Origin of the sequence: Mycobacterium neumannii (assembly GCF_048452905.1) — a bacterium.
Lineage (GTDB): Bacteria > Actinomycetota > Actinomycetes > Mycobacteriales > Mycobacteriaceae > Mycobacterium > Mycobacterium neumannii_B.
The window spans coordinates 1-111677 of the sequence record NZ_JBCGVF010000002.1; the positions used below are offsets into that span (position 1 = coordinate 1).

Here is a 111677-nt window from a genome sequence, read left to right on the forward strand (position 1 = left end):
ACATCGGCAGATGCGGCGCCGGGTTCGAACCCGCGGTCTCGACGATCTTGATGCCCGAGTCGACGATCACCTGCCGGTACTCGTCATATGGCGGCGGGTTGATCGTCGGCAGGATCGTCAGGTTGACGCCGAACGGCTTGTCGGTCAGATCGCGGCACTTGGCGATCTCCTTGGCCAGGTCGGCGGGCGTCGGCTGAGTCAGCGCGGTGATGAAGCCGAGCGCGCCCGCATTCGCCACTGCCGCAACGAGTTCCGCGCGGCCAACCCACTGCATCCCACCCTGCACGATGGGATGCTCGATTCCGAACGTCTCGGTGAACTTCGTCCTGATCGTCATCGCGGCTCTACCTCCGCCCTCTTCTCTTCGCGCAAGCGCTCATCGCGGGGCCATCCGGATCGCGCCGTCCAAGCGGATCACTTCACCGTTGAGCATCGGGTTCTCGACGATGTGCACGGCCAGCGCGCCGTACTCGTCGGGATCGCCGAGGCGCGCCGGATGCGGCACCTGCTTGCCGAGGGACTGCTGCGCCTCCTCCGGCAGCGAACCCAGCAGCGGGGTCTTGAACAGACCCGGTGCGATCGTGACGACGCGGATGAACTCACGGGACAGGTCACGCGCGATCGGCAGCGTCATCCCGACCACGCCACCCTTGGACGCGGAGTAGGCGGCCTGCCCGATCTGGCCCTCGAACGCCGCGACGGACGCCGTGTTGATGATGACGCCACGCTCGCCGTTGATTGGCTCGGTCTTGGCGATCCTCTCCGCCGCCAACCGCAGCACGTTGAACGTGCCGATCAGGTTGACCTCGATGACCTTCTTGAAGCCGTCGAGCGGGAACGGCCCGTCCTTGCTCAGCGTCTTGATCGCGTTGCCGATACCCGCGCAGTTGACGTTGATGCGCAGCGGGCCCATCTTCTCGGCCGCGTCCAGCGCCGCGCTGACGGCGTCGGGATCGGTCACGTCGGTCTCGACGAACTGGGCACGGTCACCGAGCGCGGCGACAGCCTCTTCGCCCTTCAGGTCGATGACGACCACCGATGCGCCCCTGTCGAGCAGGCGCTTGGTGGTGGCCAGGCCGAGGCCCGATGCACCACCGGTGACGACGGCTACGGCGTCCTTGATCTCCACTTTGAGGGTGTTCCTTTCTCTATGCCCAGTCTCGTAAGACGGCTTCGGTGTCGGCTCCGGGTTGGCCTGGCGGCGTGGGTGCCGACGGCGCGCTGCGGGAGAACCGCGGCGCGGGCATCGGTTGCAGGTGCCCGCCGTCAAGCGAATCAACACGGTAGAAGGTGTTGCGCTCGGTGATATGAGGTTCGGACTCGACCTCGCTGAACGACAGCACAGGCGTCACGCAGGCATCGCTGCCTGCGAAGACCTCGGCCCAGTGATCGCGGTCCTTGCTGGCGATGACCTCGGTCAACTTCGCGCGCAGCTCCGGCCAGCGGCCCGCGTCGTTCTGGTCGGGAAGGTCGGCGTCCTCCAGCCCCAGGCCCTTGAGGAACGCGGCATAGAACTGCGGTTCGATGCACCCGACCGCGATGTAGCGGCCGTCGGCGCAGGTGTAGGTGTCGTAATAGGGCGCACCACCGTCGAGGATGTTGACCCCGCGCTGATCGGTCCACAGCCCGTCCTGCAGAAAGCCCCAGATCATCTGCGACAGCACGCTCGACCCGTCGATCATCGCGGCGTCGACCACCTGACCCTTGCCCGAGTTCTGCCGTTCGAACAGCGCGGACAGGATGCCGACGAGCAGGAACATCGAGCCGCCACCGAAGTCGCCGGTGAGGTTCAGCGGCGGCACCGGCCGTTCGCCCGCGCGCCCGATCGAGTGCAGCACACCGTTGAGCGAGATGTAGTTGATGTCGTGGCCGGCCTGCAGGCGGCGCGGGCCGGTCTGACCCCAGCCGGTCATGCGCCCGTAGATCAGCCGTTCGTTGACCTTCGCGCAGTCCTCCGGGCCGAGACCGAGCCGCTCGGTGACACCGGGGCGCAGGCCCTCGATCAGCACGTCCGCTTTCGCGACGAGCCGCAACACCAGTTCGCGGCCTTCGTCGCTCTTGAGGTCGGCGGCCACCGAGCGACGGTTGCGCAGCGTGGCCTCGCGCTTGCTGGTCGGCACTCCCCCGAGCTTGCCAGGCCGTTCGATCCGAACGACGTCAGCGCCCAGATCGCCGAGGATCATCGCCGCGTGCGGGCCGGGTCCGATGCTCGCGAGTTCGATCACCCGCAGCCCTTGCAGAGGTCCCGCCATGCTTACCGCCCTTCGTTGGACAATCGCTTCCGGATCGCCGACATAGCTTACTTGTATAACCAAGTCGTCCGGTTCTAGGGTGCAGTGCATGACAACCCTCGATTCGGGCGCACCCACATACACCGGTATCGATGCTCTGAGGGTCGACCTCGCCGACGGTGTGCTTTCGGTGACGCTGAATCGGCCCGACAGCCTCAACTCGCTGAACCGGGCGATGCTGGCCGGTATCGCCGAAACCCTCCAGACCGCGGCCACCGATCGGCGGGTCAAGGTGGTGCGGCTCGGCGGCGCTGGCCGTGGCTTCTGCTCGGGCGCCGGCATCGGCGGCGACGACCAGGCGCAGAAGGAGGTCGACGGCCCGGCCTCGGTGCTGGACGCCGCCAACGATGCGGTCCGCGCGATCGTCAACCTGCCCCAACCCGTTGTCGCGGCGGTGCACGGTGCGGCGGCCGGCGTCGGCGTCTCGCTGGCGCTGGCCTCGGACGTCGTATTGGCTTCGGACAACGCGTATTTCATGTTGGCGTTCACCAAGATCGGGCTGATGCCCGACGGCGGGGCTTCGGCGCTGGTGGCCGCGGCGGTGGGGCGCACCCGTGCGGCCCGGATGGCGCTTCTTGCCGAAAAGGTCTCGGCGCGTGAGGCATTCGAGTGGGGTCTGGCGGCCGCGGTCTATCCGGCCGACGAGTTCGACGCCGAGGTCGACAAGGTGCTCATCTCGTTGAAGTCGGGACCGGCGGTGGCGCTGCGCAAGACCAAGCACGCGATCAACGCGGCAACGCTCACCGAGTTCGAGCCCGCGCTCGGACGCGAACGCGAAGGTCAGTTGACGCTACTGACCTCGCCGGACTTCATCGAGGGCATCACGGCGTTCCAGCAGCGCCGCGGGGCCAACTTCTCCGACTTCTAACCCCTCTCCCCTGCCGCGACTGACCGTGTTCGCACCGCGACACGCGGCGTTCGTGCGTACAAAAGTGGTCGCTCGCACGAAGAAAAATCGGTGGACTCGGCGCCCACGCGTCGGCAACCATCGACAGGTGAGTACGCAATTCGAGATTCAACAGCCGGTGCGCAACGCCGGTGGTTGGCGCGTGCTCGCACCGTTCCGCAACCGCGAGTACCGCCTGCTGATCGCGGCGGTGACGTTGTCGATCTTCGCCGACGGCATGTTCGCAGTGGTGCTGGCCATGCAGGTCATCGAACTGAACAACGACCCCGTATCGCTGTCGATCGTGACGACCTGCTTCGGCGGCGCGCTCGTCGCCTTCGTGCTGGCCGGGGGGATCGCCGCGGACCGACTCTCCCAGCGCGCGATCATCATCGCGGTCGAGACGGTCAACGTGCTCGCCTCGACGACCATCGCGGTGCTGGGAATGCTTGGCGCACTGCAGATCTGGCACTTGGCGGTGGGGGCGGCGGCCCTGGGCGCAGCGGCGGCGTTCTTCTTCCCCGCCTACAGCGCGATCCTTCCGCGGATCCTGCCGCCCGAGCAGCTGCTCGCGGCCAACGGCGTCGAGGGCGTGGTGCGCCCGGTGTTCCAGCGCGCGATCGGCCCGGCCGCCGCCGGAGTGATCGTCGGCGCGACATTCCCCGCATTGGGCGCGGTGGCGGTGGCCGCCTTGTTCGCCATCGGCCTGGTGTTGCTTGTCGCGACCCGACCGGCACTGAAACCACCTGCGGCACAGGAGCACACACACGTGCTGCGCGATCTTCGCGACGGCTTCGTGTTTGTGCTCGGCACTCCGTGGCTGTTGTGGACGCTGCTGTTCGCGAGCATCTTCGTACTGGTCGTCCTGGGACCGATCGAGGTGCTGCTGCCGTTCATCGCCAAGGACCGCTTCGCCGAGGGCGCGCGGATGTACGGCTTCATCCTCGCGTTCTTCGGGCTGGGCAGCGCGCTCGGGGCACTCACCGTGTCGTCGGGCCGTATGCCGCGCCGCTATCTGTCGGTGATGATGGCGATGTGGGGTCTCGGCGCCACCCCCCTGATCGTGTTCGGCTTCACCTCGTCGTTCGCGGTGATGGCGGCCGCGACGTTCGTCATTGGGTTCACCGACGGCACGGGAATGGTCATCTGGGGCACCCTGCTGCAGCGACGGGTGCCGACGGCGATGCTGGGTCGCGTGTCGAGCCTGGACTTCTTCGTCTCGCTGGCATTCATGCCGGTGTCGTTCGCGATTGTTGGACCGCTGTCGAAAGTCGTTTCGATACAGACGATTTTCCTCGTCGCGGGCATCGTGCCCGTGCTGGTGGCGGCGGTCGCGGTATGGGCGGCCGGCATGCGTCGTGACGAGCTGGCCCACCCGTTGCGCTGATTCAGACGCCGAAGATCGGCGGCAGCGCGAGCACCATGACCAGGCCCCAGAAGAAGTGGGTCAGCATTGGTGCGAGTATGCCGCCGGTCATTCGCCGCTCGAACGCGCAGATCGTGCCCAGGATGATCGCGGCGAAGCCGAGCATCGGGTTGCCGGTGGTGGCCGCGGTGGCGATAACGTAGAAGATCGTCGAGATCAGTATCGGTTTCATCGTGCCCAACGCCGTGTAGAGCGCGCCGCGGAAGAACATCTCCTCGGCCAGCCCGTTGATCACGGTGATGAACGTCACCAGGACCAAGGGTCCGTAGTTGGCGTATTCCAGTACGCGAGTGATGTATTCGCTTATACCGGGAATCTCGCGCGCAATCAGGCCGCCGACGACGAACACCGCTCCCAGCGCCAAACCCACTGCGGTGCCGGTGATCACGGGCCGTTGATTGCGGCCGCGGAAACGGAGGCATCCCATGTGCAGCGGGCCGGACAGGAACGCGCCCAGCGCCCACACCCCGGCCAGGGCCAACGTCAGCCAGTAGAACGACGAGTCGCCCGGTGGGCGGGTCAGCGAATAACCGAGCAGCGCGGCGCCGATGACGAGCACGACCGCGACGACGATGCGCCTGCGTCGTATGACGCTGGGTGGTTCGTGGTGCGGAACGGGGCACGCGCTGACGATCTCGCGGACCTCCCGAAGCAAGCCGGGGCGCGTCTGCGTCTCCTCCGTCACGTCAGATCGACCTTAGGCACGAAATGCAGCAGCGTGTCCACCCCGGTGCGCACCGCCCCGGCGACGGGTCCGGGCACCCCGCCGATGAGCCCGAGCGCGGGCCTGACGACCGACGGTGTGACCGCACCGGCCACCCGTTGCAGACGCAGCGTGTCCCCGCCCGCCCAACCGGGGTCGGTGTCGGCGAGGTGGTGTGGGTCGGTGAGCTCGTCGACGGGTCGGCGCCGACGGCTCGACAGCGCCCGCGTGATCGACTCCTCGACGCCGATCAGCCCGGCAGGCGGATCCGGCACCAACTCGCGCAGCCGAGTGTCGGAAGCCATCATCGGATGGTCCAGCGACTGCACCAGGTCGGCGGCGAGTCCGCCGGGCACCGGCAGCACCACCCCCGTCACCCACGAGACGAGACCGGTGTCGACGCCGTTGACCGGCAGCTCGGCCCGCCACTTTCCGGCGATCCGCGCATACGTGCGCAGCAGCTCGGCATACGACGTTGTTTCGGCGCCGGTGATGTCGTACGCGCCGGCGGGCACACGCTCGCTGTCGGCGGCGGCGACGAGGTAGTGCAGCACATCGCAGATCGAGATCGGGTCGATCGGGTTCACCGACCACGACGGCATCGGGATGACCAGGAACCGATCGCCCACGTAGCGCAGCATCTCGAACGACGTCGACCCCGCACCGATGATGATGGCCGCGCCGAGCCACACCACGTCCGGTCCGCCGTCAACGTGCAACGCCTCGGCGACTTCGGCGCGGCTCGCGAGGTGTTCGGACAGCTCGTCGCCGTCGGGCACGAACCCGCCGAGGTACACGATGCGACGCACGCCGGCGTCCTTGGCCGCCCTCGCCACGTTGGCCGCCGCGCGGTTGTCGGCCTCGCGGAAATCGGGCTGCCCGATGCCGTGTACGAGGTAGTAGACGACGTCGATCGGGCCGGCGTCGGCGAACGCCGACCGCGCCGAGGCTTCGTCGTGGGCGTCCAGCGCGACAGCGTCGACGCGATCCTGCCACCCGAACTCGGCCAGCCGGTCGGGATTTCGGCTGGCGGCGACCACCTCGTGGCCCTCGGTGAGCAGTTCGTTGACGAGCCGGGAGCCAACGTAACCGGTCGCGCCGGTCACCAGAGTGCGAACACGTTTCACGGTAGGGCCTGTACCCGTATCGGACCCGGGAGAATCCCGGGAGAATCTAGGCCTTCGCGTCTCGGTGCAGATCGATCAGATGCTGGTACACCTGCGCGTTGTAGCGGTTGTGATTGACCTCTGCGTCACTGAGGTCCCTTCGCACCTTGCCCGGGACCCCGGCGACCAGAGTCCGCGGCGGCACCACGAAACCCTGCGGCACGACCGCGCCCGCGGCGATCAACGCGCCCTGTCCCACCGTCGCGCCGTTGAGGATGACCGCCCCCATGCCGATGAGCGCCCCGTCCTCGATCACACAGCCGTGCAGTACGGCGTTGTGGCCCACGCTGACCTCTTCGCCGATGCAGACTGGGAACTCCGGGTCGACGTGGACCGTCACCCCGTCCTGGATGTTGGTGCCGAAGCCGACCTCGATGGGCTCAGCCTCGGCCCGCAGCGTGGCGCCGTACCAGACGCTGGCCCGCGCCGCGAGCGTCACGTCACCGATCAAGCTCGCGTTGGGCGCCGCCCACGCCTCGGTATGCAGCGACGGCGTGCGACCACGAATGGGAACGATCAGCGGCTCAGGCATGCGGCTCATCGTATGCATCGGCCTTTCACCGCCGTTCGGGGCACTATGTGGGCAGATTGACAAAGCCCAGGTCAGAGGGCCCGCAGCAGGTGTTTGGCGAGGTGACGACTTTGGCAGGCACGCAGCACTGCCTCTAACATGCCTTTCGACCTGTCTAGCTGAGGAGCCGTAAGTGAAGACTCGCACCAGCAAAGCCCTTGGTGCCACTGCCGGGATCGCCGCGATCGCCTTTTCGGTGCCGCTGGCCGTGACCGCATACGCCGATCCGCCCGCACCCGCGCCCGAGCAACCGGCCGAGCCGACCACGACTGCGGTGGTCGAGATCCCGAACCCCGAGGGGAAGGGCTGTGACGCCTTCAAGGAGGCGGTGCCCGACTGGAAGGCCCTGAACAACCTGCCCGTGGGCCAGGCGCTGCAAGCCATCCCGGAGGCCAGCACCTTCTACTCCGCGATCTCGGGCGGGTTCAATCCCGCCGTGAATGTGGTGCCCGTGCTGGAGAACGGCCCGTACGTGGTCTTCGCGCCGACGAACGAGGCGTTCGCCGCGCTACCGCCCGCGCAACTGGACGCGCTGAAGGCCGACCCCGCCGCACTGACGGATTTTGACTACTACCACGTGTTCCTCGGTTTGCTCGGACCCAAGGACGTCAAGGGTCAGCGGCCCACCCAGCAGGGTGCGGAGATCAAGGTGACCGGTGAGAACGCCGACGTGACGATCAACGACACCGCCAAGGTGGTCTGCGGTGGCATCCAGGCGGCGAACGCCCGGATCTACCTGATCGACGCGGTGCTCGACCCGGCCAACGCGCCCGCGGCCGTCACGCCGTCCGCGACGTCGACCAGCGAGACGACCACCACCCAGACGACGACCGAGACCACCGAGCCGGCCCCGCCGGCGGAGTCGATGCCGGCAGGTGACGCTCCGATCGGCTGATCTCGCCCGAACACGCGAAAGCCCCCGAAATTCCGTTGTTTCGGGGGCTTTGGCGTTGGGCTGGCTGACGCCTAGACACCAGGCCGGCGAGCCGGCTATACGCCCAAGTCGCGGCCGATGATCTCCTTCATGATCTCGGTGGTGCCACCGAAGATCGTCTGGATGCGCCCGTCGACGTAAGCCCGTGCGACGCGGTACTCCATCATGTAGCCGTATCCGCCGTGCAGCTGCACGCACTGGTCGACGACCTTCTTGGCCACCTCGGTGGCCCACCACTTGGCCTTGGCCGCCTCGACCGCGGTCAGCTCACCGTCGACCACACCCTGCAGGCAGCGGTCGATGTAGTTCTCGGTGACCTCAAGCTCGGTCTCCATCTCGGCGAGCAGGAACCGGTTGTGCTGGAAGCTGCCGATCGGCTGGCCGAAAGCCTTGCGGTCCTTGGCGTATTGCAGCGTCTCGTCGAAGACCCCGCGGGCCCCGGCGATGGCCGAGATCGCGATGCCCAATCGCTCGGAGGGCAGGTTGGTCATCAGGTGGTAGAAGCCGCGACCTTCCTTGCCGAGCAGATTGGCGTTGGGTACCCGCACGTTCTCGAAGTGCAGCTCGGAGGTGTCCTGGCTGTGCAGGCCCATCTTGTCGAGCTTGCGACCCCGGGTGAAGCCCTCCATGTCGCGCTCCACCACGAACAACGAGAAGCCCTTGTGGCCGGCCTCGGGATCGGTGCGCGCGACGACCACACACAGGTCGCAGTTGATGCCCGACGAGATGAATGTCTTGGAGCCGTTGATGATCCAGTCGTCGCCGTCGCGCACCGCAGAGGTGCGGATGCCGGCCAGGTCGCTGCCGGCGCCCGGCTCGGTCATCGCGATCGCGATGATCAGCTCACCGCTGGTGATGCCCGGCAACCAGCGCTTCTTCTGCTCGTCGTTGGCCAGCTCCTTGAAGTACGGGCCCACGACGTCGTTGTGCAGGCTCAGCGCCGGTCCGTGCACGCCGGACCTGGCGGTCTCCTCGTCGATGATCGCGTTGAACCGGAAGTCATCTGAGCCTCCGCCGCCGTACTCCTCGGGCATGTTGAACCCGATGAGGCCGTACTTGCCTGCCGCGGTGTACGCCGACCGGTCGACGATGCGCTCGGTCTCCCACTTCTCCTGGTTGGGCACGAGCTCGCGCTCGATGTACTCCCTGACGGTCTCGCGGAACGCCTCGTGTTCGGCGTCGTAGATGGTTCTTTTCATCTGTTGCTTCTCTTCCTCGCGCAAGCGCTCGTGAGGCGCTTACTTGGCCTTCCAAACGGGCTGGCGCTTCTCGGCGAATGCCAGCGGTCCTTCTTTGGCGTCCTCTGAGCGGAGCACCGTCGAGATCTCACGAATGGTCCTCGACCATCCGTCTTCGTCACCAATGATGACGCCGTCGTCGACACCCATCGCCACCCGCTTGCTCGCCCACACCGCAAGCGGCGCATTGCTGGTGATGCGTTCGGCGAGCTCGAGTGCGGCCTCGACCGCGGTGCCGTCGGGCACCACCCGGTTGATCAGACCCCACTTCAGGGCATCGGCCGACGACATCGACTCACCCGTGAACAGCAGCTCCATCGCGACCTTGCGTGGCAGGTGGTCGACGATGCGGAACACCCCGCCCGCGGCGGCGATGAGGCCCCGCTTGACTTCGGGCAGACCGAATTTCGCGCGCTCTTCGGCGATCACCAGATCGCTGGCGAGGGCGAGTTCGGTGCCTCCGCCCAGCGCGGTGCCGTTGACCGCGGCGATGGTCGGCTTGTCGATGTAGTGGCGCACGTACCCGGCGAAGCCCCACTCGGCGTGGTCCGGGTGGAACAGGTTCTCCCGTCGCGCGATGGCCTTGAGATCGGCTCCGGCGCAGAAGGATTCCCCGGCACCGGTGATCACCACCGCGCGCACCTCGGAGTCCTCCTGCGCTTGCTGCAGCGCATCGCCGACCGCTGTGCTGACCGCGCTGTTGACGGCGTTGCGGGCCTCCGGCCGGTTGATCGTGATGAGCATGACGTTCCCGCGGCGCTCGTTGAGCGCCGCGGGCGTCGTCACAGTTTCCGTCACAGCAGCTCAAGGATGGTGGCGTTGGCCTGCCCACCACCCTCGCACATGGTCTGCAGACCGTATTGAATGCCGTTGTCCCGCATGTGGTAGAGCATCGTGGTCATGATGCGCGCACCGGAGCCGCCCAGCGGGTGGCCGAGCGCGATCGCACCCCCGTTGGGGTTGAGCTTCTTCTCATCGGCGCCGATATCCTTCAGCCACGCCATCGGCACGGGCGCGAAGGCCTCGTTGACCTCGAACACACCGATGTCCGACAGCTGCAGGCCCGACTTCTTCAGCGCCTTCTGAGTGGCGGGGATCGGCGCGGTCAGCATGATGACCGGATCGGATCCGGCCAGCACCGCGGTGTGCACCTTGGCGATCGGCTTGAGGCCCAACGACTTCGCCTTCTCCGCACTCATGAACAGCAGCGCCGCCGAACCGTCGGAGATCTGGCTGGAGTTACCGGCGTGGATGACGCCGTCCTCCTTGAACGCCGGCTTCAACTGAGCCATCTTCTCGATCGGTGTGCCGCGGCGGATGCCCTCGTCCTTGAGCACGACGCTCTCAGTTCCGTCCTCGTCCTTGGCTTTGATGCCGACGATCTGATCGTCGAACGCACCGGAATCCTGGGCAGCGGCAGCCTTCTCGTGCGAGTCGAGGGAGAACTGATCGAGCGTGGTGCGGTCGAAGCCCCACTGCTCGGCGATCATCTCGGCGCCGATGCCCTGGTTCGGGGTCTGGCTGTAGCGGTTGCGGAACGCCTCGGGGTAGGGATGACCGCCGTTGGCCAGCGACGAGCCCATCGGAACACGCGACATCACCTCGACGCCACCGGCGACGACGACGTCGTAGTGACCGGCGACCACGCCCGCGGCGGCGAAGTGCACCGACTGCTGGCTCGACCCGCACTGGCGGTCGACGGTCACACCGGGCACGCTCTCGGGCCAGCCGGCCGCCAGCACGGCGGTTCGGGCGATATCGAGCGCCTGCTCGCCTGCCTGCATGACGCAGCCCCAGATCACGTCGTCGACCAGCGCGGGATCCACGCCGGCGCGCTCGACGAGGCCGTTGAGCACCTGGGCCGACAGATCGCCGGGGTGAACCCCCGACAGCCCGCCGTTGCGCTTGCCGACGGGCGACCGTACTGCCTCGACGATGACGGCTTCAGCCATGACGCTTCTCCTTCGAAGTTCGATGATTCACCCACACACGCAGGGGTCCACCCCCGAACGTAAACGAACAAGGTTTACTAGGTCAACCTACTGGTTGGTGGGGCGTGGTTGGGCAGGTGGCCGCTGGACGATTCTCGGGTGCGGTGAACGTAACGGAGGTTCGCCCTGCCTGGTCATTCGGGTTACGGTTCACGTCCGTCCGGGCGCGTCCCTGAGGGTGCCGGCCACAAGTCGCTTCACCCGAAGTATCCGCCACACATGGTTTACTGAGTTGCACAGCTGGCCGCTCGGTCAGCCGCAACGTGGGAGTGGGAGTGGCTCGAAGTACACCGCTGGCGCCGATGATCGGCCCGGACGGCGTCGGCGCCGGAACGACGGTGCGGTCACCGAAGACGGCCGAACTCGTGGCCGGAACGCTGCGCCGCATGGTGGTCGACGGCCAACTCAAGGACGGCGACTTCCTCCCCAACGAAGCGGAGCTGATGGCCCACTTCGGGGTGAGCCGGCCGACCTTGCGGGAGGCGGTCCGAGTCCTGGAGTCCGAACGCCTCGTCGAGGTGCGGCGCGGTTCGCGCACCGGCGCTCGCGTTCGCGTACCCGGCCCCGAGATCGTCGCCCGCCCCGCCGGTTTGCTGCTCGAGTTGTCCGGCGCGACGATCGCCGACCTGATGACGGCGCGCGCCGGAATCGAGCCGATGGCGGTGCGGCTGCTGGCCGAGTCCGGTTCGGCCGAGGCGTTCGACGAGCTCGACGGCCTGCTCGAAGAGCATGTGCCCTCCGGCTGGCAGAACGACACCTTGGCCGAGACGACGGGCGACTTCCACAGGCGCGTCGTCGAGTTGTCGGGCAACGCGACGCTGTCCATCATCGCCGGCATGCTGCACGAGATCACGGTGCGCCACAACGCATTCCTGTTCAAGGAACGTCGGCCGGTCTCCCGGGCCGACTTCGACACGTTGATGCGTTCGTACCGGAAGTTGATGCAGCTGTTGAGGTCTGGCGATGGCGCGGCCGCTGAAGCGCATTGGCGCAAGCATCTCGACACCGCGCGGGATCTGCTGTTACAGGGACTCGAGGATGTCCAGGTCCGCGACGTCATGGGCTAGGGAGCATCGGCGCTGTCCTTCTGCCACGTGACGTGAACGGGGACCGTGTCATCCCACGGTTGGCGTGTCACCATGTCGGCGACGCGGATGTAGCCCCGCTCGAACTCCCCTGTTGCGGCGTCGACCAACCGATACTGCTGGGTCTGCCGATGAATCGGCTGCCCGTCGATCAGCACGACGATGATTTCTCCCGACTCGAAATTGCAGCGCTTCTGCAGGGCCTCGATGAGTTGTTCGTTGTGCATATGGCCGTCGCCGAAGTTCCAGCCGATCGCGGTGCTGCAGATGCGCTCACCGTCGGTCAGCACGTAGTCGTCCTCGTTGCGCCCGGCCATCGCGCGGTGGGCGAGGGTGAACATGGCACGACCGTGAGAGTTGAACGCGCGGAAGGCGTATCCCATATAGAGATACATCTGGGCGGTCTCTGGGCTGCCGTAGTACCGCTCCATCTGCGCCTGCGGCATGCTCGCGATCGAGACGACGTTCTCCTCGATCTTCGCCGAGGCTGACGGTTTCACACACCACAGCCCGGTGTCCCAGTTGCCCGCGTAGTAGCGCATGCCCGGAAGGAAGGACACCTTGCGCGGGAACAGGTTTCCCAGAACCACGGTGCCAGCGACGACGGCGAACAACACGATCGGCCATGGGCTTCCCAAGTCGCCGAGTCCGATGCCCGGATGCCCCACGAAGAGCGCCAGGACCGCGAACATCATGAAGACGTTCCACTCCAGCGGCACGCCCATCGGGATCGAGGACAGGATACCGAAGTGGAAGACCAACATCACGAATGCGGCGATGTAGGTCGGCCAGCCTCCATGGGAGAAGAACAGCACCAGCGGAACCAGGCCTTCGATCGCCGTGCTGAAATGTGCCAGCCACCGTGATGCGCGCCCCGGTCGCAGATCGTCCGGAAAGCGTTCGAAGAACTTGCGTTTGATCCACTTGGGCCGGAACACCGGGTTGTTGCTCATCATCGTGGAGATGACGAACGGGAAGTGTTTGTTGAGCTTCGACGTCGCTGCGCCGAGCCAGATCGTCAGGCAGACCAGTTTGGCCGCGATGATGATGTCGGGCCCGGCGAACAGGAAGCAGACCGCGAGCGAGGCGTACACCTCGCCGCGGGCGGCCAGGAAGATCACCTTGTCGCGCAGACCCAGCACGGCGAGAACGCCGAGGATGGCGGCGATCTGCCACACCGGCAGCACGCCGACCGTCGTCCCCAGTTCGGGTATCGGTCCGGTGCCGTCGGAGCACAAGGCCACGACCAGCAGCACCAGCAGGGCGGCGTAGAGCAGCGCATCGAACGGTGTGCGGGTGTCACCTTTGGTCAGCGGGATGCGGGTCGGCCACGGAGGTAGCCGAATCGTGTTCGGCCGCAACCAGTACAGGATCGATCCCATCGGCGGGAAGAAGCGGTTGTTGAGTGGTCCGAAGCCGCAGCCGAGGCCGACGACCTCGAACAGCATCGTGTACAGCACGACCTTCTCGAACACGATCGGCTCGTTGTACCAGGCGGCGACGTTGGTGAACCCGTCGATCCCGGTGGTGCCGATCGCGATCAGCCATGCGCCGAGGATGTAGAGCAGGATCTTGACGACGTAGAACAGGTGCAGGACCACCGGCGTCCCGAATCCCACCTCGGCCCAGTGCCGGGCCATGGGCACGATCTTCTCCGCGCGGCTGCCCTTACTCCACTCCTCGTAATCGACGACAGGCGCGTCCTGTTTCAAGAACCCCATGGGAACACAGACTAGAACGTGTTCTAGCTATGTAGGTGCGGTATCGCGCCGGGCTGTCGTCAAGCGTCGGTCTTGGCGGGCGGCCGGTAGAAGATCGCCAGCTGACCGATGCCGCCGAGTAGGCCGAGGCCCAGCGAGATGACCAGACCCCACCAGCCGTGCAGCAGGTCGTAGAAGTTCGTCGAGCTGAACAGCAGGTGGTCGAGGCTGAGCTTGCCCGCGCCGATGGTCGCGATGCCGACGGCAGCGGCGGCGAGCACGAGGTTGTACTCCCAGCCTTCCTTGACGATGAAGAAGCCGTTGGCCCGGTGCACGGTCCACGCGGCGACGAGCATGAGCGCCACGAAGCCCGCGGCCGGTATCGGGGTGAGCAGGCCGAGCGCGAGACCGATGCCGGCCGCCACCTCGGTCGTCGCGGCGACTCGGGCATGGAACTTGCCCGGCTTCATCCCCATGCTGTCGAACCACCCGGCAGTGCCGCTGAGGCCTCCGGGTCCGAAGAACTTGTTGTAGCCGTGGGCGGCCATGGTCAGGCCGAGCACCACGCGCAGGATCAGCACTCCGACGTCGTAGGCAATCATGCAACAAAATCTAGGCCATGTGTTAAACCGCTGCCCAGCCCCCTCGCATGATCGAGTGATCATTTACCCCCACGCCCTGCGTGCGTGCCGAGCCCGCTCACTTCGCCCGTCCCACACTTCGCGCTGCCCACCGGCGTGAACAATCTGCCCGTTACCCCAGGCGTTCGACGCCGCCCGCAGGTTTTATCCCCAAGTTGGGGTTCATCCCCAGATGCGCTCTATCCGCTGGTTGAGCGACGGCTGGGTCGATAGATTCGATCACATGTTCGATGAGCTGGTGGCAGCTGCCGACGGCGCCCGGGGTGCGGGTGCGGTCGGGGCGTGGGCTCGGGTGGAAAATGCCGCCTGCGCGCGCCGGCTGGCCGCGGCCGCCGACATACTGGAGCGTTTGATCGCGGAAGCCGGAGCTATCGACCGCGAACAGTGGTGCATCGACAACTGGACGATCGCCGCCGCCGAGGTCGCCGCCGCCCAAGGCGTCTCCCTGGGAGTGGCGTCCCACCAACTGCTTCTGGCCGACGATCTGCGCCGGCGCCTACCGCGCGTGGCCGAGGTGTTTGCCACCGGGGCCATCACCTACCGCACAGTGGCCGCAGTGGCCCACCGCAGCCGCCTGGTGCGCGATGCGGCCGCGCTGACCAAACTCGACACCGAGCTGGCCACCCAACTCAGCGGGTGGGGCACCCTGTCGACTGAGAAGCTGCACACCGCGATCGACACCTGCGTGGACCGCTACGACCCCGCCGCAGTGCGGCGCACCGAATACGCCGCACGCGGACGTCACGTCGATATCTACGATCCGGCCGACGGATCAGGCACCGCCACCATCGAAGGCACACTGGTGGCCACCGACGCCGACGCCCTCGATGTCCGCCTGGACGCCATGGCCGCCGCGGTATGTGCCCACGACCCGCGCACCGCCGAACAACGCCGCTCTGATGCCCTGGGCGCCATCGCCCACGGTGCTGACCGCCTGGCCTGTGCGTGCGGGCGCCGCGACTGCGACGCCGCCGCACCCACTGCCAGCGCGGTCGTGGTCCATGTGATCGCGCGCGAGGAGTCGCTTCGCGATGACACTCCGGCCATGCTCGACGGGCACGTGCCCTACAGCCAAGAGCACGAACCCGCCGGCCCGGCGACCACCGACCCGGCCTACCTGATGGGCAAAGGGCTGCTGCCGGCCCCACTGCTGGCCAGCAAGCTGGCCGCCACCGCCACCCGACAACCCATCATCCATCCCGGCAACGCCGCACCTGAACCGCGCTACCGGGCCTCGGCACGCCTGGCGTGGTTCGTGCGCTGCCGCGATATGACGTGCCGGTTCCCCGGCTGTGATGTGGCGGCCACCGACTGCGATCTCGACCACACCATCGCCTATCCCGTCGGGCCCACCCAAGCCTCCAACCTCAAATGCTTATGCCGCCAACACCACCTGCTGAAAACCTTCGCCGGCTGGCGCGAAGTCCAGCACTGCGACGGCACCATCGAATGGACCTCCCGACAAGGCCAGACCTACACCACATACCCCGGTAGCCGGTGGCTGTTTCCCGAACTGTGCCGCCCCACCGCCCCCGCCATCATCGACCACACAGCCGACACCGACAGCGACGCCAATGAGGCGCGCACCCTGAAAATGCCGCGTCGCAAACAAACCCGCACCCAAGCCCGCGAACAAGCCATCGACGACGAACGCCGCCACAACCAACTCTACGTCGACCAGCACCTGGCCGAACGCAACAAACCCCCACCCTTCTAGGCGTGTTGGGCGGTCAAGGCCGCCGCCAATCTCTCGGCGTAAGAGTCGATGTCGCCGATCGTGGACTCGGCCGCATGCACGCTGACGGCGATGGTGTCTCCGATGCCGTGTACGCCGTGCGTCACGCCCATCATCGGAGACAGCCCCGGAAATCCAGCCGTGAGCACCACCGGTGAGGTCCCGAAAAGTAGGTCGGCAGGTCCACGGTTCACGCTGGAGACGACGGTGTTCCCCGTGACCGTCGGGGAGCGCCGTGTCATGTCGAACTTCTTTACGCCATAACGCAGTAACGATGCCGGCACTGCAGCAGACGCCCTACCAGAAGCAACCATCGCCGGATGGGCGGCCCTGCGCCGGCGTTGCTCCAGGTCCTCGGCAATGCGCGCAGCACGTTCATGGAATGGCAGATCCGGATACAGGCCCACACCCACATTGCCGAAGTGATTGTGGGCGCGTCGCTCGCCCGTCCTCGCCATCGGCACCTCGGCACCCAGCAGCGATGGGTCATCACCGAATTCACGCAAATGCGCGGCCAACGCCTCGGACGCCGCGGCCAGTGCACCGATCGTCACCGTGGGCCCTGGCATCTTTGAACGCCGCATAATTACCGTCCGGATGCTGCGCAAGCCTTCCGGCCGCGCATTGCTCCGCAACGCAGGACGCGAATCCGCTTGCGGCGGAATCGATCCTGCCGACGTATCTTGTACCAACCCGCGGTGGGCCCGCGCAGCAGCATAACCACGCCACGGCAGCCTCAACCCCGGGAACCGCTCTGAAGCCGGAACATTCGACACGATCTCTCTCCGCCCGAACAACCACGCCGCCAACGCTGATGACCGCACACCGTCCCCGAGCGCGTGCGCCACTTGCACCACCGCCACCGTGCCGAGTCCCGCTCCGGGAACGTTCTCGACAGCCGGGAAGATGTGGATTCGCCACGCCATGATCCGCGGATCGAGTTGGTCCGAGCTCAACAACCCCGCCACGATGGCCAGACAGTCCGCCCAACTGCTCCCCGCGGCGTGCATCACGAACTGGTTCGGCGTGACGTCCGCGGGCACCCACTGCGGATATGTCAGCGGATTGCCATCACGCACCCGCAGGCGCAGCTCAGCACAGCCCCGCGCCCGGTCACGGATTCGCGCTAGGGCCGACTCGACGTCGGCCACGGGCCCCGCGAAACTGTAGAGCAGAAACTGATCGCTGGGAATCTTCGCCGACATCCAATACGTCTGCGCATCCACCGCAGCCAGTCGCCGCCCCATGTCCCCCAGGCTAAGCGCGCGCTGAGCCGATGAAGTCGAGGATGTGCCCCGCGACGGCTTCCGGCTGTTCCAGCTGCAGGAAGTGACCGGCTCGCTCGACGGTGGCGACCTCACTACCCTCTGGCAGAACCCGCCTCACCCATCGGGTGTAATCGGCTGAGGCACAACCATCGTCGGTGCCGTGCAAGTACAGAGTCGGAAGCTGCGGCGCCGACAGCCAATGCCGGTGCAGTTCGGCGTACTGCGCGGGTGGCTTGCTGTTGCGCACGGTGGCCCGGTAATACCCGAGAGCGGCACGCCAGTTCTCGGGCGCACCGATCGCGTCGAGAACGTGGGCGACGTCCTCGGTGGCGTCGTAACCCGGCGACCACTGGCGCCACAACCGGGGCACCACCCACGACGCGGATCGCTCGGGAAGGCCGGGTAATTGGAAGTACATGATGTACCAGCTGCGGAGTAACTGGCGTGGCAACTGCGCGGCGAGACGGCCCGCATCGGGCGTCTTGCCAAGGGGCCGGAACGCCGCGGCCAACGGCACCGACATGATGACGGCCTTCGAGAACGGGCTTTCAGGCATCGCGGCGAGCCCGGCACCGGCGATCGCTCCCCAGTCATGCCCAATCAGCACGTCGCGGTCCGTCGGGCCGGCCGCGTCGAGCACCCGCAGCGCATCGTCCATCAGCGCGCCGACGTGGTAGCTACCGTCGGACGCGGTCGACGACGGTGCGTAGCCTCGCATGAACGGCGCCACCACCCGCCATCCCGCGTCGACGAGTAGCGGTGCGATTTTTCGCCATCCGTGCGCGGTGTCGGGAAAACCATGCAGGCACAACGCAATCGGCGCACCGACGGGGCCCGAGCTTAGGGCACGCAGCTGTACGCCCGGCGCATCGACGTCGATGAGTTCGGGTTCGGCCACTACGCCCCTACACCGGCTCGAACTTCGAGATGAGCCAGTCGCCGTCGATCTTCTCCAACGTCACCCGCACACTCGACGCGGTATCCGTCGGCGCGTCCTGCCCCATGACCACGGTCTGGTTGACGAACACCAGCACCACGGCCTCCTCGGAATCGGCAGACACGGATGCGGCCGCCGGAACGGAAGCCACCGCGGAGATCTGCTTCTGCTGTGCGCCGGGGATCACCACGTCGTTGATGAGCCCGGTGTAGGACTCCTCGAACTCACCGGTCAACAGGGAGCGTGCATCGTTGAGCTGCTGTTCGACGGTGTCCGGCTTGTATGACAGCATCGCCACCGTGCTGTCCTTGGCGGCCTGGACCGATTCGGCGCGCGCAGCGTCCGCATTGCGCACGGAGTTGTCGACCCACTTCAGATAACCGGCTCCGCCCGCCAGCAGCAGCGCAAGGGCGGGCAGCACACCGAAGGTGAAGACACGGGCCCAGTTGATGCCTCGCTTGCCGGTGGACTCGGCAGTGGCTGGCTCGGTTGTCTGCGCTGCCTCGGTCGTCTCGGCCGACTCCGAAGTCGCCGCTGATTCGGTCGCGGTCGTCTCGGCCGGCGGGGTGGCTTCCGCGGCCGTGGTCGTCTCCGCCGCCTCGGTCGTCTCCGTCGGGGCGGCCGGCGTCGTTTCGGCCGTCGATTCCGTCAGCTCGACCGCCTCAGAAGCCGGCGCCGTGCCCTTCTCGGCGGACTCATCGGTGGGCTCGTTGTCTCGTTTGCGCCGCGGAAGTCGATGTCTATTGCTCACGGTACGAACTCCACATTCGAGATCTTGGCCTCGTCCTCGCCGGTCTTCTGCACCGAGATCCTCATCCGCCAGGACCGCGGCGCCTGCTCGGGCGCCCCGGCATTGGTCGTATTGACGGTCACCGCTACCAGCACCTTGGCCTCGTTGTCGTTCAACGACTCAATCCCCGCCTCGGCGATCTCGCCCTCCGACTTCGACTGCGCCTGCTTGACGACCTCGATGAACGGTTGCGCGCGGGCCTGGAAGTCGTCGTAGAACGTTCCGGTCGACGAGTCCAAGACCCGTTGCACATCCTGCTCGGCGTGCTCGTGGCTGATTGTCGTGAGGTTCAACGCGCCCTGCCGCCCGACCTGCAGGAAGAGGTTGCGCAGATCCTCGGACTGCTGCGACTCGTACGCCCGGTACCCCAGCCACCCGGTCAGCGCCGCGAGTGCCACCACGACCACCAGGCCGACGATCGTCGCCAACCGGACGTGCGACATCGGCGCCTTGGGCGGGGCGGGCTCCGCCTCGCCCTCGGCGGTGTCGGCGGCGTCGTAGTCCGCGACGTCGGCAGCCCCTGTCGTCGAAGCAGTCGGTGTCGTCGAAGCAGCCGGTGCCGTCTCGGCAGGTGTCGTGGACTCGGGACCTTCGGCCGCGGCGTCCTTGCCGGGTGTGGTCTCGTCTGCCATCTAGGTTCCTCTGCGGCCCAAGGGCCAGGTCGGGGTCGGGTAGACAGGTCGGCTACAACTTACGTGTCCGACACCATAGCGTCGGAGCCTGCCCAAGAAACGGCACCACGTCCGTGCCGATATCGATACTGCAAAGATCAGCGTCAGCTCCCCGGCGGGACGAGCATCGACTGCCACGGCCGCTCGCCGGCCGCACCGTTTGCCAGGTTGGACTGGGTGTACACCTTGCCGTCCGGTCCCACGTATTCGCCAGAAGCGGGGTCATATTCGGCGGCCGCGACGGGCAGCGGCGGCGTACCCGGCGGAGGCGGCGTGATGGCCACGGGCACATCCGGGGGCACATGCGGGATCGGCTGCCCGGACAAGGTCGCGTTCGGATCGCCCTTCCAGTTGTAGCCGTCGTTGAGCGGCACGTACTGCTCGTTGCTCTCGCACATCTGCCACGTCGGAGCCCGCTTGCCCGGCACCGTGATACACGGCAGGTTGCGGGCGCCACGGACGTTGAACGGCGCATCCTGCGGCGTCCGGCAGTACAGATCGCCCTCCGGCCGGTCGGGGTAATCCTCGAAGACCGGCACACGCTGCTGCTGCGCGGGCAGGAACCCCGTCGTACACGGCGGCGGCAGGTTCTGCGGTGGCAACGGCAGCGGCGCGGGCAGCGCGGGCAGGATCGCATTGAGGTTGAAGATGAGCGAGTCGCCCATGTAGTCCTGCTTGGTATTGCGCTTGTGCACACCCACGGCCTGTGTGACGGCGGTGCCCTGCGGCAACAACACCAGCAGCTGCTCGAGGCTGGGCTGGTAAGCGAGCGCCACCTCTCCGATGCTGACCAGGTTGGCCAACACGATCGGCAGGGTCGGCTGCAGTCGTTCGAACAGGGCGCGCACCTCGTCGGCGGCCCCCGGCCCCTTGGCCAGGATTCCCGACACCGCCGGATCCTGGCTCTGCAGTTGACCGCTGATGCTCGCCAGGTTCGCCGCCCACGCCTGAATGGAGCCGGCAGTCTCGGTCTGGGTGTCAAGTATCGGCTTGGACTCATCGATCAGTGTGAGCAGCGGATCGAGGTTCTTGCGGGCATCGATGGCCAGCGTGGCGCTCCCCTGGACCAGCCGGCGCAGCTCGGGTCCGAGCCCGCCCACCGCGGTATAGGCCTCGTCGACGACGGTCCTCAAGTTCTCTTGCGGAATCGCCTGCAGCCCTCGGGCCGTATCGTCGAGGACCGTATTGATGTCCGTCGGAACAGTGGCGCGATCCAACGGGATCACATCGCCGTCCTTGAGCTCCGGGCCCTCGCCGCTACGTGGGAGCAGCTGGACGTACTGCTCGCCGACGGCGGACACGCTGTGCACCTCGGCTTCGAGGTCGGCGGGGATCCTGACGTCGGAGTCCAGCGACAGCACCGCCTCGACTCCCCTGTCGGTGAGATCGACGCTTTTCACCTCACCGACCTGCACACCGCGGTAGGTGACGTTGCCCCGCGGATACAGCCCGCCCGTCTCCGGCAATTCGAGCGTGACGCGGTACTGCCCGACGCCAAGGAGGGTCGGCAACCGCATGTACCCAAAGACCATGACGGACAACGCAATGATCGCGATGGCGGAGAAGATGGCCATCTGAATGAGGATCTGACGGGTCATTCGCATGCTACGGCCCCTGATCCCAGCGATACGGAGCGACCAACGGGTTGCCGCCCGGTGGCGGCACGTGGTGGTTGCACGGGCTCGGGAACTGGCCGATGGTGCGGCCCCACTGCAGCTCCAACCAGGTCAGGTTGCACTCGAACCGCGTTCCGGTGAAGAAGCTCGAATCGATTCTGCTCAACGTCAGGTCGACGACCAACGTCAGGTTCGCGTAGTCGCCGCGCATCCAATTGAGCAGTGTCTCCTTCGGGAACGGGAAAGTCGGCAAGAAGCTCAGCGCGCGGGTCAACGCGGGACCGGCGTCGGCCAACTCCTCCAGCACCACGCCCAGGTCCTTGAGCTCTTGCACCAGAGCGTCTTTGGTCTGATTGACCGAGTCGGCGGCCAGCGCGCTGAACCGGCCCAGCTGAGTCAGCACCTCGGCCAGGTTCTGCCGCTGATCCCTCAGCACGGCCAGGGCATCGGGAATGGTCCGTAACGCCTTGTCCACCACCGGCTTCTGCTCGGCGATCTGACCCATCAGGTTGTTCAGGCTCTCGGTGGCCTCGATGATGTCCTGCTTCTGGTCATCGAGATGGCCGATCGCGATATCCAATTGCTCGATGAGGCTGCGCAAGTCGCTTTCCCGGCCGGTGAACGCGACGCTCAACGCCTCGGTGATGTCGTAGATATTGCCGATCCCACCGCCGTTGAGCAGCAGCGCCACTGCGGCCAGCGCCTGCTCGGTACTCGGGTAGGCGCTCGACGACTCCAGCGGAATCAGCGAACCTTCTTTGAGCTTGCCCGACGGCGGCGCGTCGGTCGGCGGGGCCAACTCGATGTGCAAGGACCCCAACAGGCTTGTCAACCCGAGTTTGGCCGTCGCGTTCGCGGGCAGTTCGACGTCACCGTTGAGTTCCATCGTCACCAGCGCATGCCAACCCTGGCGCTCGATCTTGCGCACGGTGCCGACGTTCACATCGGCCACCCGGACGCGGGAATTGGGCTCGATGTTGTCGACGTCGGGCATCTGCGCCTGGATCGTGAACGCACCCGGACCGGTGCCCTCGACGCCTGGCAACGGAAGCGAGTTCAGCCCCTGCCAGTCCGAACAGCCCGACAGCACCGCGGCCGACACGGCCACCACCGCCGCTCTGCGAATGAGGTTGCGCCGCATCATGGCCCGACCCCCTGGGGCACCATCATCCCGTGCAGACCGTCGGCCGGATTCGTCGAGACCGGCGCCTCAGCCGCCAACGGCGGGCCGGCGGCCGGCGCGGGTGGCGCCGCCTGCGCCGACGGCGGCGGCGCTGCGGGCGGAACAGGTTGCGGCGGAATGTAGTCGGGCCGCAACCAGTCCTCGCTGTAGGTCAGCTCATTGGGCCGCGTCGTGGCACCGGAGAAGACGTTCTGCATGATGGGCAGGAAGTTGTACTGGCGGTTCTTCAGGATCGGCGCCATGTACTGCACGCACAGCTTGGCCGACTGCTCGGCGTTGAGCCGGGATGCGGCCTGAATTCCGCCGCACAGGAACGAAATCGGGTTGGCGAAGTTGTTGAGCATCGGCAAGCTGCTCACCGCACCCTGAGCGGGCTGCCAGATGTTGACGTAGTTCTGCAACGTGTTGGGCGCCACGTGCAGGAACTGCTTGACCTCGGCGAGGCTGTCGGTCAACGCCTGGGTCACCCCGGCCAACTTGTCCGACGTGGTGCCCAGCGCTTCGCGGTTGTCGGCGACGAACGTCTGGACTTCCCCGACGACGTTGTTGAGGTCGCGCAGCGCGTCGGCGACTTCGTTGGGATCGTTGGCGAGCAGTCCGGTCACGGACGCGAGGTTCTGGTTGAGCTGACGCATCACGTCGGTGCTGTCCTGCAGCGCCGAGACCAGGATCGCCAAATTCTTGACCGTGGAGAAGATGTCGGTGCTGTGATCGCCCAGGGCCGTCACGGCCTGCGACAGCTTGATGACGGTGTCGCGGATGTTGGCGCCCTCGCCGCGTAGGTTCTCGGCAGTGGTGTTGATGACCGACCCCAAGGGGCTCACGTCGCCCGGTTCGGTCGGCTGCAGCGTCTCGGCGAGCTTCTGCAATTGTTGGCGGACCTCGTCCCACTCAACCGGGACGGCGGTGCGCGACTGCGGGATCACCGCATCGTCACCCATCACCGGCCCGCCGGTGTAGGGCGGGGTCAGTTGGATCGCGCGCGCGGTGACCAACGTCGGTGACAGGATCGCGGCCTTGGCGTCTGCCGGCACCTTGTGCTTGCTGTCGTACCAGAACGAGATCTTGACCCGGTCGGGCTGCGGTTCGATGGACTCGATTTTGCCCACGGAAACGCCGACGATGTTGACGTCGTCACCGGGATAGATGCCGTTGGCGTTGTCGAAGTAGGCGACGACGTGTGTGCGGTTGATCGCTCCGGTGTTGCGCAACAACACGATCGCGCCCGCGGCGAGTATCACGACCAACGCAATGGCCAGCATGTTGCGTGCGCCGCGCGTCATCGTCCGGCCTCCGCGGGTGAGAGGTGAGCCTGCCCGCCGGGAGCGGGCACCGCGACCGGAGACGGCGTCGGGTCCGCGGTCGACTGCAGAGCCGGCGGTGCCTCAGCGGGCGGTCCCGGAGGCGGCCCGCCGGGCGGCGGCGCCGGCAACGGCTCGCGGTAGGGATAGCAGCCGGGACCCGGCAACGGCAGCCCGGGCGGTCCGCACGCCTGATCGCCGGGATTGCCGGTGATGGCGTCGGGGACCGTCAGCCGTGGTTCACCGCCTTGACCCGTACGGGGGAACGGCACCGGCAGCGCCGGCGTTCCCGGCTGACCGACCTGCGGGTCGCTCAGCTCCGACGGCAGCTTCACGTTCGGGTCCAGGCCGAGATCGGAGAACGCGGCATCGATGAACGGCTGCAGGAACTGACCCGGCAGCAGGTTGGCGACGTAGTTCTTGAAGAACGGACCGCCAGACACCGATTCACCCAGCGACATCACATAGTCGGTCAGCAACGCGAGCGACTTCTGCAGGCGTTCCTTGCGATTGTCGATGATCGTCAGCACGCCGTTGAGCTTGTCCAGGGCAGGTCGCAGGGTCTCACGGTTTTCGCCGATGAAACCCTGCAACTGACCGCTGAGCGCCGAAATGTTGCCCGACACCTGATCCAGTGCGGCGCTCTGGTTTTCCAGCTCGGCCAGCAGCGCGTTGGTGTTGTTGACCAGGCTCACGATCTGGTTGCTGCGTTCGGCCAGCACCTTGGTGGCCTTGTCGGCGTTGCCGAGCAGCCCGCGCAGCTGCGCGTCGCGTTCGTTCAGCGTGTCGGAGAACCGGGCCACACCCTCGATCGCGACACGGAGCTCGGGCGGGGTGTCGGAGAAGGTCTCCGACAACACCCGCAGCGAGTCCGACAACTGGTCGGTGTTCAAACCGCTGATCGCCGTGGCCAATTCGCCGAGCGCATCCGGCAGCTCATAGGGCGACGTCGTGCGATCGAGGGGGATTGTGCCCTCCTGGCGGCCGTCGCCGCGGGAGGTGACCTCGAGGATCTTCGTGCCCAGCAGGCCCTCGGTCTTGATCGCCGCCTCGGTGCGATCGCCCAACCGGATCTCACTGTCGACGGTGAACGTCACCAGCGCGCGCGGTCCGTCCAACTCGATGGACTTGACCCTGCCGACCTCGAACCCCGAAACACGCACGGCCTTACCGGCTTGCAGCCCGCCGACCTCGGCGAAGTAGGCCGAGTACTCACTGCCCTGCAAGAACGGCAGCCGATCGTAGTTCAGCGATCCCAGCACAATGCCGACCGTCAGCGCCAGCCCGACGGCCCCGATGACGGTCTGATTCCGTTCCGAGAAGGACCTCATCTCGGCGCACACCTCCCGGTGGACTGCCCGGCGACTTTCACATACACCGGCTGGCCGCCCTTGCCGTTGAGTTTGAGCACGATGTCGCAGAGATAGAAGTTGAAGAAGTCGCCGTAGAGCCCTTGCCGTGCGAGCGCTTGATGGGCGTCCGGCAGAGTGTTCAGCAGGTTGTCGAAGTACTCGTGGTCGGCCACCACGATCCCCGCGGCGCGGTCCGTTTCCTGGATCGCCTTGGTGAACGGTGGACGAGCCTGGTCCAAAAGGTCCGCGACGGTTCCGGCCGCTTCATTGGTGTACGCCAGCCCGTTGCTGATGTCGGATCTGCGTTCAGCCAGTGTCCCGACCAGTTCGCTGAGCGCGTCGACCGCCTTAGCGAACTGGTCGTTCTGGTCGCCGAGGGATCCCAGCACCACATTGAGGTTGACGATCACGTCGCCGATCAGCCGGTCGCGATCCGCCAAAGTCGTTGTCAGCGCCGCGGTCTGGGACAGGAACGAGTTGATGGTCGCGCCCTGACCCTGCAGCGCCTGGATGAGCTGACTCGACAGCGCGTTGACCTGGTCTGGGTCCAGCGCACGGAACAGTGGTCGGAAGCCGCCGATCAGCGCGTCGAGGTCGAGCGCGGGAGATGTGCGGGCGAAGGGGATCGTGCCGCCGGGCTCGAGCTTCTTGACTCCGCCGACGCCCTCCTCGAGTGCCAGGTAGCGGCCCCCGATGAGGTCGTCGTATCGGATGACGGCCCTGCTGCCCTCGGTCAGCACCACCGACTGGTCCGCGTTGAACTCCACCCGCGCAGTGGTATCGGGTTGGATGGCAACCTTTTCCACGCTGCCGACCTCGACGCCGGCGATGCGCACGAAATCGCCGTTCTCCAGACCGGTGACATTGGTGAACTCGGCGACATAGCTGTTGGTGGCCTCCCCGAAGCGCATCTCGCCGAAGACCGCGAACAGTCCGAACACGCCGAGCAGGCACACAGCCAGGAACACGGCGAGACGCACCGCGTCCCGTCGAACCCTGGCGTTCATGCTGGACATGGCGTGTCACCTCTCATGGCGTCGTGGTTCATCCGAACGGGGGCCCCGGTCGCGCGGGGGTCGGCAGGGGTGTCGGTCGTAGGGGCGTGGGTTGCACCTGGGCGGGCGAATGGACGATGAACGGTTCCGAACCCGGTGTCGGGCCGGGATCCCGCGGCGCCATCGGCGGCGGGGCGGCCGGTAGGCCCGGCCACAGCGGGGTGCCGTCGTCGGCGTACAGGTCGGCACCGTAAGCGGGGGCTCCCGGGTACGGGATCGGACCTATCGCGGGTCCGCCGAACAGGTTCCGCACGCTCGGCGGTTCGGGCACGGCGCGGGTGGTCGGCAGGTAGTTGGCGTACCCGGGGAAGCCGATGCCGGGGTTCGGCCGCCAGTCGATTCCGGTGCCGAACCCGGTGTTGGTGACCAGGTTGCGCACCGGCCAGTTCTGCGCGACGTCGGGCAGCGAGCCGCAGCTGGGTTTGCCGCCCGGCCCGCCCTTGGCGCCGACGATCGGCAGGTGGTTGGGGTACCGGTACGGGTCGTCGCCGACGCCGAGGGCCACGTCCAGCACCAGCGTCCGGCCGTTACCGCCGGGCGCGTCGTACCCGCCGGTGTCGAGCAGGGTCTTCGCGCCGGTCAGCAGGCAGGTGTACTCCGGGCTGTACTTGTACAGCAGGTTGGTCGTCGGCTCGAGCACGTTGATGGACTTGATCAGGTTCGCCTGGTTCGGCGCGAGCAGGTTGATTCCGCTGTTGGAGAGCCCGATGGTGGCGAGCAGCAGCGCATCCAGTTGGCCGGCCTGGCCGGTGATCGTGGTGCTTGTGGTGCTGAGCGCGTCGAGGGTGCTCAGAATGTCTTGTGCCGCAGCGCTGTACGTGTCGTTGAAATCCCGCAGCGCGCGCAAATCCTCGGTGATGGTCTCGTTGCGTGGATTGAGTTCGAGCAGAACCTGATTCGCGTCGGTGGTGGCCTGGCCGATCAGCTCACCCTGACCTCGGACACCCTCGGCGAGCGCGTACAACGTGCTGTTGAGCTTGGCCGGGTCGACCTGCTCGAGCACGTCGACGATGTTCTGGAACACCGTGTTGGCTTCGACGGTGACGTTACGCGACTCGATCACCTGACCGGCGGCGAGCCGCGCTGAACTGGGATCGCTCGGATAGATCAGATCGACGAATTTGGCGCCGAACACCGTCGTCGCCCGGATCTGCGCCTCGACGTTCGACGGGATGAACTGAAGCTTGTCCTTGTCGATCTCCAGCTTCAACGCCACCGGCTGGCTGCCGCCCTGGATTGCGGAGACCCGCCCGACCTGCACGCCGCGCAACTTCACCTTGGCGTCGGTTTCCATCACCAGACCCGAACGGTCCGACGTCAGGGTGACGGTCTCGGTCTTGCGGAAGGCGCCGACGAACAGGGCATACGTCAACCAGATGGCGGCGGCGACGATCACCACGAGGATCAACGTCCACCACGCGGGATGCAGGCCTTCCTCTTCGACGTCCATATCAGCCGGCCAGGTTGAAGTTGCCGGATTGACCGTAGACAGCGAGCGAGAGCATCACCAGCACGAAGGCCGAGACGATGAGCGAGGTGCGCACGGCCCGCCCGACGGCCTCACCGACGCCCGCGGGCCCACCCCGCGCGGTGTAGCCGTAATAGGTGTGCACCAGCATGATCATCACTGACAGCGCGATGGTTTGACCGAACGACCACATCAGGTCCGTGGGGTTGAGGAACGTCCTGAAGTAGTGGTCGTACACACCCGTCGACTGACCGTAGATCACGGTGGTGCCGAACCGTGCCGCCCAGAACGCCGCGATCACGCCGACGCAGTACAGCGGGATCACCACCAGGAAGCCGGCGACCACCCGCGTCGATGCGAGGTAGGCGATGCTGCGGATGCCCATCACTTCCAGCGCGTCGACCTCCTCGTTGATCCGCATGGCGCCCAGTTGTGCGGTGGCGCCCGCGCCGATGGTCGCCGACAACGCCACCGCCGTGGTGGCCGGCGCGATCAGCCGCACGTTGAAGAACGCCGAGGCGAAACCGGTCAGCGCCTCGACGCCGATTTCCGAGAAGTCGGTGTAGCCCTGCACGGCCACGAGGGCGCCGGTGGTCACGGTGAGGAAGCCGACAATCGCCACCGTGCCGCCGATGATGATGAGTGCGCCCGCGCCAAGGCCCATCTGGGCGATGATCCGGATCAGCTCGACCTGGTAGTGGACGACGGTGTAGCGGATCGAGGTCAGAGTGCGGCCGAAGAACTTGGCTTGCATGCCGACGCGGTTCCACGGATCGGCGACGCTTTTGAACCGGGCCTTCAGCCACGGGAACTGGGAATGCGGCCTCGAAACAGTCACATCGTCACCTTCACCGCGACCGCGGTCGCGACGATGTTGATCGCGAACAGCGCCATGAACGTGAAGACCACGGTCTCGTTGACGGCGTTGCCGACACCCGCCGGCCCTCCGCCCACGGAAATGCCCTTGTAGCAAGCGATCATGCCTGCGGACAAACCGAACAGCGCGGCCTTGAGCAACGCGATGATGACGTCGGTGGTCCCGATGAGCAACGTCAGACCCGCGGCGAACGCACCCGGTGAGACGTTCTGAATGTAGACCACGAAGAAATACGCGCCGGCCAGACCGACGAGGATGACGGTCGCGGACAACGCAAGCGACACCAGCGTCGCCGCCAACACACGCGGAACGACCAGCGCCTGAATGGGATTCACGCCCATAACCCGCAGCGCATCGAGCTCTTCGCGGATGGTGCGCGCGCCGAGGTCGGCGCACATGGCGGTGGCGCCCGCACCCGCGACAACCAGCACCGTCACGATCGGCCCGATCTGGCGCACGGTTCCGAGCGCCGCGCCCGTTCCGGAGAAGTCGGCAGCGCCGAATTCCACCAACAGAATATTGAACGTGAAGGTCAGCAACACCGTATACGGAATGGTCAGCATCAGTGTCGGCAGTATCGACACGCGCGCGACGAACCACGCCTGAGAGATGAACTCCCGCCACGCGAAAGGTGGCCGGAACATCCACACGAAGGTGTCGAGCGCCATGGAGTAGAAGCCGCCGAAGGCGCGCACGGGCTTGGCAATTGCATTGACAGCGACCATCAGTCGGCTCCCACCCGCGCGCTTCGCACTGCCATCTGCACTGCCATAGCCCGCCGACCTTCCCTGACACCAACAACCCGCGCCCGTGATGGCTGTGGCGCAAGGGTACACACGGCCGGACGTCCGAGAACCGTATATCGGGATTTCGCGGTTGAGCAACCGTCGACGTCAAACAGGTGAGCAGCCCACTACAGGGGCCACTGGCTAACTTTCGCGCACGGATTTTTCGAGTTCGGCGACGTACTGCCTGGCGCCCAGGGCGCGCAGCGCGAAGTCCAGTACGCGGGCCTTGGCCAGCCGCAGACCCTCGTGGTCGTCGAAGGTCTGGCTGATCAACACGCGGCTGATGATCGCGTTGATGGCGACCGCGTCCTGCTCGGGGTCGGCCAGCGGAAACGAACCGTGGTCGCGTCCGCGCCGCAGAATCTCCACCAGTGAGCGCTCACGGTCGGCATGGGCCTTCTCGCGCGTCTCGCGATAGCCTTTGGCGGCACGGACCTCATCGGAGTCGATGACGGTGAAGTGCATCCGCATCTCCTCGTCGTGGATCAGCCCGAACATCCCCTCGATCCAGGCTTCGAGTTGCTCGGCGGGAACACCCGACTTCTCCTCGACGACACGGTCGAGCCGCCGCGCCAAGGCGTCGGTCTCCTCGCGCAGCATGGCAAGGAACAACTCGTCCTTCGATTCGAAGTGACGGTAGAAAGCCCGCGTCGAGACTTCAGCCCGCTGCAGAATGGCAGCGACCGGGACTGGACCCGTGTGCGGTTGCGACAGACAGGCGTACGCAGCCTCGATGATGCGCTCACGATCATGGGCGGCAAACGCGGGCTGCACGAGCGCAAAGTATATTGACGCCCTCATCAAGGACGCCGGGATCGGCGGAATTTCCCGGTAGGTAACGTGAGCCACCGGGGCGAGTCGGAGAGGACGGCCGTGAGCGCGACTGACAGCGACCCGCAGACCGTCAAGTTCCGCGGGTCGGAGGACATCACCCTGGTGGCCGACGAGTGGAACCGTGGCGCGGAGACCGAGCAGCCCTCCGTTCTGCTTCTGCACGGCGGCGGGCAGAACCGCTACTCGTGGAAGCGGACCGGACACGTCCTGGCCGGCCTGGGTCTGCACGTGGTCGCGCTGGACAGCCGAGGACACGGCGACAGCGACCGTGCGCCCGACGCCAACTACACCGTCGACGCGTTGAGTGCGGACACGCTTGCGGTCATCGAGCAGATCGGGCGTCCGGTCGCCTTGATCGGCGCGAGCATGGGCGGAATGACGGGCATGCTGGCTGCCGCCGCTGCCGGACCGGAGAAGGTCACCAAGCTGGTGCTTGTCGACGTGGTGCCGCGGTACGAGAAGGACGGCAGCGCCCGCATCCGCGAGTTCATGTCCAGCGGCGTAGACGGATTCGAGACTCTCGACGAGGCGGCCGACGCGGTCGCCGCGTATCTGCCGTACCGGAAGCGGCCGCGCAACCCCGAAGGTTTGAAGAAGAACCTGCGGTTGCGCGACGGGCGATGGTTCTGGCATTGGGATCCGGCGTTTCTCACCGCGCCGATCGATGACCGGTTCGTCCGCGAGGAGAAGCTCGAGCACGCGGTGATGAGCTTGACCATCCCGATCCTGTTGATCCGTGGGAAGCTTTCCGACGTGGTCAGCACCGCGGGGGTCAAGGACTTCCTGGAGAAGGTGCCCCGAGCGGAATTCGTCGAGCTCTCCGAGGCCGGGCACACCGCCGCCGGCGACGACAACGACGCGTTCTCCGAAGTCGTGGTGCAGTTCGTCAGCCGGTGACCTGCGCGCCGCTGAAACTGAGATTTTGCGCCAAAATGTTGTGACAACGCCAAAATGTTGTGACAATTCGTGCAAAAGCTCAGTTTCGAGACTTGCGTCAGGCCAGCAACGGTACCGCCTCGTGGCGGTCGTTGGTCAGGATTTCAAACATCGCGCGCCGGTTGGCCGTCAACTCTGCGCGCTCGAACGCCTTGCCCGCCACCTGGATTCGGCAGCTGGCGATCGCGGAGTTGTAGCAGTATTTCGTCGCGCCGTCCGTGTCGGTGTACGTCAGCCCGATCACGTCGGACGGTTGCGTCACGATCTCGCCCTCGATCATCTGGTCGGCGACCCGCCCGCCGAACGTCCATGTGAACGGACTGTATTGGCCGTGGGTCTGCAGGCTACCGCGGATCGAGCGCACGGCGAGCTCCTGACCGGCATGCCGGAACACGAACAACGTCACACCGGGCAACAGCACCGGCCCGAACGCTGCTCGGGCAGTGACGATCTCGAGCGTCGTTTCCGGTGCGTCGTCGAACCCGCAGACCTGCCCGTATGCGTACGACGGAGTGTGGCGGGTCCCCCAGTTGTGGTTGACGCTGCCGGCCCAGCCGTCGAGAACGAGCCGGACATCGTCGAGTTCGAGCAACCCGTCGAAGCGCGCGAGGGGATGGCGCACCGTCGTTTTGGCGGTCGGAAACCGCGCCGCGTAGGCACGGTCGGTGAGCAGCCGGACCGGTGCTTCGTCGCCCGGGGTGATGCGCAGGTCCCACCGCCCCGAGCGGTGCCCACCGGTGACCACGCCCTCGGCCGACCGGTCGTCGAGGACGGTCGCGGCGATGCGCGCGGTCCAGTCCTCGTAGCGGTAGTCGGCCGACTCGATCGGGTACGGCTCCTTGAGCGCGCGGTTGCCTGCGCCGTCCGGGTCGAAGACCATCACCCACACGTCTGCGACCGCCACCCCTGCCGTGGGGAGCAGCAGCGTCTCCCGCAGCCACAGCGCCTGAGGCAGGTCAGGGTGGTTGGCGCGGATGTAGCGACTCTCGTAATACGGGGGCGCCGCAGACGTCACCGGTTCAGCATCCAATACTTGAGGGGTGACCGGTGCCCAGATCGTGGTCTACGTGTTGGCGATTGTGGCGGCGGCCGAAGCCGTCGCACTGGCCGTGCTGTGGATCCGCTACACCCGCCAGCGTGAGGAACTCGACGAAGCCCACCGGCGTCTGGACACCAGGAACATGCTGTTCAGCGGCGGTCGCGAGGCGGTGAAGCAAGTGTGGCAGACCGCGAACATCCTGCGCAAGGACGGCCTCGGCGCGGCGGTGCGATCCTCAATCGAGGACCTTGCGGACTGGGCCGAGGTCGAACGACCGGACCTGGCCCGGCTCTCGCCGAGCGGCAAGATGGTGATCCTGTTCTCCGACATCGAGGAGTCGACGGCGCTCAACGAACGCATCGGTGACCGCGCATGGGTCCGGCTGCTTGGCCGCCACGACAAGATGGTGCGCCGCCACGTGAAGAAACACTCGGGCTACGTGGTCAAGAGTCAGGGCGACGGGTTCATGGTGGCCTTCGCCCAACCGGAGGAAGCGGTGCGCTGCAGTATCGAGGTGCAGCAGTCACTTCGTCGTCCGCCCAACGGTATTCGCGTCCGGATGGGAATCCACATGGGTAAGTCGGTGCGCCGCGGTGACGACCTGTTCGGACGCAATGTCGCGATGGCCGCCCGCGTGGCGAACGAAGCCAACGGCGGCGAGGTGCTGGTGAGCGAGGTGGTGCGCGACGCGCTCGCCGACGTCGAGGACATCGAGTTCGACGACGGCCGCGACGCCGAACTCAAGGGGTTCAACGGATCACACCGGCTCTATGCCGTTGCGTCCTGACCGTCGGCGTTGGTCTCGGCCACCCGCTGGTGTAGCCGCGCCCTGATGTCATCGGGTGTGTACGAATTGCGGCGCCGCTGATCGCGCGCGACCAACGCCCCGCCTGCCACCACACCCGCCACACTCGCCAGCCCGACCCACTTCCAGATACCGCGCATGACGCTCAGTCTGCCTAAGCTGCGGATGTGAAACCAACCACGGTGTCGTTGGAGCAGGCGCTCGAGGCGACCCGCACCGGCGATCTGTGGCTGTTTCGCGGACGGTCGGGGCCGGACCGGGCGATTCAGTCGCTGACCAACAGCCCGGTCAACCACGTCGGGATGACGATCGCGATCGAAGACCTGCCGCCGCTGATCTGGCACGCCGAACTCGGCGACAAGCTGACCGACATGTGGACCGGGCGCAACCAGCGGGGCGTGCAACTCAACGACGCGCGCCTGGTGGTAGAGCGGTGGATCAACAACTATCACCAGCGTTGCTGGCTGCGCCAGCTCACGCCGTATGCCAGCCGCGAGCAGGAGGACCGCGCGTTGAAGGTGGTCGCCCGTATGGACGGCACACCGTTCCCGAGCACCGCGCGGCTGACCGGCCGGTGGTTTCGCGGGCGCCTGGCCGTCACGGACTTCACCCGCGGAATTCCGTTCGTGCACAGGAAGGTTCGCGATGCGACGCTACGCAGAAAACAGGAGAAGCTCCAAGTGGGGCTGCAGACCGCGTACTGCGCCGAGACTGTCGCCATCACCTACGAGGAGATGGGCTTGCTGACCTCGGAGAAGCACTACAACTGGTTCGACCCAGGCTCGTTCTGGAGCGGCGACACACTGCCGCTCGCGCCCGGCTATCAACTCAGCCCCGAAATCGCCGTGACGCTGGACTGATCGGCGGCACCCGAGTGTGTTGTCCGAAGCAAGGGAAATACCATGGTTCCCTTTTCATTCCCGTCCCCCTACCCTAGTTGTCATGTTGACGCGGACGAGAATCACCGTGACATTGCTGCTGGCCGCCCTCACAATGTTGTTGTCGGGATGCGTCGTTCTTGGTGGCTTTCCCTTCGGCGTCATTGGGTAGTTGTGTAGCACTGCGTGATTGCCGTCAGAGGCGGGCGAAGCAGGGGTTGGCGTCCTCCTTGGGGATGGCGGCGTCACGACTCGAGAATGTGCCGACGACGCCGGAGTCGGTGACCTCGACGCTGTCGGCTCGGATCCCGAGCGGGTAGTTGTCGTTGAGCTTCTTTGTCAGGTCGTTGAGCGCGGTTTGCACAGCGTCCTTGGGCAGCGGGCCGGTGACGTCGAGGACCTGCAGGTTCAGGTCGCCGTCGGTCACGACGGGTTTGGCGCTGACGCTGTTGTCGCCGGCCTCCAGGATCACCGTCCCCGCCGCGGGGTCGGTACGCACGCCGGTGACCAGATTGCCGACACCGGGCAGGTTCGCGGCAACGGTGTCCTTGATACCGGCCGACTTCCAGCTCAGCGTCGCGTCAAGCGATCCGATGGTGCCCTTGGAGTCTCCGGTGTCCTGCAACCGCACATAGGCGAGGGTGACCTCCGCGGTCATACCGTCGGCGCTCTGCACCCGGTTTCCGTCGGTGGTGACCGAGATGTTGGTGTAATGCCCCGTCATGTGCTGCCACAGGAACGGCGGGTTCACTCCGAAAGAGATCTTGACGCCGTCTTCGGTCACACACTCGGCGACCTCGGTCAAGATGTTGTCCGCGCGCTGCCGCGCATAGAGCTCGCCGGCGGCCAGGCCACCCGCCAGCAGGGCGAGCACGATGACGGCGATCAGCAAGATCGACATTTTGTTGAAACCGTGTCTGCGCCGCGGTTTCTCGTCCCCGCCCGGCGTCGGTCCGAACGTTGGCGGTGGCGGTGGCGGAATCGGTTCTCGTCGCTGGAGCTGCTGGGTCGGCTGCACGTCGGCCGGTGATGGTGGTCGCGGGAAGCGTTGTGTCGGACCCGCACTCGCCGGCCCCCTTGAGGTTCGGAGTTGCTCGGTAGGCCGCTCGTGCGGCGGCGGAGCCGGTTGCCGGGGCGGCTCCGGCGGCCGAGGGGGCGGTCGCCGTTGACCCGGATGCGGTGGCGGCGAGCCGCGGCCCCGCCAGTCAGGCGGGCCCGAGCGGTGCGGCGGCTGCGTCACATGCGCAATTCTGCCCTATCAGTACTCGAAAAGCCTTCGCCAGGGCGGGCCCGGCGGGGGTTCGTAGATCGACGACGCGCTACGCGCGCGGCACGGCGGGTTCGTCGTGCCGGTGTTGCGAACGGCCGGGTAGTCGGCGTCTCTGCGCTTCTTCAGTCCGAGCAAGCCCAGCAGGGCGTGCATCGCTTGGTCGGCCGATCACTCGGCGCGAAACACGGCCTGTCGCCTGGCAAGGTAATCCGCGAGGTTCTGAAGCGAAGAATTCATCCCCTCCGCGTGGTCGGCGGCCGAGATCCCGACCGGCACGTCGTCCGCGCGCAGTTCGACCCGCGTGCCGCCGTCGACCCTCGTCACCGACCACGTCATCGTCATCGTTCCGCCGAAAACCGCGTCGGCAGAAGCGAATTCGATGGTCTGGACCACACGGTCATCGGGCTCTATCTCGACGAAGCGTCCCTCGACGACATCGGAGTCGGCGTCGCTCTTGCCGCCCTGCGCGCGCGGTTCGCTGTATCTCAGGACCATTCGGTAGGAACCGCCAGGCCGGGCGTCGAAGTGTTCGAATCTGCCGGTCATCCCCGACGGGGGCAGCCACTCGATCAGCGCCTCAGGGTCGACGAGCGCCTCGAAGACGCGGCTCAGCGGGGCCTTGACCACCCGCGATGCGGTATCCGTGCGTGTCATCAACAACATTGAACCCGATTCGGCGATCGCAATCTTGGGATCGGTAGCGCGTCCGGGGCCTTCTACTCATCGCACTGGCTACGCGACACGCGCGGAGCCTCGCGAGAAGGAACCACACAGACATGAACACACACGGCGCGAAGAAGTCGATGATCGGGGCGACGCTGTTGGGCGGTGTGGCCCTCGCCGCAGCGCTCACCGCGGGTGCCGCCAACGCAACCCCGTCACCGCATCCGGAGCTGAGGATCGAATACTCCGATGTCGCTGCCCCCGGTGACGGTTCGGTGCGCGACACCCATCCGCAATCGCGGTTGTGTGACGGCTCGGTGCGCGTCGCCAGCCCTCCGCTCCAGGCGTGTGACGGCTCGATGCGGGTAGCCCTCCCCTGACTTCGTTTCCACTAGCCCGGCAGGGTCCGCCTCGCCTGCCACGTGACTCCGGGCACGGTGTTCGCCAGGTCCGGCCTGGCTTTGGCGAATACCCGCAACGCCCGATAGGACGACCAGACATGCCGGGGCGTCGGCACTTTCGGCACCCACGTCAACTCCCAGTGGATGCCGTTGATCGGATCGTCGAAGAAGACCGCGTAGTAGCCGGGCCAGTACTGCGGATACTCCCTCGGTGGGTCGGTGACCGGGACACCGCGCGCGACCAGGAACCCGCGGTGGAAGCGGTCGACTTCTTTGCGGCTTCGCGCCCACAGGGCGATGTGGTTGATGCCGACGGACTGGTCGGCGTGGCTCAACTTCGCGCCGGTGCGGGCGGGTTGGATGCCGATGTAACTGTGCGGGTTGACGTAGCGCGTCATGTAGTAGATCGACTGATATTCCATGTTCATCGACGAGAAGCTGCTGTATCCGAGCCAGCCGAACAACGCGTCGTAGAAGGCGATCGAGTCGCCGTAGTCCAGCACCGCAAACTCCACGTGACTGACCCCGCGCCACCGCATCGCGACCTCCCTCATTGTGTACTACGGAGTGTAGTACTTGTATGTGACGACCGTCGTCGTTTCGCCAGATGGCGTGACCCCGTCCCGGGGACCGCCCGCGAGCACGAAGCCGACGCGTTCCAGTACCCGACGAGATCCGACGTTCTCCGAGCGGTCCGTGCCGTCAACCGAGTCAATCCGGCTTCGGTGGCCAGACCAGCGACTGCCGACAGGCCTTGACGGGCCGCGCCGCGACCGCGCCCCTGCGGAGCCAACCAGAACCCGACCTCTGCATCGGATTCGTGGATGTCGAAAAGGACGGTGCTGCCGAGGAAGTCGTCGGACCACGCGTCCGCGATGGCCAGCACGGCAAGCGTGTCGTCGGTGCCCGCCGCGAATGCGTGCGCGTCGCCGTGGCGCAGCCGCCGGACCGTCACGTTGCCTTCGCCACGGGGTAGCCGGTCGGCGATCCTCACTTGCGGCGCTTCGACGCCTTGTTGCTGCGGTTGACCTCGACGGCTCGTTTGATCAGGGCCTTGAACGCCTTTGGATCCAAATCGTCGTCTTCGCGCAGATCGATCGACCGCCCGACGGGAGCTTGCAGGCTCGCGTTGAAAAGTTCATCGGGGTCGTCGATGGACGAGCCCTTGGCGAAATTCACCTTGACCTTGCCCTTGTACATCTCCAGCGTGCAGATGAGCCCGTCCAACGAGAACGCAGGCACACCATCCGGGTTGGACGGTTTGCGCCATTTGATCTCCTCGACGACGTCGGGTTCGGCTTGTTTGATCAACGACCGAATCTCCTCGACCCGGTCTATGCGCCAGTCTTCTGCCATACCCCGAATGTAACGTTTCGCCCATACGACCCCGGCGAGACTAGGTGCAGCAGTTTGGGTCCAGGACGGTGCATAGCGCACCCAGTGCATCGCGGTGCGGTCGGTGGTACACGTTCATTCCGCGCCGGTCGGACTCGACCAGCCCAGCGCGTCGAAGCTGGGTCAGGTGATGGCTGACAGTCGATTCGGTCAACCCAAGTGCCGTCGCAAGTTCGCCGCTGTTCTGCTCGCCCGCCGACGAACTGAACAACATCGACATGATCTTCACCCTGGCGGGGTCAGCGAGCGCCTTGAGTCGAAGCGCGACATGGAGCGCGGCGTCGTCGCTCATCGGACCGGCGGCAACCGGCGCACAGCACACCGGCGCGGACATATCGATCACGGGCAACGATTTGGGCATGAAGCAAGTCTGCCACGGGCCTTGACATATATCAAAAAGGTGAGGAAAGTGGTGAGCAGCCGGCTACTTCGATATATGTCTCACAAGTATGGAGGAACATCATGTCCCGCGTTCAGCTCGCCCTAAACGTCGACGACCTCGACGAAGCAATCACCTTCTACTCGAAGCTGTTCAACACTGCACCCGCCAAAATCAAGGAGGGCTATGCGAACTTCGCTGTCGCGGAACCACCGCTGAAGCTGGTCTTGCTGGAGAACCCCGGCAACGGCGGCACGATCAACCACCTCGGAGTCGAGGTTGCGACGAGCGAGACCGTCCACGCCGAGATCGCCCGCCTGACCGACGAGGGGCTGTTCACGGACGAAGAGATCGGCACCACCTGTTGCTTCGCCAAGCAGGACAAGGTCTGGGTCACTGGCCCGGCTGGCGAGAAGTGGGAGGTGTACACGGTGCTCGAAGACTCCGACACCTTCGGCACCAGCCCGCAGCAGCCCGGCGACACTGACGCTGAAGGCGACGTCTGCTGCCGCGGTACGGCCGCGGACAACGATGACAAGGTGGCGGCAACGTCTTCCTGCTGCTAGATGCGGTGCGCCCGCCGCGACCTCGTGGAGATCTGATCGCGGCGGGCGCATCATCGAAGTATGGAGGCGGGCGGTACGAGCGTCGATCGAGCCGCGATCAACGCCGACCTCGAACGCGCCCGCATCGACTTCCACCGAGGTATGCACTTCCCGACCCGATGGGACCCCTTCTTCAGCGACTACATGACGTTGGAGGACCTCTACCGATATCCCGGACGGCACTTCGACTTCCACTCCGGCCAGCTCACCCTCACCACGCGAACCTGAGGCGACGTTCACCCGATGTTCGTTTGCGTCCTGAATCGATGCCTGTCAATATCGATGGATGTCTAAGTCGCGTCTCCCCTTGAACGATGCGGCGGTCTGCGCCTACGCCCCCGTCATCCGCGAACCGTTGTCGACCGCTGCCGCTGCCGACATCGCAGCCAAACTCAAGGCCCTGTCCGACCCAGTGCGTCTGCGCTTGTTCAGCTTGGTCGCCAGTCACGCCGGTGGAGAGGCCTGCGTCTGCGATATTTCCGGCGACTTCGACGTCACCCAACCCACAATCTCGCATCACCTCAAGGTCCTCAAAGACGCCGGGCTTCTGGTCTCCGAGCGTCGGGGGTCATGGGTGTACTACTCCGTCCGTACTGAAACTCTGATGACGCTCTCGTCGGTACTGAGCACTGTCGCCGCCGACGACGCGACAACCGGGGCCCCCGCGTGACCATGTCCCTCACCGCGGACGCGCACCCCACCGTCGTTGAGAAGTTGTCGCTGCTCGACCGCTTCCTGCCGGTATGGATCGGCATTGCGATGGCCGCTGGCCTGTTCCTCGGACGACTCGTTCCAGGCCTGAACACGACCTTGAATCACGTTGAGATCGACGGCATCTCGTTGCCCATTGCGCTCGGCTTGCTGATCATGATGTATCCGGTGCTGGCGAAGGTCCGCTACGACCGGCTCGACACCGTCACTGGCGACCGCAAGTTGCTCATTAGCTCGTTGGTGCTCAATTGGGTGCTCGGTCCGGCGCTGATGTTCGCGCTGGCCTGGCTGCTACTGCCCGACCTACCCGAATACCGTACCGGTCTGATCATCGTGGGTCTCGCGAGATGCATTGCCATGGTGATCATCTGGAATGACCTCGCCTGTGGCGATCGCGAAGCCGCCGCCGTCCTGGTCGCATTCAACTCGATCTTCCAGGTCATCATGTTCGCCGTTCTCGGCTGGTTCTACCTGTCCGTGCTGCCCGGCTGGCTCGGTCTGGAACAGACGACCATTAGCACCTCCCCCTGGCAGATCGCCAAGTCCGTACTGATCTTCCTCGGCATTCCACTGCTCGCGGGGTACCTGTCTCGGCGGCTCGGAGAGCGGGCCAAGGGGCGCACCTGGTATGAATCCACGTTCCTGCCCAGAGTCGGCCCGTGGGCGCTGTACGGCCTGCTGTTCACCGTCGTGATTCTCTTTGCGTTGCAAGGCGAACAGATCACCAGCCGACCCCTGGACGTCGTCCGCATCGCCCTGCCACTGCTGGCCTACTTCGCCGTGATGTGGGGCGGTGGCTACCTCCTTGGAGCTCTACTCGGGTTGGGCTACCAGCGCACCACCACGCTTGCATTCACCGCCGCGGGCAATAACTTCGAACTTGCCATCGCCGTCGCCATCGCCACCTACGGCGCAACCTCGGGCCAGGCACTCGCCGGAGTCGTCGGCCCACTCATCGAAGTACCCGTCCTCGTCGCCCTCGTCTACGTTTCACTGGCCCTTCGCCGCCTTTTCACTGGCGACTCAACCCCGGCACCCGTCACGCCCGATCGGAGCGCGCAATGACAGAAAAAATGGCCGCCGACAAGCCGACCGTGCTGTTCTTGTGCACCCACAACGCCGGGAGGTCCCAGATGGCGCTGGGCTACTTCGTCCACATGGCCGGGGATGACGCCGTCGCCTGGTCCGGCGGCTCCGAACCGGCTAACGAGATCAACCCCTCCGCCATCGAGGCCATGGCAGAAGTCGGCATCGACATCACCGACGAGTTCCCCAAGCCCTGGACCGACGAGATCGTCCACGCCGCCGATGTCGTCGTCACCATGGGCTGCGGCGACACCTGCCCCGTCTTCCCTGGCAAGCGTTACGAGAACTGGGCGTTGCCCGACCCCGCCGGCCAGTCGGTCGACGCCGTTCGACCGATCCGCGACGACATCGAAGAGCGCGTCCGCCGGCTACTCACTGAGCTCGGTGTCGCCGTTCGACGCGTACCCGGTGCGTAGCGGCAGTGCTCTACACATTGAACCGGAACTCGACCACGTCGCCGTCGACCATGACGTAGTCCTTGCCTTCCATCCGCACCTTGCCCGCGGCCTTCGCGGCGGCCATCGAACCGGCCTCGATCAGGTCGTCGTAGGAGACGATCTCGGCCTTGATGAAGCCCTTCTCGAAGTCGGTGTGGATCACGCCGGCCGCCTTCGGCGCGGTGTCGCCCTGGCGGATCGTCCACGCGCGGGCCTCCTTGGGCCCCGCGGTGAGGAACGTCTGCAACTTGAGGGTGTGAAAACCCGCCCGCGCCAGCGCATCCAGCCCGCGTTCGGTCTGGCCGATGGACTCCAACAGCTCGGCGGCCGACTCGTCGTCGAGCTCCTGCAGCTCGGCCTCGATCTTGGCGTCCAGGAAGACCGCGTCGGCGGGTGCGACCAGTTCACGTAGCTCCGCCTTGCGCTCCTCGTCGGTCAACACGGCCTCGTCGGCGTTGAACACGTACAGGAACGGTTTGGTAGTCAGCAGATTGAGTTCCCGTAGCGGCGCGACGTCGGTTCCGGCGGCGAACAACGTGGTTCCTTCGTCGAGGACTTCCTGCGCAGCCACGGCAGCCTCATACGCCGGCCGGCGTTCCTTGTGCGTCCTGGCTTCCTTCTCCAGCCGCGGCAACGCCTTCTCCAGCGTCTGCATATCCGCCAGTATCAGCTCGGTCTCGATCACCTCGATGTCGGACTTGGGATCGATGCGGCCATCGACGTGCGCCACATCGTCGTCGCTGAACACCCGCACCACCTGGCAGATCGCGTCGCTCTCGCGGATGTTGGCGAGGAACTTGTTGCCCAGCCCGGCGCCTTCCGAGGCGCCCTTGACGATCCCGGCGATATCAACGAAGGTGACCGGCGCATGAACGATCTTTTCCGACCCGAACATCTTGGCGAGCTCGGCCAGTCGCGGATCGGGCAGCGGAACGACACCCTCGTTGGGTTCGATCGTGGCGAACGGGTAGTTGGCCGCGAGGACGTCGTTGCGCGTCAACGCGTTGAACAGCGTCGATTTCCCGACGTTCGGCAGGCCGACGATTCCCAGGTTCAAGCTCACAGGGTCCAGAGTCTAGGAGACCGTGACGGGCACGCCAGAACCGCGCTGACAGCCACACGGAGCCAGAGCCGGTACGGTCTACCTGTGTCAGCACAGCGCGCGCGGTCGGCCGTCGGCGCCGACCACCGCTCCGCGCATCCCAACTTCCCCGGTGTGCCCGGGTGGGGCGGCGTGCTGATCGCGGTCACCCTGACGACGGTCGGGTTCGCGTTCGACGCCGGAGCGGGCAGCAGAGAACTCAGCTCCGTGTTCGCGGCGTTCTATGTCCTCGGCTGCCTCGCCGCCGTGCTGGCGGTACGCCAGCAAGCCGTGTTCACCGCGGTCATCCAGCCGCCACTGCTGTTGTTCGTCAGCGTGCCGGGCGCCTACTTCCTGTTCACCGGCGGCCAGTTCACCGGGGTGAAGGACCTGGCGATCAACTGCGGCTATCCGCTGATCGAGCGCTTCCCCCTGATGTTCTTCACGTCTGCGGCCGTGCTGCTGATCGGCATGTGCCGCTGGTACATCGGGATGTCGACACGCCGCACATCTCCGGCCGCCTCCGAGGACAGCGAGGCCAAAGGACCCGCGTTGGCCGCGGCCGTGGCGACCGCGGTCACGGCAGCGGCGGCCAAGATCTCGCCGCTCTTCGCCCGCAAGGCCCGTGACGAGGACGACGAGGTCGCCCCCCGGCCACGCCGCAAGCGCCCCGACACCGCGAGCCGGACCGCCCGCGCGGACCGTACGTCGTCGCGAACCAGCAGGGCGGCCGCCGATCGCAGCGGTCGGCCGGCCCGGCGCAGCACGACGTCGCGGTCCCGCCATGTGCGGCCTCCTGCCACCGAGATCATCGAGCCGATCGCCGAACGGGCTCGGCGCGCTCGCCCCGGCAGGCACGCCGAGCCGCCGCCCGGGGCCGAGCCTCGGCGCAGGCCGCGCACGTCGAACCCGCGTCAGCCGGGTCCTCCGCCGTCTGAACGTCGCGCCGGCTACGACCGCAGAAGTCAGGACCGGACAGCGGACCGGCCCGAGCGTCGCCGTCGCTTCGACGACTACCAGCCACGCGAGCCGCACGGCCGAAACGGCAGCAACGGCAACGGGTCAGGCAACGGCACCCACCATCCGATCTCCCGGGTGCGCTACCGCGGCGAGGAAGCCGACGACCGCGCGGAGTACCGCACCCGCCGCCGCGCTCCCCGCGGCTGGGAGGCCGACTCCTGGGAGTACGACATCTAGTCTCGGGCGCGCAGGAAGCGGCCCGCGGCGTCCACCGCCGGAGCGGAGCTGCCCGCGTCGCTGACGAACACCGCCAGCGCCAGGTCGCCGTCGATGCCGACGAACCAGCCGTGTGCGTGGGTGTCGTCGATGTACTCGGCGGTGCCCGTCTTTCCGAGCATGCCGGGGATGTCCTGTAGCTGGGTGGCCGTCCCGTTGGTGACGGTTTCGCGCATCATCGATCTGACCTGCTCGGCGACCGCCGTCGGGACCGGATCCGGCGTGCGGTCGGGCCTGCCCGGTTGACCCTCGACGATCGTGGGGGCCGGCGCCGAACCGCGTGCCAGCGCGGCGGCCACCATCGCCATACCGAACGGTGACGCCGTGACCTGGCCCTGGCCGATGCCCGCTTCGACGCGCAGCGCCGCGGTGTCCGCGACCGGAACCTTGCCCGTGACGGTCGTCATCCCGGGCGCGGTGTAGTCGATGCCGAGGCCCAGTTGCGCCGCCGCCCTGGTCAGCGCGTCCGGCGGCAGGTTCACCGCCAGCCGGCCCATGGTCGTGTTGCAGGACCGCGCGAACGCGGTGTGCAACGGCACCAGACCGAGCTCGAAATTGTCGTCGTTGGGAATCTGTCTGCCCTCGATGTTCTCGGTGGCAGGACAGGCGACGATGCTGTCGGGGGTGACCTGGCCGGCCTGCAGTGCGGCCGACACCGTCACCGTCTTGAACGTCGACCCCGGCGGATAGAGGCCCGTCAACGCGATCGGCCCCTGCGCGTCGGCGGGCGCGTTCTGCGCGACTGCCATGAGATTTCCGGTGGACGGCTGGATCGCGACCAGCGCCGCCGGGGTCGGAAGCGGCGCAAGCGCGTCTTCTGCTGCCCGCAGCATCGCGATGTCGAGCGTGCTGGCGATGTCGCCGACAGGTTTGGCGTCCTGCCCGCCGACGCGGCGCGGTCCCGTACTCGTCTGTGCGCTGACCGCCCATCCCGCGGCCTCGTCGGTGCGCTGGTGCCACAGTTCGGACAGCCCGGCCAGAGTGGGCGACGTGAGCGCCTTGTCGGTCGCCAGCAGACGTGTCTGGGGCGCGAGCGTGACATTCGGTAGCGCTGACAACGGCGCCTCGATCGGCGCGATGTCCTCCCGGCGGAGCGTGATCGCGGTGAGGGGTTTACCGCCCGCCGCGTCGAGGTCGGCGCGCAACGATTCGGCGGTGATCCCGGGGGCGATCGGGTTGAGCAGCGCGGCAACGGTATTCACGTCTGCGCCGGGCGCCAGGTTGACCAGCGTCACGATGTGCTCGGTCAGCAGGTCCGCACCGGTGCGGTCCAGGACACGTGCGGCCGGTTGGGGGGTGAGCGTGCTGTAGGACAGCGGCCCCTCGTCGAGGCCGGGAGCGACGGTCCCCGGTCGCCAGTCGATCCTGACGTCGTCGCCCGACGTGGTCGACGTGCCGTTCGTCGTGTACGCCCATCGGGTCGCGCCGTCGCGGAACTCCCAGGTGGTGTCGAGGCTGAAGGTGGACGGCTTGTCGCCTTCGTGCTGTACCGACGACACCTCGACCTGCACGTCGGTGCCGAGGCTCTCGAAGAGCTTGGTCAGCGTGTCGGTCGCGGCGGCGGGATCGCTCGTGACGGCCGCGGCGGCAGCGGCGTCACCCTTGGACAGCGCGTCGGCGAACACGCGCACCGCGTCGGTCAGGCGGTCTTCGGCAGTAGAGCAACCCGCGGCGGCCACGATCAGCGCCAACACCAACAGCGAGCGTGACGCTACTGCGAGATTTACCAACGATTTTCGCGGTGAGTGCACGCTCGATGAGGTTACGCGCGGGCGGGGCGGATCTCCCGAGGCAACGCGAACACGAGTGTCTCGTTGGCCGTCGTCACCGACTGCACCATGTCATAGCCATACTCGGCCAGCCGCTCCAGGACGCCGCGCACCAGGATCTCCGGCACCGACGCGCCGGACGTGATGCCGACCGTCGTCACGCCCTCGAGCCACGCGGGGTCGATGTCGTCGGCGTAGTCGACCAGGTGAGCGGCGTCCGAACCGGCGCCCAAGGCCACCTCGACCAGGCGCACCGAGTTCGACGAGTTCCGCGAGCCGACGACGATCACCAGCTCGCACTCCGGGGCCATCGCCTTGACGGCGACCTGGCGGTTCTGGGTGGCGTAACAGATGTCGTCGCTGGGTGGGTCCTGCAGGGTCGGGAACTTCTCCCGCAGCCGACGCACCGTCTCCATCGTCTCGTCCACGCTCAGCGTGGTCTGCGACAGCCAGATGACCTTGCTCTCGTCACGCACGGTGACGTTGTCGACCGAATCCGGTCCGTCGACGAGCTGGACGTGGTCGGGCGCCTCGCCGGCGGTCCCGATGACCTCCTCGTGGCCCTCGTGGCCGATCAGCAGGATGTCGTAGTCGTCCCTGGCGAATCGCTTGGCCTCGTTGTGGACCTTGGTGACCAGCGGGCAGGTCGCATCGATGACCTTGAGGTCGCGCTCCTTGGCGGTCTGGTGCACGGTCGGGGCCACGCCGTGCGCGGAGAACACCACGATCGCGCCCTCGGGCACCTCGTCGGTCTCGTCGACGAAGACGGCTCCGGCCTTGGCCAACGTTTCTACGACGTGGCGGTTGTGCACGATCTCGTGGCGCACGTAGACCGGGGCGCCGTGCTTCTCCAGCGCACGCTCGACGGTCTCGACGGCGCGATCGACTCCCGCGCAGTACCCGCGCGGTTCCGCCAGCAGTACACGTTTCCCGGTCACGCCACCGGCGACCGAGCTCGAGGCGCCCGGAATCCCCATGTTGATTGTCGGCGGCATGGCTACCAGGGTACGCACAGTGCCGTTCCAAGGCCGTTCGTCCCAGCCGAGAAGCCGCCCGTAGGCTGTGACCATGGCAACCGCACCGTATGGGGTCCGTCTGCTGGTTGGCGCGGCGGTAACCGCCATCGAGGAAACCCGCAAGCTGCCCCAGACCATCCTGATGTACCCGATGACCGTCGTCAGTAGCCTCGCGCACCTGGTGATGAAAGTGCAGCAGGACGTCGCCGACCTGGTCAACAAGGGTGACGAGACGCTGGAGACGATCTTCCCGCCCAAGGACGAGCAGCCCGAGTGGGCCACCTTCGACGAAGACGACGACGACTTCGAGGCGCCGAGTTCGGCCGCCTCGAGCGACGGCGAACGCATGACCGAGGGCCGCTTCGCGCTGTTCAGCAACGGTGAGCCGCAGTCGACGCCCGAACAAGACGGCGAAGATGCTGGCCTGCCGATCGGCGAGGCCCCCGAGATCGTCACCGAACTCGACTACGAGTCGCTGACGCTGGCTCAGCTGCGCGCGCGGCTGAACACGCTGCGCGTGGCCGACCTCGAGGCGCTGCTGGCCTACGAGGAAGCCACCAAGGGCCGTGCCCCGTTCCAGACGCTGCTTGCCAACAGGATCACCCGCGCGTCAGCCAAGTGAGCACGCCGGCGGGGCCCCGAAGATGACCGACGCCGAGCAGGGCCAGTCGCCGGAGAACCCGTTTCCGGTTCGCTCCGTGTCGATGAAGATCAAGGACTGGATCGAACGGCTGGGCACGGTCTGGGTCGAAGGGCAGGTCGCCCAGCTCTCGACGCGGCCGAACTCCAGCACCGCCTACATCACGCTGCGCGACCCGTCGGTCGACATGTCGCTGTCGATCACCTGCCCACGCGAGCTGGTGCTCAACGCGCCGGTGAAACTCACCGAGGGCACCCGGGTGGTCATGCTGGGACGGCCGAACTTCTTCGTCGGTCGGGGCTCGTTCTCGTTGCGCGTCAACCAGATTCGCGCGGTGGGCGTGGGCGAGCTGTTGGCGCGCATCGAACGCCTGCGCCAGCTGTTGCACGCCGAGGGACTCTTCGACCCCCGGCTCAAGCGGCCGATTCCGTTCCTGCCGAACACGATCGGGCTGATCACCAGCCGCGGCAGCCACGCCGAACACGACGTGATCTCGGTGGCCACCGGCCGCTGGCCCGCCGTGCGCTTCGCAGTCCGCAACACCGCCGTGCAGGGCCCCAACACGGTCCCTCAGGTGGTCGAGGCGCTGCGGGGACTGGACGCCGACCCCGACGTCGACGTGATCGTCATCGCCCGCGGCGGTGGCAGCGTCGAAGACCTGCTGCCCTTCTACGACGAGACGCTGTGCCGCGAGATCGCCAAGTGCACCACACCGGTGGTCAGCGCGATCGGACACGAACCCGACAACCCGCTGTGCGACCTGGTCGCCGATCTGCGCGCCGCGACGCCGACCGACGCGGCCAAGCGCATCGTTCCCGACGCGGCCGCCGAACAGGCCTACATCACCGATCTGTGCCGTCGAGGTGGCCGCGCGCTGCGCAACTGGGTGCACCGTGAGCAACATGCCCTCGATCAGTTACGCAGCAGGCCGGTGCTCGCGCAGCCGCTGGCGGCGATCACCGCGCGCGCCGACGAGGTCGACCGTCTGCGCGCGACCGCACGCCGCGACGTCACCCGGCTGGTGGCCACCGAGACCGATCGCATCGGGCATCTGTCGGCACGGCTGAGCACACTGGGCCCTGCGGCGACCCTGGCGCGCGGCTATGCCGTGGTGCAGACGATGCCGGATGCCCAGGTGTTGCGCACCACCGCGGACGCCGCCAGCGGTGTGCGGCTGCGGGTCCGGGTGGCGGACGGGGCGATCACCGCGATAAGCGAGGGGCCGGAAGGGGCAGACGATGAAGCCCATTAGTGAACTGGGATACGAGGAAGCGCGTGAAGAGTTGGTGGCGGTCGTCCAGCAACTCGAGCAGGGTGGCCTCGATTTGGAAACGTCGCTGAAACTGTGGGAACGCGGTGAGGAGCTGGCTAAACGCTGTGAAGAGCACTTAGCTGGTGCCCGCAAGCGCATCGAGGAGGCGCTGGCCGCCAAAGAGGGTGACGAAAGTTGACAGCGCAACATTTTCTTCTCTGTGGGGTCGAAACTGTAACACGTTTCAGTTAGTCTGCTCGCCATGGGTGACTCAACGCTGACCACCGAACTGGGCCGGGTCCTCGTCACGGGAGGCTCGGGATTCGTCGGCGCCAACCTGGTGGCCGAACTGCTCAAGCGCGGACACGAGGTCCGCTCCTTCGACCGGGCCCCCTCGCCGCTTCCTGCGCAACCCGGCCTCGAGGCCGTCGAAGGCGATATCTGCGACCCCGACCAGGTCGCGGCCGCGGTCGCCGGCATCGACACCGTGTTCCACACCGCGGCGATCATCGATCTGATGGGCGGCGCGTCGGTCACCGACGAGTACCGCAAGCGCAGCTTCGCGATCAATGTCACCGGCACCGAAACCCTCGTGCGCGCCGCCCGCGCCGCCGGCGCCAAGCGCTTCGTCTACACCGCGTCGAACAGCGTCGTCATGGGTGGCAAACGCATCTCCGGCGGCGACGAGACCCTGCCCTACACAGAGCGATTCAACGACCTCTACACCGAGACGAAGGTCGCCGCGGAGAAGTTCGTGCTGGCCGCCAACGGAGTCGACGGCCTGCTCACCTGCTCGATCCGCCCCAGCGGTATCTGGGGCCGCGGAGATCAGACCATGTTCCGCAAAGTGTTCGAGAGCGTGCTGGCCGGACACGTCAAGGTTCTCGTCGGCGGCAAGAACGTCAAGCTCGACAATTCGTACGTGCACAACCTGATTCACGGTTTCATCCTCGCCGCCGAGCACCTCGTCCCGGGTGGCACCGCTCCCGGGCAGGCGTACTTCATCAACGACGGCGACCCGATCAACATGTTCGAGTTCTCGAGGCCGGTCGTAGAGGCGTGTGGCGAGCGCTACCCGAAGATCCGCGTGCCGGGCCGGTTGGTGTGGTTTGCGATGACCGCATGGCAGTGGTTGCATTTCCGATTCGGAATACCCAAACCGATGATCGAACCCCTTGGGGTGGAACGCCTTTACCTCGACAACTACTTCTCGATCGCCAAGGCCGAACGCGACCTGGGATACCGGCCGCTGTTCACCACGGACCAGGCGATGGCCGAGTGCCTACCCTATTACGTCGACCTCTTCCACCAGATGAAGAACGCGTCCAAGGATCCGACGGTCAGTGTCGCCGCGTCCGCCCCGCCCGAGGGCTGACCGCCGCGCGGTAGGTCAGTGAACGAGGTGGACCGGCTGATGCGTGGTCTGCTCGATCCGCGACGACGCGCGCTGCAGCAGTTCGGCACCCAGCGCGATCAGCCCTCTTGCCGCGGCGATCTCCTCGCCGACCAGCGGCTGCACTGAATCCTTCGGGTTGCGGTAGGCGTCGCCCTGGGCGGTCACCGTCTCGCCGTCGTCGCGCGTGGCGCACACCGTCGCGTGAGTGTGCGTCTCGTCCTCGTTGAACTCGATGTCGATGCGCCAGGCGTTGTCTTGAACTTTGTCGTACATACAGATCACCTTCCGGCTACCAGCGTGCTCCTCTCGTCGACGCTTCGCAGGCGTTTGTCCCGCGTTGGGGGCGACGACCGGGCATGGTGGTGGTGATGGTCGAATCACGGTTCACAACCAACGCGGGTGCTCGTCTGCACTACCTCGACTCCGGAGGGCCCGACCGTGGCGCGCCGGTCGTCTTCGTCCCCGGCTTCACCGACATCGCCGACGACTACGTCGAGGTGCTGCCGCTGTTCGGCCGACGGACGGTAGTCGTCGACCTACGCGGGCACGGACGCAGCAGCGCACCCGAAGGCGGTTACGACTCAACGACTCTCGGAACTGACGTCGGCGCGATCGTGGACGCGGTCACCGACGGTCCTGTCCACCTGATGACGTTCTCCCGAGGCACCCCTTACGCGCTGACCTGAGCGCTCGCGCATCGCCGACGGGTCAGCTCAATCTCGATCGGCGACTACGTTCCCGAGGAGATCACGCTGCCCGAAGAGGTCTCCACCCTCCTGCTGGACGGGCGGTGGCGTGGCACCCCGGTGCACGAACGGGTGAACCGGGCCGCCGGGGAGGCGATCTTCCGCGCCGCGCGCAAGCAGTCGTTCTGGGATCCGCTGGCGCGGTGGCAACCACCGCTGCTGGTGGTACGCAGCCCGAAGAGCCCGTTGATTTCCGACGCCGCCTGGGACCGCTATCGGGAGCTGTTCCCATCGGCGTCGCTGCACGTGTTCGCCGACTCGCCGCACGACATCTTCCGTCCCGACCGCGACCGTTACCCGGCGTTGGTCCGTGCACACATCGACGCGGTCGACGGCTAGGGCAGCGTCGCCAACGGCGTGACTTCGCCCCATGCCGCTGTTGATCAGCGCCGCATGGTCCAACCGCGCGTGCAGCGGGTGTGTGAGCGCAGACCATCACGCTGTCGAATTCTGCAGGAGGGCGGTCGAATCCGCGTCGACACAACCCTGCTGCAGTTCTCGGCGCAATGAAATGCACTTGACTCAGCCGGTCTCGGCGGCCTTCTTAATCGCCGCCAGCGTCGCAGGAATCCCGGTGCGGGCGGCTTCGCGGCGCTTGTCGATCTCATCGTCGGCCGTCTCCCCGAACCGCTCACGAAATCCGGCCACCCCCTTGGGAAGAAGCTCCCAGGATTCGGTGAGCCGTGTTCCGCCGTCCACCGGCTCGAAGGTGTAGCCCCAGTACACCCAGCCGTCGTTGACCTCCCACGCGAACTCGCGCCCGGGGGCGGCGGCAACGACCTGCGAGCGGGTCTCCCATGTGCGTTCGGGCGTCAAGTTGCGGCCGGTGAACCATGCGCCGACCCGTGGACCATCCCCCTCGTCCCACCAGCAGGCCCGGCAGATCGGGCTCCACTCGCCCATCCGGGTCACATCCGAGACCATCTCGTACAACCTGACGGGCTCCGCGGCCACGTGAATCGACTCGCTCATCTTCAGATCGCTCACCGGTCGAGTCTGTCAAAGCGCTAAGTTGAAACGCGTTCCACTCGCCGTCGAAAGGGCAACTGTATGAGCAACGGGCGGTCGGCCAGGGCGGCTGTGGTGATCGGCGCGGCGTCGGGCATCGGCTTGGCGACGGCGCGGGCGCTGGCCGCGGAAGGCGATCGCGTGACGCTCGCCGACCGCGACGTCGACGGCGCCCGCCAACACGCTTCCGAACTCGGTGACCCACACACCGCCGTGCACGTCGAGGTCACCGACGAGGCCTCGGTGCAGGCGCTGTTCGACCAGGCCGGCCCGCTCGACGTCGTCGTCAACTGCGCGGGCTTCAGCACCGTCGGGATGATCACCGACCTCGCCGTCGAGGACTTCCGCTCGGTCGTCGACGTCTGCCTCAACGGCGCGTTCATCGTCGCCAAGTACGCGGGCCGCACGCTGCGCGAAGGCGGCGCGCTGGTGTCGATCAGCTCGCTCAACGGCCGCCAGCCCGCCGCCGGGATGAGCGCCTACTGCGCCGCCAAGGCCGGCCTATCGATGCTCACCCAGGTCGCCGCGCTGGAGTGGGGGCCGCGCGGCATCCGCGTGAACGCTGTCGCGCCCGGCTTCGTACACACGCCGTTGACCGCCCCGGCTGCGGCCGTCCCCGGCGTCGTCGAGGAGTACGTCGAGAACACCGCACTGGGCCGCGCGGGCACACCCGAGGACATCGCCGAAGCGGTGCTGTACCTGTGCTCGCCGAAGGCGTCTTGGTTGACCGGCGAGGTGCTCGACCTCAACGGTGGCGCCCACATGAAGCGCTACCCGGATGTGATGGGACACGTCATGAGGCTTGCCACGCAATGAGATTTACCGGAAAGCAGGCCCTCGTCACCGGTGGCGGTTCCGGTATCGGCGCCGCACTGTGCCGGGCACTGGTCGACGCGGGAGCCGAGGTGGTGTGCACCGACGTCGACGGCGACGCGGCCGAACGCACGGCGGCCGGCCTCGGCGGTAAGGCCCGCGCCGCGCGCCTCGACGTAACCGATTCGGTGGCGGTGCAGGCCGCCGTCGACGATGTGGTGAACAGGGCCGGACGTCTTGACCTGATGTTCAACAACGCCGGGATCGTCTGGGGCGGCGACACCGAACTGCTGACCCTGGACCAGTGGAACGCGATCATCGACGTCAACATCCGCGGCGTGGTGCACGGGGTGGCGGCGGCCTATCCGTTGATGGTGCGCCAAGGCCACGGCCACATCGTCAACACCGCGTCGATGGCGGGGCTGACCGCGGCCGGGCAGGTCACCAGCTACGTCATGACCAAGCACGCGGTCGTGGGGCTCAGCCTGGCGCTGCGCTCGGAGGCCGCCGCGCGCGGTGTCGGAGTGCTCGCGGTGTGCCCGGCCGCGGTCGAGACGCCGATCCTCGACAAGGGTTCCGTCGGCGGTTTCGTCGGCCGCGATTACTTCCTGCAGGCCCAGGGCGGCAAGCCCTATGACGCGGACCGGCTGGCCCGCGACGTGCTACGCGCGGTCGAGAAGAACAAGCCGATCCTGGTCAAACCTCGCGTCGCGCATGCTCAGTGGATGTTCGCGCGCCTCGCACCGACCCTGATGAACCGAGTGTCGATGCGGTTCATCGCCGACCAACGCGCCAAACAAGCGCAAGCCAGGTCCGACACGTTGTAGACATAGCGGCAATGAGTACCGAGTTCTCGCTGCCTCAACGCCGTGCGCTGGCCGTAGCGACGGTCATCGCGGTCGCGTTCGGCGCGTACTTTCTGCGCGGCTTCTTCATCCTCATCGTGGTGGCAGCGGTGGGCGCCTACCTGTTCTCACCGCTGTACACGTGGCTCAACAAGAAGATGGGCCGGGCGCTGTCGGCGACGCTGACCGTGCTCGCGGCGTTCGCCGCGGTGATCGTGCCGCTGAGCCTGTTCGTCACGCTCGCGGTCGTGCAGATCTCGACCATGGTGGAGCGGGTGGCCGAGTGGGTCGGCCGCACCGACCTGTCGGCGCTCGGGGACCGGGCGCTGCAGTTCGTCAACGACCTGTTGCGCCGCGTGCCCTACATCGACACCACGGTCACCCCGGAATCGCTACGGAGTTCGATGGCTCGGGTCGCCCAGGAGGCCGGCCAGTGGTTGCTCGGCCTGCTGCAGGGTGCCGCCGGCGGTCTGTTCGGCGCCGTCACCGCCGCGATCCTGTTCGTGTACGTGTTCGTGTCGCTGCTGACGAACCGCGAACGCCTGGTGGCGATAATCCGCCAACTCAACCCCCTCGGCGAGGGGATCACCGACGTCTACATGGAGAAGATGGGCGCGATGGTGAAGGGCACCGTGATGGGCCAGTTCGTCATCGCGGTGTGCCAGGGCGTCGCGGGTGCCGCATCGATCTATTTGGCCGGCTTCCATCAGGGTTTCTTCCTGTTCGCCGTGCTGCTGTCGGCGCTGTCGGTCATCCCGTTGGGCAGCGGTATCGTCACGATCCCGTTCGGTGTCGGAATGATCCTGTTCGGCAACATCTTCGGCGGCGCGTTCGTGATCCTGTTCCACCTGATCGTGGTCACCAACATCGACAACTTCCTGCGGCCCATCCTGGTGCCGCGCGAGGCCCGTTTGGACGCCGCGCTGATGCTGCTCGCCGTGTTCGCCGGAATCAGCATGTTCGGCGCGTGGGGCATTGTGATCGGGCCAGTGCTGATGATCGTCATCGTCACCACGATCAGCGTCTACCTCGAGGAGTACAAGGGCGTGCCGATGCGCAGGCCTGACTCGGCCGACGAAAAACCCAAACGCCGAAACCCGTTCTGGTGGTTGGGCCGTCGTATCAAGGAGGCGCGGGCCAAAACCCAAGCCGACGAGAAACCTAAACCAGCCGTTCCCTGAGGAACGCGACCACGCGCTTGAGGGCCGCGTCGGTCGGATGCCCTTCCTGGTGACGCAGTTCCAACGTCAACACCGAGTGAGCCATCGCGCCGAAGCCGTGGTCGTTGCCCTTGCCCGAGTCGATCTCGATGACCTCGAACGCGTCACCGAGCCGGTCTTTGAGCGTCGCGAATCGTTCCGCAGGCACCAGCGGATCCTTGCTGAAGCGCAAACCCAGCGCGCACAATCCTTCGTCGGCGGCGCGGCGCTCGACGACCTCCAGCTCGGCCTCGGACAAGCCAGGGTCCCTGCGCTGCTTCGGTGTCAGCGGCAAGGGCAGCGACGGCTGGCTCAGCACCGGCGCGAGAACGCTGTCGTCGACCGCGGCGGCCAGGGCGAAGCCGCCCGTGAAGCACTGGCCGATGACCCCGACGCCCTTGCCCGGCGTCTGCGCGTTGAGGTCGCGGGCCAGTGCGCGCAGGTAGTGCGCGACGGGGCGGTCGGCGTTGGTGGCGAATGCGGCGAATTCCTTGGCCACGCACCCGCGCAGCATGACCGGCACCATGCCCGGGCGCATCGGCGGCGCACCGGGCGTGCCGAACAACGACGGAATCGCGACGGTGAACCCGGCCTCCACGAGGTGGTTGCCGAGCGCCAGGACGCCGGGGTGTACACCGGGCATCTCCGGGATGAGCACCACACCTGGGCCCTCACCCTTGCGGTACACGTCGTGGGTGTAACCGGCGGCGGTGAAGGGCGCGGCGGCCCATCCGTTGAGGCCGGCTTCCGGAGCGGCGTCGGCGGCGGTCATGGCTCCTCCGTGGTCTACGGCAGTGGTCTACGGCAGGGGCGCCGCGGTCTGCGTCGCCGCCGCGAGCGTACGAAAGTCGCCGGCATCCGCGGCGCCGGTCAGCGCGATCTGCGCCGGTCCGGTGGGGCCGGCCAGCCGCGTCGTCCACACCGGTTCGGCGGGCTTGCCGTCGTCGTCGCCGCCCTCGTAGACCACCCATTTCACGCCTTCGACATCCTGAACCCCAGTGGGCAGGACGTCGGACTCGAGCGAGGAGACCAGCTTCTCCTCGTCGGCGTTGCTCTGAGTCAGGCTCACATACATCCCGCTGGGTGCGAGATAACCGACGGTGGAGCTGACGGCACGCAGGGTCTGCCCCGTCGCGGGGTCAGCGCGACCGGCCTCGATGCCGTTGCGGCTACCCGAGTTCGACTGCCAGCCCTCGGGCAGTTGCGGGATCCGGATCGGGATCTTCAGCGCCTCGGCATCGGCACGTAACGCCGCGGGGGCGTCGAAGGACGGGACGGGACCGGCGCCTGGCCCCGCTCCCTGGAACGAGCACATCCCCAGCAACCCGGCCAGCACGATGCAGGCCAGCACCAACGGCGCCATCGACCAGAACATGTCGCGGCCGTCATGCAGCAGCCGCGACTTGGCGGGCTTGGGTGCCGGAGCCGGTTGCGAGGTCACTCCGCCAGTATCCCAGCTCCCGAACGCGGACCGGCTAATGGGACAATCTGGGCCATGAGTCCGACCCGTGGTGAAGCCCCAGATCGAAATCTCGCGCTCGAACTCGTCCGAGTAACCGAGGCAGGCGCCATGGCCGCCGGCCGGTGGGTGGGCCGCGGCGATAAAGAGGGCGGCGACGGGGCGGCCGTCGACGCCATGCGCGAGCTGGTGAACTCCGTGTCGATGCGCGGCGTGGTGGTGATCGGCGAGGGTGAGAAGGACAACGCGCCGATGCTCTACAACGGCGAAGAGGTCGGCAACGGGGACGGACCGGAATGCGACTTCGCCGTGGACCCGATCGACGGCACCACGTTGATGAGTAAAGGCCTTTCCAACGCCATCTCGGTGCTCGCGGTCTCCGAACGGGGCACCATGTTCGATCCGTCCGCGGTGTTCTACATGAGCAAGATCGCGGTCGGACCCGAGGCCGTCGACGCGATCGACATCACCGCCCCGATCGGGGAGAACATCCGCCGGGTGGCCAAGGCGAAGAACGTGTCGGTCTCCGATCTCACCGTGTGCATCCTGGACCGGCCGCGCCATCAGCAGTTGATCGCCGACGTGCGGGAGGCCGGCGCGCGGTGCCGGCTGATCACTGACGGCGACGTCGCAGGCGCGATCTCGGCGTGCCGCCCCAACACCAGCACCGACATGTTGGCCGGTATCGGCGGTACGCCGGAAGGGATCATCGCCGCGGCCGCGATCCGCTGCATGGGCGGCGCCATCCAGGGCCAGTTGGCGCCCAAGGACGACGAGGAACGCCAGAAGGCCATCGACCGCGGACACGACCTGGACCGCGTGCTGACCACCGAGGATCTGGTCTCCGGCGACAACGTCTTCTTCTGCGCCACCGGCGTCACCGACGGTGACCTGCTCAAGGGCGTGCACTTCTACAGTGGCGGATGCACCACGCAGTCGATCGTCATGCGCTCGAAATCGGGCACCGTGCGGATGATTGAGGCCTACCACCGGCTGTCCAAACTCAGCGAATACTCCGCTATCGACTTCACCGGCGACAGCAACGCCGTCTACCCGCTGCCGTAACCACAAGAGAAGTAAGGACATTCATGAGCGTCGACTCCGACAGCGCAGCCGAGACCGAGTACCGCATCGAGCACGACACCATGGGCGAGGTCCGGGTGCCTGTCAACGCGCTGTGGCGTGCGCAGACTCAGCGCGCGGTCGAGAATTTTCCGATCTCCGGCCGCGGCCTCGAGCGCACCCAGATCCGGGCGCTGGGGTTGCTGAAAGGTGCCTGCGCACAGGTCAACAAGGACCTCGGCCTGCTCGCGGCGGACAAGGCCGACGCGATCATCGCCGCGGCCGGTGAGATCGCCGACGGTCAGCACGACGACCAGTTCCCGATCGATGTGTTCCAAACCGGTTCGGGCACCAGCTCGAACATGAACACCAACGAGGTGATCGCCGGCATCGCGGGGCGCAACGGCGTGACCGTGCACCCCAACGACGACGTCAACATGTCACAGTCGTCGAACGACACCTTCCCGACCGCGACCCACATCGCCGCGACCGAAGCCGCTGTGCGCCACCTGATCCCGGCACTCGAGGTGCTGCACGAGTCGCTGGCCACCAAGGCGCGGCAGTGGCGCACCGTCGTCAAGTCCGGGCGCACCCACCTGATGGACGCCGTGCCGGTGACACTGGGCCAGGAGTTCAGCGGCTACGCCCGCCAGGTCGAAGCCGGCATAGAGCGGGTGAAGGCCACGCTCCCAAGACTCGGCGAACTGGCCATCGGCGGCACCGCGGTGGGCACCGGTCTCAACGCGCCCGAGGACTTCGACGAGCGTGTCGTCGCCGTGTTGCGCGAGCAGACCGGCCTGGCCGAATTGCGGGTTGCCGCCAACCATTTCGAGGCCCAGGCGGCCCGCGACGGACTGGTCGAGGCCTCGGGCGCGCTGCGCACCATCGCTGTGTCGCTGACCAAGATCGCCAACGACATCCGGTGGATGGGCTCGGGACCGCTGACCGGGCTCGGCGAGCTTCAGTTGCCCGATCTTCAGCCGGGCAGCTCGATCATGCCGGGCAAGGTGAACCCGGTCATTCCCGAAGCCATCACGCAGGTGGCCGCGCAGGTGATCGGCAACGACGCCGCGATCGCGTGGGGCGGCGGCAACGGCGCCTTCGAGCTGAACGTGTACATCCCGATGATGGCCCGCAACATCCTCGAGTCGTTCAAGATCCTGACCAACTCGTCGAAGTTGTTCGCCGAGCGCTGTATCGACGGCCTGGTGGCCAACGAGGACCGGCTCCGCGAGCTGGCCGAGTCGTCACCGTCGATCGTCACGCCGCTGAACTCGGCGATCGGCTACGAGGAGGCCGCCGCGGTCGCCAAGCAGGCGCTCAAGGAGAAGAAGACCATCCGTCAGACCGTCATCGATCGAGGCCTGATCGGAGAAAAGCTGTCCGAGGAGGAACTGGACAAGCGCCTCGACGTGTTGGCGATGGCCAAGGTGAAAGACGACGAGCGCTAGAGGTTTTCGCTCTCCGTCGTACATCGCGGACCGACCGAAAGAGGAAAAGGCGGTAGCGGACTTCCTCCAGTCCGCTTCGCATGCGCCGTCGGCTCTGTTGATCGAGGGCGAAGCCGGGATCGGTAAGACCACGCTGTGGCAGGCGACGTACGAGCTCGCCCGCAGCCGTGGTTTCCGTGTGCTCTCGGCCAGGAACCCGAGCGCCGAATCGGTGCTCGCCTACGCGACGTTGACCGAACTGCTCGTCGACGTCGAAGCCGCCGAGTTCGGCGACCTGCCCGCCGCCCAGCGCAGCGCCATCGAGCGGATCCGCCGCGACGACCACGCCGATGCCGCACCCACCGACCGGCGCGCCAGGTGAACTCTTTCTCAGTGCAAAGACCGTCGAGGCCACCCTTGCGCGGGTGTACCGCAAGCTCGACATCCGGTCCCGGGCCGAGCTAACCCGGGTTATGGGTCAGTCCGGCCGCTAAGGGGTATAGAGGTGTCGCCCGCTTCCGGCTCAGCTGCGATTCTGGGGAGACGCAAGGGGACCCAGGAGATACCGTGATCGGCCAGTCGACACATCAGCACGCCGTCGTTGCCTTCCTGGACGCGATGACGCTGGGCCCGTCGGCCTTACTGATCGACGGTGAACCGGGAATCGGCAAGACCACGCTGTGGCTGGCCGCGGTCGAGCAGGCACAGCAACGCGGATTTCACGTCCTGTCGACCCGACCGGCGGCCGCGGAGTCGGTGCTCGCCTACACCGCCTTGGCCGACCTGCTCGAGGAGGCCGACACGCGCGCGAGGGCCGACCTGCCGACGCCACAACTCCTCGCGATCGACCAGGTGCTGCTGCGCGCCGACGACGACGCGGTGACCGATCAGCGTGCCGTGGCCGCCGCGTTCCTGTCGGTGGTCGAACGGCTCAGCGTGGACCGCCCCGTCCTGCTGGCCATCGACGACCTGCAGTGGCTCGACCCATCGAGCAAGCACGTCATCGCCTTCGCGCTACGCAGGCTCACGGGGCGTACGGGGCTGCTGGCCAGCCTGCGTACCGAATCCGACGATGGTGTGGTCGACGACTGGCTGCAGTTGTCGCGACCGGACGCGGTGAATCGAATCCGGTTGAGCCCGTTGAATGTCGAGGATCTGCATCGTGCGGTCTCCGCACGGCTGCGACGCCCCTTCTCACGCCCCACCATCGGCCGGATCCACCAGGTGTCGGGCGGGAACCCGTTCTACGCAATCGAATTGGCCCGTTCGCTCGATGAACGGGCACCGGGCATCGACGCGTCGCTGCCTCGCACCCTGACCGACGTGGTGCGCACGAGGCTCGGCAGCCTCGACACCGACGTCCACGACGCGCTGCTGGCCGCTTCGTGCCTTGCCGTGCCGACGGTCGAGCTCGTGTCGAAGGCGACGACGGGCGACGAGGACCGGCTGGTCGAACTGCTCGAGATCGCCGAGAGCAAGGGCATCATCGCTATCGACGGTAACCGGATCGGGTTCGCGCATCCGTTGCTGGCCAGCGGGGTCTACACCGAGGCGCCCCCCGGCCGCCGCCGGTCGATGCACCGGCGGCTCGCCGAGATCGTCGACGAACCCGAACTCCGGGCTCGACACTTGGCGCTGGCCGCCACCAAAGGCGACGAGGTCACGCTGGAGGCCCTCGACAGGGCGGCGGAATCGGCGCGGATGCGCGGTGCTCCTGCCGCGGCGGCCGAGCTGGTGGACCTGGCCATCGGCCTCGGCGGGAGCACCGCGGAGCGGCGGCTGCGCTCGGCACTGCACCACTTCGACGCTGGAGAACAGGAGCGCGCGGCGGCCGTCCTCGCCGAGGCCGTCGAACAACTGCCCACGGGCGCGTTGCGCGCCGAAGCGTTGAGCCGACTGGCGGTGGTGCGGCTGTACGGGGACGGATTCATCGAGAGCGCACGGCTGCTGCGCGAGGCACTCGACGAGGTACACGACAACCACGCACTGCGCGTGCAGACTTTGATCACGTTGGCGTACACGCTTTTCCACGCCAACCAACTACAGCAGGGCCTGGACACCGCCGCGCAGGCCGTTGCGAACGCCGAGCCCCTCGACCAGCCGCACCTGCTGAGCATGGCACTGGGATTGCTGGTCATACTGCGGTTCGCCGCCGGCCACGGCTACGACGAGGAGACTTTGCAGCGCGCCTTGCAGCTCGAGGATCCCGAGGCGTACGCACCGTTGGTGTTCCGGCCCACCATGCAGCACGCCCTGCTGCTGGAGTGGACCGGCCGGCTCGACGAAGCGCGCGGTGTCGTGGACAAGATCTGTGCGCGGTGCCTGGAGAAGGGCGAGGAGGGCGAGCACGTCTTCGTCTCCCAGCACGTGGTGACGAACGCGATCGCGCGCGGTGATTTCGTCACGGCCAACCTGGTCGCCGAGGACGCCGTGGAAAAGGCCCGGCAGCTCGGGGGGCAATACCTCGCAGTTCCTGACCCAGAGCTTGCGGGCCCAGCTGGCCACGTTCGCCGGCCACGAGGAGACCGCCCGCCGGGCGATCGAGGATGCCCTCGAATGTGCAAGGCAGACCGGCACATTGCGCATGGCGGATCGGGTGCGGGCGACCCTCGGGTTTCTCGAAGTCTCGCTGGGCGACCACGAAGCCGCGGCGGCCGCGCTGCAACCGATGCTCTTCCAGTTCGACCCCGACAGCACACCGACCGAACTGCCCAATGCCGCCTACCTGTCCGACGCGATCGAGGCGCTGATACATCTCGACCGCCTCGACGAGGCGGAACCGCTCACCGCCGCGCTGGAGAACAACGGGCGCAGGACGAACCGGGACTGGATGCTCGCGGCCGGTGCGCGATCACGCGCCATGCTGCTGGCCGCGCTCGGCGACCTCGACGCCGCCCACGAAGCCGCGCAGCGGGCGATGGCCGCCCATCGCCGTCTGCCGATGCCGTTCGAGCGGGCGCGGACCCTGCTGACCCTGGGCCAGATCGAACGCAGACAACGCAAGAAGGACTCGGCGTCGGCACACCTTCAGGAGGCCCTCGAGGTCTTCGAGCGTCTCAACATCCCGCTGTGGGCGGCCAGGGCCCGCGCGGAGTTCTCGCGTGCGAGCGCCCGACCTCAGCGCAGCGGGGAACTGACACCGTCCGAGCAGCGGATCGCAGAACTCGTGGCGAGCGGAATGAAGAACCGCGACGTCGCGGCGGCGCTGTTCATCAGCCCCAAGACCGTCGAGGCCAACCTCGCGCGCATCTACCGCAAGCTGGGGATCAAGTCGCGGGCCGAACTGGGTCGACATGTCGGGCGGCCCGGCGGACCCCAAAAAGGGGACCACACATAGGGAAACACCCTATTCCTCCGGTCCGGCCACAGGACTTACCGTCGTAACGCTGTCCCGTCACAAGCCATCGACTGGAGGACCGGTGCGTCTCGACCAAGCTCCCGCGACCTTGACCGACCACGGCAACACCCTGGTCACGACCGCCACCAGCCAGCCGGCCCTGGACACCGGATTCGCGGTGCTGGGCCTGGTTTCGCTACTCGACCTGCCGCGCGGCGATCGCGCCGACCGGGTGGTGGCTCTCAGTGGTGCCGCGGCCGCGGGTTGGTACCTGGCCCGCCGTAACCGTCGCCGCTAGCGGAGTTCACGGCAGGGCGCCGGGGCTGATCTCCTCGAGCATCTCGGTGACCAGCGCCGCGATCGGCGAGCGCTCGCTGCGCAACAGCGTGATGTGGGCGAACAGCGGGTGCCCCTTGAGTTTCTCGATCACCGCCGCGACGCCGTCATGCCTTCCGACTCGTAGGTTGTCCCGCTGGGCGACGTCGTGGGTCAGCACTACACGGGATCCGGCGCCGAGACGCGACAGCACGGTCAGCAGCACGTTGCGCTCCAGTGACTGGGCCTCGTCGACGATCACGAACGAGTCGTGCAGCGACCGTCCACGGATGTGGGTCAGCGGCAGCACCTCGAGCATGCCGCGCGAGAGCACCTCCTCGAGCACCGCCGGGCTGGCCAGGCCCTCGAGCGTGTCGAAGACCGCCTGCGCCCAGGGACCCATCTTGTCGCTCTCGCTGCCGGGCAGATAGCCCAGGTCCTGCCCGCCGACCGCGTAGAGCGGACGGAACACCACGACCTTGCGTTGCGTGCGGCGCTCCAGAACGGCTTCCAATCCCGCACACAGTGCCAGCGCCGACTTGCCGGTGCCCGCCTTGCCGCCGAGCGAGACGATACCGACCGACTCGTCGAGCAACAGGTCCAGCGCCACCCGCTGTTCGGCGGAGCGGCCGCGCAACCCGAACGCCTCCCGGTCACCGCGCACCAACTGCACCCGCTTCTCCGGCGTCACCCGCCCCAGCGCGTGCGACGTACCACCGAGCAGACGAATACCGGTGTGGCACGGCAGATCTCGGGCCGCCTCCAGATCGATCTCACCTTCGGCGAACAACATGTCGATCTCATCGGAGATGACCTCGACCTCGGCCATACCCGTCCAGCCGGAGGTGATGACGTCCTGGGCGTGGTACTCGTCGGCCGACAACCCGACCGCACCGGCTTTCACGCGTAGCGGGATGTCCTTGCTGACCAATGTGACGTGCTTGCCCTCGGCGGCCAGGTTGGCCGCGACCGTCAAAATCCGCGCGTCATTGCTGTCGGTGCGGAAACCGGCGGGAAGCACCGAAGGATCGCTGTGGTTCAGCTCGACGTGCAGCGAACCACCCTGTGCGCCAACGGGAATCGGCTGGTCGAGCCGGCCGTGTTCGAGCCGCAGATCGTCGAAGAGCCGCAGGGCCTGACGCGCGAACCAGCCCAGCTCATGATGGTGTCGCTTGGCTTCGAGTTCGCTGATGACCACCAGCGGGACCACGACCTCATGCTCGGCAAAGCGCGTGCAGGCCCAGGGATCTGACAACAACACGGAGGTGTCGAGCACGTAGGTCCGGAGAGGCGAATCGATCACGTAGCGCTCCTGGTATCCGCGGGTCCCCCGCGAACCGTCGGCGGACACTGCGGCACCAGGGCCGGGGCCGGCCCTCTCGTGATCGCAACGATCGGGTACCGCCCGGACAGCAAAGCACGTCGCTAGCCATCGCAAACGACGCTACTCCCGTTGCGGCACATGCGCCGTGCAGGCGCGCCGTAGTGTTCGCCGCTGCTCGTCCGCGGCGATGAGCGCGCGGTTACGCGGAGGTGAACTCGCGCATCTTCGGCTCGTCGGCCAGTCCCCACGCGGCGATCCGGTCGGCGGTCACCTGACGCAGCTGCTCCGGCCCGAAGATCCCGGCCTCGGCGACGTTGCGCACCTTGTCGGCGTACGCGTCGATGTCGCCGCCGACGACGTGAAGTTCGGCCGCGCGCCGCGCTATGGCGTCGACGGTTTCGTCACGGCTCGTGGACAGCAGGTGCGCGACCAGGTTGGCGAAGAACTCCTCGTGCCGCTCCTCGTCCTTGGCGATGCGCCCGATGAGGTTCGCCAGCACCGGCTCGGTGATCTTGGCCTCGAGGTTGCGGCAGAACACGGCGTGGGCACGTTCGAAGAAGGCCATGAACACCAGCCGCTCGACCTGGCTGTAGGTGTCGGCGCGGTAGCCCTTCATCACGTGTTCGACGCGGACATCCTCGTTGGCGGCCGGGTCGATCTCCCGGGTGACCACGAGGTAGTTGCGCAGCGCGATCGCGTGCAGGTGCTCTTCGGCAGTCCACCGGCCGATCCAGCGGCCCCACTTCTCTTCGAGGATGAAGCTGAAGACGAACTCGCGGTGGAAGCTGGCCAGGTTGTCCTTTGTGATGAGCAGGATCTCGAGCGCATCGGTGACGTCCTTGGGCAGGGTCACCTGTGACGGGTCCCAGTCCTTACCGCCGAGAAAGGCGAAGTTCTCGCCCTGGTCGAACGGCACGTAGTCGTGTGCGTACCAAAGATCCTCGCTGTCAATGTGACGACGCAGCTCCTGCTGCACGACCGGCTCGAGTTCGAGGATCAGCGCATTCGGTACAGGTTTCTGTGCCATGCGGTTACAGTAACTCAATTCTGTGGGAATCGTAAAATTCCCGAGGGTGTGGCGCCGGGGTTAGAGCGTCAGCCCCGGATAAAGCGGGTTGGCCTCCAACAGCTCGGCAGAGGCGGCGTGCACGCGCTCGGCGGTGCCGTCGGCCAGCGTGTACTTGGCCTTCGACACCCCCCCTGGGGTAGCGGAAGGTTGAGTGTTGGACAGCACGTCCACGATCAGGTCGGCGACGCGGTCGAAGTCGTCGGCCTCGAATCCCCGGGTGGTCAGCGCGGGAGTACCCAGGCGGATGCCGCTGGTGTACCAGGCGCCGTTGGGGTCGGCGGGCACGGAGTTGCGGTTGGTGACGATGCCCGCGTCGAGCAGCGCCGACTCAGCCTGGCGCCCGGTCAGCCCGAACGAGGTGACGTCGAGCAGCACGATGTGGTTGTCGGTGCCGCCGGTGACGAGCTGGGCGTCACGCTTGAGGAAACCGTCGGCAAGCGCCTGGGCGTTGTCGGCGACGCGCTGCGCGTAGGCCTGGAACGCCGGTTGGCGAGCCTCGGCCAGCGCGACCGCTTTGGCGGCCATCACGTGCGAGAGCGGACCGCCCAGCACCATCGGGCAACCCTTGTCGACGGCGTCGGAGTACTCGGGCTGGGCGAGCACCATCCCGCCGCGCGGCCCGCGCAGCGACTTGTGGGTGGTCGTGGTGGTGACGTGAGCGTGCGGCACGGGATCCTCGTCACCGGTGAACACCTTGCCCGCGACCAGACCCGCGAAGTGCGCCATGTCGACCATCAGCGTGGCGCCGACCTCGTCGGCGATCTCGCGCATCTTGGCGAAGTCGACCCGCCGCGGATAGGCCGAGTATCCGGCCACGATGATCAACGGCTTGAACTCGCGGGCGGCGTCGGCCACCGCGCCGTAGTCGAGGAATCCGGTGTTCGGGTCGGTGCCGTAGCTGCGCTGGTGGAACATCTTGCCGGAGATGTTGGGCCGGAAGCCGTGGGTCAGGTGGCCGCCCGCGTCCAGCGACATCCCCAGTAACCGCTGGTTGCCGAGCTTGTTGCGCAGCTTCTCCCAGTCCGCCTCGGACAGGTCGTTGACGTGCTTGGCGCCGAGGGCAGCCAATTCGGGCACTTCGACCCGGGTGGCCAGGATCGCCCAGAAGGCAACGAGGTTGGCGTCGATACCGGAGTGCGGCTGCACGTACGCATACGGCGCTCCGAACAGCTCGCGGGCGTGTTCGGCGGCGAGCCTTTCGACGGTGTCGACGTTCTGGCAGCCCGCATAGAATCGGTGCCCGATCGTGCCCTCGGCGTACTTGTCGGAGAACCAGGAGCCCATCGTCAGCAGCACCGCAGGCGAGGCGTAGTTCTCACTGGCGATGAGCTTGAGCGAATCCCGTTGATCGGCAAGCTCTTTACGCGTCGCCGCCGCGATACGCGGCTCCACCGACTCGATCACCTGCAACGCGGCCCGGTAGGCGGCACTCGCGGTCTCGGCGTACTCCGCGCCGGGAGCGGCAGCGTTGGAGGTCACGGGGTCTGCAGTCATGGGTTCAGCCTACGACGCCCGGATCACGCGGCGACCAGCCCATCGGGGTCGGTCCTGCTCACAGCGTCCGCCCTGGCCACACCAGTCACATTGGCCTCACATATCACGGTGGCATCATCCGCATTCGACGTGGATATCCGACGGAGACCGATGTGCGCGTTGCCCAGCTCGCAGCGAAAGATTCGCTGCCAGCGAATAATTCGCTGCGAGCTGGGCAACGATCGATATGGTTCCAGGGCGCCGATCTGACGGCTGGGGACTCAGGCGGCCCGCAGCGACGATGGGATCAACGGCTCGTCGAGCAGCGTGCCGAACCGCTGGGGCAGGCTGACGTCGTGGGGCCTGGCGTCCAGCCAGCCCCGCAGCAGCCGGTACCCCTCGACGTAGGTGCTGGTGTAGGCGCGCCACAGCGGCGACGACAAGAACCGCAGCATCTGGCGGGCGCGCTGGTCGGTGACCAGTAGCCACTGCTTGAGGAAGGCGACGACGTCGTCGACGTCGCGGTGCTCGTCGTGCAGCATCAGCGCCGCGTCCTGACGCACCTCGGCGAGTGCGCCGGTCGCCTCCGACACCGCCTTGGCGCGCTCCCCGTCGAACCGCAGCCCCAGGTCGGTGTAGATCTCGCCGGCCCACACACCCCATTCGGGCCCGATTGCCGCGTACAGCGCGAGGTCGGCAAGACCCTCGGCCATCAGGCACTGCGGGGTGTTGACCAGGAAGATGGTCTGCTCAGCCTGTCCCCTGCCCTCGACAAGGCCGGCCTCCTTGCGGCAGTGCTCAGTGTGGTGGCCCGGATATGACTCGTGCGCGACCAGCCGGGGCAGGTTCGACATCTGCTGCTTGAGGTCGGCGTTGACGGCCACCGTGGACTTGAAATCCCCGTGGTAGTAGTTGAAACCCGACCACGGCTTATCGGTGACGACCTCGTATGTGATGGTCTCCGCGTCGGGCAGCGGATACTCGGCGCGCACGCGGTCGCGTAGCGCGCTGGAGAATGCGTGGATGCACTCTTCGAGGCGCGCAGGCGGAATCTCCTCGGCCGCGCGGTAGACCTGCATCCGGTCGGCGAGCGGTCCGGACCCGCTCAGCACTTCGTCGAGCTGGCGATGGGCCTGCCGGTACCGCTCCGGGTCCCCCTTGGTGATGCGCACGTCGAAGTACGCCTCGACCTCGTCGACGAAGCCGACGTCTTCGCCGGCGAATTTGCGACCCGCGCACGCCAGCGCCCGCAGGTGGGCGCCGATGTAGTCCTTACGCGCCGCTTCCAGCCCGTCGACCGAGGTCAACTGCCTCAGCAGCCGGTCGGCTTGCCGTGCCAGGTCCGCGGGATCGGGCTGTGGTTCGGCGGCGACGGCACGGCGCAGCGCCGGGTCGCCGGTGAACGAGTCGACGTAACCCTCCTCCACCCGGTCGAAGCGCAGCCCGAGCAGCAGATACTCGCGGACCAACGAATCTGAGGTGCTGGCGTCCATGATCTCAACCGTAAATGCAAGACTGGGCGCATGGCGCGGCTGAGTGAACCCAGCCCATATGTGGAGTTCGACCGGAGTCAGTGGCGGAACCTGCGTATGTCGACGCCGCTGAAACTCACCGAGGACGAGCTGAAGAAGCTGCGCGGTATCGGCGAGAAGATCGACCTGCTCGAGGTCGAAGAGGTCTATTTGCCGCTGGCCCGGCTGATCCACCTCCAGGTCGCCGCGCGCCAGCGGTTGTTCGCGACGACCGCCGAGTTCCTGGGCGGTGACTCAGACAGCGACTCTCAGCCCGACCGGCCGGTGCCGTTCGTGATCGGCGTCGCGGGCAGCGTCGCGGTCGGCAAGTCCACGACGGCCCGTGTGCTGCAGGCACTTCTGGCGCGCTGGGAGCACCACCCGCGCGTCGACCTGGTGACCACCGACGGGTTCCTCTACCCCAACGCCGAACTGGTACGCCGGAACCTGATGGGCCGCAAGGGTTTTCCGGAAAGCTACGACCGTCGTGCGCTGATGCGGTTCGTGACGACGGTCAAGTCGGGCGCGGAGTACGCGTGCGCGCCGGTGTACTCGCATCTGCTCTACGACATCGTGCCCGGCGAGAAGCAGATCGTCCGGCATCCGGACATCCTGATCCTCGAGGGCCTCAACGTGCTGCAGACCGGGCCGACGTTGATGGTGTCCGACCTGTTCGACTTCTCGGTCTACGTCGACGCTCGCATCGACGACATCGAGAAGTGGTACATCGATCGGTTCCTCGGCTTGCGCACGACGGCGTTCGCCGACCCGGCCTCGCACTTTCACCACTACGCCACGCTCACCGACGAGCAGGCCGTGTTCGCCGCCAGCGACATCTGGCATTCGATCAACCGGCCCAACCTGATCGAAAACATCCTGCCGACCCGGCCGCGGGCGACGCTCGTCTTGCGCAAGGACGCCGACCACTCGATCAACCGGCTTCGCTTGCGCAAGCTGTAGCCGGCTACCGGTGGATCCGGCGCCAGCCCTGGTACTGCAGCTCGGCGAACGCCAGCGTGTACACGCCCGTGGCGAGCGTCAGGACCACGCCAATCGTGGTGAGCGGGAACACGTTTGAGATGACGAGCACGACCGCCGCGACGGCGTAGAGGACATTGGCCACGATCACCGCCATGCCCGCCGCCTTCAGCGACTGCAAGGCGGCCAGACCCAGCACCGCGGCCCCGTAGGCGATGAAGAACGCCGCCATTCCGTACTCGAAGGCGATGGTGGTGCCCGACGTATCGGCCAGCCAGCCCGCGAGCGGAAGAGCCGCGATACCAGCGAGGCCGGTGAGGATCGCGTCGGCACGCATCGCGAAACGCAGCAGGGCGCCCGTCGACTCGTTCAGCCGTTCGGAGAGTGCGGTCATGATGGATTCCTTTCTTGTGGGGGTGAGGGACCGTTCCGGAGCCGACGCCGCAACCTCTGACGACGGCGGCTCCGGACCAGTCATGAGGGGGTCGACGTCAGGCGACGCACCCCGAGGTACTGGGCGTAGGCGAACGCGAGGGTGAGGGCGGTGAATCCGGCGATGCCCGCGACGCCTGCTTCGGTCAGCGGCAGCAAGCCGGTCGCCAGCACCGCTGCCACGGCAAGCGCGAAAACGATGTTGCCGACCAGCACGCCGACACCGACGCGGTGGACGTCGGACGCCCCGGCCGCCAGGAACAGCGCCGCGCCGTAGCCGACAAGCGCGGCGCCGCCGATCCACTCGCTGGTGGCCGACAGACCGCTCACCCGGGACAACGGGTCGGCGGCCATCGCGATGGCCAGGCCGAGACCCCCGCACAGCGTCGCGTCGGCACGCAGCGCGACGCGCAGAAGGGAGTCGGTCCCGGCATCGCCTTCGCCGGTGGTGTTTACCGGGTGGGTGGTTGCGGTGGTCATGTCACCGACAGTGCTCAGATGCCGCTGCCAGATCGACGCAGAACGCTGCCAGCTACTGCCAACCGCAGGTCACGAAGCTACCGCCCCACCGTCGGCCGGTCAGTCCTGAGCGGCCACCAGGTTGCCGCGCAGATCTGCGGCGATCAGGCGTGCGGCGGCGTTCTGCCAGTTGTGCAGCGACCGTTGCGGCACCTCGGTGACGAACCACTGCCAGGCCTGGCGGGCCACGGGGTCGAGTCCCGCCGCGGTGGCGTTCTGCGCATAGGCCCGCACTCCGACGACATACGGGAAGTACAGCGAGTTGTAGTGGCGCCACTCCTCGGTGGTGCCGAACTCGCCGCCGTCGCGCGGTTTGAGCCGGGCGATGCGCTCGGCCAGCAGCGCCTTGAGTTCGGTCGCCCGCTCCAGTGGCTGGTCTCCGGCTCCGCGCGACGCCAACCGCTCGTCGATGATCGGCAGTTTGGTCAGCGGGCTGGCGATCAGCTTGGACAGGTCGCCGTAGTGCCCGAGCGCGCGGCGGGTGAGACGGACGAACGTCTGCTCGTCGACGCCGTCGAGCGGATTGTCCTTACGCAGCGGCAGCGCCGCCTCGGTACTGCGCAGGGCGGCGCGGTCGGCGCGCAGGGTGGGCGAGCGCGAGAACGCCAACCGGTCGAGGGCGCCGGCCAGCGGATCGGCGAGCACGTTGATCGCGATCGCGATCGCCAGGCTGGTGAACAGCAGCACCGTCAGCGCGGTGTCGTGGCCGGTGACCGCCAGACCGATCAGCGCCTGGCCGCCGAACAGCACCGCCACCACCGTCGTCGCCGCGAATGAGCGCAGCATGTCGGCGCGCAACGCCTGCCCCTCGTCGAACGCATCGCCGATCGCGACTGCCACCCCGAGCAGTGCGACGTCGAACCCGGTGCCCGCCAGTGCCAACCAGCTCGGCACCAGCCCCAGCGGAATGATCAGGATCGCGTTGCCCAACGCGAAGAACAACGTCGCGACCACCACGAAGCCGACCACCGGGACCGGCTGCGACCGGCGCAGCACGGCGTACACCATGGCGCCAAGCGAGGACACCGAGACCGCCGCGAACATCACCCAGTGGCCAAGGCGCAACGGGCCGTCGACGCTTCCGGCCATCGCGGCGCCGACGAACGCGGTCACAGCCACCACGGCGACCAGACCGAGCTCACCCGCACGGCCACGCCAGCTGTCCCGGGGCCGGGACAGCTCGAGGAGCACCGCGAACCACGCGATGCCCGGCACGGCGACGAGGTAGACCTCGATGCGGCTGAGCATGTCGGCGCCGCTGACGGTCCGCACGGCGTCCAGCGCGACGACCGCCGCGAAGCTCGTCAACCCGATCGCGGCCAGCACAAGCACGGGCTTACGCGGGTCGCGGGCCAGCAGGTACAGCCCCAACCACCAGCTGAGCGCGAAGACCACCGCCGACAGCGCAGCCATCACTTCAGTGTTCCATCAACTACGGCGTCACATCACATTCCGTACCGGCGATGGCGCACGGTGTAGTCGCGCAGCGCGCGCAGGAAGTCGACCCGCCGGAATGCCGGCCAGTAGGCGTCGGTGAACCACATCTCGGAGTACGCGCTCTGCCACAGCAGGAAGCCCGACAGCCGCTGCTCCCCCGAGGTGCGGATCACCAGGTCGGGGTCGGGTTGTCCGGAGGTGTAGAGGTTCTCCGAGATCGCGTCGATGGTGACGGCCTCGATGAGCTGTTCACCGGCGCTGCCGTTGGCCAGTTCCTTGCTCAGCAGTTGACGGACGGCGTCGACGATCTCCTGGCGCCCGCCGTAACCGACGGCGAGGTTGACGTGAAAGCAGCCCGGACCGGCGTCGGTGGACCCGACAGCATCACGCAGCCGGCGCGCGGGCTCCTCGCCGATCAGCTCCAGATCGCCGACGGTGCGCACACTCCAGTGGTTGGCGGGCGCGCAGATCTCCTCCACGACGTCGGTGATGATGTCGATCAGCGGGGACAGTTCGTCGGGCGCACGCTGCAGGTTCTCGGTGGACAGCAGATAGACCGTCGCCATCTCGATGCCGGTTTCCTGACACCAGCGAAGCATGTCGGCGATCTTTCTGGCGCCCATCCGGTAGCCGACGCTGACGTCGTCGTGTCCAAGGTCACGTGCCCATCGGCGATTGCCGTCGCACAGAACGGCAATATGGCGCGGCAGTTGGGATTTGGACCGTGCCAGCTCCTGGCGCAGCCGCATCTCATACAGCCGATAGGCCGGCTCTTTGAGTCGCGGGGGAATGAGCTCCACGAAGATCCAGACTACTGTGAGGTTCGAAAACCCCCATGGCATTAGTGGAGGTGACATGACTCGATCCATCGACAGCACCGATTCCGATAAGTCCCGCGACACGCAAAATTCCGCGGAGGACTTCCCGGAAGCCGTTGTCGACGGTCTCGCCAATTTCATCGGTAAGCCGCGCGCGCGGGGCTGGATCCACGTCTACGCGGCGGGGATCGCAGCCATCTGCGGCGCCACGCTGGTATCGGTGTCGTGGTCGGTCCAGTCCACGCGCGCGGGCGTCGCGACGCTGATCTACACGCTCACCATCGTGGCGATGTTCGCGGTCAGCGGCGCGTACCACCGGGTCGACTGGAAGTCGCCGACCGCACGCAAGTGGATGAAGCGACTCGACCACTCGATGATCTTCGTGTTCATCGCGGGCAGCTATACGCCGTTCGCCTTGCTCGCGTTGCCGCAGACCGACGGCATGGTGCTGTTCTGGATCGTGTGGGGCGGTGCGATCGCCGGCGTGCTGCTCAAGTGCTTCTGGCCGTCGGCGCCGCGATGGGTGGGCGTGCCGCTCTACATCCTGCTGGGCTGGGTGGCGGCGTGGTTCGTCGGACCGATTACGCACGGCGCGGGAGTGGCCGCGCTGGTGCTGCTCATCGTCGGCGGCGCGCTCTACAGCATTGGCGGCGTGCTCTACGCGCTCAAGTGGCCCAATCCGTGGCCGACGGTGTTCGGCCATCACGAGTTCTTCCACGCGTGCACCGCGGTGGCGGCGATCTGCCACTACATCGCGATGTGGTTCGCCGTCTTCTAGAGCTGGGTGACGTTCTCGGGGGTCCAGTAGGCCTTCATCGACGCGATCTTGCCCTCCTCGTTGAAGGTCATCACGCTGATGATCTCGATACGCATCTTGTTCTCGCCGAGGTCGATGGTCAGCGCCCAGAAGAACGCCGCCTCGTTGCCCAACGCCCGCAGCGTGACGACGTCGGCCTGGGCGCCCGTCGTGGGGAGCGCGTCGTAGAAACCGCGGATCGCCTTGCGGCCGATGTGCACCTCGCCGCCGACCGGATCCTCGACGGTGGCGTCGTCGGCGTAGAGCTCGACGACGTCGTCGGCCTTGCCCTGCGCGGCCAGCTCGAGGTAGCGGGTGACGGTCTTGGCGTTGTCTTCCGGCGTCGGCATGGGCCGAACGCTACACGGACGCGCCCAGGGCGGCAGCGAGTTCCGGCGCCGTGGTGATCGGCAGGTCGCAGGTTTTGCCACGGCACACATAGGCGGCGTCGGCACCGCCGACGCGGTCGCGGTCGATCAGCAGCTCGGACGAGTTCACCGCGCCGCCGACGACGACCGCTCCGCCCGGCGCGAGCCGCCGCGCCGCCGACAGCAACTCCGACCGGGCGGGATCACACGCCACCGCGATCTGGATCGGACCGCGCACCGCCGCCTCGGCGACGGCGAGCCAGTGTCCGCCCGAGCGCGGTAGCCGGGTCAGGATCGGCGTGGCCGCCGCCAGCGTGGCCTCGGCCGCCGCGCCGTAGCGATCCGCCCGCGCGGCTGGGGCGAGGTGCGCTGCGGTGAGCAGCGCCTCGGCGATCAGCGACGCACCCGACGGCGTCGCGCCGTCGAGAGGATCGGCCGGCCGCACCATCAATGTCTCGGCGTCGTCGGCGGTGTCGAACCACCGCCCGGGCCGGTCCGGGTCGGCGAAGTGCTCGAGCGCAATGTCGAGCAGCGTCATCGCCGCGTCCAACCAGTCGGGGTCACCCGTCATCTGGTGAACGGTCAGCAGGCCGGTGGCCAGCGCGCCGTGGTCTTCGAGGATGCCGGCGCTGTCGCCAACCGCACCGCCGAGGCTCGCCCGCCGCAATCTGCCGTCAACGACGTGCAGCCCCCACACGGTGCGCGCGCAACGCGTTGCGGCGTCGAGCAATTCGGGCCGGTCGAGGGCGACAGCGGCTTCGGCGAGCGCCGTGATCGCCAGCCCGTTCCACCCGGTGACGACCTTGTCGTCGCGGTCGGGTTGCGGCCGGGTCAGCCGGGCCGCCAGCAGCGCCGCCCGCACCCTGGCGAACCGCTCCCGGTCGTCGGGGTCGCGCGGCAACTGCAGCACTGACGCGCCCTGCTCGAACGTGCCCGCCTCGGTGACGGCGAAAAACTCCGCGGCCCGCTGCCCGTCGTCGTCACCGAGGAACTCTCGCAATTGCGCGGGGGTGAAGACGTACGTCAGGCCTTCCACCCCGTCCGCGTCGGCGTCCAGCGACGACGTGAACATACCGTCGGCGCCGAGTTCGTCGATGATAAATGCGGCTGTTTCGGCGGTTACCTTGTGAGCCAATGGATTTCTGGTACAGCGCGCCCAATGGGCGTACGCCCGCAGCAGTAGGGCGTTGTCATAAAGCATCTTCTCGAAGTGCGGAACCACCCAGGACGCGTCGACGCTGTAACGGGCGAAGCCGCCCGCCAACTGGTCGTAGATGCCGCCCCGGGCCATCGCCGTGCAGGTCCGCTCGACGGTTTCGATGGGCATGATGTCGCCGGTGCGTTCGTGGCTTCTCAACAAACCTTCGAGCAACGCCGATGGTGGAAACTTCGGCGCGCCAGCGGGATTGGTGGCGAATCCACCGCGGGCGACGTCCTCGTCCTGCAGCACCGCGGCAACGGCGTGGTCGCACAGCGCGGGTTGCAACGGCGGTCCCCCGCCGGGCAGCCCTGCAGCCATCGTCCTCAGTTCCTCGGTGATCTTCTCGGACGCCTCCTCGACCTCGCCGCGGCGGTTGTGCCAGGTGTCGGCGACCGCGGCGAGCAGCTGGAGGAAGGTCGGCTTCGGGTAGTACGTACCGCAGAAGAACGGCCTGCCGTCCGGGGTGAGGACACAGGTCATCGGCCAGCCGCCCTGCCCCGTCAGCGCGACGGTCGCGTTCATGTACACCGCATCGAGGTCGGGCCGCTCCTCGCGGTCGACCTTGATGCAGACGAAGCCGTCGTTCATCACCGCGGCGACCTCGTCGTCGTCGAACGATTCATGGGCCATGACATGGCACCAGTGGCAGGCCGCGTATCCGATCGACAGCAGGATCGGCACGTCGCGGTCGGCCGCCTCGGCCAGCGCATCCGGCGTCCATTCGCGCCAGTGCACCGGGTTGTCGGCGTGCTGACGCAGATACGGGCTGGTGGCCCGCGAGAGTGTGTTAGCCCCCGGGCTCACGTTTCGTCCCGTCCGGCGGCGCGTCGGATTCGATCGGCGCCTGAGGCTCGTCGGGCGGCTCGGCGGTGTGCTCCGGTTCCGCATCCGGCGGGTCGAACGACTTCGGCACCTTGCGTAGCTGCCGGTTCATCGACCGGACCAGCAGGAACGTGCCGATCAAAAGCAGCACCACGATCAGCAGGCCCAGCGGGCTGGCCTTACCGAAATCCGGTCCGGTGTCCCTGGGCGGTTCCTGCTGGGCGAGCAGGTCGACGGCGAGCAGGAGGTTCATCGGCCCTCGATCCCGGCGAAGAGGTCGTCCTCAGGAAGCGATACGGGCACGCGCGAGCGGGCCAACTCGAACTCCTCGGTGGGCCAGAGCCGTTGCTGCCATTCGATCGGCGCGCGGAAGAAGTCCCCGTTGGGGTCGATCTGGGTGGCGTGCGCGCGCAACGCGTCGTCGCGCAGCGCGAAGTACTTGGCGCACTCGACGCGGGTGGTCACCCGCTTGGCGAAGATGTCGTGCTCGGGATCCCAGTGCTTGAGCCACTTCTCGAACGGGCCGACCTCCCCGTGTTTGGCGAACTCGTCCTGCAGCAGCTGCATCCGCTGTCGCACGAAGCCGTGCGTGTAGTACAGCTTCTGGACATTCCACGGCTCACCGGCGTCGGGGAACAGGAGGTGGTCCCCGGCGGCGTCGTAGGCGCCCATCGACACCTGGTGGCACCTGATGTGGTCCGGATGCGGATAGCCGCCGTTCTCGTCATAGGTGGTCATCACGTGTGGCCGGAACTCGCGCACGACGCGCACCAGCGCCTCCACCGGTTGCTCGAGCGGCACCAGGCCGAGGCAGCCTTCCGGCAGCGGCGGAAGCGGGTCGCCTTCGGGCAGGCCGGAGTCGACGAAGCCCAGCCAGCGGTGCTCGACGCCGAGGATCTCGGCGGCCTTGGCCATCTCGTCGCGGCGGATCTCGGCCATCCGGCCGTGCACCTCGGGCAGGTCCATGGCCGGGTTGAGGATGTCGCCGCGCTCGCCGCCGGTGAGCGTCACCACAAGCACGCGCACACCCTCGTCCACGTATCGAGCCATGGTGGCGGCACCCTTGCTGGACTCGTCGTCCGGGTGGGCGTGCACCGCCATCAACCGCAGTTCGCTCAACCTGCTCTGCCTTATCATCGCGCTGTCGTCTCCGGCGATATCAACCCGCGGAGACGTCCCAATAGTCCCTATAGTTCCAGTTCTGTAGATCTATCCGACCGACGGGCATAGAAAACCAGATGATCGAGCGCCCCGCCGCACGCTATGGCCGCCAACGACTGTCCGGTAACCGCCGCCGTTGGCTCGCCGTCGCCTTCACGTTGCTCGCGCTGGCGGTGGGGGTGACGGTCGCCGTGGTGGCGTTCGGACGGTTCCAGGGTGAGCCCGTGACCGGCCAGCTGGGCGCCTACGAACTGGTCGACGACGAGACGGTGTCGGTGACGATCAGCGTCACCCGCGAGGACCCGTCCCAGCCGGTCGTCTGCATCGTGCGGGCCCGCTCCATCGACGGCGCCGAGACGGGCCGTCGGGAGGTGCTCGTCCCGCCGTCCTCGCAACAGACAGTGCAAGTGACTGCACCGGTCAAAGCGACCCGCCAGCCGGTGATCGGCGATATTTACGGGTGCGGAACCGATGTGCCGTCGTATCTGGTGGCCCCTTGAAATCACGCTGATTCGTCGGTCCGGCAAACGGCGAACTGCGAATTCGTGAAATTCGGTCGGCCCGTCGGTGCTACCATGGTCGGGTACACGGTTCCTGCTGGAGCCGTGTATTGCTGCATTTGATGCTGTGCTTGAGCACGCGAACCGCGGCAATACACGTCAAGCCCCGGCGCCGTACCACGAGACGTCTTACGCGAGAAGAGCGCGAGCACGCCGCAAGACCCAGAAAGACAGGAGCGCGACGATATGACCGATACGCAGGTCACCTGGCTTACCCAGGAGGCATTCGACCGGTTGAAGGCGGAGCTCGACCAGCTGATTGCCAACCGGCCCGTCATCGCCGCCGAGATCAACGACCGCCGCGAAGAAGGTGACCTCCGCGAGAACGGCGGCTACCACGCCGCCCGCGAGGAGCAGGGCCAGCAAGAGGCCCGCATCCGTCAGCTGCAGGAACTGCTCAACAGCGCCAAGGTCGGCGAGGCGCCCAAGCAGTCGGGCGTCGCGCTACCCGGTTCGGTGGTCAAGGTGCAGTACGGCGACGACGAGAGCGACACCGAGACCTTCCTGATCGCCACCCGCCAAGAGGGCATCAGCGACGGCAAGCTCGAGGTGTACTCGCCGAAGTCGCCGCTTGGCGAGGCGCTCCTCGACGCGAAGGTCGGCGACGTGCGCACCTACACGGTGCCCAGCGGCAGCACGGTCAAGGTGAAGCTGCTCGAGGCCGAGCCGTATCACGCCTGACGGCCCGGCCCACCCCTAGCCGAATTCGAGTCGCGGGCGGGATGCGGTTTAGCATCCGCTCATGGCGCAGATCGCCGAGGACCTGTTCCTGCTGCTGCTCGACAACGCTTCGGCGCAACCGGTTCTCGACCGTCCGCGCCGGGAGCGGGTGCTGGCCGCCGCGGTGCTGCTCGACCTGGCCCTGGCGTGCCGGATCCGCCCGTCGGTCGACGGTGACCCGGTCGAACCGGGCCGCTTGATCGCGTTGGCGGTGGCAGGCGCAGTGGACCCGGTCGCAGAACCGGCGTTCTTGCTGTTGCAGCGACGCCCGTTGCGGCCCCAAACGGCGGTCAAGCGGCTGGCCAGGCACACCGAACGCGACATCGTCGGCCAGCTGGAGCGAACCGGTCAGATCCGACGTATCCCTCTGCCGGACAAGCGGTTCGGACACGAGTTCGCATGGCCGCTGACCAACCGCAACCGCGTCGGCCACGCGCGGTCGGCGCTGTTGTCGGCGCTGTTCGATCGCAGGCCGCCGGGCCCGACCACGGCGGCGATCATCACGCTGCTGCACGCGATCGACGGTCTGGGCGCGCTGCTCAGCCTCAATGACCGGGGCTGGCGGTGGGTGCATGCCCGCGCCGGCGAGATCGCGCTGGGCAGTTGGGTCGAAGAGTCGCCGACGGCGCTGCCCGAGATGAACCTCGCGGTCACGGCCTCGGCGCTGCGCCCGGCGCTGTCCTAGCCGCTAGCTCAACGCCTGCTCGAGGTCGGCCAGCAGGTCCGCGACGTCTTCGATACCGACCGACAGCCGTACCAGGTCCTCGGGGACCTCCAGTTGGGAACCGGCGGTCGACGCGTGCGTCATGGCTCCCGGGTGCTCGATCAGCGATTCGACGCCGCCCAACGACTCGGCCAGGATGAAAACCTCTGTGCGGGAACACAGTTTGCGTGCGGCCTCCGCTCCCCCGCGCAGTCGCACGGAGATCATGCCCCCGAAGCCGGTCATCTGCCTGGCCGCGACCTCGTGGCCTGGATGCCCGGGCAGACCCGGGTAGAGCACGGTCTCGATCGCGGGATGTCCCTCGAGGAACTCGGCGATGACGGCCGCATTGTCACTGTGCCGCTGCATTCGGATCACCAGTGTCTTCAGACCACGAAGGGTGAGGTAGGCGTCGAACGGGCTGGGCACCCCGCCCGCACCGTTCTGCAGGAAGGCGAAAGCGGCGTCGAGTTCCTCGTCGTTGGTCAGCAGCGCTCCGCCCACCACGTCGGAGTGCCCCCCGATGTACTTGGTGGTGGAGTGCAGCACGATGTCGGCGCCCAACAGCAGCGGCTGCTGCAGCGCGGGTGAGGCGAAGGTGTTGTCTACCAAGACTTTCACATTCGATGTCGCCGCGATCTGCGCGATCGCGCTGATGTCGGCGATCGACAGCAGCGGGTTGGTCGGTGTCTCGACCAGGATCATCCGGGTGCTCGGCGTGATCGCCGCGCGCACTGCGTCCAGATCGGCGAGCGCAACGGCGGCGTAGTCGATGCCCCACTTGGTGAACACCTTGTCGATCAGCCGGAACGTCCCGCCATAAGCGTCGTCGGGCATCACCACGTGGTCACCCGGCCGCAGAACCGCCCGCAACGCGCAATCCGTCGCCGCCATGCCCGAGGAGAACGCCCGCCCGTAGGCCGCCGCCTCCACCGCGGCGAGGGAGACCTCGAGCGCCGCCCGGGTGGGGTTGCCGGTTCTGGCGTATTCGTAGCCTCCGCGCAGCCCGCCGACACCGTCCTGCGCGAACGTCGAACTGGCGTAGATCGGCGCGTTGACGGCACCTGTGGTCAGATCAGGTCGGACGGCGTGGATGGCCTTCGTAGAAAGGCCCTGCGCCGAGAGGCCGTGCGTTTCGTTCTTCGACATCACCGCTCAGCCTAGCCACGACTGTGGCGCATGCCGACCGGGTAGACATGTCCCATGAACTCTGCGACCCGCCTCGAGGACATGCTCGAGCTGGATTCCCTGCTCTCACCCGAGGACATCGAGCTGCGCCAGACCGTCCGCCGGTTCGGCGAACAACGGCTGCGGCCGTTCATCGCCGAGTGGTTCGAGACCGGTCAGGTGCCGGTTCGCGACCTGGCCGCCGACTTCGGCAAGCTCGGACTTCTGGGCATGCACCTGGAGGGTTACGGCTGCGGCGGATCGACCGCGACGGCCTACGGCCTGGTGTGCCAGGAACTCGAGGCCGTGGACAGCGGGCTGCGCAGCCTGGTCTCGGTGCAGGGCTCGCTGGCGATGTTCGCGATCCACCGCTGGGGCAGCGAGGAGCAGCGCAACCAGTGGCTGCCCGCGATGGCGACCGGTGAGGCCATCGGGTGTTTCGGGCTGACCGAACCCGACTTCGGGTCCAATCCCGGTGGGATGCGCACGACCGCGAAGCGGGACGGATCGGACTGGATCCTGCGCGGGTCGAAGATGTGGATCACCAACGGGTCGGTTGCCGATGTGGCGGTCGTGTGGGCCCGAACCGACGACGGGGTAGCCGGATTCCTGGTTCCCGCGGGGACGCCCGGATTCTCCGCGACCGACATGACACACAAGTTGTCGCTGCGGGCCTCGGTCACCTCGGAGTTGCACCTCGACGACGTCCGGTTGCCCGCCGACGCGAAGCTGCCCGAAGCGCGCGGACTGTCCGGGCCGCTCAGCTGTCTGTCGGAGGCCCGGTTCGGCATCGTGTTCGGCAGTGTCGGCGCCGCCAGGGACTGCCTACAGAGCGCGCTGGACTACGTCGGCACACGGGAGGTGTTCGACAAACCGTTGGCGGGCTACCAGCTGACTCAGGCCAAGATCGCCGATATGGCAGTCGAACTCGGCAAAGCTCAACTTCTCGCCCTTCATCTCGGCAAGCTCAAGGACGTGGGCAAGATCAAGCCCGAGCAGGTCAGCCTCGGCAAGCTGAACAATGTCCGCGAGGCCATCCAGATCGCCCGTCAGTGTCGAACCCTGTTGGGCGCCAACGGGATCACCCTGGAGTATCCGGTCATCCGGCACGCCAACAACCTGGAGTCGGTGCTGACGTACGAGGGCACCTCTGAGGTGCATCAGTTGGTCATCGGAGAGGCGCTGACCGGCGTCAGCGCCTTCCGATGAGCCGTTACTGCTGCGGGGTGACCTGAGGCGGCGGACCGGGCGGCAAGGGTTGGGGGTTGATGTCGGCGACCTGACCACCGCTGAGCTTGCGATAGGCGTACACCTCGATGAGCGCGACCAGCGGAAGCGCGACGAGCAGACCCACGCCGCAGAGCAACGCCCCGACGAGCGTGACCACGAAGATCACGAGAAACGTCAGCAGCACCTGACCGAAGTTGTTCTTCGCGATGTCGAAGCTGGTCTTGATCGCGTCGATCGGCGAGAGGTTGCGGTCCAGCAGCGCGATCACGGTGAACATCGTGAAGATGGCCACGATGAAACCGGGGATGACGCACAGCGCAAAGCCGATCGAGGTCAGCAGTCCCACGATCACGCTCGCGATGATGACGGCGCCGACGTTACGCGGTTTGAAGAACGACCCGATGGTCACCGGTTGTCCGTCGGCGACGGCCAACATGCCGTTGTAGTAGGCGGATTGGATTAATCCGCCGACGACCAGCGCCACGATCCAGCCGAGAATGGTGATCGCGATGCTGGCGGGACTGTCGACGTTGTACGAGAACGAGAACCCGTCGCCGTCGGACGAGTAACTCGTCGACCCCGGGTCCACCACGGCCGACAGCGTGCCGAACAAACCCTGCAACCCAACGACGATGATTCCGTAGACCAGCGTCGGGACAATCAGCGCGGCAGCGTTGCTGGTGAACTTACCCCAGGCCCACGAGAACGCCTCTCCGACGCTATACCTCTGAGCGCCAGGGAATCCCGGCCCACCGGGCGGCGGATAGCCACCTACAGGCGGGTAACCACCCTGCCCCGGTGGCGGATAACCGGCCCCCGGTGGCGGATACCCGCCGGGCGGCGGCGGAGGCGGGTAACCCCCGGGCGGCGGCGGTGGCGGATATCCACCGGGCGGCGGCGGAGGCGGATATCCACCGGGCGGCGGCGGAGGGTTGTTTCCCGGCGGAGGAGGCGGTTGATCAGTCATGTGACCTTCCCGGTTGACTACAACGGTAAGCAGACGGTGCTGATGAGTTTATCCGCAATGGTCTGCCGTTTGGCGTCCCACAGCGGGAAAAGATAACCGATATAACAGATCGCGGCGTCGATGGTATGCGCCAGTTGCCGCAGGACAGACATACCGAAACCGATTGGCTGCCCGGTCTTTTCACTGACCACCTTGAAGTTCTGCAACGACTTGCCGATGCTGGAGCCGGTGGTGCCCTGTCGGTAACCGTAATTCCAGATCACGTATGCCAGAACGAGAATCGGAGCGATGAAGGAAGCCGACGCTTGTCCCAGCATCGACGGCTCCATCACGCAGATCTCACGCACGTCGATTTCTGAAAACTCTGTCACGCAGGTGGTTTCCTGCGTTGCGAGTAACACGGACCAGCCGATGCCGAGGATGAGGAACGTGGGGATGTTATCGATCAGCCACGCCAACACGCGGGTGAACCAGGGCGTGTAAGCCTCTCTCGGCAGTGCTTGAACCGTTTGCGCTGGAGGTGGATAGCTGGTCACCATTTGCGGCGGCGGAGTGTCGCCGCCCCGCGAACCGTCCGGTGACGAAGGACCGCTTGCCGGAGGCGGCGGTTCATCGCTCATGGACGGCTCCAGTCAATGGCTTAGCTGGGATCAAGCGTGCCTAATCTACCCGAGAAGCGGCTTTGTGCAGGGATTTCTGTGCGAAACACACTGCCATTACCGAAAGCCAGGAACCGTGCGGCCGACATCGCGTCGAGAGACCCTGGCGGGTTGTTTGCCAGGCGTCGACTGCCCGATGACGATGAGGCGCTAGCGAACCCGGCGCTTGCTTCCGTCGGACAGGAAACCGAGCAGGTCGTGGCGGGTCAGCACGCCGACGGGCTTACCCTCTTCGACCACCATCACCGCGTCGCACTCGCGAAGTTCTTTCGCTGCGGCGCTGACCAGTTCGCCGGCGCCGATCAGCGGCATCGGTGGGCTCATGTGCTCGGCCACCGCATCGGCGAGCTTGGCCCGTCCCTCGAAGACCGCGGAGAGCAGTTCGCGTTCGGACACGCTGCCCGCGACCTCCCCGGCCATCACCGGCGGTTCGGCACCGACGACGGGCATCTGTGAGACGCCGTATTCGCGCAGGATCCCGATGGCGTCGCGAACGGTCTCCGACGGGTGCGTATGCACGAGGTCCGGCAACGCCCCCGACTTGCCGCGCAGCACTTCGCCGACCGTCGACTCCTCCACCGACCCGTCCATCCTGCTGCGCAGGAAGCCGTACGACGACATCCAGTCGTCGTTGAAAACCTTTGCGAGATAGCCTCTTCCGCCGTCGGGCAACAGCACGACGATCAACGCGTCGGGGCCGGCCTGTTCGGCCACCTTGTTGGCGGCCACCACTGCCATACCGCACGATCCGCCGACGAGCAGCGCCTCTTCGCGCGCCAGCCTGCGCGTCATCTCGAACGAATCGGCATCCGAAACCGCGATGATCTCGTCGGGCACCGCGGGGTCGTAGGCCTTGGGCCAGAAGTCCTCGCCGACGCCCTCCACCAGATACGGCCGCCCGGACCCGCCGGAGTACACCGAACCCTCCGGATCGGCACCGATGACCCGCACCTTGCCGTCGGACACTTCCTTCAGGTAGCGACCGGCGCCGGTGATGGTCCCGCCGGTGCCCACGCCCGCCACGAAATGCGTGACCTTGCCGTCGGTGTCGGCCCAGATCTCAGGGCCGGTGGTCTCGTAGTGCGACTCGGGTCCCATCGGGTTGGCGTACTGGTCCGGCTTCCACGCGCCGTCGATCTCTTCGACCAGCCGGTCGGACACGCTGTAGTAGCTGTCGGGATGGTCTGGTGGCACCGCGGTCGGACACACCACCACGTCGGCGCCGTATGCGCGCAGCACATTGCGCTTGTCCTCGCCGACCTTGTCAGGGCAGACGAAGATGCACTTGTAGCCTCGCTGCTGGGCGATCAGTGCCAGTCCCACCCCGGTGTTCCCCGACGTCGGTTCGACGATCGTACCGCCGGGCTTGAGCTCACCGCTGGCCTCGGCAGCGTCGATCATCTTGATCGCGATGCGGTCCTTTGAGCTGCCGCCGGGGTTGAGATACTCGATCTTGGCCGCGACCACGCCCACCCCCGGCGGAACAACCGAGTTCAGCTGTACCAGGGGGGTATTGCCGATGAGCTCACTGACGTGCCGGGCGATCCGCATGACTCCATCGTGTCAGGCGACTCCCGCCGTCACCAGGTCGGCTACCAGGTGGCCTCGCGGATGTAGTCGCCGATCTGGCGCAACGAGCGTTTCGCCTCGGGCACGATCGGCGCCGCGATCTGGAACACATGCATCTGCCCTGGCCAGACGCGCACTTCGACCGGCACGCCGGCCGCAGCCAGGCGCCGCGCGGCCTTGCGCGCATCGCTCACCAGCACCTCGGAGCCCGAGACGTGGATCAGCGTGCGGGGCAGACCTGGTTCGATGTGGTCGAGCGGCTCGTAGACCTCTTCGGGCTTGCCATCCTTTCGACCGTGCAGCGCCGCATCCTCGATCAGGTCGACGAGCGCGTTAAACGCCCGCGGCGGGAACATCGCGTCGGTGCGGATGTTCGGGTGGTTGGCCCGCGCCACGTTGTCGATCTCGAAGAGGGGCGACATCGTCACCATCGCGGCAGGCACTTCACCCTCGAGGCCTTCGCGCTGCAGGCGTTCGGCCAGGGCGAGCGCCAGGTAGCCGCCCGCGGAGTCGCCGGCCAGGACGATCTGGTCGGGCTGATAGCCGTGCAGGCGCAGCCACTGGTAGGCGTCGTAGCAGTCGTCGATCGCCATGCCGACGGAGTGCTTCGGGATCATCCGGTAGTTGACGACCAGCACCGGGCAATCGGCGTAGCCCGACAGCGCCTGCACCAGGCGGCCGTGCGAGTTGACACCGCAGGTCAGAAATGCGCCGCCATGCATGTAGAGGATGACGCCGCGTTTGCCGTCCGCGGGCAGCACGCCGGGTGCCCGGACGAGTTGCGCGGTGCACTTCGGCAAAGAGATCGTGGCCCGCACGGTGCCAGGCGCCGGCCGCGCGATGCGTGAGACGAAGTCGACAACACCCCACGGCCACGGCAGCTTCGGGGCGTAGCTACCGATAGCTAGCGTAGGTCGAACAGTTAGCAGAGCTGCGAGCGATGCCAGCCGACCGCCGAGGCTCGGGCCGTCTTCGACGACCTCCACCGGCGCTCCGTCACTGACCGGGAACTTGCGCGGTTTACGCGTGTGAACAGGCGATACTCCTGGTCGGCGAACATGGCCAACCTTGCTTGGTGCGGTCATTACAACCACCCCCTCCGACGTTTCAAGCCGCCGTGGTGCCGAGCACGCCTAATTTTCTGGACGTGGCTCGCGTCTTAGCTTGACACCTTATGTTGGTTACAACAATCAGCGAGTCATATTCGATACCGGAGTTGATACCGCAATGTGACCCCTTAACGCTTCTCGCCACGCGGATAGCCCGAAAAAGCCACTTAAACTTGCCGACGTGGGCACACCACGACGGACGAGCACCATCGCCTTTGCAGCCGCGGCCACGCTCGGCTCGGTCGGTTCGGCCTATATCGGGGCGCGCAACCTGCTGATCGGGCAGGCTGATCAGGCTCGTCGCGTCATTCCGCACGCGTGGGACATCCCGCCCCGCGCCGACGGTGTCTACGCACCTGGCGGCGGTCCCGTCGAGCGCTGGCGCCGTGACGTGCCGTTTGACCTGCATCTGATGGTCTTCGGCGACTCCACCGCGACCGGTTACGGAGCCACCTCCGCCGAGGAGGTGCCCGGGGTTCTGCTCGCGAGAGGTCTGGCCGACGTTTCCGGTAAGCGAATCCGGCTGAGTACCAAGGCGATCGTCGGGGCGACGTCGAAGGGACTGTCGGGTCAGATCGACGCGATGTTCGTGGCGGGTCCCCCGCCCGACGCCGCGGTGATCATGATCGGCGCCAACGACATCACCCGGCCCAACGGCGTCCACCCGTCGGCGCGACGACTGGGAAAGGCGGTGCGCCGGTTGCGGGCTGCGGGCGCCGTCGTGGTGGTGGGCACCTGTCCCGATTTCGGTGTCATCACCGCGATACCGCAGCCCCTGCGCGCGGTGACACGCAGCCGCGGCCTGCGGCTGGCCCGGGCTCAGACGGCCGCGGTGCTTGCCGAGGGCGGGGTTCCGGTGCCGCTGGCCGACCTGCTGGCGCCCCACTTCCGGTCCACCCCCGACGTGCTGTTCTCCCCCGATATGTTCCATCCGTCCGGCGCCGGCTATGCGCTGGCAGCCAACCAACTGCTGCCCGCGCTGTGTAATGCGTTGAGCGAGTGGCTCGGTGGCGCGGCGCCGGAGCTGCCGTGGCGGACGCGCTCGGGTGAGGGCTTCGCGCTGCTGGCCCGGGTGGGCGGTCTGAGCAGGCTGTGGCGGCGGTCGACTGGGGTCCCCGCACCCATCGTGGCGTCCGCGAGCTAGGTTCTCCTCATAGCCGTCAATGCGAGGAGACACCATGCCTGAAGCCGTCATTGTCGCGACCGCGCGGTCGCCGATCGGCCGCGCCGCGAAGGGTTCATTGGTCGACATCCGTCCCGACGACCTGGCCGCGCAGATGGTGCGCGCGGTGCTGGACAAGGTGCCCGCACTGGATCCGCGGGAGATCGATGACCTGATCATGGGCTGCGGCCAGCCCGCCGGCGAGGCCGGGTTCAACGTCGGCAGGGCGGTGGCCGTGCAGCTCGGCTACGACTTCCTGCCGGGCACGACCGTGAACCGCTACTGCTCGTCGTCGCTGCAGACCACGCGCATGGCGTTCCACGCGATCAAGGCCGGCGAGGGGCATGCGTTCGTTTCGGCTGGCGTGGAGACGGTTTCGCGGTTCCCGAAGGGCACGGCGGACGGTTGGCCGGACAGCAAGAACCCGTTGTTCGCCGACGCGATGAGCCGCTCGGATCAGGCGGCCGCCGGCGCCGAGGAGTGGCACGACCCGCGCGAGGACGGCTTGCTGCCGGACGTCTACATCGCGATGGGCCAGACCGCGGAGAACGTCGCGCTGTACACCGGCATCAGCCGCGAGGACCAGGACCACTGGGGTGTTCGGTCGCAGAACCGCGCCGAGGAGGCCATCAAGAACGGCTTCTTCGAGCGCGAGATCGTCCCGGTGACGCTGCCCGACGGAACCGTCGTGTCCACCGATGACGGCCCTCGTGCCGGGACCACCTACGAGAAGATCAGCCAACTCAAGCCGGTGTTCAGGCCGAACGGCACCGTGACGGCCGGCAACGCGTGCCCGCTCAACGACGGTGCCGCCGCGTTGGTCATCATGTCGGAGACCAAGGCTCGCGAGCTGGGCCTGACGCCGCTGGCGCGCGTCGTCTCGACGGGAGTGAGCGGGCTGTCGCCGGAGATCATGGGTCTCGGCCCGATCGAGGCGACGAAGAAAGCGCTGGCCAACGCCGGGATGTCGATCGGCGATATCGACCTCTACGAGATCAATGAGGCGTTCGCGGTGCAGGTGCTCGGCTCGGCGCGCGAACTGGGCATGGACGAGGACAAGCTCAACGTCTCGGGCGGTGCGATCGCGCTGGGCCATCCGTTCGGCATGACCGGCGCGCGGATCACCGCGACGCTGCTGAACAATCTGACGACCCACGACAAGACGTTCGGCCTCGAGACGATGTGTGTCGGCGGCGGCCAGGGCATGGCGATGGTGATCGAGCGGCTGTCCTGACCCTCGAAAAGCCCGCGAAAACGAAAAGGCCCGGCACATTTCGTGCCGGGCCTTCTCGTCAAGCTGCTATTCGCTTTGGAAGTACGACAGCAGTCGCAGGATCTCGATGTACAGCCAGACCAGGGTGACGGTCAGGCCGAGCGCGACGCCCCATGCCGCCTTCTCCGGTGCTCCGGCGCGGATCATCTGATCGGCCGAATCGAAGTCGATCAGGAAGCTGAACGCGGCCAGGCCGATGCAGACCAGCGAGAAGATGATCGCGATCGGACCACCGGCGCGCAGGCCCATGCCCTCGCCGCCGCCGACACCGAACATCGCCAGCACCAGGTTGCCGAGCATGAGCACCAGGACGCCGAACAGGCCGGCGACGATCATGCGGGTGAACTTCGGGGTGACGCGGATGGCGCCGGTCTTGTAGACGACGAGCATGCCGAAGAACACGCCGAATGTGGCGAGCACCGCCTGGGTGATCAGCGCACCCGCGCTGCCGCCCGCGATCTCGACGCTCCTACCGAACACCCACGAGATGGCGCCCAGGAAAAGACCCTCCAGGCCCGCGTAGCTCAAGACGATCGCGGGGTTGTCCTGCTTGCGACCGAAGGTGGCCACCAGGACCAACACCAGGCCGCCGATCGCGCCGACCATCGCCAGTGGAAGGGCAATGGCCGGGTTGATCGCCGCAAGGAAGTAGCTGACGACCGCGACGGCCGCCAACACCGCCAGCGTGACGCCGGTCTTGGTGACGACATCGTCGATGGTCATCGGGCGGGCAACGCCGGCCTGGCGCTGCTCCGGGTACTGCGTCACATAGGGGTCGGCGTGAACCGCCTGCGTACCGTAGCCGGCGGCCCCGGTACCGAACTGCGCATATCCGCCCTGCGACTTTGGCAGGGATCGAAATACGGGGTTGCTGGATTCCCGCACCGTGGGTTCCTCTCCTGATGATGTCGATCGTCAATCGGCGAACACACCGTCAACGAATCATGTCTCTGGTCGGTTCCCGGCCGCGCCGATCACTTTCCCAGCTGGTTCACAAGAAACCCTACCCAAAGCATTCGCAGGTCGGGCGACGTTCTACATTGCATACTCGTGGGCGAAAACGAGGATGTCCTAGTAACCGTTGACCGCGGCGTCGGCCTGATCACCCTCAACCGGCCCAAGGCCATCAACTCGCTGAACCACTCCATGGTCACCGTGATGTCTCGCGTGCTGGCTGAGTGGGCCCATGACGACGCCGTCACCGCCGTCGTGGTCGACGGCGCCGGCGAACGCGGCCTGTGCGCGGGCGGCGACATCGTCGCGCTCTATCACAGCGCGAGGGCCGAGGGGCCTGAGAAAGGGCGCGAAGCGCGCGCCTTCTGGTACGACGAATACCTGCTCAACGCCCAGATCGGCCGGTTCGGCAAACCGTATGTCGCCCTGATGGACGGCATCGTGATGGGTGGCGGCGTCGGCGTCAGCGCGCACGGCAGCGTGCGCGTCGTCACCGACACCACCAAGATGGCGATGCCCGAGGTCGGCATCGGCTTCGTTCCCGATGTCGGCGGCACGCTGATCCTGTCGCACGCACCCGGGCTGCTCGGCTACCACGCCGCGCTCACGGGCGCGAACTTCGACGGCGCCGACGCGATCGCGATGGGCTTCGCCGACCACTTCGTGCCCCACGACAAGCTCGAAGACTTCAAGGCCGCAATTCTCGCGGACGGGATCAACGCCGCACTGGCCGGCCATGCCGTCGCGCCACCGCCGAGTGGCCTTCTGCGTCAACGCGAATGGATCGACCGCTGTTATGCCGGTGAGACCGTCCTCGACATCGTCGCGGCCCTGCGCGGTCACGACGACGCGGCTGCCGGCGAGGCGGCCGATCTCATCGAGAGCCGCTCGCCCGTCTCGGTTTCCGTCGCGCTGGAAGCGCTGCGCCGCGCCGCGAAGCTCGACACACTCGAGGACGTGCTGCGCCAGGAGTACCGGACGTCGTGCGGGGCCCTGCGCTCCCACGACTTCGTCGAGGGCATTCGCGCCCAGGTTGTCGACAAGGACCGCAATCCGAAATGGTCGCCCGCCTCGTTGCCGGCGGTCACCACAGCCGACGTCGAGGACTACTTCGCGCCGGCCGATCGCGAACTGGAGTTCAAAGATGAATGACGACACCAGCTTCTCCACTATTCTGGTCACGCGTGACGACCGCGTCGCGACCATCACGCTGAACCGGCCGAAGGCGCTCAACGCGCTCAACAGTCAGGTGATGGACGAAGTCACCTCCGCGGCAGCCGAATTGGACAACGATCCGGCGATCGGCGCCATCATCATCACCGGCAACGAGAAGGCGTTCGCCGCAGGAGCCGACATCAAGGAGATGGCGAGCCTGTCGTTCGCCGACGTCTTCGCTAGCGACTTCTTCGCAGGCTGGGGTTCGTTCGCCGCCACCCGCACCCCCACGATCGCGGCTGTCGCCGGCTACGCGCTGGGCGGTGGCTGCGAGTTGGCGATGATGTGCGATCTGCTGATCGCCGCCGACACCGCGAAATTCGGCCAGCCCGAGATCAAGCTCGGCGTGCTGCCCGGCATGGGCGGCTCGCAGCGGCTGACCCGCGCCGTCGGCAAGGCTAAGGCGATGGACCTGATCCTCACCGGTCGCAACATGGGCGCCGAGGAGGCCGAACGCGCGGGCCTGGTATCCCGGGTGGTGCCCGCCGACACACTGCTCGACGAGGCCAACTCCGTCGCCAAGACCATCGCCGGCATGTCGCTGTCGGCATCGCGGATGGCGAAGGAGGCCGTCAACCGTGCCTTCGAATCGACCCTGGCCGAGGGCCTACTGTACGAGCGCAGGCTGTTCCACTCGGCGTTCGCGACCGACGACCAGACCGAGGGCATGAACGCGTTCACCGAGAAGCGCCCACCGGCCTTCCGCCACCGTTAATCTGCGGTGGTGACCGACACCCGCGACGACACCGACACCACGGTCGAAGAGCCGCGGGAGAAGCCGGTCAAGACGTCCAAGGACACCCCGTGGTGGGTGCGCAATTACACATTCACCGGCACCGCGCTGGGCCTGGTGTTCCTGTGGCTGTCGATGACGCCGTCGCTGCTCCCTCGGGGTCCACTGTTCCAGGCGCTGGTCAGCGGCGGCGCAGGCGCTTTCGGTTATGGCCTCGGCGTCTTCGTGGTGTGGCTCGTGCGCTACATGCGGTCCAAGGACAGCAGCCCGCCCGCCCCGCGACAGGCCTGGATCGCCTTGGTGGTCGTCGGCGTCACCGGCCAGATCCTGATGATCGTCTACTTCCACATCTGGCAGGACGAGGTCCGCGATCTCAACGGTGTTCCGCGCATGGGCTTCTGGGATCATCCCCTGACCGCCGTGCTGTCCGTCGTGACGCTGTTCGTGCTCGTCGAGATCGGGCAGCTGATCGGCAGGCTCGTGCGCTTCCTGGTCCGGCAACTCGAACGCGTTGCACCGCCGAGGGTTTCGGCGGTTGTGGTGGTGGTGCTGCTGATCGCCCTCACCATCGCGCTGCTGAACGGCATCGTGGTGCGCTTCGCGATGAGCACGATCAACAACACGTTCGCGGCAGTCAACGACGAGACCGACCCGGATTTCACTGCGCCCACATCACCGTTGCGGTCCGGCGGTCCCCAGTCGCTGGCCAGCTGGGAATCCCTTGGCCACCAGGGCCGGATATTCGTGGCGGCGGGGCCGACGGTCGAGCAGTTGACGGAGTTCAACGGCCGGCCTGCCGTCGAACCGATCCGCGTCTACGCCGGCCTGCATTCCGCGGACGGAATCAAGGCCACCGCCGCGCTGGCGGCCCGCGAACTGCAGCGCACCGGCGGACTGGACCGCGACGTCGTCGCCGTGGCCACCACCACCGGCACCGGCTGGATCAACGAAGCCGAAGCCTCTGCGCTGGAATACATGTACAACGGCGACACCGCAATCGTGTCGATGCAGTACTCGTTTCTGCCGAGTTGGCTGTCGTTCCTCGTGGATAAGGAGAATGCACGACAGGCGGGTCAGGCGCTGTTCGAGGCCGTCGACGCGCTGATCCGGGAGATGCCCGAGGCGCAGCGACCGCGCCTGGTCGTGTTCGGGGAGAGCCTCGGATCATTCGGCGGTGAAGCGCCTTTCCTGGCGCTCAACAACCTCATCGCCCGCACGGACGGAGCACTGTTCAGCGGCCCCACGTTCAACAACACGATCTGGACGCAGCTGACCCGTGACCGCGACCCCGGCTCGCCGATGTGGCTGCCGATCTACGACGACGGCGAGAACGTCCACTTCGCCGCGCGCGCCCAGGATTTGAGCCGGCCGGACGGCCCCTGGGGGGATCCGCGGGTGGTGTACCTGCAGCACGCGTCGGACCCGATCGCGTGGTTCAACCCGGATCTACTGTTCGCCGAACCGGATTGGCTCAAGGAGCCACGCGGTTACGACGTCTCCGGCCGGATGCAGTGGATACCCGTGGTGACGTTCCTCCAGGTGTCGGCGGACATGGCCGTGGCCGTGGATGTGCCCGACGGGCACGGCCACGTCTACGTCAAGGATGTGGCCAACGCGTGGGCGGCGATCCTGCAGCCGCCGGGCTGGACACCGGAGAAGACCGAACGCCTGCGGCCGCTGTTGAGCAGTGACGAGAAGGATTAGGCAAGAATGCCTTTCAAGGCGTGGTATCCGCCGATGACGTCGGTCGCGCGGTGCAGCCCCAGATCGAGCAGCGACGCCGCCGCCAGGCTCGAGGTGTAACCCTCCGAGCACAGCACCACCCACTCGACGTCATCGTCGACGGCCTGTGGCAGCCGCGCCTCGCTGGTCGGGTCGCAACGCCATTCGAGCACGTTGCGTTCGATCATCAACGCTTCTGCCACCTCCCCCTCGCGTGCGCGTTGGGCTTGCGGGCGGATGTCGACTAGGATCGCGCCGCGGTCCAACGCCGCGGGCACGTCGGCCGCGGGCAACCGGTGCAGGCGAGCGCGGGCGTCGTCCAGGATCCGGTCGATACGACTCTGGATGATCACCCCTCCGGTCCGTCGGTCAGCTCGGTCCGATTGCGGCGCAACGTGTTCCGTTCCGTCACCTCGTAATACGACATCGCGGTCAACGGCGGCGAATAAGCATGCACGCTCAGCGTCGGGGTGACCGGGGCCGACGTGTCACCGTCGGGTGCCCACACCACGTCGTGCACCCATCCCAGCGGGAAGGCGGCCTGATCCCCTGCGTGCAGCCGGCGCCGCCGCAATGCGCCACCATCCCAGCGGGTCTCCCGCAACGCGCCCGAGATCACCGTCAGGGCCCCGAGAGAGCCACCGTGGTCGTGCATCTCGGTCGACCGGTCGGGCACCCAGCTGATCAGCCAGATGTCGAGCTCGTCATCACCATGGAGGCGAGTGAACCACCGTTCGTCGCGAGGCGGTCCGCCGGCAGGCAGCAGAGGGTCGTAGCGACCGGTGAGCACATCGTCGGCGCAGCGGTCGGAAGCGAGTAACAGATCGGGCAGCCGCAGCCGCGTCGGTGCGGACACCGCGGGTACGGCAGAGGGCAGAACTGCAGGGGAGGCCATGGAAGCTCCAAGAGAACCGGAAACGGGCAGGGGCGGCGCTAGTGCCGACAACACTCCTGGCGTCCGGTCGTCATGAGGGCAAGCCTGGCATGGGCGTGCCATTCCAACCCGGCCGGAGGCGACGGTCCCGCACGCTCGGTGCCTGTCGTCGCAGGCCAGACGCGTGTTTGCGGGGTCGGCGGATAGATTCACCGTGAGCGCAACCTCGCCGATCGGTGTAGCCGGTGTCGGTCACGGGCGAGCCGTTGCCTAGATTGACGGGCATGCGCATGCGTCACGGTGTCGCGGCGGCCGCAGTGATGGTGGGTGTCGTCGCGGGATGCTCGTCGGGTACCGAAGACACCTCCGAGCCGTCGGCCGACTCGACGCCCACGGCTACCAGCTCGGAAACACCCACCGCGGCACCGGGTTCGGTCGCCGTCTCCCCCGACGGTGTCACCACCGCGGTCGGCGCTCCCGCCGACTCGACCGAGGAGGAGTACTTCACGGCCTGCGCCACAGCGCGGCAGTGGATGGACGAACAGGGTGGTGACCCGAAGTCACAGATCGAGCCCTACCTCGGCATGGTGCAATCCACGGATTCGGCGGGGCCCGGAACATACGACACACCGTGGACGCAGTTGCCGCCACCGCGTCAGGCCGCGGTCATCGTCGCCGTGCAGGCGGCGGCCGACGGCCTCTGCGCCTGAAACCGGCGGCCAGAACCGGCGCCGGCAGGCGACAATGGCGGCATGGCTGGCAAGCGGGTCGCGCTGGCGCTGGGCAGCGGTGGCGCCCGCGGCTACGCCCACATCGGGGTGATCGAGGAACTTCAGGACCGCGGCTACGAGATCGTCGGGATCGCAGGATCGTCCATGGGCGCTCTCGTCGGCGGGCTGCACGCGGCGGGCAAGCTCGACGAGTTCTCCGACTGGGCGAAGTCGCTCACCCAGGGCGCCGTGCTGCGGCTGCTCGATCCCTCGATCACCGCAGCGGGCGTGCTGCGCGCGACCAAGATCCTCGACGCTGTTCGCGACATCCTCGGCGAGGTGCGCATCGAGGACCTGCCGATCCCCTACACCGCGGTCGCAACCGACCTCATCGCCGGCAAGTCGGTTTGGCTCCAGAGGGGCCCGGTGGACGCCGCGATCCGAGCGTCGATCGCGATCCCTGGGGTGATCGCACCGCATGTGCTCGACGGGCGCCTGCTCGCCGACGGCGGCATTCTCGAACCGCTGCCCATGGCGCCGATCGCAGCCGTCAACGCCGACCTGACCATCGCGGTGTCCTTGGCAGGCAGCGAGGCGGGCGGCAGCGAAGAACCTGTAGAACCAGCAGGACAGGGTCAACGCGCCACCACCGAGTGGCTGGCGAGGGTGTGGCGCAGCACCGCGTCGCTGTTCGAGTCGAATGCGATGCTGAACCGCTTCGGCGCGGCACCGGAGGACTATCCGGCGGGCGGAGACAGCGAGGAGGAACTCGTCGACGCGACGAAGGAAGCGTCCGTGGTGCCCAAGCTCGGCAGCTTCGAAGTGATGAACCGCACGATCGACATCGCGCAGGCCGCGCTTGCGCGGCACCAGCTCGCCGGTTATCCGCCCGACATGCTCATCGAGGTACCCCGTTCGGCTTGTCGGAGCCTGGAATTCCACCGCGCAGCCGAAGTGATCGACATCGGTATCGAGTTGGCGGCCGCCGCACTGGACGCGTTCGACACCAAACCCGGAACACCTACCGTGACCGAGGATTAGATGCCGAGGTGCTCGGCGATCTGAGCGGCGACGCCGCGGCCCTGCCTGCGTCCAGCATGCGCAGACGGTGTCCGGCACGCGGGGTCGAGCGGGTTGGCGCCGAACGCCGCCAGCGACTCGTCGTCGGCGAACACGCCGAAAGCGTTGCGCGTGGTGACCTCGTCCCTGGCGCCCGCCCCGAACGGTGACGGCGACGACAGGCCCTGTGGGATCAGGGCGACCACGACATCGCAATCGTCGGCCACGGCCAGGTTGACGGTGCTACCGACGCCGCCGTCCATGAAGCGGCGCGACCCGATGGTGACCGGCGGCCACACACCGGGCACCGCGCAGCTGGCCGCGACCGCGTCGACCAGCGAGACACCCGAGGTGCGGTCGAACTCCACCAGTTCCCCGGTCTCGGTGTCGATGGCGGTGATGCGTAGATCGCGGTCGGGCCAGTCGTGCGACGGCAGTCGCTGCTCGATCACCCTTCGCCGCACGTCCTCGGCGACGGTGTCCGCGGCGAGCGCGATCGCACCGATCCGCTGCACTTTCTCGGTTTTCGAGCCGGGAGCGGTCATCGCGTCGAGGAACATCTGGGTGATCGTCTCGATCCCCGCGCCGGGGTTGATCTCCGACGATGACGCCGCGGTCTGCCGGTCGAACAACGCGGGCAGGCCCAGGCCGCTCCCGAGTTGCGCGGCGACCGTCGAACCCGCCGATGTGCCGACCAGAACGTCTGAGGCCAACAACGCATCGGCGGTCGCGGGCGACTCGTCGGCGATACCGGTCAGGATGCCGGTCTCCCACGCGATACCCGCCACGCCGCCGCCGGCCAGTACCAGTGCACGTCTCGTCACAGCCCGTGAGTGTGCCAGGTGAGCGGCGTCGCCCGCGCGGCCCCCGACGCTACGCGAGGCCCTGCGCCGCCCTGCCGCTGATCAACGGCAGGTCGAGATACGTTGCGATGCCGGGTTCTGCGGCGCACACCGCGGGCACCGAGTTCACGCAGTGCGCCGCGGTGCCGACGATGCCGTACTCAGGGCCCTCTCCGCCGACCGCCGACTGAAAGCCCTTGACGACGATGTTGACATCCGGGTTGCCGCGGACCTCCATTTCGTACCGCTGGCCTTCGGGGCCGAATGTCCAAGCGGGGTCGAGGTTTTCCTCACCCATCAGCCAGTTCACGGTGACCCGCACCACCGGTTCTTCGTCGACGAGGGCCTCCCAGTGGAATTTGCGGCCCGCGACCTGCCCCGGTTCGATGACACCGATCGGTGATTCGATCGGCGCAGTGGCGACCGCAATCTCCTGCGCGGAGCGGACTTTCGGATCGGCACGGAAACCCACCTTGTCGACGATCATCTTTACCGCCTGGATGAAGCCGCCGTCGAGCAGCTTCTGCATGGGTCCGCTGAGCGCGTTCTCTGGAACCTCACCGAAGCCCATCACGTGCCGTACGACGTCAGGCGCTTCGTAGGTGCGAAGGTCGGAATACTCTTCGGCCCGAACGAATGTCACGCCGGTCGAGAAGGCGGAGAACAGGAGCGGAAACTTCTCGCTGATCCCGCCTGGCGCGATGCCGGTGCCGTGCAGCGTGGCATTTCCCGCGATCGCCGCCTCCTGCAAAGGCGTGCCCTGCCGGGCGCTGGGATACACCCATCCGACCGGGGTGACGACGTTCTTACCGGACCGCAACAATGCGGCCACCTCGTCCGGATTGGGCAACAGCGGCGAGTAGATCACCGCGTCGGCGTCGAGGGCGAGGATGTCGTCGAGGCTGTTGGTCGCGGTCACGCCCACCGGCTCGATGCCGACGATCTCGCCGACGTCCTTGCCTGCCTTCGCCGGCGAGTGCACCCAGCATCCGACGAGTTCGAGGTCGGGATGTTCGAGCACACCCTTGATCGCTGCGACCCCGACGCCACCGGTCGCCCACTGAACCACCCGTAGGGCCATAGCCGACTCCTCACCGCGAAACTAGAACACGTTCTACTCTTGCAGGTCTACACCACAACCCGTACCGCGCGGGTCACAATGGCTGCGATAGCCGCGATCAAGATCGGGGTTCGGTGCCCCGGGGCCCCTGCAGGGTGGCTTCCTCGATGCTTTCATCGGCCGCTAGACAGCTGGCGCGCTGTATGTTTCTGTCGATCGCAGGGCAGCGAAAGGATCATCAATGTCGACCGCCAGTAGTAACAGGGTCTTCGTCGTCGGTGTCGGAATGACGAGGTTCGAGAAGCCGGGCCGCCGTGAAGGGTGGGACTACCCTCAGATGGCCAAGGAGTCGGGCACCAAGGCACTCGACGACGCCGGCATCGACTACTCCGAAGTCCAGCAGGGATTCGTCGGCTACGTCGCCGGTGACTCGACGTCAGGCAACCGGGCGCTCTACGAACTCGGCTTGACGGGGATTCCGATCGCCAACGTCAACAACAACTGCTCGACCGGTTCGACGGCACTGTTCCTTGCCGCGCAGACGATCCGCGGCGGGCTCGCCGACTGCGTCATCGCTCTGGGTTTCGAGAAGATGCAGCCCGGGTCGCTCCAAGGCGGCCACGACGATCGGGAATCCCCGATGGCGAAGCACGTCGCGGCGATGGCCGAGATCGACGAGTTCGGCTTCCCCGTCGCGCCGTGGATGTTCGGCGCCGCGGGTCGCGAGCACATGCGCCAACATGGAAGCACCGCAGAGCATTTCGCGAAGATCGGGTACAAGAACCACAAGCACTCGGTGAACAATCCGTATGCGCAGTTCCAGGAGGAGTACACCCTCGACGACATCCTGGCCGCGAAAATGATCTCCGACCCGCTGACCAAGCTGCAGTGCTCGCCCACGTCGGACGGGTCAGGTGCAGCGATCGTGGCAAGCGAGGACTTCGTCGACAGGCACGGCCTGGCGGGCCAGGCGGTGGAGATCGTGGGTCAGGCGATGACCACCGACTTCGAGTCCAGCTTCGACGGCAGCGCCAAGAACCTCATCGGCTACGACATGAATGTCAAAGCCGCACAGCAGGTTTACGACCAGTCCGGGCTGGGACCGGCTGACTTCCAGGTGATCGAGCTGCACGACTGCTTCTCGGCCAACGAGCTACTGCTCTACGAGGCGCTGGGGCTGTGCGCCGAGGGTGAGGCGCCCAAGCTCATCGACAACAACGACACCACCTACGGCGGGCGTTGGGTGGTCAACCCCTCCGGCGGGCTGATCTCCAAGGGACACCCGCTCGGTGCGACGGGTCTCGCGCAGTGCGCGGAGCTGACGTGGCAGTTGCGCGGTGCGGCCGACAAGCGACAGGTCGAGGGCGTCACCGCCGCGCTGCAGCACAACATCGGGCTCGGGGGCGCCGCGGTTGTGACCGCTTACCAGCGCGCCGAGCGCTGATAGGGGATCATGGACCGCATGCGGACCACACGGATCCTCGCCGGAGTCGCCACCGTCGTGTGCGCGGCTGTCATGCTGCCCGCCGGTGTCGCATCGGCCGACGATCAGGAGTCGGCGCAGGAGGTCATCAGCAAGCTGCAGGATCAGGGGTACAACGTGACCATCGACAAGATCGGCACGGCCCCGCTGTCCGACTGCGTGGTCACCAGCGTGCGCAATCCCCAGGAGTTCACCCAGCTGGTGCCGCTGCTCGGCGGAAATCAGGACGGGGTGCTGTTCCCCGTGACCATCAGCAAGCCGATCTCGGTGTCGCTGGACTGCAGCGGTCGCTAGCGACTCCGGTGTGGTTGGTTGCGATAGGCGCGACCAACCACACCGAAACCGACGCATCAGCGTGAGCAATCCGCGGTGACGGTGATCGTGCGCTGGGCCACCACCTGGATCAGGTCGTCGCCGCGTCGCACCAATTCGGTTCGCTCACGGGCATTTCGGACATCGGTGACGACGCACTCGTCAAGGGGCGCACTCCCGATCCGATTGACCTTGACGTCGAAGCCTTGGGCCTCGAGTGTGGCGATGGTCAGCTCCGCCGAATCGGCCGCCGACGCGATGGCCGCCGGCGCGAGAATCGCACCGCATGCCGCCGCGGCCAGCCCGACCATTGTCAACAGTATTGCGCGCATGCCGCGCTCCCTTCGTGACCCGAAGACCCCGGTGGCCTTTCAGGTGGTACGACGGGACAACCGCGACGAAGGTTCAACGCGATCTGATGGAAGGACGATATGACTGCGGAAGTGAGGACGCGCGACGGTCGTCGGCTGGCCCTCGCCGAGGTCGGCGACCCGAACGGTCCCCTCGTCATGCACAACCACGGTGGGCCCAGCAGCCGCTTGGAGGTCCTGCTGTTGGCGGACTCGGCGGCCAAGAACGGGATCCGGCTCGTCGGCGTCGACCGCCCGGGTATGGGACAGTCGAGCGTTCAGAAGGTCCGGTCGTACGCCGGCTGGGCCGAGGACCTGACGACCATCGCGGATGTGTTGGGTTACCGGGAGTTCGGTGTGACGGGCTGGTCGGAGGGCGGCCCATGGGCGCTGGCGGCCGCCGCCTACATCGACAGCGGGCGGCTGCGCCATGTCAGCAGCATCGCGCCCGGTAGTTACGGCGCGTTCGGTGACAACTCCGCGGCGCCGTACCTGTCGAAGATCGATGCCCTTGGCGGCTTCCTCGCGCTACGGTTCAAGCCCGCCTTTCGCCTCATGTATGCCGCGCTCGGATACTCCGCCAAGAACATGCGCGACGGATTCGTCAAGACCCTCCTCAGGTCGGTCGGTGAGCACGACCGGCAGATACTGAGTCGCCCGGAGGTCGAAACGACGTTCATGAATGCGGTCGCCGAATGCTTCGCTCACGGCTCGGACGGCTTGGTCCGCGACGCCGAAGTGCTCTACCGGCGCTGGGACTTCGACGTATCGCGGATCGCGAGGCCGGTGCATCTGTGGCAGGGGCTCGACGACCGACTCGTGCCCGATCCGATCAACAAGGCGGTGTCGGACTCGATGCCAGGTTCGGTGTGGCATCCCGTCGACGGAGCAGGGCACTTCGTCGCGATCGGCTCAGGCGACGAGATCTTCGCCGTCGCCGCGGACGAGCTGAGAACGCCGTGACCCTGGTCTGCGCTACCTAAGCCGTGACCGGCTCGAGCTCGCGGACCGTGGGGGCCACGATCGGATCCGTCGCGACGAACTCCGAGTACAGCAGCGGCATCGACGCGCTCACGGCGAACATCGCCACCCCGCCCGCGTAGTCGGCCACATAAAGCCGGCCACCGCGCGAATCGACTGCCACGCAGGACGGCCGGCCGTCGACGATGATCGTGTCGACGATCTGCAGGGTCAGCGTGCACAGCACCGCGACGTGGTCATAGTCGACGATGTAGGCCCTGCTCTTGTCCTCGCCCATCGCGAGCTGCGTGGGGGCGCCGCCGACGTCGATGACATCGGTGATGCGTCCCGAGGACAACTCGATCACGTGGACCACACCGCCGCGGGTCCGGTCCGAGCTCAGGACGAACGCCGCGCCGTCGGCGAGCGCGACATCGCGAATCGGCGCACCGATCCGCACCGCACCGCCGACACGGCCGGTCTCGAGTTCGACGGTGAGAACCGCGCTGCCCCGCGCATCGGTGGTCGCGACATACAGCCGTGTTCCGCTCGGGTCGATCGCGAGGGCATCGATGCCGATGCCCGCGCCGGTAGCGATGTCGATGGTGTCCACCCGGTCGGCGGGGATGTCGATCACCGCGACGTCGATGTGCCCGTCACCGGTTCGGCCGGCGTAGACGCGCTTGCCGTCTGGGCTCACGACCAGTGCCGTGACGTTGTCCGCCAGCGGGTACGACGCGATCACCGACTTGGTCGCGGTGTCCAGGACGGTCACCTCGTCCTTGTGGGTCCAGGATGAGGTGCTCACATAAGCGCGGTCGTCGTGGACTGCCACCGCGAAGGGCTCACCGTGGACCGCGACGATGGCCTCGGCGGCGAGGGTGCGGGAATTGAGCACCGCGACGCTGTCGTCGCCCGGGTGGGTCACCACGGTTGCACCGGTGCCGGTTGCGGCGATATCGCCGATCGGTCCTCGGCTCAGCTCCACTGCACCCAACGCCGTAGGCGCATGTTCAGGCATCAAAAAGTCAACCATCGAAAATCGGTACCTCCGCCGGCATCGCGTGCAACCGGACCTAGATTTCAAGTCGTAACGCGCCAAATCGGCGCGGTCTGAGCCGAGTTTAGCGACGAAATCCGACATCCCGTGTCGGTGCGAAAAGCGGCACCTGAGACAACCTGTGAACCTCTCAGACACCGCTTAGAAAAGCGCGCGTTACCCGATTGTTACTAAACCTCGGCAACGCCAAGACAGCCCATGACCTGTGTAAATACTGCTGCCGCAAGATTTTCCGAATAACGTTGGTCGACCGCATTTATAAAGGCTTCTTACCTTTCGATGACAAAGTGAGCGGTAAATCACAGGCGACACGACAGCAAATCAGCAACAGGCGCCACGACCGTCACAGGACGCGGTGCGACCTGCCTGTGAAGAACAACTAGCCCACCAGGCGCAGTCGGGGTCTACGGGGCGGCGTCGGCGGGTTCACGCGGACCACCGGAATCAGCTCCTCGGGATCGCACAGTGCCAGGACCCTGGACACCACTGCACCGGGCAGCACGCGCCACGGCACACCGGCCCGGAGGAGTCGTGCGTTGAGGGCGTAAAGGGCGGTGACCCCGTCGAAGGCAAAGAAGCCCAGACAGGAGAGATCCAGTGTGACGTGCTGTGCGTCCGCGATCGTTTCAGCCACCAGGGCCGCGAAGTCCTTGGCGTTGGCGGCGTCGACCTCACCGGTCACTGTCACGACCACGTGGCCGGACCCACCGATTGCACCGGTGCTGGAGGCGACGGACAGCCCACGCCTGGGCTGTGATGACGGGCGTTCGATCGCCGCGACGGACATTGCCGGTTCCCGACCGCGTCCGAGTTACCGCTGCCTGGTTCCGCGCTCGGCGCAGATATCGGGTTGGGCGCTGTCGACGCCCGGGGAATTCTCGCCCATGCCTGCGCTCGCTTTCTGCGATGGAAGTCAGCGATGCGCCTTTACCCGCGTCGGCCGCCGGCCAAACACAATCACGCAGAAGTTGCGAAAGGCTCCTGAGAGGCGAGCCGGCAATCGTCGAACTCGAGTCGTACGCGGGTGCCGGACGCCGAGGGGTCGATCGTGGCCCGATCGGAGAGAGCGCGCATGAGCTGGATGCCGCGACCGCGGGTGTTCGGCTTGCCGTCGGGCTCTTTCTCCAGCCAGGCTCCCTGGTCGGAGACGGTCGCGACCAGGCGCCGATCCTCGGCGTCGTACCGGGCGGTGACCGCCATGGTCCCGGCCTGTCCAGCCTGGACATAGGCGAATTCAGCGGAATTGGTCAAGGCTTCGTTCACCGCCAGCAATATGTCGCTGAGCCGGTCGGCGTCGAGCGCGAAATTCGTTCGGAGCCATTGCCCAAAGGCATTGCGGAACTCGGCAACGGTCTGCGCGTCTGCCGGGCCGTTGCTGGAAAAGCCGAGTTCCGTCGGAGCGTTCATGGTGTTCTCGGTTTACCCCGTTCGGCCCGAGCTCACGCTGTGATGTTGTCGAGAGCGGCGTCCAGCGACGAAAACAGGTCGATCAGATCGGCGATCCCCGTGATCTTCAGCGGCCGGCTGGTGGCGGATCCGTCCGCGACGACGGCGAACTTGGTGGCGGTGCCGTCGGTCTGGTTGTGGGTCTCCATCAGCACCTGCATGCCCGCGGACCCCAGAAACTCAACGCTGGTCAGATCGACGATCAAGCCCACCGGATCCTTGCCCAACGCCGCTTGCACAGCGTCCCGCAGCTGCGGTGCCGTGAGCATGTCGAGGTCACCGGAGGCGGCGACGACAGCTACGCGTCCCACCCAGTTCTCGGTACAAAGTTGTCCGTCCAAGCCTCACCTCTTGTTTGGCAACCACCGTAGCGGTCATGGCCGATCACGCGAGGCTGCAGTCTTAACCCGGGCAACAGGGTAGCGGCTTCACGATACCGATGCCTAAACGGGGACCCATCCGCGCCGGTCAGGCCACAATAACTCGGCTTTGGCTACTATGTTGGCCGGTGCACTGTGTCCACCAGTTGCACCGCGATCAGCTGCAACGGCGTGTTCTTCTCCTGGGAGAGCTTCACCAGGAGGTTGAACGCAGCGGCCGCGTCGACGGCGAAGCGCTCCATGATCATTCCTTTGGCCTGACCGATGATGTCGCGTGATGCCAGCGCGTTTTGGAACTGGTCGTTACGGCGCGCGGTCGCCAAACCGATCGCTGCGTGCGCCGCCACCGCCAGCGCCAGGTCCTCAAGGTGGGGTGTGAAGGCACGGGCCCGCTCCGAGTAGAGGTTCAGCGCACCGATCTCCGAATCGTGGGTGTAGAGCTGGATCGAGAGGCTGGAGCGCACCGGGGTGGCTTCGAGGGCGCGTCCGATGAACTCGACCCATCGGTCCTCGGTTTGGAAGTCGTTGATCCGAACCGTCATGTGTTCGTGGACGGCGTCCACGCATGGGCCCTGCTGAAGCTCCTCCTGCAAGGTGTCGAGGTCCTTGGGCACCGGACCCGTGGCTGCGACCGAGCGCACCCGCCGGCTCTTGGGCTCCACCAGCGAAATTCCCGCGTGGTGCACATTCGGCAGGATGCGCACCGCCGTCGCGGTCACCTCGTCGACGAGGTTGTCGACGTCCATGTCGGCGCTCTTCTGGCTGTGCAGGCTTCGTGCCAACCGGGCGATCTCTTCGTGAAGAGCGCCGCCGCGCAGATCCGTCATATCTCACCCCATACGATCGGTTCCCGGCCATCGTATGACCGAACCCTGTCAGGGGCGGCCTCCCCCGAGGATGCGTACCAGGTCGGGCTTCATCGCCTGCAGTTGTGAACCCCAGTACGCCCAGGTGTGCGTCCCGTCGGTCGGGAAGTTGAACACCGCGTTCCGTCCGCCCGCCGCGAGGTACTTCTGCTGGAACTCCTTGTTCGTCGACAGCGTGATGTTCTCGAGGAACTGCGCGCTGTACTGCGCACCGAAGTTCGCGCCGTCGTCGAGTTCGGAGGTCGCGCCGTTTCCGCAATAGACCCACAGCGCGGTGTTGTTGGCGACCAGCGTGTTGACGTTGACCATCGGATCGTTGCGCCGCCATGCCGGGTCCGACGTCGGCCCCCACATATGGGTCGCGCTGTAGCCGCCCGCGTCTTTCATCGAAAAGCCGATCAGAGTGGGCCATAGACCGCTTGACGGGTTGAGGTAGCCCGACAACGAACCGGCGAAGATGAACTGGCGCGGATGCCATACCGCGAGGGTCAGCGCCGCGCTGCCCGACATCGAAAGACCCACGACCGCGTTGCCGGTCGGCGCCTGCCCCCGGTTGGCTGCCAACCACGCGGGCAGTTCCTGAGTCAGGAACGTCTCCCACTTATAGGTCACGGTGCCTGCGCTTCCCACCGCGGGCTGATACCAGTCGGTGTAGAAGCTGGCCTGTCCGCCTACGGGCATCACGACCGAGATGCCGGACTCGTAGAACCACTCGAACGCACCGGTGTTGATGTCCCAACCGTTGGCATCCTCCTGCGCGCGCAGTCCGTCGAGCAGGTACACCGAATGCGGACCGCCGCCCTGGAACTGCACGCGGATGTTTCGCCCCATCGACGGGGACGGCACCTCGAGTGTCTCCACCGGCAACCCGTCACGGGAATACGCAGCGGCCGTTGGCGTTGGGATCCCAACGCAGACGAGCAGCATCGCGAACAGCGCAGCCCAGAGTCGGCTCACAGACGATTTCACGCGGGCAAGCTAGCAAGTCGTTGCCGGCATGCTCAGCGGGCCACGCAGCGCTTGACCAGCTTGTTACCAAACCTCAGCCGCGGATTCAGCGGCCGCGGATCAACAACCGAGTTCGTTGATCGCGATGCTGACGATGTCAGCTGCGGCGGTAACCGAAACGCCCAGGTCCTCGCGCACCATCAGCATCGATTCGGCGGCGGGCACGCCACGCGCCGCGTTGGCGCAGACCTTGTTGCCCGCGGCGATCAATTGGTCCGCGGACAGGAAGACGTACGTCTCCTGAAGCTTGCGCACAAACTCCGCCTGATCGGCCGCTGCCGGCGCGGCGAATGCGACTGCTGTGGCGGTAGCACCGGTGATTAGTCCGAAGATGCGTCGCACAAGAACCCCTCCGATTGGTCATTGATGTCCGCGGCGCACCCGGAAACCGGCCGAGCGCCAAGCGCGAAACCCCGACACCCGCGTGCCCTGACGACACTCCATCCACATTGACGGGCGCGTCATAACGTACCCGTTGTTAGGGGAACGAATCATTTCCGCCGTCGACAGGTAACGTTTTCATAACGGCTTGATCAGGTGACCGCCGTCTCACACTTCGCCATCCGCGCAGGTAACCCCCGTACCCGGACGCCTCCCGGCGCGTGCGCGTGAGCTGTGGAAACTTGCCTGTCATTTTTTGCTGGCATACCGTCATAACGCCGATGACGTAACTGATGCGATTCGATGATTTTGTTCGGTGGTGACAACGCAAGTGACCATTCGCGACCGGGACCCAGTCCCGGAGGAGCGGACGGCTGGTTCGAAAGCGCCAGCAGTGCAGCCAGATTCGTGGACGAATCATCTCCGCTCGCCGAATGAGGGCGATGCCATCGCGATGCATCGTCTGGTGGCCGAGACTGAAGTGCTCGATCTGAACTCCACCTACACATACCTGTTGATGGCCACCGACTTTGCCAGTACGTCCATCGTCGCGGAAAAAGACGGCGGCATCTGTGGACTGATCACCGGCTACCACCCGCCGGCACGCCCCGAAGTCCTCTTCGTCTGGCAGGTAGCCGTTTCGGCGGCTGCGCGGGGAACCGGGTTGGCCAGCGCCATGCTCGACGGCCTCGTCCACCGTGTTCGCGCCAACCGCCGAGGCCATCCGGTCACGGTGGAGGCCACGGTGGCACCGAGTAACTCGGCTTCGCGCGCGTTCTTCGGCGCGTTTGCTCGCCGACACGGGGTGCCCCTGATCGAGGAACCCCGCTTCACCGCCGCACACCTGGCGGCCGATCAGTCCCACGAGGACGAGCCGACTGTCCGGATCGGACCCATCACCACACCTTTGGCCGACTGACCCCTCAGAAAGGACACATGTCTACGCCAGCAACACTCCCCCGTCCCGACGAATCCGACCTTCCCGAGGTTTATAGCTCGGTCGAATCCGAAGTACGCAGCTACTGCCGTGGATGGCCGACCACCATGGCCGTCGCGCAGGGCTCGTGGATGACAGATACCTCCGGTCGGCGCTACCTCGACTTCTTCGCCGGAGCCGGCGCGCTGAATTACGGCCACAACAACCCCGAGCTGAAACGGCCGTTGATCGAATACCTGGCCAACGACAACATCGTGCACTCGCTCGACATGGCCACCGCGGCCAAGACGGAGTTCCTGGAGAACTTCGAGCAGCTGATCCTCAAGCCTCGCGACCTCGACTACAAGGTGCAGTTCCCGGGGCCGACCGGGGCGAACGCCGTCGAGTCAGCGCTCAAGCTGGCCCGCAAGGTGACCGGTCGCGAATCGATCATTAACTTCACCAACGCATTTCACGGCATGACCCTCGGCGCGCTGTCGGTCACCGGCAACTCGATGAAGCGCGCCGGCGCCGGTATCCCGCTGGTGCACGCCACACCGATGCCGTATGACAACTATTTCGGCGGCGTCACCGAGGACTTCCACTGGTTCGAGCGCGTGCTCGACGACTCGGGCGGCGGGCTCAACCACCCGGCCGCGGTGATCGTCGAAACCGTGCAGGGCGAGGGCGGTCTCAATGTCGCGCGGATGGAGTGGTTGCAGGCGCTCGCCGAGCTGTGCAGCCGCCGCGAGATCCTGTTGATCGTCGACGACGTGCAGATGGGTTGCGGACGCACCGGCCGGTTCTTCAGCTTCGAAGAGGCCGGCATCGTCCCCGACATCGTCACGCTGTCCAAGTCGATCAGCGGATACGGCCTTCCGATGGCACTGACCTTGTTCCGCAGGGACCTGGACGTGTGGACCCCCGGCGAGCACAACGGCACCTTCCGTGGCCACAACCCGGCGTTCGTCACCGCCAGCAAGGCACTCGAGATCTATTGGCAGACCGAGACATTCGGTGACGACACGATCGCCAAGGGCCGGCAGGTCCGAGACCGCCTGGAAACCATCGCCGACAAGTATCCCGGCGTCTCCGCGCGCGGGCGCGGGATGGCGCAGGGGCTCAAGTTCGAGGATGCGCCGATGGCGTCGGCCGTGTGCCGCGCGGCGTTCGATCGCGGGGTACTCATGGAGACCAGCGGCCCCTCGGACGAGGTCGTCAAACTGCTTCCCCCGCTGACCACTTCCGAGTCGGATCTGGATGCGGGCATCGACATCCTCGCCGACTCGGTCGCCGCAACGCTTTCCTGACCACATCACGCCGAAAGGAGCACGACGTGATCGTGCGCACCACTGACGAGATCACCGGCACCGAACGCGACGTGTCGGCCAAGCACTGGAGATCCAAGCGAATCATCCTGGCGGGTGACGGCGTCGGATTCTCCTTCCACGAGACCACTATCGACGCGAACTCGGTCAACGATTTCCACTACCGCCATCACGTCGAGGCGGTCTGGGTGGTCGAGGGCACGGGCACACTGACCAACCACGAGACCGGTGAGGAACACCCGCTTCGGCCCGGCACCATGTATCTGCTCGACGGGCATGAACGCCACCGCGTCACATGCCATACTCAGCTGCGGATGCTGTGTGTATTCAATCCTCCCGTGACCGGACAAGAGGTTCACGACGAGACTGGTACCTACCCTCCCCCGGCGGTGCAAGCGAGTTGAGCGACAACATATTTACCGACACCAGGGACCGATATCCCACGCGGCTGTCGGAACCGAGCGATCCGATTCCGCGCGCCGAGCCCACGGTGTGGGGCCAGGAGTCGGACGGTCCGCTGTTCGAGACCGACCTGCAGTCGATCGACGCCAACGGATACCTGGTGCAGCGGTCGGCGGTGGATAACAACTGGCTGACGACGCTGCGCGGCGAGTTGAACACTATTGGCGCCAAGGCCGACCCGGAGGACCCGCGGATCATTCGTGAACCCGGCGGCACCATCCGGTCGGTGTTCCAGCCCCATCTGTTCAGCGATGTCATCGCCGAGGTGGTCACCCTCGACACGGTCTTGCCCGTGGCCCGTCAATTGCTGGGCAGTGACGTCTACCTGCACCAGGCGCGGATCAACCTGATGCCGGGATTCACCGGGACCGGGTTCTACTGGCATTCCGATTTCGAGACATGGCACGCCGAGGACGGCATGCCCGCCATGCGGGCCGTGTCGTGTTCGATCTCGCTGACCGACAACTTCCCCTACAACGGCTCGCTGATGGTGATGCCGGGTTCGCACAAGACGTTCTACCCGTGCGTCGGCGCGACTCCGCGCAACAATCACACCTCCTCGTTGGTGAAACAGGAGATCGGCGTTCCGAGCCAGGCCACGCTCAGCGAGGCCGCCGCCCGCTACGGCATCGACCAGATCACAGGGCCTGCCGGTACCGCGCTGTGGTTCGACTCGAACGTGATGCACGGTTCGGGTTCGAACATCACGCCGTTGCCGCGCTCGAACGTCTTCCTGGTGTTCAACTCCGTCGAGAACCAGCTCGTGGCGCCCTTCCGAGCCGAGACTCCGAGGCCCGAATACCTGGCGGCCAGGGACAGCCAACCCTTCAGCACTCCCTCGCTGGTGCAGTGAACGTCGCCGTGGCCGCCCTGTAAGGGCGGCCACGCGACAAATGCGGGCCACGAACTCAACCTCCATCGCGTTTGCTCGCTTCCGCTTTGGCGCCTCGGCCGCTTCCAACCGGTCGCGCAATGACCCGGGCTTGACGCTTGCAGCCCTGCCGATCTTCGCAAACTGGACAGCGAGTCGACGCTGCCCTGAGCGACCTCCTGCCCGAAGCGGCGCCTGCTCTGCCCGCCATGGACTCTTGGACGGTGTCAGCTACCCGTGGCACACGCAGCTTCTATTTGCCCCAGTCCTCCCCGGTCCTCTGCGGACGTGCAGATGCTCGAGACATCAGCGAAGTAGCTTCGCGGCGCTCACGATCGATCCTGGATGTTTTGAGAGCATTTGAGCTGTTCAAAGGTGCCTTTTCGGCCATCGGACGATCAGGCCCGATCGCTCGCAGCAATACCTCTCGTCGATGATTTCAGGGCAACTTGCCATCAGCATCGGCGCAGGCGTAGGTTGCTACTCCTATCAAGCGCGCAAATAAGGGGGAGGGGCTCGATGAAGGCTAGCGCCAAGAAATATGTGACGACCGGGGTGGCACTTGTGGGGGCAGGTGTCATCGCCGCTGGTCCAATCGCACCGGCACCAGCGAACACCGTCGCAGAAAGCCGATCGCACGACGTGGCCCTGATGGCCGCGAACACCAACGAGATCCAGCGTCAATTCGAAGCGCAACGGGCTTTGCTGGAGACCTTCGCACCCGGTGCCGCACTGGAGGACTTCATCGAGGGCACCCTCGCGGCGTTCAACCGGTCGGGCGCAGAAGGCGTCAGAGACTACAGGCCCGTCACCGGGTTCGACAGCGTGGGACGCATCGGACAAGGCTTCGCCGCGTCCGCGCTGCGGATCGGCTCCACCGCGCTCGCCCCGCTCACCTTGATCGAACTCGCCCAAGCGATCAGCGAGGGCGGCGACGCCGGGGGCTTCGAAGCATTCGTGAAGAACATCGTCGACGCGCCGCTGTGGGCGATCGACCCCGCACTGTTCGCCCTGCGCGACGCGCTACCCGCACCGCTCGGCGGACCGGACGGCCTCGTCGCAACGATTCGCGACCAGCTGTACCGGCTCACCCTCGAGATCAACGAGGGGCTGCAGGACCCGGGCGCGCTGGTACAGCGCTTCGTCGACGGGACCATCGAGGCGTTCGAGCGGCCCGGCCCTGTCGCATACGAAGAGGTGACCGGACCGATGGATGCCTTCTCTCGCGTCACCCAGGGTGCGATTGCGTCGACCTTGCGGCTGGCTGCCGCAGCCGTGCTCGGCCCGGTGGGCGTTGTCCAGGTGGTGGCCGCCGTCGCCCAGGGTGACACTGAAGCAGCCCTTGCCGCGGTGGAGAACATCGTCGACGGCCCGCTTTATGTGGCAGACCCGGCGCTCTACGGACTTCGCGATGCCCTGCCGGCCCCGATCGGCGGCCCGGGCAATCTGGTCGAAAACTTCCGCAACGGATTGTGGAGCGCGACCGAGCGGATCAACGGCTCGATCCGCGACATCGTCGTACGCGACGAAGCCCCGGCAGAGCAGGAGGAGGCCCCCCTGAGGGCAGGCGACCAGCGGGGAGCCGGCATTGCAGCAGAGGCGCCGAAGGTGTCGCTGCAGGATGAGCGCCCGGTTGAGAAGAAGACCGAACTCAGTGCGGAACAAGGCTCCGAACAGCCCTCCGAACAGCCGAAGCCCGCGAAGCAAGAGACCAAGCGTCTCCGCGACTTCCTGCCTGAGAAGCAAAAGCTAACCCGCGATGTGCTGAGGCCGTCGGCGAACTTCTCTCCAGGCGCCAACGCAGAAATGCAGGCCCCGACAGGTGAAGGCGCGAAAGAGGTCGTCGAAGTCGACGTTCCGAAGAAGAAGGAAACGACGGTTGCCACGCCGACCGGCACCACGCAGGGCAGCGAAACCACCACCAACCCCGGTGACAACGGCGCGGGCGAAGGTGGGGACGACGGTTCCGACAACAACAAGTAGTACTTCACTCATTCGACAGCCCCGGGGCAACGGCACCGGGGCTGTCGACCGTTTTCACTGAACCAACGGAAACGTCGGTCCCGCTCAATTACTTTGGCTGATGTGGAACCACCCCACAGCTACGTACGGGACACATCAGCGTCGGTGGTGCACCACGGGGACTACCTCAACCGCGACACCCACCAGGCGCTCTGCGGTCTCGTGCTCACCAGCGCCACGATCCTTGGCGATGTCGCGGGCGAAGGGGCGGTCTGCGCGGACTGCGAGGCGAAGTTGGCGCAGTACCACGCCGCATGGTGGCGTGAACGAGCCCTGGCCGTCGAGGGCGAGCTCGACGAGCTCCGCATCAGGTACCGCCAACTGACCGGGCAGGCCGAGGAAGCGCAGCAGCCGGGTTCGGAAAGCGCGGAGATGACTGACAGCCCTGGGACCGACGAAGAGCCGACGTCCCTGCTCGGCCGAGCGCGAGTGGAGCTCCGGGCACTGTGCCGCCAGTGCGACGGGGTCGTGCCCTACTGGCGCTTGAAAACCACCATGCAGGCGTTCAGCGACCAGCTCAGCACCGACGACCGAGTCCAACTCGCCCAGGAGATCGGCGCCGATGGATCGCTGATCCGTTGGTGCACAACCGAAATCGGCAACCTCGGATGGCAGGTCACCAACAGCCCGGTCCAGGAGGAATCCGAGGCCATGTGGGACGCCTGGACTCACGATGCGTACCAGACACCCAAGAAGAACAAGTGGCGCCTGGGTCGGTCCCGGTCCCGGGACGCCAGTTGACGTCGGCTCCTCAGGGCCACCTGCGACCGCTCTTCCTGCTGGCAGACAGTCAGTTGCTGTTCTGGAAAAGGCAGGAGCGGCTGCTGCTCGAGACGGCGGTCGACGAGTTGGCTCGCGACGCACCCCTGAGTGCCGCCTACATCGGCGCGTCCAACGGTGATCGTCCGGAGTTCTACGACATCTTCGAAGCGGCCATGGACGACGTCGGAATTGCCGACCTCCGCATGGTCGGTTCGTCCTTCGGCGCCGACGATCGCGCCTTTCTCGAGCGGGCCAGTGTGATCGTCCTCGCCGGCGGTGATGTGCGGGTCGGCTGGAACGTCTTCGAGAGCACCGGCATGGCGGACGTGATCCGGGCTCGCTACGCGCACGGCGCTGTCCTGGTCGGCATCTCCGCCGGTGCGATCCAGCTCGGCCGCTACGGAATCGTCGAGACATCAGAGTCGGTGGCGACAGAACTTCTCGACGTGTTCAAGTTCGTTCCCGCAATCATCGACACGCACGACGAGCGCTCAGGCTGGGCGCGGCTGTCGGGAACGGTCTATTCGCTGCAGGGAGCCGCAACCGGGATCGGCATCCCCGCCGGTGGTGGGATCATCGTGCACCACGACGCCACCGTCGAGCCTTTGCGGCATCCTGCGCACGAATTCCGTTATGAGGAAACAGGTGTCGTGCACTCGCTGTTGTGTCCCGCAGAGGAGTAACCGCTACTTGAAGTAGGGATCGAGCAATGTCGACCAGGCTTGGTCGAGCTGCTCCCACTCTGCGGGACATCCCGACGCCCGGTCCTTGGGCAGTTCGCCGCTCGTGACAAGGTCGGCATTGGCTTTCGGATCTGACCCGTAGATCCAGCATTCGAGGTTGTACATGCGGGTCTCGTCCAGCGAGTGCTCGTCGGCGAAGTCGTCTGCGGTCAGCTCCGTGGCCTGCGCACCGGAGGCGCCGAACGCCCGCGCGAAATCCTTGACCGCCTGCACCGATTCGGGGTCGGCATGACCGTCTTCACCGGGAGCCAACAGCACGAAGGCAGCAAGCTGATCGGCCACGTCCTCCTCGCGCCCGGTCACGGGAAGGTCGTAGATGCTGATCGCCATGTGACCGACCTCGTGGTAGAACGTCGCGTACTCGGAGTTGAGCGCCGACGCCTTCGGATCGGGGTCACCGGCTTCGGTGAAGAC

The 111677-nt window shown here is 66.6% G+C and carries 121 protein-coding genes and 4 pseudogenes (1 of these 125 running past the window's edge); 53 read left to right on the forward strand and 72 right to left on the reverse strand.

The genetic code is table 11. The features are described from left to right. The 3 genes from AAHH99_RS04540 to AAHH99_RS04550 form a co-directional block, all read right to left on the reverse strand. A partial coding sequence (locus tag AAHH99_RS04540; RefSeq protein ID WP_418767612.1) for an NAD(P)H-dependent flavin oxidoreductase occupies positions 1–337 on the reverse strand: 337 nt, incomplete at its 3' end. Positions 338–376: 39 nt separating this feature from the next. Continuing rightward, on the reverse strand, positions 377–1129 hold the full coding sequence (locus AAHH99_RS04545; RefSeq protein WP_418767613.1) for a 3-hydroxyacyl-CoA dehydrogenase: 753 nt from the start codon (positions 1127–1129) through the stop codon (positions 377–379). 19 nt (positions 1130–1148) lie between these two features. Then, complete coding sequence (locus tag AAHH99_RS04550) at positions 1149–2252, reverse strand: CaiB/BaiF CoA transferase family protein (RefSeq protein ID WP_418767614.1); 1104 nt, start codon at positions 2250–2252, stop codon at positions 1149–1151. 88 nt (positions 2253–2340) lie between these two features. On the opposite strand from AAHH99_RS04550, the gene AAHH99_RS04555 reads away from it, so the two are divergent. Beyond that, positions 2341–3159, forward strand: coding sequence for an enoyl-CoA hydratase (locus tag AAHH99_RS04555; protein WP_418767615.1), 819 nt, complete (start codon positions 2341–2343; stop codon positions 3157–3159). Between the two features lie 157 nt (positions 3160–3316). After that, positions 3317–4564, forward strand: a complete 1248-nt coding sequence (tet(V), locus tag AAHH99_RS04560; protein ID WP_418767863.1) for a tetracycline efflux MFS transporter Tet(V) — start codon at positions 3317–3319, stop codon at positions 4562–4564. A gap of 1 nt (position 4565) precedes the next feature. Here tet(V) and AAHH99_RS04565 read toward each other — a convergent pair whose 3' ends face one another. The 3 genes from AAHH99_RS04565 to AAHH99_RS04575 are packed head-to-tail and all read right to left on the reverse strand — an operon-like array spanning position 4566 to position 7004. Further along, positions 4566–5258 (reverse strand): lysostaphin resistance A-like protein, encoded by a 693-nt coding sequence (locus tag AAHH99_RS04565; protein ID WP_418767864.1) that lies wholly within the window; start codon positions 5256–5258, stop codon positions 4566–4568. A gap of 26 nt (positions 5259–5284) precedes the next feature. Further along, complete coding sequence (locus AAHH99_RS04570; RefSeq protein ID WP_418767616.1) at positions 5285–6433, reverse strand: NAD(P)H-binding protein; 1149 nt, start codon at positions 6431–6433, stop codon at positions 5285–5287. A gap of 46 nt (positions 6434–6479) precedes the next feature. Continuing rightward, complete coding sequence (locus tag AAHH99_RS04575) at positions 6480–7004, reverse strand: gamma carbonic anhydrase family protein (protein WP_418767617.1); 525 nt, start codon at positions 7002–7004, stop codon at positions 6480–6482. Between the two features lie 172 nt (positions 7005–7176). Here AAHH99_RS04575 and AAHH99_RS04580 point away from each other — a divergent pair, with 172 nt between their 5' ends. After that, on the forward strand, positions 7177–7938 hold the full coding sequence (locus AAHH99_RS04580) for a fasciclin domain-containing protein (protein WP_418767618.1): 762 nt from the start codon (positions 7177–7179) through the stop codon (positions 7936–7938). Positions 7939–8033: 95 nt separating this feature from the next. Here AAHH99_RS04580 and AAHH99_RS04585 read toward each other — a convergent pair whose 3' ends face one another. From AAHH99_RS04585 to AAHH99_RS04595, 3 genes are read right to left on the reverse strand one after another with little or no spacing between them, the layout of a single operon-like run. After that, entirely contained in the window at positions 8034–9176 is a 1143-nt protein-coding gene (locus tag AAHH99_RS04585) for an acyl-CoA dehydrogenase family protein (protein ID WP_064397639.1), read from the reverse strand. A 39-nt stretch (positions 9177–9215) separates the two neighbouring features. Then, complete coding sequence (locus AAHH99_RS04590; RefSeq protein ID WP_418767619.1) at positions 9216–10013, reverse strand: crotonase/enoyl-CoA hydratase family protein; 798 nt, start codon at positions 10011–10013, stop codon at positions 9216–9218. Then, entirely contained in the window at positions 10010–11167 is a 1158-nt protein-coding gene (locus AAHH99_RS04595) for a thiolase family protein (RefSeq protein ID WP_418767620.1), read from the reverse strand. The genes AAHH99_RS04590 and AAHH99_RS04595 overlap by 4 nt, the downstream gene beginning before the upstream one ends. Positions 11168–11481: 314 nt before the next feature. Between AAHH99_RS04595 and AAHH99_RS04600 the strand changes: the two genes are divergently transcribed. After that, positions 11482–12273 carry a FadR/GntR family transcriptional regulator gene (locus AAHH99_RS04600; RefSeq protein ID WP_418767621.1) on the forward strand — a complete coding sequence of 264 codons (792 nt, stop codon included), beginning with the start codon at positions 11482–11484 and terminating at the stop codon, positions 12271–12273. Here AAHH99_RS04600 and AAHH99_RS04605 read toward each other — a convergent pair. Continuing rightward, positions 12270–14012 carry a DUF3556 domain-containing protein gene (locus tag AAHH99_RS04605; RefSeq protein ID WP_418767622.1) on the reverse strand — a complete coding sequence of 581 codons (1743 nt, stop codon included), beginning with the start codon at positions 14010–14012 and terminating at the stop codon, positions 12270–12272. The genes AAHH99_RS04600 and AAHH99_RS04605 overlap by 4 nt on opposite strands. 59 nt (positions 14013–14071) lie before the next feature. Further along, positions 14072–14593 carry a DoxX family protein gene (locus AAHH99_RS04610; RefSeq protein ID WP_418767623.1) on the reverse strand — a complete coding sequence of 174 codons (522 nt, stop codon included), beginning with the start codon at positions 14591–14593 and terminating at the stop codon, positions 14072–14074. A gap of 262 nt (positions 14594–14855) precedes the next feature. Between AAHH99_RS04610 and AAHH99_RS04615 the strand changes: the two genes are divergently transcribed. Further along, entirely contained in the window at positions 14856–16349 is a 1494-nt protein-coding gene (locus tag AAHH99_RS04615; protein WP_418767624.1) for a DUF222 domain-containing protein, read from the forward strand. Here AAHH99_RS04615 and AAHH99_RS04620 read toward each other — a convergent pair. The 13 genes from AAHH99_RS04620 to AAHH99_RS04680 all read right to left on the reverse strand — a co-directional run bounded on the left by AAHH99_RS04620 (position 16346) and on the right by AAHH99_RS04680 (position 30447). Continuing rightward, complete coding sequence (locus AAHH99_RS04620) at positions 16346–17614, reverse strand: DUF1298 domain-containing protein (RefSeq protein WP_418767625.1); 1269 nt, start codon at positions 17612–17614, stop codon at positions 16346–16348. The two genes, AAHH99_RS04615 and AAHH99_RS04620, sit on opposite strands and share 4 nt — an antisense overlap. A 10-nt stretch (positions 17615–17624) precedes the next feature. After that, on the reverse strand, positions 17625–18533 hold the full coding sequence (locus tag AAHH99_RS04625) for an alpha/beta fold hydrolase (RefSeq protein WP_418767626.1): 909 nt from the start codon (positions 18531–18533) through the stop codon (positions 17625–17627). 7 nt (positions 18534–18540) lie between these two features. Continuing rightward, positions 18541–19323: a hypothetical protein gene (locus AAHH99_RS04630; RefSeq protein WP_418767627.1), complete on the reverse strand. Its 783-nt coding sequence runs from the start codon at positions 19321–19323 to the stop codon at positions 18541–18543. Next, positions 19320–19994 carry an Mce protein gene (locus tag AAHH99_RS04635; RefSeq protein ID WP_418767628.1) on the reverse strand — a complete coding sequence of 225 codons (675 nt, stop codon included), beginning with the start codon at positions 19992–19994 and terminating at the stop codon, positions 19320–19322. Before AAHH99_RS04635 ends, AAHH99_RS04630 begins: the two co-directional genes overlap by 4 nt. A 143-nt stretch (positions 19995–20137) precedes the next feature. Beyond that, positions 20138–21637 carry an MCE family protein gene (locus AAHH99_RS04640; RefSeq protein ID WP_418767629.1) on the reverse strand — a complete coding sequence of 500 codons (1500 nt, stop codon included), beginning with the start codon at positions 21635–21637 and terminating at the stop codon, positions 20138–20140. A 1-nt stretch (position 21638) separates the two neighbouring features. Next, positions 21639–22793, reverse strand: a complete 1155-nt coding sequence (locus AAHH99_RS04645) for an MCE family protein (RefSeq protein WP_064411920.1) — start codon at positions 22791–22793, stop codon at positions 21639–21641. After that, positions 22790–24115 (reverse strand): virulence factor Mce family protein, encoded by a 1326-nt coding sequence (locus AAHH99_RS04650; RefSeq protein ID WP_418767630.1) that lies wholly within the window; start codon positions 24113–24115, stop codon positions 22790–22792. Before AAHH99_RS04650 ends, AAHH99_RS04645 begins: the two co-directional genes overlap by 4 nt. Then, complete coding sequence (locus AAHH99_RS04655; protein WP_418767631.1) at positions 24112–25464, reverse strand: MCE family protein; 1353 nt, start codon at positions 25462–25464, stop codon at positions 24112–24114. The genes AAHH99_RS04650 and AAHH99_RS04655 overlap by 4 nt, the downstream gene beginning before the upstream one ends. After that, positions 25461–26492 carry a virulence factor Mce family protein gene (locus tag AAHH99_RS04660; RefSeq protein ID WP_418767865.1) on the reverse strand — a complete coding sequence of 344 codons (1032 nt, stop codon included), beginning with the start codon at positions 26490–26492 and terminating at the stop codon, positions 25461–25463. The genes AAHH99_RS04655 and AAHH99_RS04660 overlap by 4 nt, the downstream gene beginning before the upstream one ends. A 37-nt stretch (positions 26493–26529) precedes the next feature. Then, on the reverse strand, positions 26530–27990 hold the full coding sequence (locus AAHH99_RS04665; RefSeq protein ID WP_064411922.1) for an MCE family protein: 1461 nt from the start codon (positions 27988–27990) through the stop codon (positions 26530–26532). Between the two features lies 1 nt (position 27991). Beyond that, a complete protein-coding gene (locus AAHH99_RS04670; protein ID WP_064397607.1) occupies positions 27992–28846 on the reverse strand; it encodes an ABC transporter permease in 855 nt (284 codons plus the stop codon). After that, entirely contained in the window at positions 28843–29610 is a 768-nt protein-coding gene (locus AAHH99_RS04675; protein WP_064406628.1) for an MlaE family ABC transporter permease, read from the reverse strand. Before AAHH99_RS04675 ends, AAHH99_RS04670 begins: the two co-directional genes overlap by 4 nt. 204 nt (positions 29611–29814) lie before the next feature. Beyond that, positions 29815–30447, reverse strand: coding sequence for a TetR/AcrR family transcriptional regulator (locus AAHH99_RS04680; protein ID WP_418767632.1), 633 nt, complete (start codon positions 30445–30447; stop codon positions 29815–29817). Between the two features lie 99 nt (positions 30448–30546). On the opposite strand from AAHH99_RS04680, the gene AAHH99_RS04685 reads away from it, so the two are divergent. Beyond that, entirely contained in the window at positions 30547–31404 is an 858-nt protein-coding gene (locus tag AAHH99_RS04685; protein ID WP_418767633.1) for an alpha/beta fold hydrolase, read from the forward strand. Positions 31405–31501: 97 nt separating this feature from the next. Here AAHH99_RS04685 and AAHH99_RS04690 read toward each other — a convergent pair whose 3' ends face one another. Next, positions 31502–32458 (reverse strand): hypothetical protein, encoded by a 957-nt coding sequence (locus AAHH99_RS04690; RefSeq protein WP_418767634.1) that lies wholly within the window; start codon positions 32456–32458, stop codon positions 31502–31504. A gap of 25 nt (positions 32459–32483) precedes the next feature. Between AAHH99_RS04690 and AAHH99_RS04695 the strand changes: the two genes are divergently transcribed. Beyond that, positions 32484–33269, forward strand: a complete 786-nt coding sequence (locus AAHH99_RS04695; RefSeq protein ID WP_418767635.1) for an adenylate/guanylate cyclase domain-containing protein — start codon at positions 32484–32486, stop codon at positions 33267–33269. Here AAHH99_RS04695 and AAHH99_RS04700 read toward each other — a convergent pair. Continuing rightward, complete coding sequence (locus AAHH99_RS04700; protein ID WP_094288903.1) at positions 33251–33427, reverse strand: hypothetical protein; 177 nt, start codon at positions 33425–33427, stop codon at positions 33251–33253. The two genes, AAHH99_RS04695 and AAHH99_RS04700, sit on opposite strands and share 19 nt — an antisense overlap. Before the next feature lie 42 nt (positions 33428–33469). On the opposite strand from AAHH99_RS04700, the gene AAHH99_RS04705 reads away from it, so the two are divergent. Next, complete coding sequence (locus tag AAHH99_RS04705) at positions 33470–34147, forward strand: guanylate cyclase (RefSeq protein ID WP_418767866.1); 678 nt, start codon at positions 33470–33472, stop codon at positions 34145–34147. A gap of 214 nt (positions 34148–34361) precedes the next feature. On the opposite strand, the gene AAHH99_RS04710 is transcribed toward AAHH99_RS04705, so the two are convergent. Together AAHH99_RS04710 and AAHH99_RS04715 are read right to left on the reverse strand one after the other, a co-directional pair. Continuing rightward, a complete protein-coding gene (locus AAHH99_RS04710) occupies positions 34362–35066 on the reverse strand; it encodes a DUF2993 domain-containing protein (protein WP_418767636.1) in 705 nt (234 codons plus the stop codon). A gap of 537 nt (positions 35067–35603) precedes the next feature. Next, on the reverse strand, positions 35604–36089 hold the full coding sequence (locus tag AAHH99_RS04715; RefSeq protein WP_418767637.1) for an SRPBCC family protein: 486 nt from the start codon (positions 36087–36089) through the stop codon (positions 35604–35606). A 122-nt stretch (positions 36090–36211) separates the two neighbouring features. On the opposite strand from AAHH99_RS04715, the gene AAHH99_RS04720 reads away from it, so the two are divergent. Then, positions 36212–36478: a hypothetical protein gene (locus AAHH99_RS04720; protein ID WP_418767638.1), complete on the forward strand. Its 267-nt coding sequence runs from the start codon at positions 36212–36214 to the stop codon at positions 36476–36478. 11 nt (positions 36479–36489) lie between these two features. Here AAHH99_RS04720 and AAHH99_RS04725 read toward each other — a convergent pair whose 3' ends face one another. Together AAHH99_RS04725 and AAHH99_RS04730 are read right to left on the reverse strand one after the other, a co-directional pair. Continuing rightward, on the reverse strand, positions 36490–37038 hold the full coding sequence (locus AAHH99_RS04725) for a VOC family protein (protein ID WP_418767867.1): 549 nt from the start codon (positions 37036–37038) through the stop codon (positions 36490–36492). Positions 37039–37049: 11 nt separating this feature from the next. Then, the gene (locus tag AAHH99_RS04730) at positions 37050–37385 is read right to left on the reverse strand and encodes a GNAT family N-acetyltransferase (protein WP_418767868.1); all 336 of its coding nucleotides are present in this window, start codon (positions 37383–37385) and stop codon (positions 37050–37052) included. Between AAHH99_RS04730 and AAHH99_RS04735 the strand changes: the two genes are divergently transcribed. Next, positions 37320–37475 carry a hypothetical protein gene (locus AAHH99_RS04735; RefSeq protein ID WP_418767886.1) on the forward strand — a complete coding sequence of 52 codons (156 nt, stop codon included), beginning with the start codon at positions 37320–37322 and terminating at the stop codon, positions 37473–37475. The two genes, AAHH99_RS04730 and AAHH99_RS04735, sit on opposite strands and share 66 nt — an antisense overlap. A gap of 14 nt (positions 37476–37489) precedes the next feature. On the opposite strand, the gene AAHH99_RS04740 is transcribed toward AAHH99_RS04735, so the two are convergent. Together AAHH99_RS04740 and AAHH99_RS04745 are read right to left on the reverse strand one after the other, a co-directional pair. Continuing rightward, entirely contained in the window at positions 37490–37855 is a 366-nt protein-coding gene (locus tag AAHH99_RS04740) for a DUF1801 domain-containing protein (protein WP_418767639.1), read from the reverse strand. A 40-nt stretch (positions 37856–37895) separates the two neighbouring features. Further along, entirely contained in the window at positions 37896–38255 is a 360-nt protein-coding gene (locus AAHH99_RS04745) for an Rv2640c family ArsR-like transcriptional regulator (RefSeq protein WP_418767640.1), read from the reverse strand. Positions 38256–38356: 101 nt separating this feature from the next. Between AAHH99_RS04745 and AAHH99_RS04750 the strand changes: the two genes are divergently transcribed. The 4 genes and pseudogenes from AAHH99_RS04750 to arsB all read left to right on the forward strand — a co-directional run bounded on the left by AAHH99_RS04750 (position 38357) and on the right by arsB (position 41091). Then, complete coding sequence (locus AAHH99_RS04750; RefSeq protein WP_418767641.1) at positions 38357–38839, forward strand: ArsI/CadI family heavy metal resistance metalloenzyme; 483 nt, start codon at positions 38357–38359, stop codon at positions 38837–38839. Positions 38840–38968: 129 nt separating this feature from the next. After that, positions 38969–39106: pseudogene (locus tag AAHH99_RS04755) on the forward strand (DinB family protein); the annotation flags it as partial. Positions 39107–39164: 58 nt separating this feature from the next. Then, positions 39165–39548, forward strand: coding sequence for an ArsR/SmtB family transcription factor (locus AAHH99_RS04760; RefSeq protein ID WP_418767642.1), 384 nt, complete (start codon positions 39165–39167; stop codon positions 39546–39548). A gap of 2 nt (positions 39549–39550) precedes the next feature. Next, a pseudogene (arsB, locus tag AAHH99_RS04765) lies at positions 39551–41091 on the forward strand (ACR3 family arsenite efflux transporter). 10 nt (positions 41092–41101) lie between these two features. Here the strand turns inward: arsB and ychF are convergent. Further along, complete coding sequence (gene ychF / locus AAHH99_RS04770; protein ID WP_418767643.1) at positions 41102–42175, reverse strand: redox-regulated ATPase YchF; 1074 nt, start codon at positions 42173–42175, stop codon at positions 41102–41104. 84 nt (positions 42176–42259) lie between these two features. Between ychF and AAHH99_RS04775 the strand changes: the two genes are divergently transcribed. Continuing rightward, entirely contained in the window at positions 42260–43390 is a 1131-nt protein-coding gene (locus AAHH99_RS04775) for a DUF6542 domain-containing protein (protein WP_418767644.1), read from the forward strand. Here AAHH99_RS04775 and AAHH99_RS04780 read toward each other — a convergent pair. Continuing rightward, the gene (locus tag AAHH99_RS04780) at positions 43387–45159 is read right to left on the reverse strand and encodes a penicillin-binding transpeptidase domain-containing protein (RefSeq protein WP_418767869.1); all 1773 of its coding nucleotides are present in this window, start codon (positions 45157–45159) and stop codon (positions 43387–43389) included. The genes AAHH99_RS04775 and AAHH99_RS04780 overlap by 4 nt on opposite strands. 32 nt (positions 45160–45191) lie before the next feature. After that, the gene (locus tag AAHH99_RS04785; protein ID WP_418767645.1) at positions 45192–46193 is read right to left on the reverse strand and encodes a 4-hydroxy-3-methylbut-2-enyl diphosphate reductase; all 1002 of its coding nucleotides are present in this window, start codon (positions 46191–46193) and stop codon (positions 45192–45194) included. Between the two features lie 73 nt (positions 46194–46266). Between AAHH99_RS04785 and AAHH99_RS04790 the strand changes: the two genes are divergently transcribed. The 4 genes from AAHH99_RS04790 to AAHH99_RS04805 all read left to right on the forward strand — a co-directional run bounded on the left by AAHH99_RS04790 (position 46267) and on the right by AAHH99_RS04805 (position 49481). Then, the gene (locus AAHH99_RS04790; RefSeq protein WP_418767646.1) at positions 46267–46836 is read left to right on the forward strand and encodes a lipid droplet-associated protein; all 570 of its coding nucleotides are present in this window, start codon (positions 46267–46269) and stop codon (positions 46834–46836) included. Between the two features lie 22 nt (positions 46837–46858). Continuing rightward, the gene (xseA, locus tag AAHH99_RS04795; RefSeq protein ID WP_418767647.1) at positions 46859–48106 is read left to right on the forward strand and encodes an exodeoxyribonuclease VII large subunit; all 1248 of its coding nucleotides are present in this window, start codon (positions 46859–46861) and stop codon (positions 48104–48106) included. After that, entirely contained in the window at positions 48093–48305 is a 213-nt protein-coding gene (locus AAHH99_RS04800) for an exodeoxyribonuclease VII small subunit (RefSeq protein ID WP_418767648.1), read from the forward strand. Before xseA ends, AAHH99_RS04800 begins: the two co-directional genes overlap by 14 nt. A gap of 63 nt (positions 48306–48368) precedes the next feature. Continuing rightward, positions 48369–49481 (forward strand): NAD-dependent epimerase/dehydratase family protein, encoded by a 1113-nt coding sequence (locus tag AAHH99_RS04805; RefSeq protein WP_418767649.1) that lies wholly within the window; start codon positions 48369–48371, stop codon positions 49479–49481. A 15-nt stretch (positions 49482–49496) separates the two neighbouring features. Here AAHH99_RS04805 and AAHH99_RS04810 read toward each other — a convergent pair whose 3' ends face one another. Further along, positions 49497–49775, reverse strand: coding sequence for a dsRBD fold-containing protein (locus AAHH99_RS04810; RefSeq protein WP_064395004.1), 279 nt, complete (start codon positions 49773–49775; stop codon positions 49497–49499). 95 nt (positions 49776–49870) lie between these two features. On the opposite strand from AAHH99_RS04810, the pseudogene AAHH99_RS04815 reads away from it, so the two are divergent. Then, positions 49871–50587: pseudogene (locus AAHH99_RS04815) on the forward strand (alpha/beta fold hydrolase). 183 nt (positions 50588–50770) lie between these two features. Here AAHH99_RS04815 and AAHH99_RS04820 read toward each other — a convergent pair. Continuing rightward, positions 50771–51220 (reverse strand): SRPBCC family protein, encoded by a 450-nt coding sequence (locus AAHH99_RS04820; RefSeq protein WP_418767870.1) that lies wholly within the window; start codon positions 51218–51220, stop codon positions 50771–50773. Positions 51221–51298: 78 nt separating this feature from the next. On the opposite strand from AAHH99_RS04820, the gene AAHH99_RS04825 reads away from it, so the two are divergent. Genes AAHH99_RS04825 through AAHH99_RS04835 form a run of 3 tightly spaced genes read left to right on the forward strand, consistent with a single transcriptional unit; the run spans position 51299 to position 54095 of the window. Continuing rightward, positions 51299–52072, forward strand: coding sequence for an SDR family NAD(P)-dependent oxidoreductase (locus tag AAHH99_RS04825; protein ID WP_418767650.1), 774 nt, complete (start codon positions 51299–51301; stop codon positions 52070–52072). Next, positions 52069–52896 carry an SDR family oxidoreductase gene (locus AAHH99_RS04830; protein ID WP_418767651.1) on the forward strand — a complete coding sequence of 276 codons (828 nt, stop codon included), beginning with the start codon at positions 52069–52071 and terminating at the stop codon, positions 52894–52896. Before AAHH99_RS04825 ends, AAHH99_RS04830 begins: the two co-directional genes overlap by 4 nt. Before the next feature lie 11 nt (positions 52897–52907). Further along, positions 52908–54095 (forward strand): AI-2E family transporter, encoded by a 1188-nt coding sequence (locus AAHH99_RS04835; RefSeq protein ID WP_418767652.1) that lies wholly within the window; start codon positions 52908–52910, stop codon positions 54093–54095. On the opposite strand, the gene AAHH99_RS04840 is transcribed toward AAHH99_RS04835, so the two are convergent. Next, entirely contained in the window at positions 54076–54885 is an 810-nt protein-coding gene (locus AAHH99_RS04840; RefSeq protein ID WP_418767653.1) for a dienelactone hydrolase family protein, read from the reverse strand. The genes AAHH99_RS04835 and AAHH99_RS04840 overlap by 20 nt on opposite strands. 27 nt (positions 54886–54912) lie before the next feature. Then, a complete protein-coding gene (locus AAHH99_RS04845) occupies positions 54913–55554 on the reverse strand; it encodes a DUF4245 domain-containing protein (protein WP_418767654.1) in 642 nt (213 codons plus the stop codon). Between the two features lie 54 nt (positions 55555–55608). Between AAHH99_RS04845 and glpX the strand changes: the two genes are divergently transcribed. The 5 genes and pseudogenes from glpX to AAHH99_RS04870 form a co-directional block, all read left to right on the forward strand. Beyond that, positions 55609–56637, forward strand: coding sequence for a class II fructose-bisphosphatase (glpX, locus tag AAHH99_RS04850; protein ID WP_066847329.1), 1029 nt, complete (start codon positions 55609–55611; stop codon positions 56635–56637). A gap of 23 nt (positions 56638–56660) precedes the next feature. Next, a complete protein-coding gene (locus AAHH99_RS04855) occupies positions 56661–58085 on the forward strand; it encodes a class II fumarate hydratase (protein ID WP_418767655.1) in 1425 nt (474 codons plus the stop codon). A 22-nt stretch (positions 58086–58107) separates the two neighbouring features. After that, positions 58108–58446 carry an AAA family ATPase gene (locus AAHH99_RS04860; protein ID WP_418767871.1) on the forward strand — a complete coding sequence of 113 codons (339 nt, stop codon included), beginning with the start codon at positions 58108–58110 and terminating at the stop codon, positions 58444–58446. Next, positions 58415–58558: a LuxR C-terminal-related transcriptional regulator gene (locus AAHH99_RS04865; RefSeq protein WP_418767656.1), complete on the forward strand. Its 144-nt coding sequence runs from the start codon at positions 58415–58417 to the stop codon at positions 58556–58558. Before AAHH99_RS04860 ends, AAHH99_RS04865 begins: the two co-directional genes overlap by 32 nt. A 124-nt stretch (positions 58559–58682) precedes the next feature. Next, positions 58683–59036 (forward strand): annotated as a pseudogene (locus AAHH99_RS04870) (ATP-binding protein); the annotation flags it as partial. 222 nt (positions 59037–59258) lie between these two features. Here the strand turns inward: AAHH99_RS04870 and AAHH99_RS04875 are convergent. Then, positions 59259–60038 (reverse strand): hypothetical protein, encoded by a 780-nt coding sequence (locus AAHH99_RS04875; RefSeq protein WP_418767657.1) that lies wholly within the window; start codon positions 60036–60038, stop codon positions 59259–59261. Between the two features lie 66 nt (positions 60039–60104). Continuing rightward, positions 60105–60569, reverse strand: coding sequence for a hypothetical protein (locus AAHH99_RS04880; RefSeq protein WP_418767658.1), 465 nt, complete (start codon positions 60567–60569; stop codon positions 60105–60107). Between AAHH99_RS04880 and AAHH99_RS04885 the strand changes: the two genes are divergently transcribed. Both AAHH99_RS04885 and AAHH99_RS04890 read left to right on the forward strand, forming a co-directional pair. Beyond that, complete coding sequence (locus AAHH99_RS04885) at positions 60550–61401, forward strand: LuxR C-terminal-related transcriptional regulator (protein WP_418767659.1); 852 nt, start codon at positions 60550–60552, stop codon at positions 61399–61401. The two genes, AAHH99_RS04880 and AAHH99_RS04885, sit on opposite strands and share 20 nt — an antisense overlap. A gap of 82 nt (positions 61402–61483) precedes the next feature. Beyond that, the gene (locus AAHH99_RS04890) at positions 61484–61699 is read left to right on the forward strand and encodes a hypothetical protein (protein WP_418767660.1); all 216 of its coding nucleotides are present in this window, start codon (positions 61484–61486) and stop codon (positions 61697–61699) included. A 6-nt stretch (positions 61700–61705) separates the two neighbouring features. Here the strand turns inward: AAHH99_RS04890 and AAHH99_RS04895 are convergent, their stop codons facing one another. The 4 genes from AAHH99_RS04895 to AAHH99_RS04910 all read right to left on the reverse strand — a co-directional run bounded on the left by AAHH99_RS04895 (position 61706) and on the right by AAHH99_RS04910 (position 67075). Continuing rightward, entirely contained in the window at positions 61706–63019 is a 1314-nt protein-coding gene (locus AAHH99_RS04895; protein ID WP_418767872.1) for a PhoH family protein, read from the reverse strand. 220 nt (positions 63020–63239) lie between these two features. Then, complete coding sequence (locus AAHH99_RS04900) at positions 63240–64067, reverse strand: acyl-ACP desaturase (protein WP_418767661.1); 828 nt, start codon at positions 64065–64067, stop codon at positions 63240–63242. Positions 64068–64127: 60 nt separating this feature from the next. Next, positions 64128–65603, reverse strand: coding sequence for a glycine hydroxymethyltransferase (locus AAHH99_RS04905; RefSeq protein ID WP_418767662.1), 1476 nt, complete (start codon positions 65601–65603; stop codon positions 64128–64130). Positions 65604–65863: 260 nt separating this feature from the next. Beyond that, positions 65864–67075 carry a DUF885 domain-containing protein gene (locus AAHH99_RS04910; protein ID WP_418767663.1) on the reverse strand — a complete coding sequence of 404 codons (1212 nt, stop codon included), beginning with the start codon at positions 67073–67075 and terminating at the stop codon, positions 65864–65866. A gap of 30 nt (positions 67076–67105) precedes the next feature. Here AAHH99_RS04910 and coaA point away from each other — a divergent pair, with 30 nt between their 5' ends. After that, positions 67106–68053 carry a type I pantothenate kinase gene (gene coaA, locus AAHH99_RS04915; protein WP_066847312.1) on the forward strand — a complete coding sequence of 316 codons (948 nt, stop codon included), beginning with the start codon at positions 67106–67108 and terminating at the stop codon, positions 68051–68053. A gap of 4 nt (positions 68054–68057) precedes the next feature. Here the strand turns inward: coaA and AAHH99_RS04920 are convergent, their stop codons facing one another. The 4 genes from AAHH99_RS04920 to AAHH99_RS04935 form a co-directional block, all read right to left on the reverse strand. Then, positions 68058–68465 (reverse strand): hypothetical protein, encoded by a 408-nt coding sequence (locus tag AAHH99_RS04920; protein ID WP_418767664.1) that lies wholly within the window; start codon positions 68463–68465, stop codon positions 68058–68060. A gap of 80 nt (positions 68466–68545) precedes the next feature. Continuing rightward, entirely contained in the window at positions 68546–68983 is a 438-nt protein-coding gene (locus tag AAHH99_RS04925; RefSeq protein ID WP_418767665.1) for a hypothetical protein, read from the reverse strand. A gap of 99 nt (positions 68984–69082) precedes the next feature. Continuing rightward, positions 69083–70435, reverse strand: a complete 1353-nt coding sequence (locus AAHH99_RS04930) for a hypothetical protein (RefSeq protein ID WP_418767666.1) — start codon at positions 70433–70435, stop codon at positions 69083–69085. A gap of 32 nt (positions 70436–70467) precedes the next feature. After that, positions 70468–71259, reverse strand: coding sequence for a (2Z,6E)-farnesyl diphosphate synthase (locus AAHH99_RS04935; RefSeq protein WP_068195347.1), 792 nt, complete (start codon positions 71257–71259; stop codon positions 70468–70470). 55 nt (positions 71260–71314) lie between these two features. On the opposite strand from AAHH99_RS04935, the gene trhA reads away from it, so the two are divergent. Then, positions 71315–72055, forward strand: a complete 741-nt coding sequence (trhA, locus tag AAHH99_RS04940; protein WP_418767667.1) for a PAQR family membrane homeostasis protein TrhA — start codon at positions 71315–71317, stop codon at positions 72053–72055. Here the strand turns inward: trhA and AAHH99_RS04945 are convergent. The 4 genes from AAHH99_RS04945 to mca are packed head-to-tail and all read right to left on the reverse strand — an operon-like array spanning position 72052 to position 75583. Next, on the reverse strand, positions 72052–72423 hold the full coding sequence (locus tag AAHH99_RS04945) for a nuclear transport factor 2 family protein (RefSeq protein WP_418767668.1): 372 nt from the start codon (positions 72421–72423) through the stop codon (positions 72052–72054). The two genes, trhA and AAHH99_RS04945, sit on opposite strands and share 4 nt — an antisense overlap. Positions 72424–72433: 10 nt before the next feature. Next, positions 72434–74446, reverse strand: coding sequence for a thioredoxin domain-containing protein (locus tag AAHH99_RS04950; protein ID WP_418767669.1), 2013 nt, complete (start codon positions 74444–74446; stop codon positions 72434–72436). After that, positions 74430–74717 carry a hypothetical protein gene (locus tag AAHH99_RS04955; protein WP_418767670.1) on the reverse strand — a complete coding sequence of 96 codons (288 nt, stop codon included), beginning with the start codon at positions 74715–74717 and terminating at the stop codon, positions 74430–74432. Before AAHH99_RS04955 ends, AAHH99_RS04950 begins: the two co-directional genes overlap by 17 nt. Next, the gene (gene mca, locus AAHH99_RS04960; RefSeq protein WP_418767671.1) at positions 74714–75583 is read right to left on the reverse strand and encodes a mycothiol conjugate amidase Mca; all 870 of its coding nucleotides are present in this window, start codon (positions 75581–75583) and stop codon (positions 74714–74716) included. The genes AAHH99_RS04955 and mca overlap by 4 nt, the downstream gene beginning before the upstream one ends. A 119-nt stretch (positions 75584–75702) precedes the next feature. On the opposite strand from mca, the gene AAHH99_RS04965 reads away from it, so the two are divergent. From AAHH99_RS04965 to AAHH99_RS04975, 3 genes are all read left to right on the forward strand, one after another. Beyond that, positions 75703–76125, forward strand: a complete 423-nt coding sequence (locus AAHH99_RS04965) for a DUF4307 domain-containing protein (RefSeq protein WP_418767672.1) — start codon at positions 75703–75705, stop codon at positions 76123–76125. 246 nt (positions 76126–76371) lie between these two features. After that, positions 76372–76866: a transcription elongation factor GreA gene (greA, locus tag AAHH99_RS04970; protein WP_064394952.1), complete on the forward strand. Its 495-nt coding sequence runs from the start codon at positions 76372–76374 to the stop codon at positions 76864–76866. Between the two features lie 61 nt (positions 76867–76927). Further along, positions 76928–77590, forward strand: coding sequence for a GOLPH3/VPS74 family protein (locus AAHH99_RS04975; RefSeq protein WP_418767673.1), 663 nt, complete (start codon positions 76928–76930; stop codon positions 77588–77590). Positions 77591–77593: 3 nt separating this feature from the next. Here AAHH99_RS04975 and AAHH99_RS04980 read toward each other — a convergent pair whose 3' ends face one another. Beyond that, positions 77594–78757, reverse strand: coding sequence for a cystathionine gamma-synthase (locus AAHH99_RS04980; RefSeq protein WP_418767674.1), 1164 nt, complete (start codon positions 78755–78757; stop codon positions 77594–77596). 54 nt (positions 78758–78811) lie between these two features. Here AAHH99_RS04980 and AAHH99_RS04985 point away from each other — a divergent pair, with 54 nt between their 5' ends. Further along, positions 78812–79984: an acyl-CoA dehydrogenase family protein gene (locus AAHH99_RS04985; protein WP_418767675.1), complete on the forward strand. Its 1173-nt coding sequence runs from the start codon at positions 78812–78814 to the stop codon at positions 79982–79984. A 4-nt stretch (positions 79985–79988) separates the two neighbouring features. Here the strand turns inward: AAHH99_RS04985 and AAHH99_RS04990 are convergent, their stop codons facing one another. From AAHH99_RS04990 to AAHH99_RS05005, 4 genes are all read right to left on the reverse strand, one after another. After that, a complete protein-coding gene (locus tag AAHH99_RS04990) occupies positions 79989–80972 on the reverse strand; it encodes a hypothetical protein (RefSeq protein WP_418767676.1) in 984 nt (327 codons plus the stop codon). 17 nt (positions 80973–80989) lie between these two features. After that, on the reverse strand, positions 80990–81592 hold the full coding sequence (locus AAHH99_RS04995) for an RDD family protein (protein ID WP_418767677.1): 603 nt from the start codon (positions 81590–81592) through the stop codon (positions 80990–80992). Positions 81593–81781: 189 nt separating this feature from the next. Further along, a complete protein-coding gene (locus AAHH99_RS05000; RefSeq protein WP_418767678.1) occupies positions 81782–83182 on the reverse strand; it encodes a cystathionine beta-synthase in 1401 nt (466 codons plus the stop codon). Positions 83183–83223: 41 nt separating this feature from the next. Continuing rightward, complete coding sequence (locus AAHH99_RS05005) at positions 83224–84285, reverse strand: alpha/beta hydrolase (RefSeq protein ID WP_418767679.1); 1062 nt, start codon at positions 84283–84285, stop codon at positions 83224–83226. A 205-nt stretch (positions 84286–84490) separates the two neighbouring features. On the opposite strand from AAHH99_RS05005, the gene AAHH99_RS05010 reads away from it, so the two are divergent. Further along, a complete protein-coding gene (locus AAHH99_RS05010; RefSeq protein WP_418767680.1) occupies positions 84491–85453 on the forward strand; it encodes an SGNH/GDSL hydrolase family protein in 963 nt (320 codons plus the stop codon). A 34-nt stretch (positions 85454–85487) separates the two neighbouring features. Beyond that, a complete protein-coding gene (locus AAHH99_RS05015) occupies positions 85488–86705 on the forward strand; it encodes an acetyl-CoA C-acetyltransferase (protein WP_418767681.1) in 1218 nt (405 codons plus the stop codon). A 66-nt stretch (positions 86706–86771) separates the two neighbouring features. Here the strand turns inward: AAHH99_RS05015 and AAHH99_RS05020 are convergent, their stop codons facing one another. Next, positions 86772–87629, reverse strand: coding sequence for a Bax inhibitor-1/YccA family membrane protein (locus tag AAHH99_RS05020; protein WP_418767682.1), 858 nt, complete (start codon positions 87627–87629; stop codon positions 86772–86774). A 165-nt stretch (positions 87630–87794) separates the two neighbouring features. Between AAHH99_RS05020 and AAHH99_RS05025 the strand changes: the two genes are divergently transcribed. From AAHH99_RS05025 to AAHH99_RS05035, 3 genes are read left to right on the forward strand one after another with little or no spacing between them, the layout of a single operon-like run. After that, the gene (locus AAHH99_RS05025) at positions 87795–88850 is read left to right on the forward strand and encodes an enoyl-CoA hydratase/isomerase family protein (protein ID WP_418767683.1); all 1056 of its coding nucleotides are present in this window, start codon (positions 87795–87797) and stop codon (positions 88848–88850) included. After that, entirely contained in the window at positions 88843–89628 is a 786-nt protein-coding gene (locus AAHH99_RS05030; protein ID WP_418767684.1) for an enoyl-CoA hydratase, read from the forward strand. The genes AAHH99_RS05025 and AAHH99_RS05030 overlap by 8 nt, the downstream gene beginning before the upstream one ends. Before the next feature lie 9 nt (positions 89629–89637). After that, complete coding sequence (locus AAHH99_RS05035; protein ID WP_418767685.1) at positions 89638–91350, forward strand: alpha/beta hydrolase; 1713 nt, start codon at positions 89638–89640, stop codon at positions 91348–91350. Here AAHH99_RS05035 and AAHH99_RS05040 read toward each other — a convergent pair. Both AAHH99_RS05040 and AAHH99_RS05045 read right to left on the reverse strand, forming a co-directional pair. Beyond that, complete coding sequence (locus AAHH99_RS05040) at positions 91347–91715, reverse strand: rhodanese-like domain-containing protein (RefSeq protein WP_418767873.1); 369 nt, start codon at positions 91713–91715, stop codon at positions 91347–91349. The two genes, AAHH99_RS05035 and AAHH99_RS05040, sit on opposite strands and share 4 nt — an antisense overlap. A gap of 2 nt (positions 91716–91717) precedes the next feature. Continuing rightward, positions 91718–92263 (reverse strand): cysteine dioxygenase, encoded by a 546-nt coding sequence (locus AAHH99_RS05045; RefSeq protein ID WP_418767686.1) that lies wholly within the window; start codon positions 92261–92263, stop codon positions 91718–91720. Positions 92264–92526: 263 nt separating this feature from the next. Here AAHH99_RS05045 and lpqV point away from each other — a divergent pair, with 263 nt between their 5' ends. Together lpqV and AAHH99_RS05055 are read left to right on the forward strand one after the other, a co-directional pair. Beyond that, positions 92527–92952 carry a lipoprotein LpqV gene (lpqV, locus tag AAHH99_RS05050; RefSeq protein WP_418767687.1) on the forward strand — a complete coding sequence of 142 codons (426 nt, stop codon included), beginning with the start codon at positions 92527–92529 and terminating at the stop codon, positions 92950–92952. Positions 92953–92994: 42 nt separating this feature from the next. After that, positions 92995–93993 (forward strand): patatin-like phospholipase family protein, encoded by a 999-nt coding sequence (locus tag AAHH99_RS05055; RefSeq protein WP_418767688.1) that lies wholly within the window; start codon positions 92995–92997, stop codon positions 93991–93993. On the opposite strand, the gene AAHH99_RS05060 is transcribed toward AAHH99_RS05055, so the two are convergent. After that, positions 93990–94835 carry a patatin-like phospholipase family protein gene (locus tag AAHH99_RS05060; protein WP_418767689.1) on the reverse strand — a complete coding sequence of 282 codons (846 nt, stop codon included), beginning with the start codon at positions 94833–94835 and terminating at the stop codon, positions 93990–93992. The two genes, AAHH99_RS05055 and AAHH99_RS05060, sit on opposite strands and share 4 nt — an antisense overlap. A 49-nt stretch (positions 94836–94884) precedes the next feature. Next, the gene (locus tag AAHH99_RS05065) at positions 94885–95934 is read right to left on the reverse strand and encodes a dihydrodipicolinate reductase (protein ID WP_418767690.1); all 1050 of its coding nucleotides are present in this window, start codon (positions 95932–95934) and stop codon (positions 94885–94887) included. A 220-nt stretch (positions 95935–96154) separates the two neighbouring features. Here AAHH99_RS05065 and AAHH99_RS05070 point away from each other — a divergent pair, with 220 nt between their 5' ends. Together AAHH99_RS05070 and AAHH99_RS05075 are read left to right on the forward strand one after the other, a co-directional pair. Beyond that, positions 96155–97357 (forward strand): lipid-transfer protein, encoded by a 1203-nt coding sequence (locus AAHH99_RS05070; RefSeq protein WP_418767691.1) that lies wholly within the window; start codon positions 96155–96157, stop codon positions 97355–97357. A gap of 18 nt (positions 97358–97375) precedes the next feature. Beyond that, positions 97376–97690 carry a hypothetical protein gene (locus AAHH99_RS05075; protein ID WP_064420218.1) on the forward strand — a complete coding sequence of 105 codons (315 nt, stop codon included), beginning with the start codon at positions 97376–97378 and terminating at the stop codon, positions 97688–97690. Between the two features lie 56 nt (positions 97691–97746). Here AAHH99_RS05075 and AAHH99_RS05080 read toward each other — a convergent pair whose 3' ends face one another. Beyond that, the gene (locus tag AAHH99_RS05080) at positions 97747–98040 is read right to left on the reverse strand and encodes a hypothetical protein (RefSeq protein ID WP_418767692.1); all 294 of its coding nucleotides are present in this window, start codon (positions 98038–98040) and stop codon (positions 97747–97749) included. A gap of 99 nt (positions 98041–98139) precedes the next feature. Here AAHH99_RS05080 and AAHH99_RS05085 point away from each other — a divergent pair, with 99 nt between their 5' ends. Next, positions 98140–99021, forward strand: a complete 882-nt coding sequence (locus tag AAHH99_RS05085; protein ID WP_418767693.1) for an alpha/beta fold hydrolase — start codon at positions 98140–98142, stop codon at positions 99019–99021. 16 nt (positions 99022–99037) lie between these two features. Here the strand turns inward: AAHH99_RS05085 and AAHH99_RS05090 are convergent, their stop codons facing one another. The 7 genes from AAHH99_RS05090 to AAHH99_RS05120 all read right to left on the reverse strand — a co-directional run bounded on the left by AAHH99_RS05090 (position 99038) and on the right by AAHH99_RS05120 (position 104120). Then, positions 99038–100054, reverse strand: coding sequence for a hypothetical protein (locus AAHH99_RS05090; protein ID WP_418767694.1), 1017 nt, complete (start codon positions 100052–100054; stop codon positions 99038–99040). Between the two features lie 403 nt (positions 100055–100457). Beyond that, entirely contained in the window at positions 100458–100772 is a 315-nt protein-coding gene (locus AAHH99_RS05095) for an STAS domain-containing protein (RefSeq protein ID WP_418767695.1), read from the reverse strand. Between the two features lie 263 nt (positions 100773–101035). Further along, positions 101036–101485 carry an ATP-binding protein gene (locus tag AAHH99_RS05100; protein WP_418767696.1) on the reverse strand — a complete coding sequence of 150 codons (450 nt, stop codon included), beginning with the start codon at positions 101483–101485 and terminating at the stop codon, positions 101036–101038. A 32-nt stretch (positions 101486–101517) separates the two neighbouring features. Continuing rightward, a complete protein-coding gene (locus AAHH99_RS05105; RefSeq protein WP_064394931.1) occupies positions 101518–101865 on the reverse strand; it encodes an STAS domain-containing protein in 348 nt (115 codons plus the stop codon). Positions 101866–102020: 155 nt separating this feature from the next. Further along, complete coding sequence (locus AAHH99_RS05110; protein ID WP_418767697.1) at positions 102021–102731, reverse strand: GAF and ANTAR domain-containing protein; 711 nt, start codon at positions 102729–102731, stop codon at positions 102021–102023. Positions 102732–102779: 48 nt separating this feature from the next. Continuing rightward, entirely contained in the window at positions 102780–103697 is a 918-nt protein-coding gene (locus AAHH99_RS05115; protein ID WP_066846049.1) for an esterase family protein, read from the reverse strand. A gap of 141 nt (positions 103698–103838) precedes the next feature. After that, positions 103839–104120 (reverse strand): DUF732 domain-containing protein, encoded by a 282-nt coding sequence (locus tag AAHH99_RS05120; RefSeq protein ID WP_418767698.1) that lies wholly within the window; start codon positions 104118–104120, stop codon positions 103839–103841. A 433-nt stretch (positions 104121–104553) separates the two neighbouring features. On the opposite strand from AAHH99_RS05120, the gene ectA reads away from it, so the two are divergent. From ectA to AAHH99_RS05155, 7 genes are all read left to right on the forward strand, one after another. Beyond that, positions 104554–105078: a diaminobutyrate acetyltransferase gene (gene ectA / locus AAHH99_RS05125; protein WP_255392238.1), complete on the forward strand. Its 525-nt coding sequence runs from the start codon at positions 104554–104556 to the stop codon at positions 105076–105078. Positions 105079–105095: 17 nt separating this feature from the next. Continuing rightward, positions 105096–106385, forward strand: coding sequence for a diaminobutyrate--2-oxoglutarate transaminase (ectB, locus tag AAHH99_RS05130; RefSeq protein WP_418767699.1), 1290 nt, complete (start codon positions 105096–105098; stop codon positions 106383–106385). 26 nt (positions 106386–106411) lie between these two features. Beyond that, positions 106412–106807, forward strand: coding sequence for an ectoine synthase (locus AAHH99_RS05135; RefSeq protein ID WP_418767700.1), 396 nt, complete (start codon positions 106412–106414; stop codon positions 106805–106807). Beyond that, entirely contained in the window at positions 106804–107718 is a 915-nt protein-coding gene (gene thpD / locus AAHH99_RS05140) for an ectoine hydroxylase (RefSeq protein ID WP_418767701.1), read from the forward strand. Before AAHH99_RS05135 ends, thpD begins: the two co-directional genes overlap by 4 nt. Before the next feature lie 537 nt (positions 107719–108255). Further along, entirely contained in the window at positions 108256–109719 is a 1464-nt protein-coding gene (locus AAHH99_RS05145; RefSeq protein ID WP_418767702.1) for a hypothetical protein, read from the forward strand. 102 nt (positions 109720–109821) lie between these two features. Continuing rightward, positions 109822–110499 (forward strand): hypothetical protein, encoded by a 678-nt coding sequence (locus AAHH99_RS05150; RefSeq protein ID WP_418767703.1) that lies wholly within the window; start codon positions 109822–109824, stop codon positions 110497–110499. Then, the gene (locus AAHH99_RS05155; RefSeq protein WP_418767874.1) at positions 110496–111203 is read left to right on the forward strand and encodes a Type 1 glutamine amidotransferase-like domain-containing protein; all 708 of its coding nucleotides are present in this window, start codon (positions 110496–110498) and stop codon (positions 111201–111203) included. Before AAHH99_RS05150 ends, AAHH99_RS05155 begins: the two co-directional genes overlap by 4 nt. Positions 111204–111206: 3 nt before the next feature. Here the strand turns inward: AAHH99_RS05155 and AAHH99_RS05160 are convergent, their stop codons facing one another. Further along, positions 111207–111677 carry the 3' portion of a DUF4344 domain-containing metallopeptidase gene (locus AAHH99_RS05160; RefSeq protein WP_418767875.1) on the reverse strand. The gene runs 417 nt beyond the window's last position, so the window shows 471 of its 888 coding nt (coding positions 418–888); its start codon lies beyond the right edge, outside the window — the gene reads right to left on this strand; its stop codon occupies positions 111207–111209.

Excerpts from the sequence above, each read along its gene's own strand:
- AAHH99_RS04555 (WP_418767615.1), top strand. The coding sequence starts at position 2,341 with ATGACAACCCTCGATTCGGGCGCACCCACATACACCGGTATCGATGCT.
- AAHH99_RS04645 (WP_064411920.1), bottom strand. The coding sequence starts at position 22,793 with ATGATGCGGCGCAACCTCATTCGCAGAGCGGCGGTGGTGGCCGTGTCG.
- AAHH99_RS04975 (WP_418767673.1), top strand. The coding sequence starts at position 76,928 with ATGGCGCAGATCGCCGAGGACCTGTTCCTGCTGCTGCTCGACAACGCT.
- AAHH99_RS05085 (WP_418767693.1), top strand. The coding sequence starts at position 98,140 with ATGACTGCGGAAGTGAGGACGCGCGACGGTCGTCGGCTGGCCCTCGCC.
- AAHH99_RS04865 (WP_418767656.1), top strand. The coding sequence starts at position 58,415 with ATGCCGCACCCACCGACCGGCGCGCCAGGTGAACTCTTTCTCAGTGCA.
- AAHH99_RS04825 (WP_418767650.1), top strand. The coding sequence starts at position 51,299 with ATGAGCAACGGGCGGTCGGCCAGGGCGGCTGTGGTGATCGGCGCGGCG.
- AAHH99_RS04810 (WP_064395004.1), bottom strand. The coding sequence starts at position 49,775 with ATGTACGACAAAGTTCAAGACAACGCCTGGCGCATCGACATCGAGTTC.
- AAHH99_RS04930 (WP_418767666.1), bottom strand. The coding sequence starts at position 70,435 with ATGGCTGCGCTGTCGGCGGTGGTCTTCGCGCTCAGCTGGTGGTTGGGG.
- AAHH99_RS04640 (WP_418767629.1), bottom strand. The coding sequence starts at position 21,637 with ATGCGAATGACCCGTCAGATCCTCATTCAGATGGCCATCTTCTCCGCC.
- AAHH99_RS05065 (WP_418767690.1), bottom strand. The coding sequence starts at position 95,934 with ATGGCCCTACGGGTGGTTCAGTGGGCGACCGGTGGCGTCGGGGTCGCA.
- AAHH99_RS04920 (WP_418767664.1), bottom strand. The coding sequence starts at position 68,465 with ATGACCGCACTCTCCGAACGGCTGAACGAGTCGACGGGCGCCCTGCTG.
- AAHH99_RS05115 (WP_066846049.1), bottom strand. The coding sequence starts at position 103,697 with ATGCTGCTCGTCTGCGTTGGGATCCCAACGCCAACGGCCGCTGCGTAT.
- AAHH99_RS04550 (WP_418767614.1), bottom strand. The coding sequence starts at position 2,252 with ATGGCGGGACCTCTGCAAGGGCTGCGGGTGATCGAACTCGCGAGCATC.
- AAHH99_RS04620 (WP_418767625.1), bottom strand. The coding sequence starts at position 17,614 with ATGGGGCGGCGACTGGCTGCGGTGGATGCGCAGACGTATTGGATGTCG.
- AAHH99_RS04760 (WP_418767642.1), top strand. The coding sequence starts at position 39,165 with ATGTCTAAGTCGCGTCTCCCCTTGAACGATGCGGCGGTCTGCGCCTAC.
- AAHH99_RS04650 (WP_418767630.1), bottom strand. The coding sequence starts at position 24,115 with ATGACGCGCGGCGCACGCAACATGCTGGCCATTGCGTTGGTCGTGATA.
- AAHH99_RS04910 (WP_418767663.1), bottom strand. The coding sequence starts at position 67,075 with ATGGACGCCAGCACCTCAGATTCGTTGGTCCGCGAGTATCTGCTGCTC.
- AAHH99_RS05080 (WP_418767692.1), bottom strand. The coding sequence starts at position 98,040 with ATGCGCGCAATACTGTTGACAATGGTCGGGCTGGCCGCGGCGGCATGC.
- AAHH99_RS04720 (WP_418767638.1), top strand. The coding sequence starts at position 36,212 with ATGAACACACACGGCGCGAAGAAGTCGATGATCGGGGCGACGCTGTTG.
- AAHH99_RS04635 (WP_418767628.1), bottom strand. The coding sequence starts at position 19,994 with ATGGCAGACGAGACCACACCCGGCAAGGACGCCGCGGCCGAAGGTCCC.
- lpqV (WP_418767687.1), top strand. The coding sequence starts at position 92,527 with ATGCGCATGCGTCACGGTGTCGCGGCGGCCGCAGTGATGGTGGGTGTC.
- AAHH99_RS05090 (WP_418767694.1), bottom strand. The coding sequence starts at position 100,054 with ATGGTTGACTTTTTGATGCCTGAACATGCGCCTACGGCGTTGGGTGCA.
- AAHH99_RS05045 (WP_418767686.1), bottom strand. The coding sequence starts at position 92,263 with ATGGCCTCCCCTGCAGTTCTGCCCTCTGCCGTACCCGCGGTGTCCGCA.
- xseA (WP_418767647.1), top strand. The coding sequence starts at position 46,859 with ATGACCGACGCCGAGCAGGGCCAGTCGCCGGAGAACCCGTTTCCGGTT.
- trhA (WP_418767667.1), top strand. The coding sequence starts at position 71,315 with ATGACTCGATCCATCGACAGCACCGATTCCGATAAGTCCCGCGACACG.
- AAHH99_RS04830 (WP_418767651.1), top strand. The coding sequence starts at position 52,069 with ATGAGATTTACCGGAAAGCAGGCCCTCGTCACCGGTGGCGGTTCCGGT.
- AAHH99_RS04700 (WP_094288903.1), bottom strand. The coding sequence starts at position 33,427 with ATGCGCGGTATCTGGAAGTGGGTCGGGCTGGCGAGTGTGGCGGGTGTG.
- AAHH99_RS04955 (WP_418767670.1), bottom strand. The coding sequence starts at position 74,717 with ATGAACCTCCTGCTCGCCGTCGACCTGCTCGCCCAGCAGGAACCGCCC.
- AAHH99_RS04745 (WP_418767640.1), bottom strand. The coding sequence starts at position 38,255 with ATGCCCAAATCGTTGCCCGTGATCGATATGTCCGCGCCGGTGTGCTGT.
- AAHH99_RS04805 (WP_418767649.1), top strand. The coding sequence starts at position 48,369 with ATGGGTGACTCAACGCTGACCACCGAACTGGGCCGGGTCCTCGTCACG.
- AAHH99_RS04800 (WP_418767648.1), top strand. The coding sequence starts at position 48,093 with ATGAAGCCCATTAGTGAACTGGGATACGAGGAAGCGCGTGAAGAGTTG.
- AAHH99_RS04855 (WP_418767655.1), top strand. The coding sequence starts at position 56,661 with ATGAGCGTCGACTCCGACAGCGCAGCCGAGACCGAGTACCGCATCGAG.
- AAHH99_RS04790 (WP_418767646.1), top strand. The coding sequence starts at position 46,267 with ATGGCAACCGCACCGTATGGGGTCCGTCTGCTGGTTGGCGCGGCGGTA.
- AAHH99_RS04665 (WP_064411922.1), bottom strand. The coding sequence starts at position 27,990 with ATGGACGTCGAAGAGGAAGGCCTGCATCCCGCGTGGTGGACGTTGATC.
- AAHH99_RS04965 (WP_418767672.1), top strand. The coding sequence starts at position 75,703 with ATGATCGAGCGCCCCGCCGCACGCTATGGCCGCCAACGACTGTCCGGT.
- greA (WP_064394952.1), top strand. The coding sequence starts at position 76,372 with ATGACCGATACGCAGGTCACCTGGCTTACCCAGGAGGCATTCGACCGG.
- AAHH99_RS04835 (WP_418767652.1), top strand. The coding sequence starts at position 52,908 with ATGAGTACCGAGTTCTCGCTGCCTCAACGCCGTGCGCTGGCCGTAGCG.
- AAHH99_RS04605 (WP_418767622.1), bottom strand. The coding sequence starts at position 14,012 with ATGGGGTTCTTGAAACAGGACGCGCCTGTCGTCGATTACGAGGAGTGG.
- AAHH99_RS05145 (WP_418767702.1), top strand. The coding sequence starts at position 108,256 with ATGAAGGCTAGCGCCAAGAAATATGTGACGACCGGGGTGGCACTTGTG.
- glpX (WP_066847329.1), top strand. The coding sequence starts at position 55,609 with ATGAGTCCGACCCGTGGTGAAGCCCCAGATCGAAATCTCGCGCTCGAA.
- AAHH99_RS05000 (WP_418767678.1), bottom strand. The coding sequence starts at position 83,182 with ATGCGGATCGCCCGGCACGTCAGTGAGCTCATCGGCAATACCCCCCTG.
- AAHH99_RS04715 (WP_418767637.1), bottom strand. The coding sequence starts at position 36,089 with ATGACACGCACGGATACCGCATCGCGGGTGGTCAAGGCCCCGCTGAGC.
- AAHH99_RS04575 (WP_418767617.1), bottom strand. The coding sequence starts at position 7,004 with ATGCCTGAGCCGCTGATCGTTCCCATTCGTGGTCGCACGCCGTCGCTG.
- AAHH99_RS05005 (WP_418767679.1), bottom strand. The coding sequence starts at position 84,285 with ATGACCGCACCAAGCAAGGTTGGCCATGTTCGCCGACCAGGAGTATCG.
- AAHH99_RS04905 (WP_418767662.1), bottom strand. The coding sequence starts at position 65,603 with ATGACTGCAGACCCCGTGACCTCCAACGCTGCCGCTCCCGGCGCGGAG.
- AAHH99_RS04750 (WP_418767641.1), top strand. The coding sequence starts at position 38,357 with ATGTCCCGCGTTCAGCTCGCCCTAAACGTCGACGACCTCGACGAAGCA.
- AAHH99_RS04785 (WP_418767645.1), bottom strand. The coding sequence starts at position 46,193 with ATGCCGCCGACAATCAACATGGGGATTCCGGGCGCCTCGAGCTCGGTC.
- AAHH99_RS04820 (WP_418767870.1), bottom strand. The coding sequence starts at position 51,220 with ATGAGCGAGTCGATTCACGTGGCCGCGGAGCCCGTCAGGTTGTACGAG.
- AAHH99_RS04945 (WP_418767668.1), bottom strand. The coding sequence starts at position 72,423 with ATGCCGACGCCGGAAGACAACGCCAAGACCGTCACCCGCTACCTCGAG.
- AAHH99_RS04710 (WP_418767636.1), bottom strand. The coding sequence starts at position 35,066 with ATGTCGATCTTGCTGATCGCCGTCATCGTGCTCGCCCTGCTGGCGGGT.
- AAHH99_RS04610 (WP_418767623.1), bottom strand. The coding sequence starts at position 14,593 with ATGATTGCCTACGACGTCGGAGTGCTGATCCTGCGCGTGGTGCTCGGC.
- AAHH99_RS05030 (WP_418767684.1), top strand. The coding sequence starts at position 88,843 with ATGAATGACGACACCAGCTTCTCCACTATTCTGGTCACGCGTGACGAC.
- AAHH99_RS04990 (WP_418767676.1), bottom strand. The coding sequence starts at position 80,972 with ATGACTGATCAACCGCCTCCTCCGCCGGGAAACAACCCTCCGCCGCCG.
- AAHH99_RS04980 (WP_418767674.1), bottom strand. The coding sequence starts at position 78,757 with ATGTCGAAGAACGAAACGCACGGCCTCTCGGCGCAGGGCCTTTCTACG.
- AAHH99_RS04840 (WP_418767653.1), bottom strand. The coding sequence starts at position 54,885 with ATGACCGCCGCCGACGCCGCTCCGGAAGCCGGCCTCAACGGATGGGCC.
- AAHH99_RS05015 (WP_418767681.1), top strand. The coding sequence starts at position 85,488 with ATGCCTGAAGCCGTCATTGTCGCGACCGCGCGGTCGCCGATCGGCCGC.
- AAHH99_RS05055 (WP_418767688.1), top strand. The coding sequence starts at position 92,995 with ATGGCTGGCAAGCGGGTCGCGCTGGCGCTGGGCAGCGGTGGCGCCCGC.
- AAHH99_RS04655 (WP_418767631.1), bottom strand. The coding sequence starts at position 25,464 with ATGAGGTCCTTCTCGGAACGGAATCAGACCGTCATCGGGGCCGTCGGG.
- AAHH99_RS04725 (WP_418767867.1), bottom strand. The coding sequence starts at position 37,038 with ATGCGGTGGCGCGGGGTCAGTCACGTGGAGTTTGCGGTGCTGGACTAC.
- AAHH99_RS05110 (WP_418767697.1), bottom strand. The coding sequence starts at position 102,731 with ATGACGGATCTGCGCGGCGGCGCTCTTCACGAAGAGATCGCCCGGTTG.
- ectB (WP_418767699.1), top strand. The coding sequence starts at position 105,096 with ATGTCTACGCCAGCAACACTCCCCCGTCCCGACGAATCCGACCTTCCC.
- coaA (WP_066847312.1), top strand. The coding sequence starts at position 67,106 with ATGGCGCGGCTGAGTGAACCCAGCCCATATGTGGAGTTCGACCGGAGT.
- AAHH99_RS05070 (WP_418767691.1), top strand. The coding sequence starts at position 96,155 with ATGTCGACCGCCAGTAGTAACAGGGTCTTCGTCGTCGGTGTCGGAATG.
- AAHH99_RS04740 (WP_418767639.1), bottom strand. The coding sequence starts at position 37,855 with ATGGCAGAAGACTGGCGCATAGACCGGGTCGAGGAGATTCGGTCGTTG.
- AAHH99_RS04675 (WP_064406628.1), bottom strand. The coding sequence starts at position 29,610 with ATGGTCGCTGTCAATGCAATTGCCAAGCCCGTGCGCGCCTTCGGCGGC.
- AAHH99_RS04925 (WP_418767665.1), bottom strand. The coding sequence starts at position 68,983 with ATGACCACCGCAACCACCCACCCGGTAAACACCACCGGCGAAGGCGAT.
- AAHH99_RS04585 (WP_064397639.1), bottom strand. The coding sequence starts at position 9,176 with ATGAAAAGAACCATCTACGACGCCGAACACGAGGCGTTCCGCGAGACC.
- AAHH99_RS05075 (WP_064420218.1), top strand. The coding sequence starts at position 97,376 with ATGCGGACCACACGGATCCTCGCCGGAGTCGCCACCGTCGTGTGCGCG.
- AAHH99_RS04995 (WP_418767677.1), bottom strand. The coding sequence starts at position 81,592 with ATGAGCGATGAACCGCCGCCTCCGGCAAGCGGTCCTTCGTCACCGGAC.
- AAHH99_RS04595 (WP_418767620.1), bottom strand. The coding sequence starts at position 11,167 with ATGGCTGAAGCCGTCATCGTCGAGGCAGTACGGTCGCCCGTCGGCAAG.
- AAHH99_RS04985 (WP_418767675.1), top strand. The coding sequence starts at position 78,812 with ATGAACTCTGCGACCCGCCTCGAGGACATGCTCGAGCTGGATTCCCTG.
- AAHH99_RS04900 (WP_418767661.1), bottom strand. The coding sequence starts at position 64,067 with ATGGCACAGAAACCTGTACCGAATGCGCTGATCCTCGAACTCGAGCCG.
- AAHH99_RS04615 (WP_418767624.1), top strand. The coding sequence starts at position 14,856 with ATGTTCGATGAGCTGGTGGCAGCTGCCGACGGCGCCCGGGGTGCGGGT.
- AAHH99_RS05100 (WP_418767696.1), bottom strand. The coding sequence starts at position 101,485 with ATGAACGCTCCGACGGAACTCGGCTTTTCCAGCAACGGCCCGGCAGAC.
- AAHH99_RS04660 (WP_418767865.1), bottom strand. The coding sequence starts at position 26,492 with ATGAACGCCAGGGTTCGACGGGACGCGGTGCGTCTCGCCGTGTTCCTG.